This is a genomic window from Mycobacterium lehmannii (assembly GCF_002245535.1).
Taxonomy (GTDB): domain Bacteria; phylum Actinomycetota; class Actinomycetes; order Mycobacteriales; family Mycobacteriaceae; genus Mycobacterium; species Mycobacterium lehmannii.
Genome location: NZ_NKCN01000014.1, coordinates 1 through 113,921, shown reverse-complemented (window position 1 = coordinate 113,921; position 113,921 = coordinate 1). Strand labels below are relative to the sequence as shown.

112 protein-coding genes, 2 tRNA genes and 2 pseudogenes (1 of these 116 running past the window's edge) are annotated in these 113,921 nt (G+C 67.5%); 64 read left to right on the top strand and 52 right to left on the bottom strand.

Annotated elements, in window-relative coordinates; translation table 11 throughout:
• Nucleotides 1-590: the 3' portion of an aspartate-semialdehyde dehydrogenase gene (locus CEX87_RS16855; protein ID WP_064397845.1), read on the top strand. 451 nt of this gene lie to the left of the window's left edge; 590 of the gene's 1,041 nt are visible here — the last part of the coding sequence; its start codon lies off the left edge, out of view; its stop codon occupies nucleotides 588-590.
• 50 nt (nucleotides 591-640) lie between these two features.
• Nucleotides 641-1,741, top strand: coding sequence for a DUF4185 domain-containing protein (locus CEX87_RS16850; protein ID WP_094288152.1), 1,101 nt, complete (start codon nucleotides 641-643; stop codon nucleotides 1,739-1,741).
• Here the strand turns inward: CEX87_RS16850 and CEX87_RS16845 are convergent, their stop codons facing one another.
• Nucleotides 1,742-2,959: an oxygenase MpaB family protein gene (locus CEX87_RS16845; protein ID WP_094288150.1), complete on the bottom strand. Its 1,218-nt coding sequence runs from the start codon at nucleotides 2,957-2,959 to the stop codon at nucleotides 1,742-1,744.
• A gap of 143 nt (nucleotides 2,960-3,102) precedes the next feature.
• On the opposite strand from CEX87_RS16845, the gene CEX87_RS16840 reads away from it, so the two are divergent.
• From CEX87_RS16840 to egtE, 8 genes are all read left to right on the top strand, one after another.
• Nucleotides 3,103-3,495, top strand: a complete 393-nt coding sequence (locus CEX87_RS16840) for a hypothetical protein (RefSeq protein WP_233151415.1) — start codon at nucleotides 3,103-3,105, stop codon at nucleotides 3,493-3,495.
• Nucleotides 3,496-3,703: 208 nt separating this feature from the next.
• Complete coding sequence (locus CEX87_RS16835; RefSeq protein ID WP_174523486.1) at nucleotides 3,704-4,132, top strand: organic hydroperoxide resistance protein; 429 nt, start codon at nucleotides 3,704-3,706, stop codon at nucleotides 4,130-4,132.
• Nucleotides 4,133-4,186: 54 nt separating this feature from the next.
• Nucleotides 4,187-4,786, top strand: coding sequence for a sensor domain-containing protein (locus CEX87_RS16830; RefSeq protein WP_094288192.1), 600 nt, complete (start codon nucleotides 4,187-4,189; stop codon nucleotides 4,784-4,786).
• 121 nt (nucleotides 4,787-4,907) lie between these two features.
• Complete coding sequence (gene egtA / locus CEX87_RS16825) at nucleotides 4,908-6,200, top strand: ergothioneine biosynthesis glutamate--cysteine ligase EgtA (protein ID WP_094288146.1); 1,293 nt, start codon at nucleotides 4,908-4,910, stop codon at nucleotides 6,198-6,200.
• A complete protein-coding gene (egtB, locus tag CEX87_RS16820) occupies nucleotides 6,197-7,483 on the top strand; it encodes an ergothioneine biosynthesis protein EgtB (protein WP_064425930.1) in 1,287 nt (428 codons plus the stop codon). Before egtA ends, egtB begins: the two co-directional genes overlap by 4 nt.
• Nucleotides 7,483-8,172 carry an ergothioneine biosynthesis protein EgtC gene (gene egtC, locus CEX87_RS16815; protein ID WP_064425931.1) on the top strand — a complete coding sequence of 230 codons (690 nt, stop codon included), beginning with the start codon at nucleotides 7,483-7,485 and terminating at the stop codon, nucleotides 8,170-8,172. Before egtB ends, egtC begins: the two co-directional genes overlap by 1 nt.
• The gene (egtD, locus tag CEX87_RS16810; protein WP_064425932.1) at nucleotides 8,172-9,161 is read left to right on the top strand and encodes an L-histidine N(alpha)-methyltransferase; all 990 of its coding nucleotides are present in this window, start codon (nucleotides 8,172-8,174) and stop codon (nucleotides 9,159-9,161) included. Before egtC ends, egtD begins: the two co-directional genes overlap by 1 nt.
• The gene (egtE, locus tag CEX87_RS16805; RefSeq protein WP_094288144.1) at nucleotides 9,158-10,273 is read left to right on the top strand and encodes an ergothioneine biosynthesis PLP-dependent enzyme EgtE; all 1,116 of its coding nucleotides are present in this window, start codon (nucleotides 9,158-9,160) and stop codon (nucleotides 10,271-10,273) included. The genes egtD and egtE overlap by 4 nt, the downstream gene beginning before the upstream one ends.
• A 4-nt stretch (nucleotides 10,274-10,277) precedes the next feature.
• Here egtE and CEX87_RS16800 read toward each other — a convergent pair whose 3' ends face one another.
• Both CEX87_RS16800 and CEX87_RS16795 read right to left on the bottom strand, forming a co-directional pair.
• Nucleotides 10,278-10,724 (bottom strand): hypothetical protein, encoded by a 447-nt coding sequence (locus tag CEX87_RS16800; RefSeq protein WP_233151414.1) that lies wholly within the window; start codon nucleotides 10,722-10,724, stop codon nucleotides 10,278-10,280.
• Between the two features lie 2 nt (nucleotides 10,725-10,726).
• Complete coding sequence (locus CEX87_RS16795; protein ID WP_064397879.1) at nucleotides 10,727-12,211, bottom strand: hypothetical protein; 1,485 nt, start codon at nucleotides 12,209-12,211, stop codon at nucleotides 10,727-10,729.
• A gap of 129 nt (nucleotides 12,212-12,340) precedes the next feature.
• Here CEX87_RS16795 and CEX87_RS16790 point away from each other — a divergent pair, with 129 nt between their 5' ends.
• The 3 genes from CEX87_RS16790 (at nucleotide 12,341) to CEX87_RS16780 (ending at nucleotide 14,743) form a co-directional block, all read left to right on the top strand.
• A complete protein-coding gene (locus tag CEX87_RS16790; protein ID WP_064425363.1) occupies nucleotides 12,341-13,141 on the top strand; it encodes an MBL fold metallo-hydrolase in 801 nt (266 codons plus the stop codon).
• 39 nt (nucleotides 13,142-13,180) lie between these two features.
• Nucleotides 13,181-13,468: a catalase-related domain-containing protein gene (locus CEX87_RS16785; protein ID WP_233151413.1), complete on the top strand. Its 288-nt coding sequence runs from the start codon at nucleotides 13,181-13,183 to the stop codon at nucleotides 13,466-13,468.
• A gap of 135 nt (nucleotides 13,469-13,603) precedes the next feature.
• Nucleotides 13,604-14,743 carry an acyltransferase family protein gene (locus CEX87_RS16780; protein ID WP_094288142.1) on the top strand — a complete coding sequence of 380 codons (1,140 nt, stop codon included), beginning with the start codon at nucleotides 13,604-13,606 and terminating at the stop codon, nucleotides 14,741-14,743.
• Nucleotides 14,744-14,870: 127 nt separating this feature from the next.
• Here the strand turns inward: CEX87_RS16780 and CEX87_RS16775 are convergent, their stop codons facing one another.
• Nucleotides 14,871-15,704 (bottom strand): methyltransferase domain-containing protein, encoded by an 834-nt coding sequence (locus CEX87_RS16775; RefSeq protein WP_165595978.1) that lies wholly within the window; start codon nucleotides 15,702-15,704, stop codon nucleotides 14,871-14,873.
• A gap of 96 nt (nucleotides 15,705-15,800) precedes the next feature.
• Between CEX87_RS16775 and glpK the strand changes: the two genes are divergently transcribed.
• Nucleotides 15,801-17,267, top strand: coding sequence for a glycerol kinase GlpK (gene glpK / locus CEX87_RS16770; protein WP_064399354.1), 1,467 nt, complete (start codon nucleotides 15,801-15,803; stop codon nucleotides 17,265-17,267).
• On the opposite strand, the gene CEX87_RS16765 is transcribed toward glpK, so the two are convergent.
• Entirely contained in the window at nucleotides 17,264-18,136 is an 873-nt protein-coding gene (locus CEX87_RS16765; protein ID WP_064419233.1) for an oxidoreductase, read from the bottom strand. The genes glpK and CEX87_RS16765 overlap by 4 nt on opposite strands.
• A gap of 64 nt (nucleotides 18,137-18,200) precedes the next feature.
• On the bottom strand, nucleotides 18,201-18,725 hold the full coding sequence (locus CEX87_RS16760) for a PadR family transcriptional regulator (RefSeq protein ID WP_082695090.1): 525 nt from the start codon (nucleotides 18,723-18,725) through the stop codon (nucleotides 18,201-18,203).
• A 79-nt stretch (nucleotides 18,726-18,804) separates the two neighbouring features.
• Between CEX87_RS16760 and CEX87_RS16755 the strand changes: the two genes are divergently transcribed.
• On the top strand, nucleotides 18,805-20,139 hold the full coding sequence (locus tag CEX87_RS16755) for a carotenoid oxygenase family protein (protein ID WP_064427391.1): 1,335 nt from the start codon (nucleotides 18,805-18,807) through the stop codon (nucleotides 20,137-20,139).
• 16 nt (nucleotides 20,140-20,155) lie between these two features.
• On the opposite strand, the gene CEX87_RS16750 is transcribed toward CEX87_RS16755, so the two are convergent.
• Nucleotides 20,156-21,019, bottom strand: coding sequence for an RDD family protein (locus tag CEX87_RS16750; protein WP_064427392.1), 864 nt, complete (start codon nucleotides 21,017-21,019; stop codon nucleotides 20,156-20,158).
• A gap of 28 nt (nucleotides 21,020-21,047) precedes the next feature.
• Here CEX87_RS16750 and CEX87_RS16745 point away from each other — a divergent pair, with 28 nt between their 5' ends.
• Nucleotides 21,048-22,040 carry a stage II sporulation protein M gene (locus CEX87_RS16745; protein ID WP_064427393.1) on the top strand — a complete coding sequence of 331 codons (993 nt, stop codon included), beginning with the start codon at nucleotides 21,048-21,050 and terminating at the stop codon, nucleotides 22,038-22,040.
• On the opposite strand, the gene CEX87_RS16740 is transcribed toward CEX87_RS16745, so the two are convergent.
• The 5 genes from CEX87_RS16740 to CEX87_RS16720 are packed head-to-tail and all read right to left on the bottom strand — an operon-like array spanning nucleotide 22,037 to nucleotide 27,284.
• The gene (locus tag CEX87_RS16740; protein ID WP_094288140.1) at nucleotides 22,037-23,359 is read right to left on the bottom strand and encodes a DUF58 domain-containing protein; all 1,323 of its coding nucleotides are present in this window, start codon (nucleotides 23,357-23,359) and stop codon (nucleotides 22,037-22,039) included. The genes CEX87_RS16745 and CEX87_RS16740 overlap by 4 nt on opposite strands.
• A complete protein-coding gene (locus tag CEX87_RS16735; protein WP_064399347.1) occupies nucleotides 23,359-24,321 on the bottom strand; it encodes an AAA family ATPase in 963 nt (320 codons plus the stop codon). Before CEX87_RS16735 ends, CEX87_RS16740 begins: the two co-directional genes overlap by 1 nt.
• A complete protein-coding gene (locus CEX87_RS16730) occupies nucleotides 24,318-25,466 on the bottom strand; it encodes a DUF4350 domain-containing protein (RefSeq protein WP_094288188.1) in 1,149 nt (382 codons plus the stop codon). The genes CEX87_RS16735 and CEX87_RS16730 overlap by 4 nt, the downstream gene beginning before the upstream one ends.
• Nucleotides 25,463-26,116 (bottom strand): DUF4129 domain-containing protein, encoded by a 654-nt coding sequence (locus tag CEX87_RS16725; protein WP_064427394.1) that lies wholly within the window; start codon nucleotides 26,114-26,116, stop codon nucleotides 25,463-25,465. Before CEX87_RS16725 ends, CEX87_RS16730 begins: the two co-directional genes overlap by 4 nt.
• Nucleotide 26,117: 1 nt before the next feature.
• Nucleotides 26,118-27,284: a hypothetical protein gene (locus CEX87_RS16720; protein ID WP_174523490.1), complete on the bottom strand. Its 1,167-nt coding sequence runs from the start codon at nucleotides 27,282-27,284 to the stop codon at nucleotides 26,118-26,120.
• An 82-nt stretch (nucleotides 27,285-27,366) separates the two neighbouring features.
• Here CEX87_RS16720 and CEX87_RS16715 point away from each other — a divergent pair, with 82 nt between their 5' ends.
• Genes CEX87_RS16715 through CEX87_RS27385 form a run of 3 tightly spaced genes read left to right on the top strand, consistent with a single transcriptional unit; the run spans nucleotide 27,367 to nucleotide 29,040 of the window.
• Nucleotides 27,367-27,831 (top strand): GatB/YqeY domain-containing protein, encoded by a 465-nt coding sequence (locus tag CEX87_RS16715; RefSeq protein ID WP_064399344.1) that lies wholly within the window; start codon nucleotides 27,367-27,369, stop codon nucleotides 27,829-27,831.
• A 49-nt stretch (nucleotides 27,832-27,880) separates the two neighbouring features.
• Nucleotides 27,881-28,867, top strand: coding sequence for an LLM class F420-dependent oxidoreductase (locus CEX87_RS16710; protein WP_064419239.1), 987 nt, complete (start codon nucleotides 27,881-27,883; stop codon nucleotides 28,865-28,867).
• Nucleotides 28,868-28,878: 11 nt separating this feature from the next.
• Nucleotides 28,879-29,040 carry a hypothetical protein gene (locus tag CEX87_RS27385; RefSeq protein ID WP_164674022.1) on the top strand — a complete coding sequence of 54 codons (162 nt, stop codon included), beginning with the start codon at nucleotides 28,879-28,881 and terminating at the stop codon, nucleotides 29,038-29,040.
• Here the strand turns inward: CEX87_RS27385 and CEX87_RS16705 are convergent, their stop codons facing one another.
• Complete coding sequence (locus tag CEX87_RS16705; protein ID WP_064399342.1) at nucleotides 29,041-29,712, bottom strand: hypothetical protein; 672 nt, start codon at nucleotides 29,710-29,712, stop codon at nucleotides 29,041-29,043.
• Between the two features lie 124 nt (nucleotides 29,713-29,836).
• Between CEX87_RS16705 and CEX87_RS16700 the strand changes: the two genes are divergently transcribed.
• Together CEX87_RS16700 and CEX87_RS16695 are read left to right on the top strand one after the other, a co-directional pair.
• On the top strand, nucleotides 29,837-30,532 hold the full coding sequence (locus tag CEX87_RS16700) for a HemK2/MTQ2 family protein methyltransferase (RefSeq protein ID WP_064399341.1): 696 nt from the start codon (nucleotides 29,837-29,839) through the stop codon (nucleotides 30,530-30,532).
• A complete protein-coding gene (locus CEX87_RS16695; protein WP_064419240.1) occupies nucleotides 30,529-30,783 on the top strand; it encodes a CDGSH iron-sulfur domain-containing protein in 255 nt (84 codons plus the stop codon). Before CEX87_RS16700 ends, CEX87_RS16695 begins: the two co-directional genes overlap by 4 nt.
• Here the strand turns inward: CEX87_RS16695 and CEX87_RS16690 are convergent.
• A complete protein-coding gene (locus tag CEX87_RS16690) occupies nucleotides 30,763-31,782 on the bottom strand; it encodes an iron-containing redox enzyme family protein (RefSeq protein ID WP_198957240.1) in 1,020 nt (339 codons plus the stop codon). The two genes, CEX87_RS16695 and CEX87_RS16690, sit on opposite strands and share 21 nt — an antisense overlap.
• 60 nt (nucleotides 31,783-31,842) lie before the next feature.
• On the bottom strand, nucleotides 31,843-32,004 hold the full coding sequence (locus tag CEX87_RS27240; protein WP_158220779.1) for a hypothetical protein: 162 nt from the start codon (nucleotides 32,002-32,004) through the stop codon (nucleotides 31,843-31,845).
• Between the two features lie 366 nt (nucleotides 32,005-32,370).
• Here CEX87_RS27240 and CEX87_RS16680 point away from each other — a divergent pair, with 366 nt between their 5' ends.
• From CEX87_RS16680 to CEX87_RS16670, 3 genes are all read left to right on the top strand, one after another.
• Entirely contained in the window at nucleotides 32,371-32,847 is a 477-nt protein-coding gene (locus tag CEX87_RS16680; protein ID WP_233151411.1) for a hypothetical protein, read from the top strand.
• Nucleotides 32,844-33,950, top strand: coding sequence for a protein kinase domain-containing protein (locus tag CEX87_RS16675; RefSeq protein ID WP_011562221.1), 1,107 nt, complete (start codon nucleotides 32,844-32,846; stop codon nucleotides 33,948-33,950). The genes CEX87_RS16680 and CEX87_RS16675 overlap by 4 nt, the downstream gene beginning before the upstream one ends.
• A 436-nt stretch (nucleotides 33,951-34,386) precedes the next feature.
• On the top strand, nucleotides 34,387-34,686 hold the full coding sequence (locus tag CEX87_RS16670) for a hypothetical protein (RefSeq protein WP_011768395.1): 300 nt from the start codon (nucleotides 34,387-34,389) through the stop codon (nucleotides 34,684-34,686).
• A 284-nt stretch (nucleotides 34,687-34,970) separates the two neighbouring features.
• On the opposite strand, the gene CEX87_RS16665 is transcribed toward CEX87_RS16670, so the two are convergent.
• From CEX87_RS16665 to CEX87_RS16645, 5 genes are all read right to left on the bottom strand, one after another.
• Nucleotides 34,971-37,013 (bottom strand): ATP-binding protein, encoded by a 2,043-nt coding sequence (locus CEX87_RS16665; RefSeq protein ID WP_011562219.1) that lies wholly within the window; start codon nucleotides 37,011-37,013, stop codon nucleotides 34,971-34,973.
• Nucleotides 37,014-37,718: 705 nt separating this feature from the next.
• A complete protein-coding gene (locus CEX87_RS16660) occupies nucleotides 37,719-40,787 on the bottom strand; it encodes an MMPL/RND family transporter (protein WP_094288134.1) in 3,069 nt (1,022 codons plus the stop codon).
• 93 nt (nucleotides 40,788-40,880) lie between these two features.
• A complete protein-coding gene (locus CEX87_RS16655; RefSeq protein ID WP_064918267.1) occupies nucleotides 40,881-41,309 on the bottom strand; it encodes a DUF6188 family protein in 429 nt (142 codons plus the stop codon).
• Between the two features lie 75 nt (nucleotides 41,310-41,384).
• Nucleotides 41,385-42,056: a TetR/AcrR family transcriptional regulator gene (locus tag CEX87_RS16650; protein ID WP_094288132.1), complete on the bottom strand. Its 672-nt coding sequence runs from the start codon at nucleotides 42,054-42,056 to the stop codon at nucleotides 41,385-41,387.
• The gene (locus CEX87_RS16645; RefSeq protein ID WP_059161836.1) at nucleotides 42,053-42,562 is read right to left on the bottom strand and encodes a PaaI family thioesterase; all 510 of its coding nucleotides are present in this window, start codon (nucleotides 42,560-42,562) and stop codon (nucleotides 42,053-42,055) included. Before CEX87_RS16645 ends, CEX87_RS16650 begins: the two co-directional genes overlap by 4 nt.
• 104 nt (nucleotides 42,563-42,666) lie before the next feature.
• On the opposite strand from CEX87_RS16645, the gene CEX87_RS16640 reads away from it, so the two are divergent.
• The 3 genes from CEX87_RS16640 (at nucleotide 42,667) to CEX87_RS27125 (ending at nucleotide 45,553) form a co-directional block, all read left to right on the top strand.
• Nucleotides 42,667-43,380, top strand: coding sequence for a TetR/AcrR family transcriptional regulator (locus CEX87_RS16640; RefSeq protein ID WP_094288131.1), 714 nt, complete (start codon nucleotides 42,667-42,669; stop codon nucleotides 43,378-43,380).
• A 701-nt stretch (nucleotides 43,381-44,081) separates the two neighbouring features.
• A complete protein-coding gene (locus CEX87_RS16635) occupies nucleotides 44,082-44,471 on the top strand; it encodes a hypothetical protein (protein ID WP_094288130.1) in 390 nt (129 codons plus the stop codon).
• Between the two features lie 200 nt (nucleotides 44,472-44,671).
• Nucleotides 44,672-45,553, top strand: a complete 882-nt coding sequence (locus CEX87_RS27125; protein ID WP_142301101.1) for a hypothetical protein — start codon at nucleotides 44,672-44,674, stop codon at nucleotides 45,551-45,553.
• A 4-nt stretch (nucleotides 45,554-45,557) separates the two neighbouring features.
• On the opposite strand, the gene CEX87_RS16630 is transcribed toward CEX87_RS27125, so the two are convergent.
• The 4 genes from CEX87_RS16630 to CEX87_RS27630 all read right to left on the bottom strand — a co-directional run bounded on the left by CEX87_RS16630 (nucleotide 45,558) and on the right by CEX87_RS27630 (nucleotide 48,854).
• Complete coding sequence (locus CEX87_RS16630) at nucleotides 45,558-46,028, bottom strand: hypothetical protein (protein WP_064918234.1); 471 nt, start codon at nucleotides 46,026-46,028, stop codon at nucleotides 45,558-45,560.
• A 70-nt stretch (nucleotides 46,029-46,098) separates the two neighbouring features.
• The gene (locus tag CEX87_RS16625; protein ID WP_233151410.1) at nucleotides 46,099-47,661 is read right to left on the bottom strand and encodes an ATP-binding protein; all 1,563 of its coding nucleotides are present in this window, start codon (nucleotides 47,659-47,661) and stop codon (nucleotides 46,099-46,101) included.
• A gap of 133 nt (nucleotides 47,662-47,794) precedes the next feature.
• Complete coding sequence (locus CEX87_RS16620) at nucleotides 47,795-47,992, bottom strand: helix-turn-helix transcriptional regulator (protein ID WP_082948431.1); 198 nt, start codon at nucleotides 47,990-47,992, stop codon at nucleotides 47,795-47,797.
• 505 nt (nucleotides 47,993-48,497) lie between these two features.
• The gene (locus CEX87_RS27630; RefSeq protein ID WP_233151409.1) at nucleotides 48,498-48,854 is read right to left on the bottom strand and encodes a hypothetical protein; all 357 of its coding nucleotides are present in this window, start codon (nucleotides 48,852-48,854) and stop codon (nucleotides 48,498-48,500) included.
• On the opposite strand from CEX87_RS27630, the pseudogene CEX87_RS27625 reads away from it, so the two are divergent.
• A pseudogene (locus CEX87_RS27625) lies at nucleotides 48,765-49,172 on the top strand (tyrosine-type recombinase/integrase); the annotation flags it as partial. The gene CEX87_RS27630 and the pseudogene CEX87_RS27625 sit on opposite strands and share 90 nt — an antisense overlap.
• Before the next feature lie 209 nt (nucleotides 49,173-49,381).
• Here CEX87_RS27625 and CEX87_RS16610 read toward each other — a convergent pair.
• The 4 genes from CEX87_RS16610 to ponA2 form a co-directional block, all read right to left on the bottom strand.
• Nucleotides 49,382-49,455, bottom strand: a tRNA-Pro gene (locus tag CEX87_RS16610).
• A 343-nt stretch (nucleotides 49,456-49,798) separates the two neighbouring features.
• Nucleotides 49,799-50,905 (bottom strand): L-cysteine desulfhydrase Cds1, encoded by a 1,107-nt coding sequence (gene cds1 / locus CEX87_RS16600; protein ID WP_064399338.1) that lies wholly within the window; start codon nucleotides 50,903-50,905, stop codon nucleotides 49,799-49,801.
• Nucleotides 50,902-51,864, bottom strand: coding sequence for a metallophosphoesterase (locus CEX87_RS16595; protein WP_094288129.1), 963 nt, complete (start codon nucleotides 51,862-51,864; stop codon nucleotides 50,902-50,904). The genes cds1 and CEX87_RS16595 overlap by 4 nt, the downstream gene beginning before the upstream one ends.
• Nucleotides 51,865-51,936: 72 nt before the next feature.
• Complete coding sequence (gene ponA2, locus CEX87_RS16590; protein ID WP_064419243.1) at nucleotides 51,937-54,390, bottom strand: transglycosylase/D,D-transpeptidase PonA2; 2,454 nt, start codon at nucleotides 54,388-54,390, stop codon at nucleotides 51,937-51,939.
• Nucleotides 54,391-54,686: 296 nt separating this feature from the next.
• Between ponA2 and CEX87_RS16585 the strand changes: the two genes are divergently transcribed.
• On the top strand, nucleotides 54,687-55,043 hold the full coding sequence (locus CEX87_RS16585; RefSeq protein ID WP_068196012.1) for a WhiB family transcriptional regulator: 357 nt from the start codon (nucleotides 54,687-54,689) through the stop codon (nucleotides 55,041-55,043).
• Between the two features lie 21 nt (nucleotides 55,044-55,064).
• Here the strand turns inward: CEX87_RS16585 and CEX87_RS16580 are convergent, their stop codons facing one another.
• Together CEX87_RS16580 and CEX87_RS16575 are read right to left on the bottom strand one after the other, a co-directional pair.
• Complete coding sequence (locus CEX87_RS16580; RefSeq protein ID WP_064425375.1) at nucleotides 55,065-56,192, bottom strand: ArsA family ATPase; 1,128 nt, start codon at nucleotides 56,190-56,192, stop codon at nucleotides 55,065-55,067.
• A 31-nt stretch (nucleotides 56,193-56,223) separates the two neighbouring features.
• Complete coding sequence (locus CEX87_RS16575; RefSeq protein ID WP_064419245.1) at nucleotides 56,224-57,243, bottom strand: ArsA family ATPase; 1,020 nt, start codon at nucleotides 57,241-57,243, stop codon at nucleotides 56,224-56,226.
• A 76-nt stretch (nucleotides 57,244-57,319) separates the two neighbouring features.
• Here CEX87_RS16575 and CEX87_RS16570 point away from each other — a divergent pair, with 76 nt between their 5' ends.
• The 3 genes from CEX87_RS16570 to CEX87_RS16560 are packed head-to-tail and all read left to right on the top strand — an operon-like array spanning nucleotide 57,320 to nucleotide 58,706.
• Nucleotides 57,320-57,481, top strand: coding sequence for a DUF4177 domain-containing protein (locus CEX87_RS16570; RefSeq protein ID WP_094288127.1), 162 nt, complete (start codon nucleotides 57,320-57,322; stop codon nucleotides 57,479-57,481).
• Complete coding sequence (locus CEX87_RS16565; RefSeq protein WP_094288125.1) at nucleotides 57,478-57,933, top strand: RidA family protein; 456 nt, start codon at nucleotides 57,478-57,480, stop codon at nucleotides 57,931-57,933. Before CEX87_RS16570 ends, CEX87_RS16565 begins: the two co-directional genes overlap by 4 nt.
• Nucleotides 57,930-58,706 carry an MBL fold metallo-hydrolase gene (locus CEX87_RS16560; RefSeq protein ID WP_064399331.1) on the top strand — a complete coding sequence of 259 codons (777 nt, stop codon included), beginning with the start codon at nucleotides 57,930-57,932 and terminating at the stop codon, nucleotides 58,704-58,706. The genes CEX87_RS16565 and CEX87_RS16560 overlap by 4 nt, the downstream gene beginning before the upstream one ends.
• Before the next feature lie 52 nt (nucleotides 58,707-58,758).
• Here the strand turns inward: CEX87_RS16560 and crp are convergent, their stop codons facing one another.
• Nucleotides 58,759-59,433, bottom strand: coding sequence for a cAMP-activated global transcriptional regulator CRP (crp, locus tag CEX87_RS16555; protein ID WP_064347819.1), 675 nt, complete (start codon nucleotides 59,431-59,433; stop codon nucleotides 58,759-58,761).
• 88 nt (nucleotides 59,434-59,521) lie between these two features.
• The gene (locus CEX87_RS16550) at nucleotides 59,522-59,815 is read right to left on the bottom strand and encodes a hypothetical protein (RefSeq protein WP_094288186.1); all 294 of its coding nucleotides are present in this window, start codon (nucleotides 59,813-59,815) and stop codon (nucleotides 59,522-59,524) included.
• Between the two features lie 270 nt (nucleotides 59,816-60,085).
• On the opposite strand from CEX87_RS16550, the gene nth reads away from it, so the two are divergent.
• The 4 genes from nth to marP are packed head-to-tail and all read left to right on the top strand — an operon-like array spanning nucleotide 60,086 to nucleotide 63,404.
• Entirely contained in the window at nucleotides 60,086-60,766 is a 681-nt protein-coding gene (gene nth / locus CEX87_RS16545; protein WP_198957242.1) for an endonuclease III, read from the top strand.
• Between the two features lie 21 nt (nucleotides 60,767-60,787).
• Nucleotides 60,788-61,447, top strand: a complete 660-nt coding sequence (locus CEX87_RS16540; RefSeq protein WP_064399329.1) for a TlpA family protein disulfide reductase — start codon at nucleotides 60,788-60,790, stop codon at nucleotides 61,445-61,447.
• Complete coding sequence (locus CEX87_RS16535; protein WP_064399328.1) at nucleotides 61,444-62,220, top strand: NUDIX hydrolase; 777 nt, start codon at nucleotides 61,444-61,446, stop codon at nucleotides 62,218-62,220. Before CEX87_RS16540 ends, CEX87_RS16535 begins: the two co-directional genes overlap by 4 nt.
• Nucleotides 62,217-63,404: an acid resistance serine protease MarP gene (gene marP / locus CEX87_RS16530; RefSeq protein ID WP_066810241.1), complete on the top strand. Its 1,188-nt coding sequence runs from the start codon at nucleotides 62,217-62,219 to the stop codon at nucleotides 63,402-63,404. The genes CEX87_RS16535 and marP overlap by 4 nt, the downstream gene beginning before the upstream one ends.
• Here marP and CEX87_RS16525 read toward each other — a convergent pair.
• Nucleotides 63,401-64,342 carry an alpha/beta fold hydrolase gene (locus CEX87_RS16525; protein ID WP_064427399.1) on the bottom strand — a complete coding sequence of 314 codons (942 nt, stop codon included), beginning with the start codon at nucleotides 64,340-64,342 and terminating at the stop codon, nucleotides 63,401-63,403. The two genes, marP and CEX87_RS16525, sit on opposite strands and share 4 nt — an antisense overlap.
• Nucleotides 64,343-64,852: a phage holin family protein gene (locus CEX87_RS16520; protein WP_064399325.1), complete on the bottom strand. Its 510-nt coding sequence runs from the start codon at nucleotides 64,850-64,852 to the stop codon at nucleotides 64,343-64,345.
• A 188-nt stretch (nucleotides 64,853-65,040) separates the two neighbouring features.
• Here CEX87_RS16520 and CEX87_RS16515 point away from each other — a divergent pair, with 188 nt between their 5' ends.
• Entirely contained in the window at nucleotides 65,041-65,709 is a 669-nt protein-coding gene (locus CEX87_RS16515) for a chymotrypsin family serine protease (RefSeq protein ID WP_094288184.1), read from the top strand.
• 17 nt (nucleotides 65,710-65,726) lie between these two features.
• Here CEX87_RS16515 and acs read toward each other — a convergent pair whose 3' ends face one another.
• Complete coding sequence (gene acs / locus CEX87_RS16510; RefSeq protein ID WP_064399324.1) at nucleotides 65,727-67,694, bottom strand: acetate--CoA ligase; 1,968 nt, start codon at nucleotides 67,692-67,694, stop codon at nucleotides 65,727-65,729.
• 110 nt (nucleotides 67,695-67,804) lie between these two features.
• On the opposite strand from acs, the gene CEX87_RS16505 reads away from it, so the two are divergent.
• A complete protein-coding gene (locus CEX87_RS16505; RefSeq protein ID WP_094288121.1) occupies nucleotides 67,805-68,563 on the top strand; it encodes a Fic family protein in 759 nt (252 codons plus the stop codon).
• A gap of 448 nt (nucleotides 68,564-69,011) precedes the next feature.
• Here CEX87_RS16505 and CEX87_RS16495 read toward each other — a convergent pair whose 3' ends face one another.
• Nucleotides 69,012-69,869, bottom strand: coding sequence for an HAD-IB family hydrolase (locus tag CEX87_RS16495; RefSeq protein ID WP_064399322.1), 858 nt, complete (start codon nucleotides 69,867-69,869; stop codon nucleotides 69,012-69,014).
• A gap of 417 nt (nucleotides 69,870-70,286) precedes the next feature.
• On the opposite strand from CEX87_RS16495, the gene ssd reads away from it, so the two are divergent.
• The 7 genes and pseudogenes from ssd to CEX87_RS16460 all read left to right on the top strand — a co-directional run.
• On the top strand, nucleotides 70,287-71,348 hold the full coding sequence (gene ssd, locus CEX87_RS16490) for a septum site-determining protein Ssd (RefSeq protein ID WP_064399321.1): 1,062 nt from the start codon (nucleotides 70,287-70,289) through the stop codon (nucleotides 71,346-71,348).
• Nucleotides 71,345-72,511, top strand: a complete 1,167-nt coding sequence (locus CEX87_RS16485; protein WP_094288119.1) for a TadA family conjugal transfer-associated ATPase — start codon at nucleotides 71,345-71,347, stop codon at nucleotides 72,509-72,511. Before ssd ends, CEX87_RS16485 begins: the two co-directional genes overlap by 4 nt.
• Nucleotides 72,508-73,281 (top strand): type II secretion system F family protein, encoded by a 774-nt coding sequence (locus tag CEX87_RS16480; protein ID WP_198957238.1) that lies wholly within the window; start codon nucleotides 72,508-72,510, stop codon nucleotides 73,279-73,281. The genes CEX87_RS16485 and CEX87_RS16480 overlap by 4 nt, the downstream gene beginning before the upstream one ends.
• Entirely contained in the window at nucleotides 73,278-73,847 is a 570-nt protein-coding gene (locus tag CEX87_RS16475) for a type II secretion system F family protein (protein ID WP_094288180.1), read from the top strand. The genes CEX87_RS16480 and CEX87_RS16475 overlap by 4 nt, the downstream gene beginning before the upstream one ends.
• 23 nt (nucleotides 73,848-73,870) lie before the next feature.
• Nucleotides 73,871-74,074, top strand: a complete 204-nt coding sequence (locus tag CEX87_RS16470) for a DUF4244 domain-containing protein (protein WP_064419254.1) — start codon at nucleotides 73,871-73,873, stop codon at nucleotides 74,072-74,074.
• Between the two features lie 41 nt (nucleotides 74,075-74,115).
• The gene (locus CEX87_RS16465) at nucleotides 74,116-74,397 is read left to right on the top strand and encodes a TadE family type IV pilus minor pilin (RefSeq protein WP_233151408.1); all 282 of its coding nucleotides are present in this window, start codon (nucleotides 74,116-74,118) and stop codon (nucleotides 74,395-74,397) included.
• A 10-nt stretch (nucleotides 74,398-74,407) separates the two neighbouring features.
• A pseudogene (locus CEX87_RS16460) lies at nucleotides 74,408-74,740 on the top strand (Rv3654c family TadE-like protein); the annotation flags it as partial.
• Here the strand turns inward: CEX87_RS16460 and CEX87_RS16455 are convergent.
• On the bottom strand, nucleotides 74,737-75,762 hold the full coding sequence (locus CEX87_RS16455) for a PAS domain-containing protein (protein ID WP_064419256.1): 1,026 nt from the start codon (nucleotides 75,760-75,762) through the stop codon (nucleotides 74,737-74,739). The pseudogene CEX87_RS16460 and the gene CEX87_RS16455 overlap by 4 nt on opposite strands.
• 63 nt (nucleotides 75,763-75,825) lie before the next feature.
• Nucleotides 75,826-78,153, bottom strand: coding sequence for a DEAD/DEAH box helicase (locus CEX87_RS16450; RefSeq protein ID WP_094288117.1), 2,328 nt, complete (start codon nucleotides 78,151-78,153; stop codon nucleotides 75,826-75,828).
• 277 nt (nucleotides 78,154-78,430) lie between these two features.
• Between CEX87_RS16450 and CEX87_RS16445 the strand changes: the two genes are divergently transcribed.
• The 3 genes from CEX87_RS16445 (at nucleotide 78,431) to topA (ending at nucleotide 82,324) form a co-directional block, all read left to right on the top strand.
• Nucleotides 78,431-78,634, top strand: coding sequence for a cold-shock protein (locus tag CEX87_RS16445; protein WP_006243848.1), 204 nt, complete (start codon nucleotides 78,431-78,433; stop codon nucleotides 78,632-78,634).
• A 130-nt stretch (nucleotides 78,635-78,764) separates the two neighbouring features.
• Nucleotides 78,765-79,355: a hypothetical protein gene (locus CEX87_RS16440; RefSeq protein ID WP_094288115.1), complete on the top strand. Its 591-nt coding sequence runs from the start codon at nucleotides 78,765-78,767 to the stop codon at nucleotides 79,353-79,355.
• Nucleotides 79,356-79,489: 134 nt separating this feature from the next.
• On the top strand, nucleotides 79,490-82,324 hold the full coding sequence (topA, locus tag CEX87_RS16435) for a type I DNA topoisomerase (protein ID WP_064399313.1): 2,835 nt from the start codon (nucleotides 79,490-79,492) through the stop codon (nucleotides 82,322-82,324).
• Between the two features lie 27 nt (nucleotides 82,325-82,351).
• On the opposite strand, the gene CEX87_RS16430 is transcribed toward topA, so the two are convergent.
• Nucleotides 82,352-84,001 carry an adenylate/guanylate cyclase domain-containing protein gene (locus tag CEX87_RS16430; protein ID WP_064419259.1) on the bottom strand — a complete coding sequence of 550 codons (1,650 nt, stop codon included), beginning with the start codon at nucleotides 83,999-84,001 and terminating at the stop codon, nucleotides 82,352-82,354.
• Between the two features lie 88 nt (nucleotides 84,002-84,089).
• On the opposite strand from CEX87_RS16430, the gene CEX87_RS16425 reads away from it, so the two are divergent.
• Together CEX87_RS16425 and CEX87_RS16420 are read left to right on the top strand one after the other, a co-directional pair.
• Entirely contained in the window at nucleotides 84,090-85,298 is a 1,209-nt protein-coding gene (locus CEX87_RS16425; RefSeq protein WP_094288113.1) for a DNA polymerase III subunit delta', read from the top strand.
• 67 nt (nucleotides 85,299-85,365) lie between these two features.
• Nucleotides 85,366-85,441, top strand: a tRNA-Thr gene (locus CEX87_RS16420).
• Here the strand turns inward: CEX87_RS16420 and CEX87_RS16415 are convergent.
• The 8 genes from CEX87_RS16415 to CEX87_RS16385 all read right to left on the bottom strand — a co-directional run bounded on the left by CEX87_RS16415 (nucleotide 85,412) and on the right by CEX87_RS16385 (nucleotide 95,636).
• Nucleotides 85,412-85,783: an alpha/beta fold hydrolase gene (locus CEX87_RS16415; RefSeq protein WP_233151407.1), complete on the bottom strand. Its 372-nt coding sequence runs from the start codon at nucleotides 85,781-85,783 to the stop codon at nucleotides 85,412-85,414. The two genes, CEX87_RS16420 and CEX87_RS16415, sit on opposite strands and share 30 nt — an antisense overlap.
• On the bottom strand, nucleotides 85,780-85,920 hold the full coding sequence (locus tag CEX87_RS27620) for a hypothetical protein (RefSeq protein WP_233151406.1): 141 nt from the start codon (nucleotides 85,918-85,920) through the stop codon (nucleotides 85,780-85,782). The genes CEX87_RS16415 and CEX87_RS27620 overlap by 4 nt, the downstream gene beginning before the upstream one ends.
• A complete protein-coding gene (locus tag CEX87_RS16410; protein ID WP_066810224.1) occupies nucleotides 85,917-86,288 on the bottom strand; it encodes a carboxymuconolactone decarboxylase family protein in 372 nt (123 codons plus the stop codon). The genes CEX87_RS27620 and CEX87_RS16410 overlap by 4 nt, the downstream gene beginning before the upstream one ends.
• Before the next feature lie 24 nt (nucleotides 86,289-86,312).
• The gene (locus tag CEX87_RS16405) at nucleotides 86,313-88,103 is read right to left on the bottom strand and encodes a hypothetical protein (protein WP_198957237.1); all 1,791 of its coding nucleotides are present in this window, start codon (nucleotides 88,101-88,103) and stop codon (nucleotides 86,313-86,315) included.
• A complete protein-coding gene (gene galE, locus CEX87_RS16400; protein WP_068196052.1) occupies nucleotides 88,087-89,064 on the bottom strand; it encodes a UDP-glucose 4-epimerase GalE in 978 nt (325 codons plus the stop codon). Before galE ends, CEX87_RS16405 begins: the two co-directional genes overlap by 17 nt.
• A gap of 64 nt (nucleotides 89,065-89,128) precedes the next feature.
• On the bottom strand, nucleotides 89,129-90,406 hold the full coding sequence (locus CEX87_RS16395; RefSeq protein ID WP_094288111.1) for a lipopolysaccharide biosynthesis protein: 1,278 nt from the start codon (nucleotides 90,404-90,406) through the stop codon (nucleotides 89,129-89,131).
• Complete coding sequence (locus tag CEX87_RS16390) at nucleotides 90,403-91,734, bottom strand: M1 family metallopeptidase (RefSeq protein WP_064427409.1); 1,332 nt, start codon at nucleotides 91,732-91,734, stop codon at nucleotides 90,403-90,405. The genes CEX87_RS16395 and CEX87_RS16390 overlap by 4 nt, the downstream gene beginning before the upstream one ends.
• Nucleotides 91,731-95,636: a Pls/PosA family non-ribosomal peptide synthetase gene (locus CEX87_RS16385; protein ID WP_094288109.1), complete on the bottom strand. Its 3,906-nt coding sequence runs from the start codon at nucleotides 95,634-95,636 to the stop codon at nucleotides 91,731-91,733. Before CEX87_RS16385 ends, CEX87_RS16390 begins: the two co-directional genes overlap by 4 nt.
• A gap of 289 nt (nucleotides 95,637-95,925) precedes the next feature.
• Here CEX87_RS16385 and CEX87_RS16380 point away from each other — a divergent pair, with 289 nt between their 5' ends.
• Together CEX87_RS16380 and CEX87_RS16375 are read left to right on the top strand one after the other, a co-directional pair.
• The gene (locus CEX87_RS16380; protein WP_064399305.1) at nucleotides 95,926-96,930 is read left to right on the top strand and encodes a TerC family protein; all 1,005 of its coding nucleotides are present in this window, start codon (nucleotides 95,926-95,928) and stop codon (nucleotides 96,928-96,930) included.
• A gap of 44 nt (nucleotides 96,931-96,974) precedes the next feature.
• A complete protein-coding gene (locus tag CEX87_RS16375; RefSeq protein WP_068196062.1) occupies nucleotides 96,975-97,364 on the top strand; it encodes a hypothetical protein in 390 nt (129 codons plus the stop codon).
• Nucleotides 97,365-97,393: 29 nt separating this feature from the next.
• Here the strand turns inward: CEX87_RS16375 and CEX87_RS16370 are convergent, their stop codons facing one another.
• Nucleotides 97,394-97,915, bottom strand: a complete 522-nt coding sequence (locus tag CEX87_RS16370; RefSeq protein WP_231984589.1) for a 2-oxo-4-hydroxy-4-carboxy-5-ureidoimidazoline decarboxylase — start codon at nucleotides 97,913-97,915, stop codon at nucleotides 97,394-97,396.
• A gap of 83 nt (nucleotides 97,916-97,998) precedes the next feature.
• Complete coding sequence (locus CEX87_RS16365) at nucleotides 97,999-98,484, bottom strand: inorganic diphosphatase (RefSeq protein WP_064399302.1); 486 nt, start codon at nucleotides 98,482-98,484, stop codon at nucleotides 97,999-98,001.
• Between the two features lie 114 nt (nucleotides 98,485-98,598).
• Between CEX87_RS16365 and dacB the strand changes: the two genes are divergently transcribed.
• The 5 genes from dacB to CEX87_RS16340 all read left to right on the top strand — a co-directional run bounded on the left by dacB (nucleotide 98,599) and on the right by CEX87_RS16340 (nucleotide 104,872).
• Entirely contained in the window at nucleotides 98,599-99,972 is a 1,374-nt protein-coding gene (gene dacB, locus CEX87_RS16360) for a D-alanyl-D-alanine carboxypeptidase/D-alanyl-D-alanine endopeptidase (protein ID WP_094288107.1), read from the top strand.
• Complete coding sequence (locus tag CEX87_RS16355) at nucleotides 99,969-101,030, top strand: zinc-dependent metalloprotease (RefSeq protein ID WP_094288174.1); 1,062 nt, start codon at nucleotides 99,969-99,971, stop codon at nucleotides 101,028-101,030. Before dacB ends, CEX87_RS16355 begins: the two co-directional genes overlap by 4 nt.
• The gene (tilS, locus tag CEX87_RS16350) at nucleotides 101,009-101,995 is read left to right on the top strand and encodes a tRNA lysidine(34) synthetase TilS (protein WP_068196071.1); all 987 of its coding nucleotides are present in this window, start codon (nucleotides 101,009-101,011) and stop codon (nucleotides 101,993-101,995) included. Before CEX87_RS16355 ends, tilS begins: the two co-directional genes overlap by 22 nt.
• On the top strand, nucleotides 101,982-102,572 hold the full coding sequence (gene hpt / locus CEX87_RS16345) for a hypoxanthine phosphoribosyltransferase (protein ID WP_064425383.1): 591 nt from the start codon (nucleotides 101,982-101,984) through the stop codon (nucleotides 102,570-102,572). The genes tilS and hpt overlap by 14 nt, the downstream gene beginning before the upstream one ends.
• A gap of 80 nt (nucleotides 102,573-102,652) precedes the next feature.
• Nucleotides 102,653-104,872, top strand: coding sequence for a molybdopterin-dependent oxidoreductase (locus CEX87_RS16340; protein WP_094288105.1), 2,220 nt, complete (start codon nucleotides 102,653-102,655; stop codon nucleotides 104,870-104,872).
• Between the two features lie 23 nt (nucleotides 104,873-104,895).
• Here the strand turns inward: CEX87_RS16340 and CEX87_RS16335 are convergent, their stop codons facing one another.
• From CEX87_RS16335 to CEX87_RS16325, 3 genes are read right to left on the bottom strand one after another with little or no spacing between them, the layout of a single operon-like run.
• Entirely contained in the window at nucleotides 104,896-105,645 is a 750-nt protein-coding gene (locus CEX87_RS16335; RefSeq protein WP_094288103.1) for an SIMPL domain-containing protein, read from the bottom strand.
• Between the two features lie 16 nt (nucleotides 105,646-105,661).
• The gene (locus CEX87_RS16330) at nucleotides 105,662-106,681 is read right to left on the bottom strand and encodes a zinc-binding dehydrogenase (protein WP_094288101.1); all 1,020 of its coding nucleotides are present in this window, start codon (nucleotides 106,679-106,681) and stop codon (nucleotides 105,662-105,664) included.
• Complete coding sequence (locus CEX87_RS16325) at nucleotides 106,682-107,644, bottom strand: alpha/beta fold hydrolase (protein WP_198957241.1); 963 nt, start codon at nucleotides 107,642-107,644, stop codon at nucleotides 106,682-106,684.
• A 268-nt stretch (nucleotides 107,645-107,912) separates the two neighbouring features.
• Here CEX87_RS16325 and ftsH point away from each other — a divergent pair, with 268 nt between their 5' ends.
• The 7 genes from ftsH to CEX87_RS16290 form a co-directional block, all read left to right on the top strand.
• Nucleotides 107,913-110,219 carry an ATP-dependent zinc metalloprotease FtsH gene (ftsH, locus tag CEX87_RS16320; protein WP_064419271.1) on the top strand — a complete coding sequence of 769 codons (2,307 nt, stop codon included), beginning with the start codon at nucleotides 107,913-107,915 and terminating at the stop codon, nucleotides 110,217-110,219.
• Nucleotides 110,220-110,247: 28 nt separating this feature from the next.
• Nucleotides 110,248-110,856, top strand: a complete 609-nt coding sequence (folE, locus tag CEX87_RS16315) for a GTP cyclohydrolase I FolE (RefSeq protein WP_064399293.1) — start codon at nucleotides 110,248-110,250, stop codon at nucleotides 110,854-110,856.
• 20 nt (nucleotides 110,857-110,876) lie between these two features.
• Complete coding sequence (folP, locus tag CEX87_RS16310) at nucleotides 110,877-111,674, top strand: dihydropteroate synthase (RefSeq protein ID WP_064399381.1); 798 nt, start codon at nucleotides 110,877-110,879, stop codon at nucleotides 111,672-111,674.
• Entirely contained in the window at nucleotides 111,667-112,044 is a 378-nt protein-coding gene (gene folB, locus CEX87_RS16305; protein ID WP_064399292.1) for a dihydroneopterin aldolase, read from the top strand. The genes folP and folB overlap by 8 nt, the downstream gene beginning before the upstream one ends.
• On the top strand, nucleotides 112,041-112,553 hold the full coding sequence (gene folK, locus CEX87_RS16300) for a 2-amino-4-hydroxy-6-hydroxymethyldihydropteridine diphosphokinase (RefSeq protein ID WP_064427412.1): 513 nt from the start codon (nucleotides 112,041-112,043) through the stop codon (nucleotides 112,551-112,553). The genes folB and folK overlap by 4 nt, the downstream gene beginning before the upstream one ends.
• The gene (locus CEX87_RS16295) at nucleotides 112,553-113,029 is read left to right on the top strand and encodes a DUF3180 domain-containing protein (RefSeq protein WP_066810206.1); all 477 of its coding nucleotides are present in this window, start codon (nucleotides 112,553-112,555) and stop codon (nucleotides 113,027-113,029) included. The genes folK and CEX87_RS16295 overlap by 1 nt, the downstream gene beginning before the upstream one ends.
• Nucleotides 113,030-113,106: 77 nt before the next feature.
• Nucleotides 113,107-113,921, top strand: an 815-nt coding sequence (locus tag CEX87_RS16290; RefSeq protein WP_332888957.1) for a DUF6779 domain-containing protein, incomplete at its 3' end; no start/stop codon positions are given.

The following is a 113,921-nucleotide window of genomic DNA, read 5'->3' as shown; positions in this document are numbered from 1 at the left end:
GGATGATCGCCTCGACGTATCAGGCGGTGTCGGGCAGCGGCGTGGCCGGTGTGGAGGAGTTGTTCGATCAGGCCAGCGCGGTGGTGAACAGCAGCCGGGACTTGGTCGCCGACGGATCCGCGGTCGATTTCCCCGCGCCGTCGAAATACGTGGCACCGATCGCGTTCAACGTCGTCCCGCTGGCCGGGTCGTACGTCGACGACGACTCCGGTGAAACCGACGAGGATCAGAAGCTGCGCAACGAGACCCGCAAGATCCTGGACATCCCGGACCTGGCGGTCAGCGGTACGTGTGTGCGGGTCCCGGTGTACACGGGCCATTCGCTGTCGCTGAACGTCGAATTTTCGCAATCGCTTTCGGTGCAGCGGGCGACCGAGTTGTTGGGAGCGGCGCCTGGCGTGACGCTCGTCGACGTCCCGACGCCGCTGGCCGCGGCCGGGGCGGACGACTCGCTGGTCGGACGCATCCGGCAGGATCCCGGCGTGCCCGACGGACGCGGACTGGCACTGTTCGTGTCCGGGGACAACCTTCGCAAGGGCGCGGCACTCAACACGATTCAGATCGCCGAACTGCTGGCCGCCGAACTCTGACGCCGCGGCGAGATTGCAACCACGCAGACAAAGTGCGAGTAACCGTCTGCATGAGTGCAATCTCGGTGGTGCTGGCCGTCGTCTGCGCACCGCCGCCGGCCGCCGCTCAGCCCGCCCCGGTGCCCGATCCGGTGCTGCCGCCGCTGGCGCCCGGCCAGGTGATCAGGATCGGTCCGACGGCCGGAACCGGCACCCCGACACGCGAATACGGTATCGGCGCCACCGATCTGTGCGAGTTCATGGAGTTTCCCAGCGGCATCCTGCAGGTGTGCGGCGACAGTTTCGCCGGACAGGGAGTCGGCTACGGAGGGTGGTTCTCGCCGATCGCGTTGCACGTCGAGACGGAGTCGATTGACGACCCGGGTGGTGTGCGCTACGACGGCGTGACCGGAACCGACCGTCCGCTGCTGGCCGATCCGACCCCTGCGGGCATGTCCCAACTGCCTGCGGGCGTCGTCCAGATCAACCGGCAGAACTACCTGATGGTCACCACTGTGCGGGAACTGGACCCGGTGACGTCACGGCTGGTGAAAGCCGACCCGGCACAGGGGAACTGGCCGACGCTGCCGGACTCCGAGCGCGCCGCGTCCTACGCCGAGGGCAGACAGTCGCAGATCAGCGGCTACTACGACCCGATTCCGCGCACCGACTCCGAAACCGGGTGGGTGTACATCGTGGCCAACAACTTCGACCGCAGTGCGCCGCTGGTGCTGTACCGGGCCACGCCACAGGAGTTCGAGGACCGGTCGAGTTGGCAGGGCTGGTCGGCTGATTCCGGTTGGGGTAACCCGCCGACACCGCTGTGGCCGGACGCGGTCGGTGAGATGAGCATCCGCCAGATCGACGGCAAAACCGTGCTGTCGTACTTCAACGCCACCACCGGGAACATGGAGATGCGGGTGGCTAATGACCCCACCGGGCTGGGCGCCGCGCCGGTGACGACCGTCGTCGTGGCGTCCGAATGGCCGGATCCCGCTGACCATCTCGGCCCTCCGGAGAGCAACCGGCTGGCCCAGCCGTACGGCGGCTACATCTCACCGGGTTCGACGCTCGATGAGGTACGGGTGTTCGTCAGCCAGTGGAACACCGGACCGCGCGGCGGGGCGCCGTACCGGGTGATCCAGTTCGCGGTCAACCCGTTCAAGCCCTGATCAGGCGACGGTGCTGACGTGCTCAGCCGACTCACCGATGGTGGCGCCGGCGTCGCCGACGATCGTCCGCATCAACGCCTGGTGCTCGCGGTCGCCGCGAGCGATCGCCCTGGCGATGCCGCCGGGCAGCGCGACCGCGGCCGCACTGCGGGTCAGGTTCACGGGTAGCCGCAGCACCGGGTACCACGGCACATGGGGGCGCAGGCCCAGTGCGCGCATCGTGCGGGGGCCCAGAAAGCCACTGGTGACCGAAAGATGTTGCGCGCGTGCGATACGACGCCGGATCGCGGGCATGGTGTCGTAATGCCAGATCATCGGGTCGTCGGCCATCGGAACCGCAAGCTGCCTCGACGACTCGTCGGGCTCGGCGAGTGCGCCCAGGGTGTGATAAAGCACGCGGATGCTGTCGCGGAACCCGCGCGGCAGCCACTCGTCCTCCACACCCATCAACCATCCGACATAGCGGGTCAAGTGGGCGACGGCGTCGTAATCTCTGGGCCGCAACACGATTCCCATCCCCACCACACCGACGGCAGGTGCGACGAGTGCGCCGATCAGCGTCGCCGCCATATCGGTCTGGTTGATCGGGACACCCCAGTCGTCGGCGCGCCAGTCGGGCATCGCAGACACATGCCTGCGCACCAGTCCGTGAATCAGCCGAACCCGCAGAGTAGACCGGTAGCCGACGCCCAGGTGTTCGAGACCACCGTCGGAGATGACGTCCATCGCCCACTGCATCGTCTCGGCGAAGCGCTTGTTCGACCCCTTCTCCAGGGCGCCGGTGCGCAACAGCGTCTTGTTGAAACCCGAGAACTGGTAGCCGCCGAGAAGCGATACGTCACGTGCGACGTACATGCCGTCGGCGCCGCCGCGACGCAGCGCTTCTGCACCGCGGCGCAGCTTCACCGGATCCACCCAGTCGGGCAGCGTCTCCACGGCCGTGAAGAATTCGCGCAACGGTTCCGGGGCGTCGGGAACCGCATCGACGCCGTAGGTGAGCGCCCGGTCGAACAGCGGCCGCGCCTGCTTCACGCCGACGCCTGACATCCACTCGACGAGGCGGTCCATCGGTTCGTCTCCGACGGTCAGCCGCTCGCCAAGCCTGCGCCACTGCGCTGGTGTGGGTTCACCGATGGCCAGCGCCTTGGCGATGACGCGGATGCCGGCAGGCACGGCGCGAGGCCGCTCCGGATGTCGCGTCGGGATCGGACGCTGCATGGTCTCGGTTCCCTTCCAGCCAAACTGACAACGCGTGTAGTCGAAACTATTCTGCGGGGTGACCGGTGTCAATCGCCGCTTTCACAGCCCGCTCACAGGTGCCACATGACGGGCTCATCGAAACAGCTCGCATGATGGCAGCCATGACCGAAACACCATCCGAACCCGCCACCACTCCAGTGGCCGCGGCACCTCACCAGGACCACGTCGCCACGCGGCGCTCCAAGCTCGGCGCCGCTGCCGCCTGGGTGGGCATCGTCGCCGGCATCGTCTTCATCGTCGCGGTGATCTTCTTCTCCGGTTTCATCCTCGGTTCGCATTCGGGCGGCCATCACCGCGGCCATCACGGCGGCCACGACCGCGACGTCGCGATCTTCCATCGCGGACCGCCGCCGGGCGGCCCGATGGGTCCCGGCGGGACGTTCGGCCGCCCGCCGTTCGGCGGACCGGGAAACTCGCAGGGGCCACGCTTCGCGCCCCCCGAACCGCCACAGTCACCCGAGGCTCCGGCCACCACGGCGCCGTCGCGCCCGTAACGACTGGCGCGACGGATATCGTCGTTTCGGCCGATATGCGGCTTTTTATCGATCTGAGTGCACACCAGAGCCGAGTATGTGGCGGGAGCGGAAGTGCTTGGCCCACAACGCTATCGGGCATGCCTCGCAACGGTGTCAAAGCCGTGGCGGGGACGGCAACTGGGACGGGTCTCTTGCCGAATACCAGCAGACTGGCATGATCGAGCCCATGAGCATTGAGGTCAAGTACACCGCAGAGTCCACCGCGTCCGGAGGCGGCCGTGACGGCCACGTCCGGTCCTCCGACGGCAAGATCGATCTCGACACCCGCCCGCCCAAGGAGCTCGGCGGCAGCGGCGAGGGCGTCAACCCCGAGCTGCTGTTCTCGTCGGGTTACGCGGCATGCTTCCTCGGCGCGCTGCGGCTGCAGGCCAAAAACAACAAGATCGACATCGACGAGGCCACCTCGATCACCGCGCAGGTCGGCTTCGGACCGGACTCCGATGGCGGCTTCGGGCTCACGGCTCACCTGATCGGCTACCTGCCGGGCCTCGAGCAGAGCGTGGCCGATGACCTGATGGCCAAGGCACACGACTTCTGCCCGTACTCGAAGGCCACTCGCGGCAACATCGAAGTCAAGTTGTCCGCGAAGGTCTGACCGGTGCGGGCGGTCGCCGCGGCGGGCGTCGGCGTGGCCATCGGGCTGTCGGTCATGGCACCCGCCGGCCCCGCCGCAGCGCGCCCCTCCGATCCGGGAGTGGTCAACTACGCTGTGCTGCCTAAGGGCTCGGTGGGCAACATCGTCGGCGCCACAATGCGATTCGAGTCGTTGTTCACCGAACCGGTGCAGACCTTCTCGGTCGACCTACCCGCGTGCAACAACTGGGCGGACATCGGCCTGCCCGACGTCTACGCCGACCCGGATCTGGCGTCGTTCAACGGTGCGGTGGCCCAGGAGTCGCCGACGGATGCCACGCATCTGGTCAAACAGGCGGTCGGCGTGTTCGCGACCGCCGACGCTGCCGACCGCGCCTTCCGTCGCGTGGTCGACCGCACCGGCGGCTGCAACGGGCAGACCACCGCGATGCACCTGGACAACTTCACGACCCAGGTGTGGACCTTCACCGGCCGGCCGACCACGGCGACGGACGCCGACTGGGTCAAACAGGAGGCGGGCACGGACCGGCGCTGTTTCACCACCACGCGCAAGCGCGAGAACGTCCTGCTGCAGGCGAAGGTCTGCCAGTCCGGTAACGGCGGCCCAGCGGTCAATGCGCTGGCCGGGGCGATGCAGAACACCCTCGGCCAGTAACTCGGGGCGGGGTGAAGGTCCTCGTAACGAAGGCGTCATCCAAAAAGCGCTGGATTTGTCGGTCCCGTCTGGAAGATGGTGGAAGGGGCGAGCGGTCCACTCCCGGAAGGGGATGGTTGGAATGACCTTCACCATCACGTCCGAGGTAAGCGACGCGCACCCGCCACCCAGCCCCTGCACCGAGCTGACCAGCCCCGATGCCGCTGCTCGCCAGGTCGGCGCCGGTTGTCTGCGCGACGGCCCGGTGGGCCGGGTCGGACTCGAGATCGAGGCGCACTGCTTCGATCTGACCGATCCCACGCGCAGGCCCGGCTGGGACGAGCTCACCGCCACCATCGCCGGCCTGCCACCACTACCGGGGGGCAGCCGGGTCACCGTCGAACCCGGCGGCGCCGTGGAACTGTCTGGTCCGCCGCTCGCGGGACCGCTCGCCGCGATCGACGCGATGGTCGGCGACCGCATCGTGCTGTGCGCTGCGTTCGCCGGCGCCGGGTTCGGGTTGGTGTCGCTGGGCGCCGATCCGCTGCGGCCGCCACAGCGAGTCAACCCGGGCGCGCGGTACCGCGCGATGGAGGCGTTCTTCGCCGCCAGCGGAACCCCCGCCGCCGGTGCCGCGATGATGACCTCGACCGCTTCGGTGCAGGTCAACCTCGATGCGGGCCCCCGTGACGGCTGGGCGGACCGGGTGCGGCTCGCGCATGCGCTCGGGCCGACGATGATCGCGATCACCGCGAACTCACCGCTGCTGAGCGGAGAAAACCCCGGCTGGCAGTCGGCTCGCCAGCGCGTGTGGAGCCACCTGGATTCGGCCCGCTGCGGCCCGGTCCTCGGCGAGAACGGCGAGGACCCGGCCAGCGACTGGGCCCGGTATGCGATGAAAGCTCCGGTGATGCTCGTCAACCACGCCGACGCCGACGCCGAACCGGTCCCCGACTGGGTGCCGTTCGCCGACTGGGCCGACGGGCGGGTTGCGCTCGGCGGCCGCCGTCCCACCGCCGCCGACCTCGACTATCACCTGACCACATTGTTCCCTCCGGTCCGCCCGCGGCAGTGGCTGGAGATCCGCTATCTCGACAGCGTGCCGGACACCATCTGGCCTGCGGTCGCGTTCACGCTGGTCACCCTGCTCGACGACCCGACAGCCACCGAGCTGGCCGCCGACGCCACCGAACCCGTCGCCACCGCATGGGATCAGGCCGCCCACATCGGCCTGGCCGACCCCCGGTTGCAGGAAGCCGCGCAGCGGTGCGTGCGGGCGGCCGCCGAACGCGCGCCTGCCGAGCTCGCGGAATCGATGCAGCGGTTGGTGCGTTCGGTCGAACGGGGACGCTGTCCGGCCGACGACTTCCGCGACCGCGCCGCACGACACGGGATCGCGCCCGCGGTCACGCAACTGGCACGAGGGGAACTGTGACACCTCGCGAAACCATCGCGCGCGAACTCACCAGGGCACGTCAGCGCACGCTGCGTCTCGTCGACTTCGACGACGCGGAGCTGGGCCGTCAGTACAGCCCGCTGATGAGCCCGTTGGTGTGGGACCTCGCGCACATCGGGCAGCAGGAGGAGCTGTGGCTGCTGCGCGACGGAAACCCGGAGCGGCCCGGCATGCTGAGCCCCGACGTCGAACGTCTCTACGACGCGTTCGTCAACTCCCGCGCCAGCCGCGTGAACCTGCCGCTGCTTCCGCCCTCGGATGCCAGGGCGTATTGCGCGACGGTGCGCGACAAGGTACTCGACACGCTGGACGTCCTACCCGACGACGATCCCGGTTTCGCCTTCGGCCTGGTGATCAGCCACGAGAACCAGCACGACGAAACCATGCTGCAGGCGCTGAGCCTGCGAACCGGGCCACCGTTGCTCGACACCGGAGGTGCGCTTCCCGAAGGCCGCCAGGACGTCGCGGGCACATCGGTCCTGGTGCCCGGGGGCGAGTTCGTGCTCGGCGTCGACGCGACCACCGAACCGTACTCACTGGACAACGAACGCCCGGCACACGTCGTCGACGTACCCGCCTTCCGCATCGGACGCGTCCCGGTCACCAACGGCGAATGGCGCAGGTTCATCGACGACGGCGGATATGACCAACCCCGGTGGTGGTCGGAGCGCGGTTGGCAGCACCGGAACGAAGCGGATCTGACGGCGCCGCAGTTCTGGAATCCGGACGGAACCCGCACCCGGTTCGGCCACGTCGAGGAGATCCCCGAAGCCGAGCCGGTCCAGCACGTCACGTTCTTCGAAGCCGAGGCCTACGCAGCGTGGGCGGGCGCCCGGCTGCCCACCGAGGTGGAATGGGAGAAGGCCTGCGCGTGGGACCCGGCCGTCGGCGCGCGTCGGCGTTATCCGTGGGGCACAACGGAACCCACCGCGGCGCTGGCCAACCTCGGCGGCGACGCGCTGCGTCCGGCGCCCGTCGGCGCCTACCCGGCCGGCGCGTCGGCCTACGGCGCCGAACAGATGCTGGGCGACGTGTGGGAGTGGACGACGTCGCCGCTGCGCCCATGGCCGGGATTCACGCCGATGATCTACGACCGCTACTCTCAGCCCTTCTTCGAAGGTGTTGGGGCTGGCGACTACAACGTGCTGCGCGGCGGATCGTGGGCGGTCGCGTCGACGATCCTGCGGCCCAGTTTCCGCAACTGGGACCACCCGATCCGACGTCAGATCTTCTCGGGCGTCCGACTGGCTTGGGACGCGTGATGTGCAGGCATCTCGGGTGGCTCGGCGCACCGGTTTCGGTGGCGTCGCTGACCCTTGAGCCCGCTAACGGCCTTCTGGTGCAGTCGTATTCACCGCGCAGGCAGAAACACGGGCTGATGAACGCCGACGGGTGGGGTGTGGGTTTCTTCGACGGCGCGACACCGCGGCGCTGGCGCAGCGCGACGCCGATGTGGGGGGACGCCTCGCTCGCCTCGGTCGCGCCCGCGCTACGCAGCGGTTGTATCGTCGCCGCGGTGCGATCTGCAAGCATCGGCATGCCGATCGAGGCGACCGCGGTCGCACCGTTCACCGACGGGCATTGGCTGCTCTCCCACAACGGACTCGTCGACCGCGACGTGCTCCCGCTGTCGGCCGCTGCCGAGTCCACCAACGACAGCGCCCTGCTCGCCGCGCTCATCTTCGACCGCGGGCTGGACGCGCTGGGCGACACCATCGTCGAGGTCGCCGCGACCGACCCGAACGCGCGGCTGAACATTCTGGCGGGCAACGGATCACGACTGGTCGCCACGACATGGGGCGACACGCTGTCCGTGCTGCGACGTCCCGACGGCGTGGTCCTGGCCAGCGAGCCGTACGACGACGACCCCGCCTGGGAGGAGATCCCGGACCGGTACCTCGTCGAGGTCACACCGTCAGGCGTGCAACTCGCCGCACTGAAAGGAGCCTGATGGCGCGGGGAGCGGATCACGCGGGCGCGCTGTCGTTGTCGAACCACCTGTCGGCGGACTCGGCAGCGAACGCGCTGCGCCGCGACGTTCTCGACGGCTTGACGTCGAGACCGAAGTCATTGCCGCCCAAGTGGTTCTACGATGCGATTGGCAGTGACCTGTTCGATCAGATCACGCGGTTGCCCGAGTACTACCCGACGCGTGCCGAGGCCGAGATCCTCAGAAACCGATCGGCCGACATCGCCGCGGCCTCCGGCGCCGACACACTGGTCGAACTGGGCAGCGGCACGTCGGAGAAGACCCGCATGCTGCTCGACGCGCTACGTGACCGCGGGTCGTTGCGCCGTTTCATCCCGTTCGACGTCGACGCGAGCGTGCTGGCCGCCGCGGGTTCGGCGTTACAGACCGAGTATCCCGGCCTCGAGATCGAAGCCGTCTGCGGGGATTTCGAGAAGCATCTGGACAAGATCCCCCATGTCGGGCGCCGCCTGGTCGCGTTCCTCGGCTCGACGATCGGCAACCTCACCGCAGGCCCGCGCGGCGACTTCCTCGCCGCCCTTTCCGACACCCTGCAACCCGGCGACAGCCTGCTGTTGGGCACCGATCTGGTGAAGGACGCCGACCGGTTGGTGCGCGCGTACGACGACAGCGCGGGGGTGACCGCGCGCTTCAACCGCAACGTGCTCGCCGTCGTCAACCGTGAGCTGGACGCCGATTTCGACCTCGAGAAGTTCGCACACGTCGCGGTGTGGAACGCCGGTGACGAGCGCATCGAAATGTGGCTGCGCGCCACCGAAGCGCAACGGGTGCGCGTGCGCGATCTCGAGCTGACAGTCGAGTTCGACGCCGGTGAGGCGATGCTGACCGAGGTGTCCTGCAAATTCCGGCGCGAGGGTGTGGAAGCCGAACTCGGCGCCGCCGGGCTTCGGATGACCCATTGGTGGACCGACGCCGCTGGCGACTTCGGCCTGTCGCTGTCGACGAAATGAGCCTCGCCGATCGGTGGCGGGCGGCCAGGCCTGCGGTGGCCGGAATCCACCTGGACAGCGCCGCCTGTTCGCGTCAGAGCGTCGCGGCGATCGACGCGGCCGTGCAGCACGCGCGCCACGAAGCAGAAGTCGGCGGTTACGTCGCAGCCGAGGCGGCCGTCCCGGTGCTCGACGCCGGACGCGCCGCGCTCGCCGCCCTGACCGGTTTGGCGAGCACCGACTTCGTGTTCACCACCGGCGCGAACAACGCGTTGGACCTGCTGCTCGGCGCGTGGCCCGGACAGCGGACCCTGGCCTGCCTGCCCGGCGAGTACGGGCCGAACCTGGCGATCATGGCCGCCAACGGTTTCGCCGTCCGCGCGCTGCCCGCCGACGACCACGGGCGACTCGACGTCCCGGCGGCAACGCGCCAACTGGGCACCGACCCGCCCGCGCTGGTGCACCTGACGGCGCTGGCCAGTCACCGCGGGCTGGCGCAGCCGGTGTCGGCGCTGGCCGCCACGTGCCGCGAACTCGGTGTGCCGCTGGTCGTCGACGCTGCCCAGGCGCTGGGGCATCTGGACTGCGCGGTGACACCTGCGGCGATCTACGGTTCGTCGCGCAAGTGGATCGCCGGCCCGCGGGGCGTGGGGTTCCTTGGCATCCATCGCGAGCTCGCGGAGCGGCTGCGCCCACGCCTGCCGCCGCCGGAGTGGAACCTGCCCCTGTCCGTCCTGCAGCGCTTGGAGCACAGCGAGGCGAATATCGCTGCCCGCGTGGGCTTCTCGGTGGCGCTCGGAGAGCATCTGGCCGACGGACCGGCCCCGGTGCGGGCCCGGCTGGCAGAGGTGGGCCGCATGACCCGCGACGCCGTGGCCGCCCTCGACCGATGGCGGGTCGTCGAGTCGCGCGATGAATCGACCGCGATCACCACGCTGGTCCCCACCGACGGCGCCGATCCGCGCAAGGTCCGCGACTGGCTGATCGCCGAACACCGCATCGTCACCACGTTCGCCGATGTGCAGCGAGCCCCGTTCGAGATGACCACGCCGGTGCTGCGGGCGTCACCGCATGTGGACGTCACCGAAGAGGAGCTCGCGCGGTTCGCCGCGGCCCTGGCCGCCGCGAGGTGAGGGGTCAAGCGGTCAGGCGCACCAGCAGCGTCGCCCGGTAATCCGACAGGGGCGGGATGTCCTCGGGTGTGCGGGGATACGGGTCGAGCGCCTGCAACGTGAGTGCGTAATCGCCGGTCTGCACGGTCTGCCGGTTCTGCCCGGGCGCGGGGTTGGTATTGAACTCGACGGTCTGCTCGCCGGATCGCCCGTCGTCGACCACGACGACGACTCGCGCCTGCCCAGTCCAGAAGCACTCGACCTCGGTCGGGCACCGCGAATCCTCCGGTACCTCGGTGAACCGTAGTCGCAGCGGCTCGCCGGCGATGTCGGCTTGCTGTCCGCCTGCGAGCACGAAGGGGCGATCCAGCACGGCGTCGACGGTGTCCGCGCGCGCGTGCTGACCGCCGTGGCAGCCGGTCGCCAGCGCCAGCAGCACCAGTGACGGCAACAAGAAACCGCGCACGGCCACTCTCACTCGTCGAATCCCTCGCCCCAGGTGTGGACGGGTTCGTTGCTGTGCATGCGCTCGCAGTAGCGGCGCAGCATCTCCGCGAGCGCGACGGGCCGCGCCATACCGCGCTCCTGCAGCGCGCGCACCGTCGCGACCTGCCAGGTGGCGCCGTTGCGGCCGGTCTTGGCGCGTCCCTCGACGACCCCGAGGTACCGGTCGCGCACCTCGGCGGCGACCTCCCAGCGGCGCAAGCCCTCGTCGGCCATGGGCAGAAGTTCGCGCAGTACCAACTCGTCGGCGGTCACCTCGCCGTAGCCGGGCCAGTACAGCCGGGTATCCATACCGTGCTGGGCGGCGGTGACGAAATTATGTTGTGCCGCAGCAAAACTCATCTTCGTCCACAGCGGCCGCTCCTCCTCGGACAGCGCCCGCAGCGTGCCGTAGTAGAAGGCGGCGTTGGCCATCATGTCGACGACGGTCGGGCCCGCGGGCAGCACCCGGTTTTCCACGCGCAGATGCGGGCGGCCGTTCACGACGTCGTACACCGGCCGGTTCCACCGGTAGATGGTGCCGTTGTGCAGCCGCAGCTCGGAGAGCCTGGGCGTGCGGCCCTCGGCGAGCTCACGGACCGGGTCCTCATCGGACAGCTCGGGCAGCAGCGACGGGAAGTAGCGCACGTTCTCCTCGAACAGGTCGAAGATCGACGTGATCCAGCGTTCCCCGAACCACACCCGCGGCCGGACGCCTTGGGCCTTGAGTTCGTCGGGCCGGGTGTCGGTGGCCTGGGCGAACAGCTCGATGCGGGTCTCGGCCCACAGTTCGTGGCCGAAGAAGTACGGGGAGTTGGCGCCCAGCGCCACCTGCGGACCGGCCAGCACCTGAGCGGCGTTCCAGTTCTGCGCGAAGTCGCCCGGCGACACCTGAAGGTGCAATTGCATGCTCGTACACGCCGACTCGGGTGCGATGGTGGCGGTCTGCAGGCTCAGCCGTTCCGGTCCGACGATGTCGATCAGGATGTCCTCGCCGCGGGCGGTGAAGATCGAGTCGTTGAGCGCCTGGTACCGCGTCGACTCGCTCATCCACCGGCCCGCGAGGTGCTCGGGCAGCAACGTCGGCAAAATCCCGATCATCACGATGTGCGCGTCGTGCCGGTTGGCCTTCGTCTCGGCCGCATTGAGGCTCGCCCGGACATCGGTCTCCAGGTCGAGCGCGGCGCGCCCGGGCAACCGCCGCGGCGGCACATTGAATTCGATGTTGTAAGCGCCCAATTCGGTCTGATACGCCGGATCGGCGATCGCGCGCAGGACCTCGGCGTTGCTCATCGCGGGCTGGTAGGCCGAGTCGACGAGGTTGCACTCGATCTCCATCCCGGTCAGCGGCCGCTCGAAGTCGAAGCTCGACTGGGCGAGCATCGTCTCGAAGACGTCGAGGCACTGCTGCACCTTGCGGCGGTACTCCCGGCGGTGCGCGCCGCTGTAACCGGTGCCCTTCACTTCCTCACCCACATCGCCATTGTCCATCGTCGGCGAGCGTCCGTGTCTGTACCTGGACATGCCGCGATTCGCGAGCATTGTGCGGTCACTCGCGGGAGATGCGGCGCGCATAAACGGCGCCGCGGTGGGTAGGTGAGGCAGATGGACGTCACCGTCACCTTCATCGGCACCGCCACCACGCTGATCGCCGGCGGCGGAATCACCCTGTTGACCGACCCGAACTTCCTGCACCAGGGGCAGCACGCCTACCTCGGGTACGGGCTGCTGTCCAAGCGGCTCAAAGGACCGGCGCTGGACATCGAGCAGTTGCCGGCCCTCGACGCGGTGGTGCTGTCGCATATGCACGGCGACCACTGGGACCGCGTGACGCAGAGCCGTCTCGACCACGATCTCCCGATCGTGACCACTCCGCACGCCGCCAAACGGCTGACCCATCGCGGGTTCGGCCGGTCGCTGGCGCTCGACACCTGGCAGCAGCACACGATCACCAAGGGGACGGTGAGCGTCACCGTCACCTCGCTGCCGGGTCGGCACGCGCCCACTCCGGTCGACCGGTTCCTGCCGCCGGTGATGGGCAGCATGATCGAGTTCTCCGACGGCACTGCCCGCCGCAGGCTCTACGTCTCCGGCGACACCCTACTCGTCGACGAACTACGGGAAATACCAGTTCGATTCGAATCGATCGACGTCGGCGTGCTGCACCTGGGCGGTACCCGGCTGCCGTTCGGCAGGCACCTGCCGTTCGGGCTGACCGTGACGATGGACGGACAACAGGGCGCCGACGTGGTCGAACTGCTGAACCTTCCCAAGATGATCCCGGTGCATTTCGACGACTACGGGGTGTTCGCGTCCCCGCTGTCCGACTTCGTCGACGAGATGAAGCGCCGCGGCCTGTCCGACCGGATCATCGAGTTGGAGCGCGGTTCCTCGGTCACGGTTTGATGCCGGCGCCGGTGGGTAGGCGGCGAGGTTAGCGACGACGTGGGCCTGGAGATCTCGGGGCGCCTGACGCGCAAACGCATTTCGCGCACCAACGACTACGAGCAGGCCGGCCAGCGCTACCAGTTGATGGAGCAGTGGGAGAAAGACGACCTGGTCGCCAATTTCGTCACCAACATCTCCGATGCCGCCCGTGAAGTGCAGGAGCGGATGGTGTGGCACTTCTTCATGTGCGACGACGAACTCGGCCTCCGGGTCGGCGAAGGCCTCGGGATCTCGGTCGACGATGTGCGCGACCTGGAACCGCTGAAATCCCAGACTCTTTCATAGGACGAGGAAAGCGCCGACAGAACCTCGGCAAGAACGGCCCGCGTGATGTCGAGGGGTTGAAGATGACGCACTGCGTGCCGAACGAACGCGTGGTGATGGCCACCTGAGGCCGCGCCTGACCGGCATACTGGCCGGGTGAGCTCGGCACCGAGCGACGTCGACCAAGGAGGCCTGGAACAGGTCTCGCGGGTCGACCGCGTCGCATCGCTCACCGGTATTCGAGCCGTCGCCGCATTGCTGGTCATGGCCACCCATGCCGCGTACGGCACCGGCGCCTACAACCGCGGATACGTCGGGCTGATGTTCGCACGTATGGAGATCGGCGTCGCGATCTTCTTCGTACTGTCGGGGTTTCTATTGTTCAACGGATGGGTGCGCGCGACGGCGACGGGTGCCGCGCCGCCACCGATACGCCGGTACGCCCGAAATCGGGTGCGGCGCATCATGCCGGCCTATGCGGTGACGGTGTTGCTGGCGTTCGCGCTGTACGAGTTCCGGCCCATCGAGCCCAATCCCGGCCACACCTGGCACGGCCTGTTCCGCAACCTCACGCTCACCCAGATCTACAGCCGCGAGTACATCACCGCATACATGCATCAAGGGTTGACCCAGATGTGGAGTCTCGCGGTCGAAGTGGCGTTCTACGCGGCGCTGCCGGTGCTGGCCTACCTACTGCTGATCATCCTGTGCCGGCGTAAGTGGCGCCCCGGTGTACTGCTGGCCGCGCTGGCGGTGCTGGGTGCGCTGAGCCCGCTGTGGCTCTTGGTCATCCACACAACGGACTGGCTGCCCAACGGCGCGGGGTTGTGGCTTCCGCACTACCTCGTGTGGTTCGTGGGCGGTATGGCCCTCAGCGTGCTGGCGCGCACCGGTTTTCGGTGTTATGCAGTGGTCGCACTGCCGCTGGCGGTGGCGGCGTACCTGGTGGTGTCGACGCCGATCGCCGGGCGCATCGACGCTCCTGCGCTCGATCTCGGAGAGGACATCGCCAAGGTGATGTTCTACGCGGCGATCGCGACGCTGGTTGTCGCGCCGTTGGCCCTCGGCGACACGGGCTGGTACGCAGGGCTACTCAGCAGCAGGCCGATGGTGTGGCTCGGTGAGATCTCCTACGAGATCTTCCTGCTGCACGTGATCGTGATGGAGATCGCGATGGTGTCGGTGCTGCAGTGGCGGGTGTACACCGGTTCGGTGGTGGTGTTGTTCGTCGTGACACTGATACTGACGATTCCGGTTGCGTGGCTTCTACATCGGTTCACCCGTCCGCGAACCTGACCTGCACCGATTGACGTTTGACAAGTGAAAAGACGGGTATCACCCTCGGCGTGAGGATGATTGGGTCTCTGCTGGCGCGCCATCCGGGTCTGTACGACGTGCTCGATGCCTTCATCGAGCTCGGCTATCAGCGTTGGCCGTTCGGTCGCAACGGATCCGGGGCGCCGCGTTGAGCCACGACGACCTGAGGGCTCAACAATCCGCCGCGTAGCTCGACCGCGATCGCGGGGTCGGCATACGCGGCCAGCGCCCGCAGCGCCGACGGACTGTAAGAGCGCAGCGAGCTGATCACGCCGTCGTGTACGAACGGCAGCAATGGAACGAACGGCAGCATGGTCGCCAGGCGCACCAGATGCAGCGGCGACGGCGGTCGCGGCAGATCGATGACGACCAGCTTGGCTGCCACCCGGGTGCCTTCCGAGATCGCCCGCGCCGCCGCGGCCGGCGGCAGGTGGTGAAACGACAGCGCGAACACCGCGAGGTCGAACGAGGCATCAGGGGCGTCGATCGCCGCGGCATCCATCTCACGGACAGTCGCGCGGGGATTCTGCCCGAGGTCGCCGGCGGCCATCGCCGTCACGTTCGCCGCGTCGACGTCGGTGACGGTCAACCGCGCCGAGGGGTGCCAGTCGAGCAGCGTGCGCGACAGCGCCCCGTGACCCGCGCCGAGTTCGAGGATCTTAGGGTCCGCGACGTCCTCGACCTCGGCGAGGGCGATCTCGGCGAACCGCTCGGTGCTGCCGAAGCATCCTCCGGTCCACTCGAGCGCGCGGATCACGCTGCGCTTGCGGGCGGCGTCGACCGACGCGTCGGAGGCGCGGTCCAGATACTCGAGCCGATCGGTTTGCAACAGGCGGTCCAGGCATGACGCGTCGGGTCCGCCGCGCGGCATGCGGTCGATCTTGGATGCGCTCAGCGTTCCGGCTGCAATCCCGGCGGGCATTTCGGCCATGTAGTCCATGATGGACGACGGACCGCAGCAAGAGGGGAGTGCGAGTTGGCCGGAAACGCCGAGTTCATCGCCGCGATCGATCAGGGCACCACCAGTACTCGATGCATGATCTTCGACCACGGCGGCGCCGAGATCGGTCGCCATCAGCTCGAGCACGAACAGATCCTGCCGAAAGCCGGGTGGGTCGAGCACAATCCCGTCGAGATCTGGGAGCGCACCGCGGCCGTCCTCATGTCCGCGCTCAACAAGACGAACTTGTCGGCGACCGACCTCGCCGCGCTCGGCATCACGAACCAGCGCGAGACGGCGCTGGTGTGGAACAAGCGGACCGGCAGACCGTATTACAACGCGATCGTGTGGCAGGACACCCGCACCGACCGCATCGCCTCGGCACTGGACCGCGACGGTCGCGGCGACGTGATCCGCGGCAAGGCCGGCCTGCCGCCTGCGACCTACTTCTCGGCGGGCAAGGTCCAATGGATTCTGGAGAACGTCGACGGCGTACGGCGCGACGCCGAGAACGGCGACGCGCTGTTCGGGACTCCGGACTCGTGGGTGTTGTGGAACCTGACCGGAGGGACCCGCGGCGGGGTGCACGTCACCGACGTCACCAACGCCAGCCGCACCATGCTGATGAACCTGGAAACGCTCGACTGGGACGACGAGTTGTTGTCGTTCTTCGACATACCGCGGCAGATGCTGCCGGAGATCAAGCCGTCGTCCTGCCCGGAGTCCTACGGCATTACCCGCGACGACGGGCCCCTTGCCGGCCAGGTGCCGCTGACCGGAGCGCTCGGCGACCAGCAGGCGGCCATGGTCGGGCAGGTGTGCCTGAGTGCGGGCGAGGCCAAGAACACCTACGGCACAGGCAATTTCCTTCTTCTCAACACCGGCGAGAAGATCGTCCGGTCGGACAACGGGCTGTTGACCACGGTGTGCTACCAGTTCGGCGACGCGAAACCCGTTTACGCCCTTGAGGGTTCGATCGCGGTCACCGGTTCGGCCGTGCAGTGGCTGCGTGATCAGCTCGGCATCATCAGCGGCGCGGCGCAGAGCGAGTCTCTGGCCCGCCAGGTCGACGACAACGGGGGCGTCTACTTCGTGCCTGCGTTCTCCGGACTCTTTGCGCCGTACTGGCGTTCGGATGCCCGCGGCGCGATCGTCGGGCTGTCGCGGTACAACACGAACGCGCACCTGGCCCGCGCGACACTGGAGGCGATCTGCTACCAGAGCCGTGACGTCGTCGACGCGATGGAAGCCGATTCCGGTGTGCACATGGAGCTTCTCAAGGTCGACGGCGGTATCACCGCCAACGATCTGTGCATGCAGATCCAGGCCGACGTGCTCGGTGTCGACGTGGTCAAGCCCGTCGTCGCCGAGACCACTGCGCTGGGCGCGGCCTATGCTGCCGGCTTGGCGGTCGGGTTCTGGGAGAACGCAGACGACCTGCGGGCCAACTGGCAGGAAGGCAAGCGCTGGACGCCGTCGTGGAGCGACGAGCAGCGCGAATCCGGTTATGCCGGTTGGCAGAAAGCGGTGCAGCGCACCCTGGACTGGGTCGACGTCGATTAGCCGGCGGCGTCGAGGTCGCGTTTGGTTTCGTCGTCGAGTTCGATGCCGGCGACCGCCGTGTTCTCCTCGAGATGGGCCACCGACGACGTGCCGGGGATCAGCAGCACGTTCGGTGCGACGTTCAGCGTCCACGCGAGCACGATCTGGGCCGGTGTGTGCCCGAGCTTTTCGGCCTCCAGCTTGACCGCCGGATGCCCCAACACCGGGTTGTCGGCGACGAAGCCCGAGCCCAGCGGGAAGAACGGCACGAACGCGATACCGCGCTCGATACACGCGTCGAGCACCGGCTGCGAGCTGCGGTCGATGAGGTTGTAGGCGTTCTGCACACAGACGATCTCGGTGCGGTCCAGCGCGATCCGCAGATGGTCGACGCCGACGCCGCTCAACCCGATGCCGCCGATCAGACCTTCGTCGCGCGCCTTGATCATCGCGGTCAGCTGCCGGTCGAACAGCTCCCGGTCGACCACCGCCGCCGCAGTGGGGTCGTCGGAATGGATGCGCAGGTTGACCGCCGCCAGCCGGTCGGTCTCGAGCGTGCGGAGGTTCTTTTCGATGTCGGCCCGCAGTTCGTCGGGCTGCTGTGCGGGCAGCCACGCGCCGACGTCGTCGCGGCGAGCACCCACCTTGCTGACCAGAGCGAGATCGGCGGGGTAAGGATGCAGCGCCTCGCGAATCAGTTCATTGGCGACGTCGGGTCCGTAGAACTGCGAGGTGTCGATGTGGTTGATACCGAGCTCGACCACCCGACGCAGCACGGCCAGCGCCTGCTCGCGATCGCGCGGAGGTCCGAAGACACCCGGACCTGGCAGTTGCATCGCGCCGAAGCCGACGCGTCCGACATGGATTGTGCCCAGCGGCAAGGTTTGCATACTCAATCCGTACACCCTGCCCGCCGGGCGTATTCCGACGAGGCGGCTCTTCGGGTCAGTCGATCTAGCCGATGTGGGCGTCGATCTGCCCGATCACCGAACGGGCCCACTCCGCGTGCATCGTGTGCATACGCAGTCCGTAGTCCAGGGCCGCCAGCCCGAAGTCCGGCCTCTCGTCGTCGCCCCAGTCGATCGAGTCGCGCAGCGCTTCGAGGCGCTTGACCTCGGCGTCGGCACGTTCGGCCATCTCCGTCAGTTGCGCGCGCGCCTGCTCGCGGGGGATCTCGCCGAGCAGGAAAACCCGCAGAAGGCTCGTACTGCGAAAAGGCGGATCGTCCTGGGGGTTGCTGATCCACCGCCGCAGTTCGGCTCGCCCCGCGTCGGTGATCTGGTACTCCTTGCGTCCCCGCGGGCCGATCGCGGCGACCTCGATCAGCCCGGCATCGGCGAGCTTGTTCAGCTCGCCGTAGAGCTGGCTCTGGGTGGCGGGCCAGACATTGGCCAGCGATTCCTCGAAGAGCTTCAGCAGGTCGTATCCGCTGCCCGGCTTCTCGGCGAGCAGGCCCAGCGCGGCGATTCGCAAACTCACCGCGTAATCGTACATCCACTATTGACAGGTCACTATTGACATGTCAGTGTGGCCCTATCGCTGCACACAAGGAGATCCCATGACCGAGACGACGGAATCCACGCTCTTCGGCGCGGACGAGTTCTTCAGGCGCGGCAACTATGCGCCCGTCGCAGACGAACTGACCGAGTACGACCTGCCCGTAAAGGGCGCCATCCCGGCCGAACTCGACGGTTGGTATCTGCGCAACGGCCCGAACCCGCGCCAGGCCGCCGCGCACTGGTTCACCGGCGACGGCATGATCCACGGCGTCCGTATCGAGGACGGCCGCGCCAAGTGGTATCGCAACCGCTGGGTGCGCACCGACAGCTTCATCGAGGACTTCGGACTTTACAACGCCGATGGCACCCGCAACCTGCGCTCGAGTGTGGCCAACACCCACGTCGTCAACCACGCGGGCAAAACGCTGGCACTCGTGGAATCGTCGCTGCCCTACGAGATCACCAACGATTTGGAGACGGTCGGCGCGTACGACTTCGGCGGCAAGCTGCAGGACTCCATGACCGCTCACCCCAAGATCTGCCCGCGGACCGGCGAACTGCACTTCTTCGGATACGGCAACATCTTTGCGCCGCACGTCACCTACCACCGCGCCGATGCCAACGGCGAATTGACCGTCAACCGGCCGCTCGAGGTGCCCGCCCTGACGATGATGCACGACTTCGCCCTGACCGCTTCCCACGTGGTGTTCATGGATCTGCCGATCGTGTTCGACTTCGACATCGCGATGAAGGGCAACGACGAGATGCCCTACCGCTGGAACGACGACTACGGCGCCCGCCTCGGTGTGCTGCGCCGCGATGACCCCTTCGGCGAGGTGCGGTGGTTCGACATCGAACCCTGCTACGTCTTCCACGTCGCCAACGCCTACGACGACGGGAGTTCGATTGTGCTGCAGGCGGTCCGATATCCCGAGTTGTGGCGTGGCACCGATGGTTTCGAGGCCGACGCTGTGCTGTGGACGTGGACGATCGACCTGTCGGCCGACACCGTCACCGAGCGCCAACTCGACGACCGCCCGGTCGAGTTCCCGCGCATCGACGACCGGCTGGCGACACTGCCCGCGCGCTACACCGTGGTGGTCGGCGACGGTCGTCTGCTGCGCTACGACCTGACCACGGGCCACGCGGTCGAGCATGCATTCGGAACCCCCGGTGCACCCGGCGGCCCAGGTGAGGCGGTGTTCGTTCCGTCGTCATCGGGTGCCGCCGACGAGAGCAGCGGCTGGTACCTCGGCTACGTATACGATCCTGCGCGCGACGGCAGCGATCTCGTCATCATCGATGCCGCCGACTTCGCCGGTCCGCCGGTAGCGAGAATCGCGCTACCGCAACGGGTTCCCTACGGCTTCCACGGCAACTGGATCACCGGTTGATATCGGGTGGACTCCCTCAGCCCGGTGGTGCGAAGCCGCCGGGATCGGGTGGCGCCGAATACCGCTGCGGTGGTGATGAATACCCACCGGGCGACGGTGGAGGCCCGGGCCATGGCGGCGGTGCAGGCGTCACCTGCAGGCGGGCCAGTTCGCGGCGGTGGCGCTCGGCCAGCACCGCGGCGAGCACCAGGTGCGGCGGTGTCCCCGGAGGCGGGGGCGGGGAGATCTGCGCGACGACGTCGGCGGTGATGCGGTACGCCATCTGATCGCGCACCGTTGGATGCAATTGCGCTGCGCGACCGAGGAACTGGCGCGCCAGCTCAGCCTGTTCCCGCTGCAGCCCGGAGAGCTGCAACGACGATGCCCACCACGCCAACTGCGGCGGCATCGGCGGGGGAGGCGACATCCGCGGTGTGCGCTCACTGATCACGATGGTGCCCGCGAAGATGTCACCGAGCCGCTTCCCTTTGGCCGACACCAGGCTGCTGATCACCGCCGGACCACCGGCCAGCATCCAGATCTCGATCACGCCGGACAGCGCGCGGAAGAACGCCTGCCGGAACCGTTCTGGGCCGCCGTCTTCGGACACCACCCGAAGGCCCATCGCCATCTTGCCCAGCGAACGCCCCCGGGTCGCGGTCTCGAAAATGAGCGGATATCCGAGCAGGGCGAGCACGGTGAAAATGATCAGCACGGCCGCCGACAGCGCAGGGTCCAACTGGGTCAGCGTCAGGCTAAAGAGCAGGATGCCGATCAGGTAGAGCAGGAACACCACGGTGATGTCGATCAGCGCGGCGACTGCACGCACGGGGAGCTGGGCGATCTGGACGTCGAGGACCACCGCGTCGCCGGTCACGACGGGTTCCTGCTGCCAGACCATAAGCGCCAACGCTACTAGGATTCACCGCGTGGATGTCGACGCGTTCGTGCTCGCGCACCGTCCGACGTGGGACCGGCTCGAGCACCTGATCAAGCGGCGTCGAGAGCTCACCGGACCCGAGGTCGACGAGCTGGTCGATCTTTACCAGCGCGTGTCGACGCACCTGTCGATCGTGCGCACCGCGAACGCGGACCCGGTGATCGTCGGCCGGCTCTCGGGGCTGGTCGCGCAGGCGCGAGCCGCGGTGACGGGCGCGCACGCCCCGCTGTGGCGTGAGTTCGTGCGGTTCTGGACCGTGTCGTTCCCCGTCGTCGCCTATCGGTCGCGGTGGTGGTGGCTGAGCACGGCCTTCGCGTTCTTCGCGGTGGCCGCCGTGATCGCGGTGTGGGTTTCGGGCAGCCCGGAAGTGCGGGCCATGATCGGAACGGCCGACGAGATCGACCAGATGGTCAACAACGACTTCGCGGCGTACTACAGCGAGCACCCGGCGGGCTCGTTTGCGCTGCAGGTTTGGGTGAACAACGCGTGGATTGCGTTGCAGTGCCTCGGCTTTGCGATCCTGCTCGGCATTCCGATTCCCTACGTGGTGTTCCAGAACGCCGCGAACCTCGGTGTGGCGGCGGGACTGATGTTCGGCGCGGGCAAAGGCGATATCTTCCTCGGTCTGATCACACCGCACGGGCTGCTCGAACTGACCGCGGTGTTTCTGGCTGCCGGGGCGGGTATGCGGCTGGGCTGGAACGTGATCTCACCGGGTGACCGGCCGCGCGGACAGGTGCTCGCCGAGCAGGGGCGTGCGATCGGCGCGGTGGCGGGCGGGCTGGTGGCGGTCCTGCTGGTCTCGGGCCTCATCGAGGCGCTCGTGACGCCGTCGCCGTTGCCGACCGCCGCGCGCATCGCCATCGGTGTGGCCGCCGAGATCGCGTTCCTGGCCTACATCTTCTACTTCGGGCGCAAGGCCGAGCGGGCCGGGGAGACCGGAGACGTCGAGGACGCACCCGACGTCGTCCCAGTGGGTTAGAGGCGGCCGGTGGCCTTGAGAGCCAGGTAGTGGTCGGCCAAGGCGGGCGCCAGCTCCTCGGGTGCGGCGTCGACCACATCGACGCCCCGGCGCCGCAGCCGAGACGCGATGGCACGCCGCTCGTTGCGCGCCCGTTCGGCCGCTGCGGCGTCGTAGACCTGCGGGGCGTCGGCGCGGCCTGCGGCAAGCGCCTCGACCCGGGGATCGGCCACTGCGGCGACGAGCACCGCATGCTTGGCCGTCAGCTGCGGAAGCACATTCATCAGGCCCTCGTCGAGCGCTGACGCGTTGAGGTCGGTGAGCAGCACCACCAGCGCGTGCCTGCGGACGCGGCGCAGCACCGCGGCGACCATCGCCCCCGCATCGGATTCGATCAGCGCCGGCTCGATCGGGGCCATCGCCGCGACCAGCTGAGCGAGCAGCTCGGTACGCGAGGCGTTGAACACCGCGGCCCTGGTGACCCGGTCGTGGGCCACGAAGTCGACGTGGTCGCCTGCCCGCGAGGCCAGCGCGGCCAGCAGCAGCGCGGCGTCCATCGACCAGTCCAGCCGCGGCCACCCCGACGGATCGTTCGAGGTGGGATCGATGCCGACGCGGCCCGCCGACGTGCGCGAGGTGTCGAGCACGATCACCACGCGCTGGTCCCGTTCCGGGCGCCACGTTCTTACCACCACGTCGGCGCGGCGGGCGGACGCGCGCCAGTCGATCGACCTGACGTCGTCGCCGATCACGTATTCGCGCAGCGAGTCGAACTCGGTGCCCTGCCCGCGAATCAGGACAGGTGTATTGCCTTCCAGCTCACGAAGTTTGGCCAGCCGTGAGGGAAGGTGCTTGCGGGACAGGAACGGCGGCAGAATCCGGATCCGCCACGGCACCCGGTGCGAGCTCTGCCGTCCGGCCAGCCCTAGCGGCCCGGTGGCGCGGACGGTGACCAAGGACGATTCCTGGTCGCCTCGGCGCACCGGCCGCAGCGTCGTGTGGAATCGAAGTTGTTGACCCGCAGCCAGGTTCACCGGATGGAAACGGGGATGGGCCCGCGCGCTCGGCGGCCACGCGTCGCGCACGACGCCCTTGATGCGCCGGCTGCCGGAGTTATCGGTGTGCAGAACGGCCGTGACGTCTTGGCCAAGCCGGGCGGTGGTGTCACCGGACCGGGTGAACCGCACGCGGCGGGTGTTGCCCGCCAGGGCGGCGTCGAGCGCGATCAGTACGACGAGCGCACCGAGCAGGACGGCGAACGTGGACGCGGGCCGGGGAGAGACCGCGATCGGCAGGACGCACACCAGTGCGACCAGCGCGGAGCGCCCGGTGAGGATCACTAGCGCGGCACCGGCACTGCCGCGAGCGTCCCGTCGAGCACGCCGTCGGGTGTGACGCCCTCCAACTCCGCTTCCGGCCGGAGTTGGATGCGGTGCCGCAGGGTGGAACGGGCCATCGCCTTCACGTCGTCGGGAGTCACGTAGTTGCGTCCCGACAGCCACGCCCACGACCTTGCCGTCGCCAACAGGGCGGTCGCCCCGCGCGGTGAGACTCCCAACTGCAGCGACGGTGAATGCCTTGTCGCGGCGCAGATGTCGACGATGTAGCCGAGCACCTCGTCGGCGACCAGCACTTCGCGCACGGCGGCCCGCCCAGCCGCCAGCTCCGCCGCTCCCGCGACGGGCCGCACATGGGACAGGTCCCGTGGGTCGAAGCCGTGCGCGTGTCGATTCAGGATCGCAACCTCCTGTTCGCGTGTCGGCAGCGGCACGTTGAGCTTGAGCAGGAAGCGGTCCAGCTGTGCCTCGGGCAGTTGGTAGGTGCCCTCGTACTCGATCGGGTTCTGGGTGGCGGCAACGATGAACGGATCCGGCAGGCGACGGGCTTCCCCCTCCACGCTGACCTGGCGTTCCTCCATGGCCTCCAGCAGCGCGGCCTGCGTCTTGGGTGGCGTCCGGTTGATCTCGTCGGCCAGCAGCAGGTTGGTGAACACGGGACCGGACCGGAACTCGAACTCCGCGGTGCGCGCGTCGTAGACCAGTGAGCCGGTGACATCACCGGGCATCAGATCGGGCGTGAACTGCAGGCGCTTGAAGTCCAGCTGCAGTGCCGAGGCCAGCGTGCGCACCAGCAGCGTCTTGGCGACGCCGGGTACCCCCTCCAGGAGAACGTGGCCGCGGCACAGCAGCGCGATCACCAGTCCGCTGACCACGGCGTCCTGTCCGACGACCGCCTTGGCTATCTCGGCGCGCAGCGCCAGCAATGCGGTTCGCGCGGAATCGTTTCCGCCTGACTGAGTCACGAGCGTGCGACCTGCCTTTCGATGTTGTCGAGTTCGCGTGCGAGGTTGACCAGTTCGACGTCGTCGCCGGGCGGGGGACCGAACAAGGTGTGTGCGACCGCCTGGGGATGGACACCGCTGTGTGCGGCCACCGCCTGGACCACCGCGGCCGGATCGGGGTTGACGCCAAGGCCGAGGCGGGGCTGCATGCGCTGCAGCGCGGCGGTGCGCAACGCGTCCGCCGCACTGTCGCGGGCACGACGCGAGCGGTAGAGCCGGCCCCGCCCCTCCACGGTTTCGGAGGCTCGCACGACCACGGGCAGGCGTTCGGCGACCAGTGGACCGATGCGGCGGCCCTTCCAGAGCGCGAGTAGCACCACCACTGCGACCAGTTGCCACAGGATCCAGCCCACGTGTTCGGGTGCGAGGTCGAACAGGCTTGCCGCGCCGTCGGATTCGCCCTCGGTGAACTGCGGCGCATACCAGATCATCCGCGGATTCGTGCCCGCGAGGTTCATCGCGAGCGCCGCATTGCCCGCCTTGGGCAGGCCGCGGTTCGTCATGAACCCGGAATCGCCGACCAGCGTGATGTCCCGGCCGTCGGCGATGTAGCGGACCAGCGCGCCTTCGTAACAGCGCGTCAGGTCGATGCCGTCGCCGGCGGCCTCGTAGGCGTCGCTCACGCTGAACTGCACGGCCCCGGCGCGGGTGGCCTCACGAAGGTCGCAGTCGGGGCGCTCCCCGCCGCCGAATGTGGTGGCTCCGCTCAGCTTCACCTCGGGCGCCAGTGCTTCGCGAGTACGCGAATTGGGTTGCACCAGCAGGCGATCACCCGGGAGCGCCGCAAGACGCTGGAGCACTCCCTCGTCGACGAGGTGATAGGTCTGCACCACGACAAGCAGGGTGTCGGGCCGCGCGGCCGCCTCCACCGCGGCCACGTCGGGCGCTTCGACGACGTCGACCCCGTTTTCGGCCAGCAACGTCATCAAGGCCCGCGCCCCGTCCGGCCCGGTGGAGTTCGGGTCCATCCATCCCCCGGGACGAGGTGCGGTCAGGTAGGCGCTGAGTACGGCGAATGCGACGATGACGGCCAACCCCAGCACGACCCAGCGCGCTCCGCGCCATCGTGTGCGCAGCGTCGTCTCCACGGCGGTGTCGGTCGTCATCGGATCTCGGCCCACCCGTCAGACGCGCCGGGGGTGACAGGGGTCGAGGCAGCCACCGGAGCCCGCGACCTCACGTGGTCGTCGAGGTCGGCGACCAGCCGGTAGGCCTTCTCGGTGCCCGGAATCTCGCCGTACGTGACGTCATTGAATGCCGTTGCCGCGGCAGCGAGTTCATTACTCAGATGCGGGAGCTGGCGGCCCGCGTCACGAGCAAGCTCGGTGGCGGTGCGGCCGGGGACCGGGTCGAGCACACCGGTCTCCTCCAACTGTCGGGCGACGGCCCGCAGCCGGTGCCGGATCGCCGCGGCCCAGTCCGCTGCCGTTGCGCACTGTTCGGCGGTCACCCGATGCTGTGCTGCGGTCATAGCGTGCTCGCCGAACAACGCCTCGGTGTGGCCGCGGCCCGTTCGCATGGCCCGGCGCCCGATCCGGATCGCCAGAACCACCCCGACGGCCACCAGGATCAGCAGGACGGTGATCGTCACCCAGCCGCCCGGTATCGATGAGCCTTCCGCAGCCAGCCGGTAGACCAGGTCGTCGACCCATTCACTGATCCGGTCGGTCAGGGAAGGCTTGGGATATATCGGTTTTGCGAGCTCGCGCTGCGCCGCCTCGTGCGCGGCATCGCTGTCGATGTCTATGGTCGGCACGTCAGTTCTGGCGGGTCAGCCACAGATGGTCGGTGGAGTCGGACGGGGCGGTGGGACCGTAGCCGGCGCCGGTCTGCAACACCAGGTCGAAGGCCTCTCTGCGGATGCGGCCGTCGGTGTACTGCAGCGCCACCACACCCGCGCTGAAGGGTGCGGTGATGATCTGGCCGATCGCGCCTCCGACCGACACCAGGACCAAGGCGAACAGCGCGGCCGTCGTGGTCGTGGCCGCCATCAGGATTATCTGCCCGCCGAGACTGAACGGGAACGCGACGGCGCCGGCGACGAGTTGCGCGACGATCACGGCGAGCAGGCGAATACCCAGCACCCGCCAGAAGTCCCGTTTGATCAAGGCGAACGACCGCTTGACCGCGTCGACGATGCCGAGTCGCTCGAGAACGATGATGACCGGAGTGAACGTGAGCATCGTCCCCAGGTACACCAACGCCGCGATCAAGGCCAGGACCAAGGGGATTCCGATGAGCACCGCGGCCGCGCCACCCGCCGCGGCCCCGATCCCGAAGATGATGCCGACCACGGCAGTGATCAACAGCATCGCGCCGAGGACCTCCAGCACGGAGAAGCCGATCAGCGCCCACAGCCGGCCCCGAAGCCGTTGCCACGCTTGCCCGATGGTGATCCCGGAGCCGAAGACGGCCCTGCCCACGACGACGGTGAGCAGACCGCTCAGCAGAATCGCGGCCAACCCGGTCGCGACCGATCCGGCGAGGCTCGACAGCATGGTGCTCACCAGTACGCCCGCCGACACCTCCTCCTCACCGCTGAGGGTGGGGATCAGTTGCCCGCCGACAGCGAGCGGGCCGACGGACAGGATCAGCGCGATCAGCTGGGTGGCGACCACCACGATGGTCGTCAACCCGAGCGTCGCTTTCGGATTCGCCCGGATATAAGCGACCGCACCGTTGAAGATGTCCGACAGGGTCAGTGGGCGAAGGGGGATGACACCCGGCTTGAGTACGGGCGGCCCGTAACCCGGATGGCCATAGCCGGGGCCGTACCCCGGCGGCGGTCCGTACCCCGGAGGAGGTCCGTACCCCGGCGGGCCGTAGCCCGGCGGCGGCGCATAACCGGGCGGCGGATACCCCGGTGGTGGATAGCCCGGCGGCGGTGGGCCTGCAAAACCGGACCCGCCGGCGTCGGTGCTCATGGCCACCATCCTGTCGAGGACGGTGCGAATTGACAACGTCGTCGGGCGGTCGTGGCGGTCGAGCGCAGCGTAGTTTTGGCTCATGGGCGAACTCAAAGAACGGTTGCGAAGCGATCTGACGGCGGCGATGAAATCGCAGGACAAGCTGCGCACCGCGACGCTACGGATGCTGCTCGCAGCCATCACCACAGAAGAGGTCGCGGGCAAGGAGTCGCGCGAGCTGACCGACGCCGAGGTGCTCAAGGTGCTAGCCAGAGAGTCCAAGAAACGTGGCGAGTCCGCCCAGATCTACACACAGAACGGGCGCGGTGAACTCGCCGCCAACGAGCATGCCGAAGCGCAGGTCATCGACGAGTACCTGCCGACTCCGTTGACCGAAGCCGAACTGGCCGACGTCGCCGACACCGCGATCGCGCAGGTCGCCGAGGAGATCGGTGAGCGGCCCGGCACCAAGCAGATGGGGCTGGTGATGAAGGCCGCGACCGCCATCGCGGCCGGTAAGGCCGACGGTGCACGGCTCTCGGCGGCGGTGAAGGCCAGGCTGTAGCGAGCCGGGCACTCGTTTTCGCGGGGTGGGGCTCGGGTACCCCGCACCCATGACGCGGTTCGGATACACCCTGTTGACAGAGCAGAGCGGGCCAAAAGAACTTGTCCGCTACGCGGTTTCGGCCGAACAGGCGGGCTTCGACTTCGAGGTGTCCTCCGACCACTACTTCCCGTGGCTGTCCGCACAGGGACATGCGCCGTACGCGTGGTCGGTGCTGGGCGCGGTCGCCCACGCCACCGAGCGTGTCGAGCTGTTCACCTACGTCACCTGCCCCACGATGCGCTACCACCCGGCAATCGTCGCGCAGAAGGCTGCGACACTTCAGATCCTCGCCGACGGCCGTTTCACGCTGGGTTTGGGCAGCGGTGAGAACCTCAACGAGCACGTCGTCGGCAAGCGCTGGCCGACGGTGGCGCGCCGCCAGGAGATGTTGCGCGAAGCGATCCAAATCATCCGCGAGCTGTTCACCGGAGACCTCGTCGACTGGAAGGGCGAGTACTTCGAGGTCGACTCCGCACGCCTGTGGGACCTCCCTGAGACGCCCGTCGCGATCGCCACCGCGGTTTCGGGTGAGCGGTCGGTCGAGACGTTCGCGCCGCTGTCGGATCACCTGATCGCCGTCGAACCGAACAAGGATCTCGTCGATGCGTGGCACGAGGCCAGGCGCGCCACCGGTGTGCCCGGTGACGTGCGCGTCGTCGGGCAGATCCCGGTCTGCTGGGACACCGACAAAGACGCCGCGGTGCGCCGGGCGCACGACCAGTTCAGGTGGTTCAGCGGTGGGTGGGCGGTCAACTCGGACCTTCCGACCACCGCCGGCTTCGACGGTGCAACGCAATACGTGCGCCCCGAGGACGTGGCCGAATCCATCCCCTGCGGACCCGATCTCGATGCGATCGTCGAGGCCGTCAGCAAGTACTGGGAAGCCGGCTTCACCGACATCGCGCTCGTGCAGATCGGCGACGAGGGTCAAGAGCAGTTCCTCAAGGAAGCCGCAGCGCCGCTGCTGGACAAGCTGCGTTCCGCAGCCAACTAGAAGGGACCGATATGCCGACCGGAAAAGGCATCTACGACGACGACGACGCCGACGAGCGCGACAAGCGCAAGGCGCAGCGCACGGGGCCGAAGGACGAGGGCGGCGACGGCGGCATGGCGACCCGCGAGAACGCCCCGGACGTCGCGGAGTCCGGCGGGGAGCCTACGGCCTGATCACTCGGCGTCGCGGCCCTGCCTGCTGCGCTTGTACGCCGAACGCCGGAAGTCGCCGAGCCAGCGCGGGGCCAACTCGACCTCGGGATCGCTGTGCAGGGCCGGGTCGAACGCGATGTCGTCACAGCTCGGGTCGACGTGGCGAAGGGTCAACCGGGCCAGCGGGCGGAACCCGCCCTTCACCGGAGCCTGGTCGATGTTGAACGTCAGCCCGGTAGCGTCGATCTGCTTTTCGACGGCGTCGAGCGAGAGGCCCGGTGCGTCGACCCGGGTGGCCAGGCGAGCACGCATCCACCACAAGGCGTCGTGATACCGAAGCGGCATCAGGCTGGAGAAGGTCGCGCCGGACCACGACAAGACGGGGGCCAGCCCGACCCGCGTCCCGGAGACCGTCGACGCCAACAACACGTCCCACGGGCCGCATGCCCGCAGATCCGGCGGCGGCGGAATACGGAATGCCAGACCGGCGACGTCCGGAGCGGCGCCGGGCAGGCCGACACCCTTGGAGACCCGTGCAATGACGTCGCAGGAGTTCATCGGAAGGCCTTCACCCTCGGGCGCGATGCGTTCGAGGACGCCCTCGGCCATCACCCCTGAGGGATGGAACAGCCGCCGGTCACGAAGGGCGGCGCCGAGGCGGATGGGAAGCGAGGCGATATCAGAGGCTTGCACGGTAGTCGAGTGCCCCGGCGAGGGCGCAGCAAAACGAGCGCCCACGTTTTAACAGCCCCGATAGCGGGCATTAATTTCGCGCAGTGCTGCATTGCGCAGCAGAAGAACCTGTCGAAAGGCCGTCGTGACAACCGCATACACCGATGTCCGTGGCCCTTTGGTCGCGGATGAGGGCGTCTACGCGCCGCAGGAAGACTCACAGCTGCTCATCGAGGTCATGGACCAAATGACGCTCGCGCGCGGCCGGCACGTGGTCGACTTGTGCACCGGAAGTGGTGTCGTCGCGATCGGGGCCGCCGAACAGGGCGCCGCATCGGTGACCGCCTTCGACATCTGCCAGCGCGCGGTGCGCTGTGCGCGGGCAAACGCGACGGCGTCCGGAGTCGACGTCGATGTGCACCTCGGATCATGGGCGCGGGCAGTCGAATTCGGCCCCTTCGACCTGGTCGTCTGCAATCCGCCGTATGTACCGCACGATCCGAGCGCCGAATGCGAACCCCTCCCGGCCTACGTGGGACCCCCTCGGGCATGGGATGCCGGATGCGATGGCCGGCTCGTACTCGACCCGCTGTGCGCGACGGTGCCCGACCTTCTCGACCACGGAGGCAGCCTGCTGCTGGTGCAGTCGGAGTTCGCCGATCCGCGACAGACGCTCGGTGCACTTGCTTGCGCCGGTCTCGACGCGGAAATCGTTGCACGGCAGTGGATCCCATTCGGACCGGTGCTGTCGTCGCGGGCATTGTGGCTCGAGGAGTGCGGCCGCCTCGAACCGGGTCGCCGCGAAGAGGAACTGCTGGTGATCCGGGCGGACAAGCCATGAGCGATGCCGAACCGCGCACCGTGCGGGTGGTACCGAACGGCCCGCTGATGGTGCAGGGGCCGGTGCGCATCGAGATGCCCGACGGCCAGGTCGTGGAATCGGACCGGTTCATGGTCGCGGTGTGCACTTGCCGGCGCAGCAAGGACTATCCGTTGTGCGACACCAGTCACCGGCGTCGCAAGCGTGCCGACGTGTCCACGAAGGGCGACGCGCCCGACGACAAAGTCGCGTCAGCTCAGCGGCCGGCGTAGCGACGAGCGGTTCTCGGTCCAGCAGTTCATCAGGTGCGTGGCCAGGCGTCCCTCGACCATGTCCAGCGCCCGCATGCCGAACACGACATCGCGGTCCAGTTGCGGCTCCTTAGCGACGAGATCGCCGACGACATCGGTGCGGACCACCTGCTCGTGGACGGCATCGGCCACCACATGTTCGTGGTAGAACGCCACGCAGGCATCGGGAGCGCCCATGCGGCGCAACGCTTCCACCAGCCGCCGCGAGCCGGGTGACGACGTGATCTCCGTCGAAGCGAAATGCCCGATCGACGCGCCGCGCAGTTCGCGGTGCAATCCGAACAACGACATCAGGTTCACCGACGCCAACGCGTCGGCGGAGACGTGGTCGAGGTAGCCGAGGTAGGACGAGTCGAGACCCGCCGCATCCATCAACTGCGCGTACAGGTGCTGGTGCACATGTTCGCCACGGCCACCGCCGAACTCGTCGAACTCGACCGCGACGAACGCCGCTTTCGAGTGTCCGGCCAGGCGAGGGATGGTCCAGGCGTGCGGGTCGCCCTCTTTGAGGTGGTACACCGAGCGGTGCACGAAGTATTCGAGCATCTGCTCCCAGGTGCCCTTGTCGCGCAGGAAGTATGACGGGCCCTCGCCGTCGACCGGTTCGATCGACAGCTTGTCCATCTCGGCTTCCGCGGTCTCGCCCTCGCCGATCTCGCCGACGTCCTGGCGCACCGCGTCCAGGAACGCCTCTTCGAACCGGCCGCGCAGGTGCAGCAGCGCGGGGTTCCACTCCCAGCGGGGGCTCACGCCGGCGAAGCCGCGGTAGTGCAGCTCGTAGCAGATGTACAGAGCGAGTTGGAGGTCGAGGCCGTACGGATCGGCGTCGAACATCGGCACGTCGATCGGACGCAGCGGCAACGACGGACGGCCGCGCTGCAGGAGATCGATGACGGCTGCAGACAGCGGTCCGGCGGCCTTCGGAAGGGCAGGTTCGACTCGCGTCGACGGTAAAGTCACGCCCTTCTCAATACCCTCATCCGCACCGGTCAAACGCATGTTCGGTATGAGTCGTTCGGCTCACAGCGAATCTAGAGCCGGCACTTTCGCAGTCGGGGTGGCGGGATTCGAACCCACGACCTCTTCGTCCCGAACCACGACACCAGCGAGTTTGATTGAGTTGACGTCGTTGGGCAGCGTGAGGAACTGCAGGTCAGCGGTGTTGGTTGGGTTGGGTGTCACGGACGGCATGCGAATCAACTGCGGACTGACTGCGGACCACAGCGAATGGAGTTGATCGACAATGGCCGACGCTTTGGTGATCAGGAGAAGTCGGACAAGCAGTCCCACTTCATCCTCTGAGCCCGCAGTGTGAGGTGCACGTCACGTGCGAGACGTACGTACACGTCGAAGCAATCCGCTCAAGCCGGACTCCTAGTAGTAAGGGCGGTCGCGTCTACCGCGACAGTGATCAAAATTTCCGATGAATGATCGCGCCCGCCGGGGTGGCGTGTCAGCATCTACTCGCTCGAGCGGTGACCAGAACACGGTGGCATTTCGTTAGCCAGTCGGCACCACGGAGCGGTTGACGGCATGGACAATAGATCTGTGCGGGCTGCGGGGTTCAACGTCGAGGCAGGGACGCTGCTGCTGGCCGTCGTGGAACGCTCCGATGAAGGACCGGCGACGCCAGTGCCCGTTACGACTCCTAAGCTGACGCCTGCAGACTTGCCCGAAGCGCAGAGTCTCCGCGACCTCGCCAAGCGGGTGGAACAGGAACTCCAGGCCGCACGGGTAGATGCGGTGGGGCTCGTCCATACGCGCGCGTTCAGGAATCTGCAGTACAACCAGGTCTACGCCCGGGTAACAGCGATCTGCGCGGTCATGTTCGCGGCCGCTGAGCTGAATGTCGGCTATGAAACCCTGACCACGGAGACGATTGGAACGGCGGTCAGTTGCCCACCGAAGTCGCTCGGCACATTCAACTTCGCCGTGCTGGGCTTCGACCAACGGCCGAGGTTCTGGACGACAGGATTGGCTGAGGCGTATGCCGCTGCCTACACATTGGTCGGAGGCACGACGTGACGGCGCCTGCTCAGATGCCGAGTGAACCCAACATCCCGAGCCTCGAGCGTTCCCGTCCACTCCGTTTGGCCTTCGAGTGCCTGCAGACGCTGCCCGAAGGCTCCAACCCGGTGCGCGTCTGGTGGGATGAGAATCTGCAGTGCGAGCAGGTCGGAAAGCGGGTCGACCTCTCAAATCTCGATGACGTGCTGCCGGAGCCAGCAATCCTGCGACAGATTCGGCACGACCACGTGGTGCCGATCCTCGCTGCGCCGGTTGTAGACGGCTTTCCGCAACCGATGCGGGTGATCGAGATCGTCACCCCGTACTACAAACGGGGCAGCCTGACCGACGCGTTCATCCGCGGCGAGCGATTCGGCCCTACGGAAACAGTACGCATCGTGCAAGCCGCATTGCGCGGGTTGGGACACCTCCACGAGGTGCATGGCATCCTGCACCGCGACATAAAGAGCCCCAACATCCTGTTGACCGAGGACGAATTCCTCGCCAGGGTAGGAGACTTGGGTTGCGCAGGCCGCATCGGCGAGGACGGGCGCACCCCGGCACTGGACATCCCCACCCTGTACAGCCCGCCCGAACTGGTCGGAACAGGCATTCTTACCCGGGCAAGCGACTTGTATCCGATGGGGCTCGTGCTGCTCGAGCTGCTCAAAGGCGGATTCGACTATGACGCGTACCCTAAGTCTGACGTCGTGCGTCGTCTGCTGCGAGGCGTCTCTCCGCTGTCGATGGCCGAGCGTAGCCACCCCATCTGGGCATCGCGATCACTGCGTCGAATCCTGAACAAGTCCTTGCATTCTGTTCCCGGCCAACGCTTTCAGACTGCAAGCGAGATGGACAATGCCCTGTCTAGAGCCCGTGTCATCGACTGGGCGGAGACCGACACGCTTCGATGGGAAGCGCCGTTCCGCCACCACCGCGGCCGCCGCGTCCGCGTTGAGGCCGTTCAGCGACGCAAGGGCGGATTCCGTCTATCGACGCAGATCAACAGCGGCAATGGATGGCGCCGCTATGGCTTGGCCGACCTCGATGTCGAAGCTCTTGATTCATCCCGTGCCCGTAGCTTGTTCGACCAGGCGACAGATAGGGCCATCGTCCGCTGAGCTGCTCGCTCCACTGCTCGCCGCTCTGACTCGGTGAGCGCCGCCGACAATCCATCGATTTCATCCCGCCGGCTCCTGTCGATTTCCCACGTTGCTTGAGGGCTCACGCCTCTCGGGACGAGCCAGCCGTTCAGCGTCAAGTCGTCGAAGACGGCATCGGCGGCTGATTCGGTTACCCCGCGACTGTCAGGCTTTAACCGGCGTAACGCCCGTTGAGCAAGGCCGGAGGGAAGCGCCTGCAGCACTTCCTCGATGAGTGCTTGACGAATCCATGAATCTCGGCGTAATTCAGCGCCGACCTGTTCGGCGTGTCGCCGCAGGGCGTCGACCGCAACCAGTACGACCGCATTCGGGGTCAGAAGCGGCTGGTCCATGCGCTCAAAGTTACTACGCGTTACGCGTCACGCGTAGTTATTGCTGCAGTTACGATCTAACCGTGTCACTGGCTGAAAGCAACGAATTGCGGCAGTTGTCGCGCGTGTTGTTCGGCCAGGCCCATCGTCTGTCGGTGATGGTGGGAATTGCCCGCGGCGGGAAAGAATTCGCCCTCTCCGAGCTCGCTGACGAACTGGGATTTGAGTATCTGAGCAGCATTCAAGACCCGATCAGGGATCTTGAAGCCTCGGAGTTGATCTCGCGGATACCAAAGGTAGCCAACAAGGTTCGCTTCCGCAAGAACAAGAGCTACGCCTGGAAGTGGGCTGAGGAGCTCGCGTCCCGGTACCCCGAGCAATGATTGGCCGGATCAATGATTTCGATGCCGCGGTGATGTTTAGTTGCGGTTCGATCGAGTTCGCGTGAGTGCCCACCTAATCCCCCGAGCCGTCTTTTCAACGCGCCCATGCCGCACTCGACGCCAACTGAACGCCCGCCAAGAGAAGTTCGCGGCGGCCAGTTAACCGACGCGATGGTGTGTCGCCGTCCTTGGAGTCCGACGACACATCCGAATCCGTCTGTTTGACGGATCGTTGGAGATGGCCTGTGAGAGCTGGTGCCGCCCGACCGTGGGCTACAGGGTCGTCAACTCGAGGGTAGGCCCAGCTTGTCGAAGAAGGCGCGGTTCCGCTCGGTCGCCGCATTGACCAGCCCGTCGAAGCTCATGACTTCGATGTAGGCCTTGGCGTTGTCGTTGAAGCCGAAGTATCCGAGGCCGTCATGGGTCGGCCGCAGGTTGGAGACCTCGCACCGCTCGATCATCTTGTCCGTCAGGTCCGCGACGATGTAGCAGAACGCCGGCGGGTCCTGAGTCGGCGGGATCGGCCTCCCGGTCGCCGTTAGTACACCACCGGCGCGAACCCTCTTCACGTAGTCGAGGCACTGCTGTATCGGGTTCTTGTCCTCGGTGGCGTCCTTGCGCATGGGGCGCTTGATCTCGACCACAACGATCGACGGCAGGGGCAGTCTCTCTCCTTCAGCTGCGAGTACAGGTGAGTCGACGAGCCGCGTCGCGAGGATGTCGGGCTCTTTGGTGGACTCGTCCCCAGTGATCGGCATGCTCTTGAGCGTCTTATCAGAGGCGAGGTAGTCGTGGAAGGCAAGTCGCTCGTCGATGATCCACAGGTTGGACGCGTCGGTGGCGATGTCGTTGGACTCCGTTCGCATCGGGATGATCAGTGAATGGATTGCGTCTTCGCGGCTGTATTTCCCGTCCGTGTCCGCCCGGATCAGACGCGCGAGTAGATCCAGTACCGTCCGGCGGCGTGACACGTATGCGGCCAGGTCAGATTGATTGATCTCGCTGACGGTGCTGAGGTACGCAGCAAGACGTTCCGCGTAATCCTCCGCCGGCTCGGAATCGGCCTCTGCGGAGATCTGCTGGCCCTGCACGAACGCTTCCGCCTCGATCTTCTGTAGATGCCCATGGAGCTGGAGCTCGAGGTCCTGATCCTTCACCGAGGGGTCGACCGTAATGCCGCGCTCCTCGATCCTGGCCAGCACCGGCCGGTACCGCGGGGCGCGTGTGCTCACGAAGTCGTGGACCCGCTGCTTGCCTTGTGTGCGGGCTGAATCAAGCGGCTCCTTCAGCATGTTCCCGATTTCCTGGAGCACGGCAGCCCGGATGTCGTCCAGCGCGAGGTCGTCGCCGAGCTGGTCGCCCTCAATACGGTCGGCGATATCGAACGCCGTCCGGTCGGACCGAACGCGTTCGTCGAGGTAGCCCGACGTCAGGTAACACGCGTAGACGAACTCACCGGACTCCCCGTCCTTGAGCCTGCCATGAAGCCCTGGGACCTTCCCGTTCAAGTTCTCTTCGATGACGACACGGCTCGCCGCGCACCAGTGGAGGCGAGGGACGGAGGTGCGCGCGGAAGGCTTGAGGCGCAGGTTCAGCATGTCGAACCGTTGCCCCTCGACCTCGATTGTTGACGACGACATCTTTGAGTCCACGAACTCGTCCATCAGGTCGGCCAGGGACACCGCCTCGTCGTCGTCCGCGACCACCACCACGGGCGCGCCTCCGGGCCGGAGGAAGTACCAGATGCAGTGTTCGAGCACCTCACGCGCAATGGCATCGACACCCTTCGGCGCGTACTGCTGAAACGTCTTCTTGAACCCATCGAGGTGCACTTCAGCTCCGGGCTGTGTGAACCCGTCCGTATCGCCGTCGTCCTCAACCTCGCGGTCGATCGAGAACCTGAACTGGCGACCCCGGAGTGTGCCGGTTTCGTCCTCGTACGTGCTGCGCACCGATACCCTGTCGAATGCTTTGAGCCAGAGGAGCCGTCCCACGCCACGGCAGCCGAGGTCTGACTTATAGTCGCTGTCCAGGGTCTCGAACGAGGAGAGGTTCGCCGACGTGAATCCCACGCCGTCGTCCTTCACGGTGAATCCGACGATCGGCTTCATGGGAGCACGACCGGGACCCGCGGCGCCGAAGTCAAACTCCGCCTGGGCGTCGCGGTGCACCTTCACGTCGACCCGCCCTGGACGGTTTGGGTCTTTGGGCCGTGCGTCGATCGACTGGATGCTGTTCACTATCGCCTCAAGGAGCGGTAGCAGGGCGTGACTCTTGGGCAGGCTTGTGTTCCGGACTCGACCCGCCAGCGAGGTGGTCAGTGCCATGGTGTCCCCCTACCTCAGTCGAGCGCCTAAGCCTATAGGCGGAGTTCAGCCTCCGGCGGGGTATCGCCGCGGGGTCCAAACCCTGGCGCATGTCTGGCGCAATCGTGATCGTCTCACTGATGGCCGACAGCTCCGCACTGACATCGCTGTCGCCGGAGCGACGCTGCCTCGGCAGTGGATATCTGCGTCTGTGAACAGAGCCAAGTTTCCAGGTGCCGATGTATCAGTGGTCAACCTCGGTGTCCGACTCGGACTCAGTCGCCCGGCTGTGCGGTCATCGCCGCGTATCGGTTAAACAGCAGCTGCTGGCGGACGGTTTCGTCAACATTTCCGTCAATCCCGAATTTCCAGGACTCAGACGCCACCCATCGCATCGCTGCACCGCTCATGTCTGCGGGCGACCCTTGCGATAACGAACTCCGCGGCACCGCCCTTACAACGACGCCGGCCACGAGCACCTTCTAAATGCAAGGACCGATGCCGCTGATTGCCCTCGCAATCCTCGCAGAACAGTGTCTTGCGCAGTGCCCGATTGGGTGTGGACGCAATATCGTCCGTCGATAAGCGGCCTGCTGTACTGGCGTAGGGGTCATATTCGGGCGGGGCGAATTCCACGCTGACGGGTTTGGTTGGCAGCCGGTCGCCACCTTTTTGATTCGTATGCCTGTTGACTTCCCGCGTATGGGCGACGGCGCGAAGCGGTGTTCAGGTTGTGCTGGTGTTTGGTTTGGTGGGCCACCAGCTGGCTTCGCGTAGGAGTGTGGCGATGGCGGGCACGGTGAGGGTGCGTACGAGGAAGGTGTCGAGCAGTAGTCCGAATCCGATGATGAGGCCGGCTTGGATCATGATGGCCACTGAGCCGACCATGAGGCCGAACATGCTGGCGGCGAAGATGAGGCCGGCGGAGGTGATGACGGCGCCGGTGTTGGCGACGGTGCGTAGGACTCCGACGCGGATGTTACTTCCGGATTCTTCGCGCAGCCGGGAAACGAGCAGCATGTTGTAGTCGGCGCCGACGGCGACGAGGATGATGAATGCCAACAGAGGCACGGGCCAGGCGATTTCGTGGCCGAGGATCAATTGGAATACCAGGACGCCGAATCCGATCGAGGCGAGGTAGTTGAGCAGGACGGTGCCGAGAAGATAGATCGGTGCCAGTAGTGCGCGTAGCAGCAGCACCAGGATGATGCCGACAATGATGGTGGTGGCGAGGGCCAGTTGGGCGAAGTCTGCCCACAGGAGCCGTTGGATGTCGGAATTGACGGCTGGGAAGCCGGCGACAGAGACGGTGGCGTCAGAAAGCGAGGTGTTGGGCCGTGCGGTGTTGGCGGTGTTGGTGATGCGGTTGGCGAGGTCCATGGCTTCGACGCTGTAGGGGTCGTGGCTGGTTTCGATCATGAACCGTGCTGTTTTGCCGTCGGGTGAGAGGAATTGCTTGGCGACGTCGGTGAATTGGCGGTTCTCGAAGGCGTTGGCGGGCAGGTAGAAACCGCTTGATGAGTCGGAGTCCTGGGCCGCGCGTGCGGAGTTTTGTAGCTGGGTGGCGATCTGGCTCATCCCGGAGAGCATGTCGATGTTGCTGTCGGCCAGGGTGCGCACACCGGTGGCCAACGCTTGGGCGCCGGAGGCGAGTTGGCCGATCCCGTCTTGTAGGCGGCGCAGGTTGCCGGCCAGGTCAGCGGGGTTTCCGAGGGCCCCGAAGGCCTTGTCGAGTGAGGTGACGGCGTTCTGGACGGTGGTGAGTGTTCCGGCGACGGTGGCATTGCTGGCGGGGTCATAGCGGTCGCCGAGGTCGGCGATCTGGTTGAAGAATCCGCTGTTGCGCAGTGTGATCAGGATCTGTACTTGGTCGCGGATCTGGGCGCATTGGGGTGTGGTGGCACACCACGGCGAGGTGTTGAGGGCACCCACGAGCGGCTCCAAAGTGGTGATCGCGTGTTGTGCCTGGTCGGCCAGGGGGCGTAGTCCTGGGCCGGATTGGATGGCCTGATCGACCGCAGGGGCGGTCGCTGACAGTTGTTGCAGCAGTGGTCGGAACTGGTTGACCTGAGTGCCGGCGGATTGGGCTTGAGTGAGGATTCCCGCCAGGGGGGCTAGGGCGGTGCGCACGGTGGTGTCGAGTTGGGCCAGTCCGCCGGCGAGTTGATCGGCGCCGTCGGTGAGTTTGGTGAGGTCGTCTCGGCGGGCGTTGCCGTCGGCGACTGCGCCGGCCATCTTGTCTCCGATTTGACCGTTTTGCCAGGCCAGTTGCGCTTGATCGAGGCGTTCCCCGGTGGGGCGGGTGACACCGGAGACTTTGGTGACACCGGGAACCTGGGAGACGCGGGACGCCATTTCGTCGAGGTCGGCCAGTCCCTTGCCGGTGCGCATGTCGGTGGGGCTCTCGACGACGAGGAATTCGGTGATGACGACGTCTTTTCGGAAGTGGCGGTCCAGCAGCTGATAGCCCTGGTTGCTGGCGGTGGTGGCAGGTTGGCCTTTGCGGTCGTCGTAGCTGATTTTGATGGTCACGGCTACCGCGGACAGTGCGAGCAGGATGACGAGGCTGACGATCAGCAGCGGCACCGGGCGGCGCACCACCGCCACGGCGACACTGTTCCAGTAGCGACGGGTGCGATCGGATTTGGGTTCACCGATGCCACGTTTAGCTGCCAGCGCCAGCACTGGTGGCAGCAGGGTGACTGTGGCCAGGAAACCGAAGAGAACGGCGATGGCGCACGCCGGGCCCAGGGCGGCGAACACACTCAAGCGGGCGAACACCATCGCCAGGAAGGCGAGTGCGACAGTGGCTGCTGAGGCCAGGATTACGCGGCCGATGCTGGCGGTGGCGTGGATGATGGCCTGATCCGCCGGCACCTGTGCGCGGCGCTGCTCGTGGTAGCGGCTGATCAGGAACACGGTGTAGTCGGTGCCGGCGCCGAGCAGGATCGCGGTCATGAACGCGACGGTGAATTGGGACACCGGCATACCCATCTCGCCGAGCGCGGACAGTACGCCGCGCCCGACGGCCAGGCTCAGTCCGATGACCAGCAGCGGCAACAGTGCGGTGAACACCGACCGGTAGACGATCAGCAGGATCAGGGCGATCATGCCGGCGGTGGCGATCGAGATCAACAGCAGATCGTGCTCGGCGGAGGCGATCATGTCGCTGAACGTCGCCGGCGGTCCGGTGACGTGCGCGGTGGTGGTGGAGTCGCTGAACACCTCGGCGGTGATGTCACGCACCGCCTTGACTGACTCGGCGGCCGTGGGGTCACCCAGCGTGCCGGTCACTCCGACCGGCAGATACCACGATTTGCCGTCGGCGCTGACGGCTTGGGTTTTCGTGACCGGATCGGCCAGCAGATCCTGCACCAGCAACACGTGCTCACTGTCAGCGCGCAGCCGCTCCAGAAGGCGGTCGTAGCGCTGCTGGGCCGCAGGGGTCAGCCCGGCAGGATCTTCCATGGCCACAATCAGCACGGTTTTCGACCCTTGCTCGCCGAAGGCCGTGCTCATCCGCTCCACCGTCTGCAGGGACGGGGCGTCGCGCGGTATCAGATCCACCGACTGCTGCCGCACCACCGTCTCCAGCTGCGGGAACAGCAGCGCCAGGATGATGGCGGCGCCGATCCACACCCCGATGGTTAATGCTTTGTGCCGCACTGTGAATCGGCCCAGCGCTGCCAGCCGGGCGCTGTACTCGCGGCTGTGTGCGGGATCGGCGGAAGGGCTGTCACGCCGGCGAGTTGGGGCGGCAGGTGCTGTCGAGGAGCCTGTCGTGCGGTCGGTCACCGAACCTCCCCTGGTCGACGATACTGTCAGTATCGCTACGCTACAGCATGTAGCGAAGTGGTTCGCAGTTGGTCGGCGCCAGCTGGAGCGGGCCTATCGTCGGTTCACGATGTTGGCGTCGTCGTCGTCGGGGATGTCGTGCCGGACCACACGGACTCGCCCCTGAGGTAGGCATGCCATGTATCCATGTCGTTTTCCGTACAGCTCCCATGCGGTGACCTGCTCGTCGGGATCGACGTCGATGCGGTGCCCACGGGAGAAGGCCAGATGTAGACCTCCGTCGTCACCAGACCAGGCCTGGGTGCACACAGCGCCGGCCAGATTGAGCAGCGGGCGCTCATGCACCGGGATCCGCAAGGGGTTGATGAGTACCGCCTCGGTAGGAAAGCGGCCGGCCGCAGGCAGGGTGAGCAGCAAGGGGCGCGAGATCACGACCTCGTTGTAGTCGTCAAGGTCCAACACCAAGCCGTCGCGCACAGAGACACGTTGCACGACACAGTCTTCAATCCATTGGGTGTACATGGCCTTCTCCTTCGACGCATCGTTGAGCCGTACCTGAAGAGTACGACAGGTATCGCTGCGATACCAGAAGTAGCGTTACGGTGCGGTTGTGCTCGGGGCCGCCCTGTCGATGACTCTGCGGGTGGCCCGGTCGATGCGATCGCGGGTATCGGCTGCCGACACGCGCCCACTGATGAAGGCAACGAGGTTGGCCAGCCAGATGTCGGAGATAACGCCGGCGACACACAGATCTGCCGGTGTCGGCTCGCCACCCCCGAGGGTGCGGGCCAGCAGGATTTCAATCGTTGCGGCGGCGCGGTCGAGCTCCGCAGCGGCGCGGGTGTCTGCGACGGCGAAGGCCCGGGTCATGGCGTCGGTCAGCAGCGGGTCGCGCTGCCACCGGTCGTGTAGGTGGGCGGTCAGTCGATCCAATCGCTGTTGCGGTGTGCCGGCACCGCTTGACCAGTCGCCGGAGACGTCGAGGCGCTGAAATTCTCGGGTCAGCGCTGCCACCAGCAGGTGGGTTTTGGCGGGGTAATAGCGGTATAGAGTGCCCACGGCGATACCGACTCGCTCGGCGACTGTCCGCATGTGGACCGCGTCGTAACCGCCCGTGGCAGCAACAGCCAGCGCGGCATCCATGATCGCTTCGCGGCGACGCGCCGAGGCACGCGAACGCGGCACCTCAGCTGCGTGGGCCTGGTCGGAAGCCGGACTGGCCTGATTCTGCGCGGGATTGCTGCTCACCCGAGCGCTGGCGACAGTCACGGCGTTTGGCCGTTGACGCCGCTGCGGCGCGAGAACTGCTCGAAGATCTCACCGAAACCGCTGACATCGCCGTGAGCGGCGAAATGCGCGGTGTCGACCACAACGAACACTGCGCTCGCAGTGAACCGGGTGACCCCCTCACAGGTCCCGGTCGCCGCAATATGCAGCGCCCGCCCCTCACGGGCGCTGATGTGCGCGGTGATCCGGTGGGGCTGATGCAACGGCACTGGCTGCAGGTACTCCACCGTCAGAGTGCGCGTCACCGCCGGGGTTCCGGCGATCCACAACGTAAAGCCCAGCACGTCATCGCAGGCAGCGGCCACCGCCCCACCATGCGCCAAGCCCGGGGCTCCAATGTGACGCTCGTCGAACGTGACATCGGCATACACCGAATCCGCACTGCGGTGGACCTCCAAATGCAGGCCATGTGGGTTGGCCGGGCCGCACCCCATGCACGTCGGGGTGTGCGAAGGTAGCCGTTCCGACGGCACTGCACTATCTGGCACGAGGACACTCCCGGTACATCTAGTTTCGCTGCGATACTCTTGGTACCACAACTGCTAGACTGCTGTGCGCGACATCGCCTGAAATCGACCGCCGAGGTGACCCCGTGAGCGACAGCAGTCAGCCATCCCTGCACGATGATGACGACATCGACCCGCGGCGGATACGGTCACGCAACCGGTTATTAGACGCTGCCGCAACGCTTCTGAGCACCGGAGGCGTCGAGGCCGTCACCATCGATGCTGTCACCAAAGCATCCAAGGTTGCCCGTACCACCCTTTATCGGCATTTTCAGAGCTCGTCGCATCTGCTTGCCGCGACGTTTGAGCGGCTGCTGCCGCAGGTGACCACACCGGCACCGACCAGCGGTTCCCTGCGCGATCAACTGATTGAGCTGCTCAGCCGCCAAGCCGCCCTGTTCAACGACGCCCCGCTGCACGTCACCACCCTGGCATGGCTCTCACTCGGGCCGACCGGCGCCAAAGACGAGACCGACGATCGCCACGCATCCGGGGCTCTGCGGGCCCGAGTCGTCGATCAGTACCGACAACCGTTCGACGCGCTACTCAACGGCGATAAAGCTCGAGCCGAACTCGACGACTTCGACCTTGAATTGGCGCTGTGCCAACTCGTCGGCCCGCTGGCCTTCGCACGCATGACCGGGATTCGCACCGTAACCCACAAGGACTGCGCGAACATCGTCGACGATTTCCTCGCCGCCCACTGTAAGACCAGGGATTACGGTGGCGACCAGGCGAAGCCCAGAACCACGCGGCGGTCAGACGGGCCGCGCCGTCCGTCTAGGCAGATAGTCACCTGATACCGGCACGGGGCGGCTCTGTCGGCAACCACAGCATCCCTCAAATGCTCAAGGTGGAGCCGTTTAACCCAACTCCGATCGCAGGCAAGAGCCGGATGCGAAGTACGTTCGACCGCGGAAAGATTTGATCCCTGAGTAGTAGCCAGGACATCAACCATATCGGCGGAGGATCCGCCCGTAGACAGCTCGGGACGTCCCCGCCGTAAGTGTCTTGACCGAGAAATGAGGAGGCGCCGGGTTCAACAGCGCCGGTACGCCGACTTCGTGTGGCAGGTTGTGCCGTTGACGTGCTCGCAGAGGGATTTCGACTGCCCGACGACTCTCGATGCGCATGGTGCGCCATGGTGTACGAATCTCGGTGCTGAACCACGGCCTCTATCCACATCGGGTCCGAGCGGTACATGAATTCGCGCCAGTCACCTGGGCCGCGTGAACCGGAGAACGAATTCCGTCCGTCGAAAATCAGCGGATCACCGCCCAGAATGCAAGAGGTGTGTGGGCGCGAGGTGGCGGCCAATGTGGTCTGTTGGGAGGACGGAGGTGGACGCGACTGATTGCGTGAGCGAGTAGACCCGTTGCGGTATCTGGCGGTTCGAGGTTCGGTACTTGAGGACGGCCCGTGCGGGCATGCGGAAATTGGTACATGTCGAATGTGGCTGAGGTGGTGGCCCGGAGGTTCGCCGTGAACCTAGTGTTCGGCCATGGCGAAGAAGTCGAAGAAAGCGAAAAGGGCGACAGCGCTTGAGGCGGCAGGGGAGTTGATGAGTTCCAGACGTGTGGTGATGGAGCGAGTCGCCCTGGTGAGCGCGATAGGCCGTATGCGGCAGGCGACTGTCCTGTCCACTGCCGACGTGTGGGATGACGTGTGGGACGACGGGCATCGCTCGGGGGCTCCGCGTGTGGCGAACGACGAGGAAGTTACTGCCGCTGTCGGGAGGCTCATGCAATCGCTGATCGACTACGGAACTGCGGTCAAGCTGGCGCACGATCACGGTGCTGATCTCGACTTCATTGCCTCGGCCGCTGCGCTTGGGGAGGACGTCTCGATCGACGAGATCCGCTGCGTGATGTTCTTTTCGGAATTGAACTAGCTCGCCTGATCACGATTGGCGACCTTGATGGCCGTGAGGATCAGGTCGACGAATCGCAGGTGCGTTCGGCACAGATGTGGTGTGGTTTCGCGACTTCTCGAGCTTGTCTACGGACACGTCTCTATTCCAAGGGTCTAAACAGATCGCCAATGTGGCTGTGGTGGTGGACTATTCCGTCCGTTGGTTCGTAGGTTGCAGGAATGGGTGCGAACGAGACGCTGAAGGCGAGACTTCGAGCGGTCGAACGACAGCGCAAGAAGAACGAGGATGGGGCCCGGCGTGATCTCGTCAATGCGGCTGATGCCGAGTCTATCCGCGCAGCGCTGCACCGAGTCGGCGCTGTCGATACGTGGGAACGTCGGCGCTTCGACCAGGCGGCGGAGAATATCCGCGCCGATGCGGTAAAGCGTCGGGCAGGTCACTTTTGTAGTCTGTTGGCGTTGGTCGGGCAGATGCGTGGCCGTGGACTGACCGTTGCGCAGGTCGCTCAGCTTGTCGGTGTCGATGTCCGCGATATCCAGTCCGAGCTACGTCGGGCGCGGGCCGAAGGCAAGGGTGGACCCGGGCCAATACGTTCGAGGGCCGCACGGTCGAAATCCGGTGATACCGAAGTCGCGGAGGCTGACGTGGGCGTTGATCCGACTTCCGACGGTGTCGAGAGGACTGCGTGCGGGGCAAGCGGGAATGGTGCTTACGATCCGACTCGGTGTGTTCGCTGCGAAGCGGTGATGCTTGATGAGGAAGCTTCGCCCCGGCGTGGCCGCCGCCGGCTGTATTGCACGGATACCTGTCGTCGGGACGCATCGGCGGCCCGCATGGCGGCGGAGCGCTTCGGGGAGCCTATTCGCGTGATCGAAGTCCCGAAAGCCGCTGCACCGCAGAAGCAACCTGAAGGAACGCCCGACCCAGACCGACCCGACGCACCGATGGATGCCGCCAGCGACGTCTTGGAAGACGGTGAGGCGCTACGGAGGGTGCTCGCTCGGGTAGCAGAGCAAGCCCGACTCAAGAAGCTGGATCGTGTTACCTTGATGGCCGCCCGTGACCTGTCCAATGCTGTTCATCCGCACCGCGATTGGTGAGAAGTCACGTCATTCGGCGAAGCCTGCGGATTGTGTTTCTATGCGATCGTCGTGCGGCGGGGCTGCATCCGGTCATGCTGGCTGCGCTACGGCCTGCAGTGTGGATCGTCAGCCGGGCGAGTTCACCTTTCGTATGTTCGATGCTGGCCAGTAACTCGTAGACCATGGTCTTGCGTGCGGCGGAGATCACCTCTGATGCATCTTCACTCTGCGGTAGGTAGCCGTTCTGTCGGCCGAAGTCGTCGACCACGGTGTCGATGGTGTCGTCGAATTGGGTGGCCAGCTGTTGTGCGTCGGTGTCGGCGTGTTCCTTGATGAACTCCTCGTGTTCGTCGGGGGTCCAGGAGGGTGGGAACGGCAGATGTGTTCGATAGAGGCCTTGGATCGCGGCATCGAGTTGGCCGCACAAGGTGATCTCGGGCCAGTCGCTGATCGCGGCGGTGGCCAGTTTCTCCAGATCGTCGTCAAGACTCATCGCGGCTGCTCCCTTACGGCTTGTCCTGATAATGCCCGTAGGCACTGACAACTCGTCGAATGTGGGATTGCTACGCGGAGAGGTCGTCGTGGCGTTCGTCGTCAGGGCGAGCCGCGTGGTTCTCAGCGACAGTGATCGAGGAAGGGGTGGGCCGTCGCAGCGAGGGGTGCGAGGATTGCGAGGCTCGGAGGACCGCGACATCTTCGGACGGCGGATAGATCGTCCAGAGCAGAACGTTGCGATGGTTGCGGGCCCCGTCGTCTTCGATCACCCATCCCAGTTTCCGCAGCGCCGGTGCGTGTCTGCGGAGCAGACTTGTCACCTCGCGGCCGTTGCGGGGCCATTCCTTCGGGCGTCGCCAATGGTCGCCAGCAGGGGTTACGGCGGTGTGTAGGTCAGCGCCGGACTGGCTGCGTAACGGTTCTCGGACGTGCTGGCGCAGCCGATCGATGAACGGGTTGCCTGCCAGGCTGTCCTCCGAGAGTTGGTCCGCGCGTGAGGTGTAGCGCCGTAAGCCATCAGTCGACAAAACCTGGTCGACCGCCGCCAGCACGCGACCGAAGTCCGCCATCCGTGGCGCATCATCTATCACCAGCGTTTCCAGACGGTGATGAACAGTCGCGGCCAGTTCGAGTAGTCCACTCAAAATGCCAGGTAGAGCCGCATGCCACAGTTGTCGCATCGTGGCCTCCGGCTGTCGCATGTGACGCTCTATGCGTCGCAAGTCGATCATCGCCATGCGTTCGGCGAGGTCGGGTCGCACCGCTCCGACGTCGATGCCATTGATGATGACGCAGCGCCGAAACTTGACCACGGCCAAGTCAGCATCGGTGTAGAGCGCGCGTTTGACGTTGCCGTCGCCGGTGGCGGCGCGGCACAGCGAGTCCGACAACCAAGGCGGGATCGCTGACAGGTTGTCGAGGGCGACAACCCACGAGCCGGCGGCGGCGGTCACCCAGGATTCGGCGTCGCGAGGCGGCTGGCGCAGCGCAACGGGGGCGGGGTCGATGAGGTCGACCAGCATGCGCGTTGTCGTGGTCTTGGCGCTGCCTTGCTCGGCGAAGAGCGCCAGGACCGGATGCGGCACATCGCACTGAATCAATGCGGCGATGAGCGCTGCGAGCAACACGGGACGGTCTTCAAAGGCGATGTTGATGAAATCCCACAATCCGTTCACATCGCCGGATGGGGGCGGTAGCGGCATCGCCGCTGTCAGCTTGGTGCGCAAGAACCGTACCGGGGCAGTGTCGATGATCGACCAGGCGCCGCGGTGGATGCGAATGACTTTCCCGTCGCTTCGTCCGGTGTCGATGTAGCTGATTCCTCGGTGTTCAGCGATGCGGAGATGCAGCTTCTCAGGTCTCTGGTTGGCGGCCAGGCCTTCGAGGACCAGGGTGGCGTCGGTGAGGGCCTGGCCGCCGGCCACGGCGCCGGTCTCCGCGAAATAGCGGGAGGCGAGTTGGGCGCGTAGGCCGGCCTTGCCCGCGCGCAGCAGAATCGCCAGATGAGGCCGGGTTCGGTCAGCGCCGAAGGGCTCTCCGTCTTCGGAGACGCCGAGGAGGTACCGCTCTTGCGCCATGCAGACCAGGCGCGCGGCGACGGACTTCTTGTCGCTTTCGTTGTTGGCACTCATAGGGTTTCCTGCCTGCGGTGCTTCTGCGGGCGGGCATGACGGGCTATTCTCATGAGGAACTTCCGGTTGAGCGATCGGGTGGTTCGAACGAAAGACCTCGGCTAGCCCCCGGGGTCTTTCTCATATGCGGGCCTCATGCAGCGTCGCCGCCTCCGCGTCGGGTTGCGCTCTCCTGCTGCGAAATCCACCTAAGAACCTCATCGCGCCGATACACGACACGGCGGCCCAAGGTGAAGCTCGCCGGTCCGATATCCGAGTGTCTCCAGTACCGCAGTGTCCCAACCGGGACACCGATCATCTGCGATACCTGTTTAGCTCCAAGCAATTCCATCACATTCCTCCTGAATCACAGTCGGTTCAACTGAGCCAACGGTGACACCAGAGAAGTCGATCCGTCCACCACCACAGCCAACTTTGGTCTTGATTTGGTGAAATCCGTTTCTTGTCAGTAGCTGTCGGCGCTCAGTGGCACACTTACGGTGACGGAGGAGCGGACTATGCAAAGACGTAACCGCCGGGCCGGCGTCGAGGATCGTTGGCGGCGGGCAGACGGCAGCCCCACAGCGCGGGCCAACAAAGGGCGTCGCTGGCTGGCCCGTTACGTCGACGACCAGGGGCAGGAGAACACCAGGTCCTTCGAGCGGAAGGTGGATGCTCAGGCTTGGCTCGACGAGATCACCGCCATGCAGGTGACCGGCGCCTACGTCGCGCCGAAGGCGGGCCGTGTGAGCGTCGGCGAACTGTATGCGAAATGGGTCGGAACGCAGAGCCATCTCAAGAAAACCACCGCGTCGACTCGGAGGTACACCTGGCCGGTGTACGTCGAGCCTCGTTGGTCAGCGGTGGCTGTCGCCGACGTGCAGACGACGGACGTGCGTGCCTGGGTCCACTCGATGACGTCCTCGGGTTCTGGTGCCGCCACAGTCGAGAATGCCGTCGGCATCTTGCGTCAGGTGCTGGAGATGGCGGTCGAGGACCGACGGATTGCGCGCAATCCATGCACGGGAATCAAGCTTCCCCGCCGCAAGCGGCGGCCGCGCGGCTACCTGACGCACCGCCAGGTGGAGCAGCTCGCGATTGAAGTCGGGCCGGATGCGACGGTCGTGCGCTTCTTGGCCTACACCGGTCTGCGCTGGGGAGAAATGGCGGCGCTGCGCGTCGGTGACGCGAAGATGCTTCGACGTCGCATCCACGTCCGGGAGTCCGTGACAGAGGTCGAAGGGCAACTGGAGTGGTCGTCACCCAAGTCGTACGAGCAGCGGATGGTGCCTTTCCCCGCATTTCTTGCTGACGAACTGGCCGTCCTGATGATTGGGAAGAAGCCCGATGACCTCATCTTCGCCGCGCCCGAAGGCGGAGTTCTGAGAGTGTCGAACTGGCGCCGCCGAGTCTTCAACAAAGCGGTCAAGCGGGTCCTCGAGAAGGATGCGACCTTCCCAGTCGTAACTCCGCACGATCTCCGTCACACCGCCGCATCCCTTGCCATCAGTGCCGGCGCCAATGTCAAAGCCGTGCAGACCATGCTGGGGCACGCCTCGGCGGTGCTGACCCTGGACACTTACGCCGACCTGTTCCCAGATGATTTGGAGATGGTTTCCGCGGCTTTGGACGACGCGCGAACCAAGTCCCTAAAAGCTGCTGCGGACCAACTGCGGACTGGAACGAAAGAAGGCCCCGAACTGGAGAACCAGTCAGGGCCTTCTACCTGCAGTCACACGAGTCGGGGTGGCGGGATTCGAACCCACGACCTCTTCGTCCCGAACGAAGCGCGCTACCAAGCTGCGCCACACCCCGCGTGAAGCCACGACAGCGTATCGCACCAGCGGGTCGCTGAGCCAAACGCCTAAAGGGTGCGGCCTTCCCCGTTCGCGAGAGCTACACCAGGGCTGCGATCCGCCACCGGATCGCGACCCTGGTGTACGCCTCGCGACGGCATAAGTGCTCGGCGGAAGCCGTGATTTGCGACACGCCGCGGGAAGCAACGACTTGTCGGCGGCGTTGTCCATCATGAAAGCAATCGACGAAGCGAGGACAAGATGACTGGCTTAGGCGCATCCATCTACCTGGGTTTCTTCGTTCTCGCCGCGGTGTGGCTGTTCCTCACCTCCGACGGCCCGCTGATCGGCGGTGACGACGATCAGGGCCAGCGCCCCGAGCGTTCGAACTCGGCCAACACCGACGCGAACTCCGAGGGGTCCAACCCCTGGCTGGTCAGCCACTCGTCGCAAAAGTAGGTCTCCGCGTAGCGGTCACCGCTGTCGGCGAGCAGTGTCACCACTGATCCGCTGCGACCCTCATTCCTCATCTCGGCCAGCAGGCCGAACGCCCCCCAGAGGTTCGTCCCCGTCGACGGTCCCACCCGTCGGCCCAGTACCGTGCTGGCGTGCCGGGCCGCGGCAACCGACGCGGCGTCCGGTACGACGACCATTCGGTCGACCACGCCAGGCAGAAACGACGGCTCCACCCGCGGTCGGCCGATTCCCTCGATGCGCGACGACATACCGGTGACGACGTCACCGCGGCCCTGCGCGTAGGACGGGAAGAAGGCCGAGTTCTCCGGGTCGACCACGCAGAGTCGGGTGGCGTAGCGGCGGTAGCGGATATAGCGGCCGATGGTGGCGCTCGTCCCGCCGGTGCCCGCGCCTACCACGATCCAGTCGGGCACGGGGTGCGCTTCGTCACGCATCTGCTCGAAGATCGACTCGGCGATGTTGTTGTTGCCGCGCCAGTCGGTGGCCCGCTCGGCGTTGGTGAACTGATCGATGTAGTGTCCGCCGGTGGCTTCGGCGAGCCGTTCGGCCTCGGCATACACCTGACTGGACTCGGCGACGAAATGGCAACGGCCGCCCTGAGATTCGATCAATGCGATCTTGCTGGTGCTCGTCGAAGACGGCATCACGGCGATGAACGGCAGGCCGAGCAGCGCCGCGAAGTACGCCTCGGACACCGCGGTCGACCCCGACGACGCCTCGATGATCGTGGTGTTCTCGTCGATCCACCCGTTGCACAGCGCGTAAAGGAACAGCGACCGCGCCAGCCGGTGCTTGAGGCTGCCGGTGATGTGGGTCGTCTCGTCCTTCAGATACAGCTGCAGATCGCAGCCGTCACACCAGGCCGACGGCAACGGATAGCGCAACAGGTGGGTGTCTGCGCTACGGCGCGCGTCGGCCTCGATCAACCGGACGGCGTCGTCGACCCACGCGCGTGGGCTACTCCGGCTTGCGGTGAGGGCCTTGTCGGTCACCGCACCGCGACGCTCGGATGGGACGTGCCCGCCCGAACGTCTGCGTCCTGACCGCCGATCGGGGTAGCGACCAGTGTCAGCAGCGTGGCCTCGGGACGGCAGCAGAACCGCAGGGGGGCGTACGGCGAGGTGCCGATGCCCGCCGAGACGTGCAGTAGGGTGTGCGCACCCCAGCGCGACGGGCCCTTGGCCCGCGACCGGTCCAGGCCGCAGTTGGTGACGAGGGCGCCGTAGAACGGCAGGCACAACTGGCCGCCGTGAGTGTGGCCCGCCATCACCAGCTGATAGCCGTCGGCCGCGAACCGGTCGAGGACCCGTGGCTCAGGCGAATGGGTCAGCCCCAGGGTGAGGTTCGCGGCGGGACTGGCCGGACCGGCGACGGTCTCGTAGCGGTCCCGAGACAGATGTGGGTCGTCGACGCCTGCGGCCGCGATCAGCTGGCCGCGCACCTCCAACTCGCGGCGGGTGTGGGTCAGGTCCAGCCAGCCACGCTCGGTGAACGCCGCCCGCAGGTCCTGCCACGGCAGCGGTTCGCCGTGGACGCGATGGCCGGGCCGGGTGATGTAGTTGAGCGGGTTCTTCGGCGTCGGCCCGAAATAGTCGTTGCTGCCGAACACGAACAGCCCCGGGATCGACAGCAACTCCGACAGTGACTGCACTACAGCGGGCACGGCCTTGGGGTGGGCGAGGTTGTCGCCGGTGTTGATCACGAGATCGGGTTCCAAGGCGACCAGCTCGCGCAGCCAGGCCTGCTTGCGCCGCTGTCCGGGACGCATGTGAATGTCGCTGATGTGCAGCACCTTCAACGGTGAGGACCCGGGTGCCAGTACCGGCATCGTCACTTCTCGCACCACGAAGGCGTTGCGCTCGATCATCGCTGCGTAGCCGATGCCGGCGACCAGCGCGCCTGCGGACGCCGCGGCGGAGTTCTTCAGGATCGTCGTCGAACGGGCGGACATGCTGCAGAGCCTACTGCCAGTGGCCCCGACGAAGCGCTCTCGACCGCTCGGGCGTGGGCAACTGCACACCGATCACGGTGGAGGCGGTGGCGCAGGCGGAGGGGGCCCGAGCACCGGCACGGTGATCGGCGGCAGCCCGGGAATCTCGACCACCGTCTGGCCGACCGGCGCTGGCAGGCCGGGTATCGCGCCGGGCGGAGGCGGTGGCGGGGCCGGCGGAATGCCGTTGGAGACCTGGATCGTGATGATCGACCCCGGAACCGTCTGGCCGCCCGGGGTCGTGCCGACCACGGAGCCCCGTGGCGCATTGCTGTTCACCGAGGACGCTTGGTCGGCGACCTGGAAGCCGGAGTCACGCAACCGCTGTCGGGCCGCGCTCTCGGTCAGGCCCGAAACGCTGGGCACCCGCGAGCCGGGTCCGCCCTCGACGTAGCGCGGATCGGTCGGGGGCAGCCGTACCTCGCCGAAGTTGTTGGCGATCGGTTTCATAGCGGCGAACCACGTCCTGGCCGGTTCGTTACCGCCGTACAGGTTGCCGTACCCGCACTTGCGCAGCGGGAACGAGCACAGTTCACCGGGTGCGGTGGAGTCGTCGTAGATGTAGTTCCCGGCGGCGAGGGTGTTGGTGAAGCCGAGGAAGGCCGACGAGCGGTGGGCCTCGGTGGTGCCGGTCTTACCCGACATCGGCAGGTCCCAGCCGACCGAACCGGCCGCTCCCGCGGCGGTGCCCGCCCCCTCGTCGTCCTTGCTCATGGCGTTGGCCAGCGTGTTCGCCAGGCCCTCGGGCACCGCCTGCTCGCAGGTCTCCGTGGTGACCGACACTTCCTCGCCGTGCCGGTCGATGACCTGGGCGATCGGATTCGGCGGGCACCACACGCCGCCGGAGGCCAGCGTCGCTCCGACGTTGGAGAACTCGAGCGCGTTGATCTCGATCGGTCCCAGCACGAACGAGCCGAGGTTCTGCCGCTTGATGAAGTCGGCCAGGCTCTCGTTGCTGTCGGGGTCGTAGTCGCGCGCGGTGCCCGGCAGCGCGTAGGAGCGCAGTCCCAGCCGGACCGCCATGTCGACGCTGCGCTGCACGCCGACCTGCGAGATCAATTTCGCGAAAGCCGTGTTGGGTGAGGTGGCCAACGCGTCGGTGATGTTCATGGTGCCGCGGTAACCGCCCGCGTTCTTCACACACCACGTCGCGGCCGGGCAACCCGGGGTGTCGCTGCTGCCCAGGCCCTTGGCCTGGAACTGCGCGGGCACGTCGAGCTGGGCGTTGATGCCCATCCCCATCTCCAAGGCCGCCGCGGTGGTGAACAGCTTGAACGTCGACCCGGCACCGTCACCTACCAAGGAGAACGGTTGCGGCTGCATGGTCTCACCGGCATCGAGGTTGAGCCCGTAGGTGCGGCTGCTGGCCATCGCCAGCACCGGATGCGATTCCTTGCCGGGCTTGATCACGCTCATCACGCTGGCCACACCGTCGAGGTCAGGGGCGGCGAACTGGTTCACCGCCGCCTTCACCGGACCTTGGACGTCGGGGTCGAGGGTGGTCCTGATCAGGTATCCGCCCCTGGCGACCTGTTCCTTGCTGATGCCCGCGCGCGCCAGATATTCGAGCACGTAGTCGCAGAAGAACGCGCGGTCGCCGGCGGCGATACAGCCGCGCGGCAGTTCCTTGGGCTGCGGGAGGACACCCAGCGGCTCCTCCTTGGCCGCCCGCAACGCCGCTGCTTCCTCGGGGATGTTCTGGATCATGGTGTCCAACACCAGGTTTCGCCGTGCCAGCGCACCCTCGGGGTTGGTGTAGGGGTTCAGCGTGCTGGTCGACTGGACCATGCCCGCCAGCAGAGCGGCCTGCTGCCAGTTCAACTCCGACGCGTTGACCCCGAAGTACGTCTGCGCGGCGTCCTGCACACCAAAGGCGCCGTTGCCGAACGACACCAGGTTCAGATAGCGCGTCAGGATCTCGGGTTTGGTGAACGTCTTGTCCAGCGTCAGCGCCATCCGGATCTCGCGCAGCTTGCGGGCCGGGGTGGTCTCGACGGCGGCGCGCTTCTCGGCGTCGGTCTGGGCGATCACCAGCAGTTGATAGTTCTTGACGTACTGCTGCTCGATCGTCGAACCGCCACGCGTGTCCAGATTGCCCGACAGGTAACCGGACAGCCCGGTGAGCGTGCCCTGCCAGTCGACGCCGTTGTGTTCGGCGAACCGTTTGTCCTCGATCGAGACGATCGCCAGCTTCATCGTGTTGGCGATCTGGTCGGTGGGCACCTCGAAGCGGCGCTGGTTGTAGAGCCAGGCGATCACGTTGCCCTTGGCGTCGACCATCGTCGACACCTGCGGCACCTCGCCCTCGACGAGTTGCGCCGAACCGTTGGCAACCACGTCGGAGGCCCGATTGGACACCAGGCCGAAGCCACCGACGACCGGAAACATCAACGCCGCGGTGATCACGCTGGCCAGCAGAACGCACCAGGCGAGCTTGATCACCGTCACCGTCCGCGGAGGCGGGGTCGGCGGTGGACTGTCCGGCATGACCTACAGACTAACGACGTCGCAAAAACGTGGGCTCGCCACGGGCGATCCCAGAACTGTGAAAGCGCGACGACCGGCGCGGACGTCAATTCTGCCGACTGACGGCACGGTCGTCCCAAAAAAGTGGAGGCGTACGTATTGCGCAAGACGGCTTTGACCATCTAATTTGGTCGGACAGTGCGATACAGGTCACACTGACCCCTCGCAATGTGACGTAGATCGCATGAGCGCTCTACTACCAGGGATCGCGCCGTACCGGTGTTGACCGGGGGGCGGTTGGAACGGAGGGAACTCTGGTGTCAGCTACGAGGCCCGCGGCGCGCAGGACCGCGGTGACATCGTCGGCTCACAGTGTCGTCCACGGTGCCGAGGCCGAAGCCCGCATCGCCTGGGTGTCGCAAGCCCGATGCCGCCAGACCGATCCTGATGAGCTGTTCGTCCGGGGGGCCGCACAGCGCAAAGCCGCAGTGATCTGCCGGCACTGTCCGGTGATCCTCGAGTGCGGCGCCGACGCGCTCGACAATCGGGTGGAGTTCGGGGTCTGGGGCGGAATGACCGAGCGGCAGCGCCGCGCTCTGCTCAAGCAGCACCCCGAGGTCGTCTCCTGGGCAGAGTTCTTCAACGCCCAGCGCAAGCATCGCAACGCGGTCTAGGCCGCGCCGGCGGCTTTCTCGCTACGCGGCGGTCTCGCCGGTGATCTGATCGGCGATCGCCCGCAGCGCTTCCAGGTCCGAGACGTCGAACGGCAGCGAGGGCACGCCCACGATCGACACGTGCGGGTTGGCCCCGGTGAAGCGCGACAGCAGCCGGATCTCACGCTTGGCGGTCATGGCCCGGTCGGCGTGGATTCTAAGCACCGCTGCCGTCACCGACTCCGGATCGCTCTTCTCGATCGTCTCGGCGGCTTCCTCGGCCTTCTCGGCGTGCAGATCGCACAGCATCGGGTGGGTGCGGTTGAGGATCAGACCGGCCAGCGGCATGTGCTCCTCGGAGAGTCGGTCGACGAAGAACGACGCCTCGCGAAGGGCGTCCGGTTCGGCCGCCGAGACCACCACGAACTGCGTCCCGCGCCGCTTGAGCAGCTCATAGGTGCGGTCGGCCTTCTCGCGGAAGCCGCCGAACGTCGAGTCCAGCGACTGCACGAAAGCCGCTGCGTCCGAGAGCATTTGCGATCCCAGAACCGTGGACAGCGCCTTCATCGCCAGACCCATCGCCCCCGTGACCAACCGGCCGATACCCCGCCCGGGCCCCAGCAGCAGCTTCCACAGCCTGCTGTCCATGAAGCCGCCCAACCGCTTTGGCGCGTCGAGAAAGTCCAATGCGTTGCGTGACGGTGGGGTGTCGACGACGACCAGGTCCCACCGGTCCTCGGCCAGGAGTTGACCGAGCTTCTCCATGGCCATGTACTCCTGAGTGCCCGCCAGCGAGGTGGCCACCGTCTGATAGAACTGGTTGTCCAGAATCTCTTGTGCCCGCTGGGTTCCCGAGTACTGGATGACCATCTCGTCGAACGTTCGGCGCATGTCGAGCATCATCGCGTGCAGTTCGCCCGACACCTCGGGGGCCAGCGGAACCCGCTGCGGAGTGTTGCCGAGCGTCTTGATGCCCAGCGCCTGGGCGAGCCGCTTGGCCGGGTCAATGGTCAGCACGACGACGGTCCTGCCGTACTCCGCCGCGCGCAGCGCCATCGCCGCAGCCGTGGTGGTCTTGCCGACGCCTCCTGCGCCGCAGCACACCACGACGCGGTTCGACGTGTCCTTGAGAATCGAGCCCAAGTCGAGGGCCGGTGGAGTCGTACTCATCAATTCCGACCCTTCTTCGCGCGAGCGTCCATCAGCGCACCCCTTGGCGTTCGAGTTCTTCGGCGAGTTCGTACAGGCTGCCCAGATCGACACCGTCGACGATCTGCGGCAGCTGCAGGCGCGCCACGTCCAGCGCGTCGAGTTGCTCCGCGCTTTCGGCGCGCGCCTGGATACGGGTCGCATGCTGGATCGCCTCGGTCAGCAGCCCGGCGAAATCGGAGTCCGACAACGAGATTCCGGCCTCGGCGAGGTCGGCGCGCACGGTGTCGGCGTCGATGTCACCTTCGGCCGCCTTGGTCAACGCATCGGCGGGCAGGTACGCGGGGATGTCACGGTTGACGATCACGCTGCCGATGGGCAGCCCGAGTTCCTTGAGCTCGTCGATCGCCTCCAGCGTCTCCTGGATGGGCAGCGCCTCCAGCAGCGTGACCAGATGGATCGCGGTCATGTCGGAGTGCAGCACCTTGACCACACTTTCGGCCTGCCCGTGCACCGGGCCGCCCTTGGCCAGATCCGACACCGCCTTGGTGACGTCGAGGAACCGCGCGATGCGACCCGTCGGCGGGGAGTCGACCACGACCGCGTCGTAGACGGGCTGTTTGCCCTTCTCGGCGCGGGTCACGATCTCGCGGATCTTGCCGGTCAGCAGCACGTCGCGCAGACCCGGCGCGATCGTGGTCGCGAATTCGACGGCACCGATCCGGCGCATCGCGCGCCCGGCCAGACCCAGGTTGTAGAACATGTCGAGGTACTCCAGGAACGCGGCCTCGGTGTCGATGGCCAGCGCGTTGACCTGACCGCCGCCCTCGGCGGTCGCGATCTTGACCTCCTGGTAGGGCAGCGGCGGCACGTCGAACAACTGCGCAATACCTTGGCGCCCTTCGACTTCCACCAACAGCACCTTGCGGCCGCCGGCCGCCAGCGCCAACGCCAGCGATGCGGCGATCGTGGATTTGCCGGTGCCACCCTTGCCGGTGACGAAGTGCAGTCGAGCCTTGCTCAGCCGAGAGGGCCAGCCGACGGATCTACCGCCATTGGTAGTGGAAGCCACCCGTGCATGCTAGCCAACGCGGTTGGGTGCTCCGCAGGTCCGCGGCCACATAGCGGTCACCGATAAGCTCGGGCGCATGACCGAATCGACCCGATGGGAATACGCCACCGTCCCGCTGCTGACCCACGCCACCAAGCAGATCCTCGATCAGTGGGGCGAGGACGGTTGGGAGTTGGTGTCTGTGCTGCCGGGCCCCACGGGCGAACAGCACGTCGCCTACCTCAAGCGTCCCAAGTGACACCGTCCGCGCGGCTGGCGGAGCTGGGCATCGAGTTGCCTCCTTTGGTCGCGCCGTTGGCGGCCTACGTGCCCGCAGTACGCACCGGCAACCTCGTCTACACCGCGGGCCAGCTGCCGATTCGCGACGGTGAATTGGTGCTCACGGGCAAGGTCGGCGCAGGGGTCACCCCCGAGCAGGCCCACGAGCTGGCCCGGGTGAGCGCGCTCAACGCGCTGGCCGCGGTGCATTCGCTGGTCGGCATCGACGCGGTGACCCGCGTGGTCAAGGTGGTCGGATTCGTCGCCTCTGCGCCGGGATTCCACGGTCAGCCGGGTGTGATCAACGGCGCGTCGGAACTCTTCGGGGAGGTGTTCGGGGAGGCAGGCGCGCATGCCCGGTCCGCGGTCGGGGTGTCCGAGCTGCCGAGGGACGCCCCTGTCGAGGTCGAAGTGATCGTGGAGATCGGGTGACGCCGGAGCATCCGGCGTACGGACGGCTGCGTCGGGTCACCGACACTGCCTCGGTGCTGCTGTGCGACAACCCCGGCTTGTTGACGCTGGACGGCACCAACACCTGGGTGCTGCGCGGCCCCGGCAGCGACGAGATGGTCGTCGTCGACCCCGGGCCTGACGACGACGAGCACATCGGGCGGATCGCGGAGCTGGGAACGATTCCGTTGGTGCTGATCAGCCACAAACACGAGGACCACACCGGGGCCATCGACAAGATCGTCGACCGCACGGGCGCGGTGGTGCGTTCCGTGGGCAGCGGATTCCTGCGAGGCCTCGGCGGCCCGCTCACCGACGGCGAGGTCATCGAAGCCGCGGGGCTGCGCATCACCGTGATGGCCACCCCGGGCCACACCGCCGACTCGGTGTCGTTCCTGCTCGACGATGCGGTCCTGACGGCCGACACCGTGCTGGGCCGCGGGACGACCGTCATCGACAAGGAGGACGGCAGCCTCGCCGACTACCTGGAGTCACTGCAGCGGCTGCGGGGCCTCGGACCGCGCACCGTGTTGCCCGGGCACGGGCCCGATCTGGAGAGCCTCGAAGCCGTGACCGACATGTACCTGGCGCACCGCGAGGAGCGGCTCGACCAGGTGCGCGCGGCGTTGCGGGTGCTCGGCGACGACGCCACCGTGCGACAGGTCGTCGAGCACGTCTACACCGACGTCGACGAGAAGCTATGGGACGTAGCGGAATGGAGCGTCCAAGCGCAGCTCGACTATCTGCGCACCTGAGTGATTTGTGCACATTCTGGAGCGCTCACCGCTCCTCGGTGTGCACAAATCGCTACCGGGCTCGGCGCGCGAGCCGTTCCGAGTCGGAGATCAGAACGCTCTTGCCTTCCAAGCGAATCCAGCCGCGATGGGCGAAATCGGCGAGCGCCTTGTTGACGGTCTCCCGCGATGCGCCGACGAGCTGGGCGATCTCCTCCTGAGTGAGGTCATGGGTCACCCGCAGCGCGCCGCCCTCCTGGGTGCCGAACCGCTGCGCCAGCTGAAGCAGCTGCTTGGCCACCCGGCCGGGAACGTCGGTGAAGATCAAATCGGCGAGGTTGTTGTTGGTGCGGCGCAACCGGCGGGCGAGCACGCGCAGCAACTGCTCGGCGATCTCGGGGCGGTCGGCGATCCACGCGCGCAGCGCGTCGCGGTCCATCGACACCGCGCGAACCTCGGTGATGGTGGTCGCGCTCGACGTCCGCGGGCCCGGGTCGAAGATCGAGAGTTCACCGAACATGTCCGACGGGCCCATGATCGTGAGCAGGTTCTCGCGGCCGTCCGGCGAGCGGCGTCCGATCTTGACCTTGCCGGAAATGATGATGTAGAGCCGATCGCCGGGCTCACCCTCGGCGAACACGGTGTGTCCACGGGGGAAGTCGACTGGCTGCAATTGCTTGGTCAGCGCGGTGACGGCGCTGGGTTCGACCCCCTGGAAGATTCCGGCCCGCGCCAGGATCTCGTCCACGTTGCCCCTCTTAAGCTGTTAGGTGAAGCCGACCTCTATCGGTAAGCGAGATAAGTCTAGAGGTACCCGATTTCGTGACCAGCCCACGCTACACACGATCGGCATGTCGGGTCTGCTGAAATTCCGGATTCATCGCGTGCTGGGGATTTGGCCGTACCGGCAGATCCGCGTCCTGAAAATGCGCCGCTGACCCGCTGGTGAACGCGTGCGCGACGTGCTGGCGATGGCGCAGACCGTCCAGTGCGCGGCTCATTCCGTCCCGCGCTAGCGTGTCGACGTCCAACGGCTCGGCCTGTTCGAAGAAGTGCGCCACATCGGTGGCTGAGACCGTGTCTCGGTGCAGGCCGGCCTCCAGGCGTTGCAGCCCGAGCGTCGCAGCCATCAGCAACCCCGGAATCAGGCCAACGAGCAACCACGACACAAGGCAGAAGTAAACACGGCGAAAGTCTCAGCGGGATCACGAAACGTCACCGGTCCGCAGCAGTTCGGCAGCGCGGTTCGCGGTGGCTTTGCGGTGGCTTTGTCCGGGCGTCTCAGTACCCTGGCATGCGTGACCGTAAGTGAGGCGTCGGCAAAGAACGCGGGTAGGCCCAAGCGCGCCCGGAAACGGGACGGCGAGACGCGGATTGGGCTCGTCCGTCGTGCACGGCGAATGAATCGCACGCTGGCGCAGGCATTTCCGCACGTGTACTGCGAGCTGGACTTCACCAACCCGCTCGAGCTCACCGTCGCGACGATCCTGTCGGCCCAAAGCACCGACAAGCGGGTCAACCTCACGACGCCGGCGCTGTTCAAGAAATATCGCACCGCCCTGGACTACGCGCAGGCCGACCGCACCGAACTTGAAGAGCTCATCCGGCCCACCGGGTTCTATCGCAACAAGGCCAACTCGCTCATCCGGCTCGGCCAGGAACTCGTCGAGCGGTTCGACGGCGAGGTACCGGCCACCATGGAGGAGCTGGTCAGCCTGCCGGGGGTCGGCCGCAAGACCGCCAACGTCATCCTCGGCAACGCGTTCGGCGTCCCCGGCATCACGGTCGACACCCATTTCGGCAGGCTCGTGCGCCGCTGGGGGTGGACCACCGAAGAGGATCCGGTCAAGGTCGAGCATGCGGTCGGTGCGCTCATCGAGCGCAGCGAGTGGACCGACCTGAGCCATCGGGTGATCTTTCACGGCCGCCGCGTCTGCCACGCGCGCAAACCGGCGTGTGGGGTCTGCGTGCTGGCCAACGACTGCCCCTCCTTCGGCATCGGGCCGACCGATCCCCTGATTGCCGCGCCGCTGGTCAAGGGACCCGAAACCGAGCATCTGCTGGCTATGGCCGGTCTGTAACCGACGCACCCCCGAACCACTGTGAGTACCTCGACCCGTTGGACCGTCGTGGTGCTCGTGGTCCTCATGGCTCTCGGGTGGGCGCTGTGGTCGCAGTTGGACCGCGACACCGACTCCACGGGGGCGCCGTCGCAGCACAGCGCGCGCGACCGCCGTGCCGCCGACACCGCCGAGGCGCTGGCCGGCCCGCGGGCCGAGGCCGACCTGCCGCCGTGCCCCGCGCCGGGAGCCGGAGCCGGATCCGAGGCACTGCGCGGAATCACGCTGGAGTGCGCGGGCGACGGGGCGATGGTCGACGTAGCCAAGGCGCTGGCCGGACGCGTCGTCGTGCTCAACCTGTGGGCGTACTGGTGCGCGCCGTGCGCGGCCGAACTCCCCGCGATGGCCGAATATCAGCAGCGCATGGGGTCGGCCGTGACCGTGCTGACCGTGCACCAGGACGAGAACGAGACGGCGGCGCTGCTGCGGCTGGCCGAACTCGGCGTGCGTCTGCCCACCTTGCAGGACGGCAGGCGGCTGATCGCCGCCGCGCTACGGGTGCCCAACGTCATGCCCGCAACCGTGGTGTTGCGCGCGGACGGTAGCGTTGGCGAGGTCCTGCCGCGCTCTTTCACCAGCGCCGATGAGATCGCCGCAGCGGTGGGGCCGCAGGTCGGCGCGAGGACGGGAGAGCCGGGGTGAGCTGGGTCAGCGAGGGCAGCGGTCTGATGCCCGATGCCGCCCCGGCCTGGCTCAAACCGTTGCTGGACAACGCAGGCGACATCAAGCGGGCCTACCGCAGGCGGGTGCCGCCCGAGCTGCTCGCGATGGTCACCAGCGAAGGAAAACCGGCGCAGGCCGACGCGCGGGAGGCGGCGGTGCTGGTGTTGTTCTCCGGGCCCGCCGACTCCCCGACCGGCGCCGCGCCCGACGAGGCCGACCTTCTGGTCACGGTGCGCGCGGGCACCCTGCGCCACCACGCAGGTCAGGCCGCGTTTCCCGGAGGCGCCGTCGAATCCGGCGACCACAGCCCGGTGCAGACGGCGCTGCGCGAGGCCAACGAGGAGACCGGGATCGACGGGCAGCGGTTACATCCGCTCACCACGATGGAGCGATTGTTCATCCCCCCGTCGGGGTTCCACGTCGTACCGGTGCTGGCCTACTCGCCGGACCCGGGCCCCGTGGGTGTCGTCGACGAGGCCGAGACCGCGCATGTCGCCCGGGTTCCGGTGCGCGCGTTCATCAACCCTGAGAACCGAATCATGGTGTACCGCAAGGCCAACACGCGACGCTACGCGGGTCCGGCGTTCCTGCTCAACGAGATGCTGGTGTGGGGTTTCACCGGTCAGGTGATCTCGGCGATGCTCGACGTCGCCGGATGGGCAAAGCCGTGGAATACCGACGACGTGCGCGAACTGGAGGACGCAATGGCGCTCGTCGGCCGCGGTGCCGGTTACGGTGATGCACAACCATGACATCGTCGCAGTGGGTGGACCTCATTGTCCTCGGCATCGCCTTCGTGGCGGGCATTTCGGGCTGGCGCTCAGGCGCACTGGGCTCGATGCTGTCGTTCCTCGGGGTGGTCCTCGGCGCTGTGGCCGGGGTGCTGCTGGCGCCCCATCTGGTCGCCAACATCGACGGGCCGCGCACCAAGCTGTTCGTGACGCTGTTCTTGATCCTGGCGTTGGTCGTCGTGGGCGAGATCGCCGGCGTGGTGCTCGGCCGGGCGGTGCGCAGCGCCATCCGCAACCGCTCGCTGCGGACGGTCGACTCGCTGATCGGGGTGGCAATACAAACCTTGGCGGTCCTGGTGGCCGCGTGGATGCTGACGTACCCGCTGCAGTCGTCGGACCAGCCGAACCTCGCCGCGGCCGTGCGTGGCTCGCAGGTGCTCAAGGAAGTCAACGACCTGGCGCCTGCGTGGCTGCGCGAGGTGCCCAAGCGGCTCTCGGCGTTGCTGGACACCTCCGGCCTGCCCGACGTGCTGCAACCGTTCGGGCGCACCCCGATCGTCGCCGTCGACGCGCCCGACGCCGCTCTGGCCGCCGACCCGGTCGTGGCGTCGGCGCGGCCCAGCGTCGTCAAGATCCGCGGGGTCGCCCCTGGCTGCCAGAAGGTCCTCGAAGGAACCGGTTTCGTCGCCGCCAGCAACCGCGTGATCTCCAACGCGCACGTCGTCGCCGGATCGGAGAGCGTCACCGTCGAGGCCGACGGGCAGACCTACGACGCGTTCGTCGTGTCCTACGACCCGCAGGCCGACATCTCGATCCTCGACGTGCCGGACCTGCCTTCGGCGCCTCTGTCGTTCGCCGACACCCCGGCCACCACCGGTACCGACGCCGTGGTGATGGGCTATCCCGGTGGCGGAAACTTCGTCGCCACGCCGGCGCGCGTCCGCGAGATCATCGAGTTGAGTGGCCCCGACATCTATCGCACCACCACTGTCGAGCGCGAGGTCTACACCATTAGAGGCACTGTGCGCCAGGGTAATTCGGGTGGGCCGATGATCGATCGAGAGGGCCGGGTGCTGGGCGTGGTGTTCGGTGCCGCGGTCGACGACGCCGACACCGGTTTCGTGCTCACCGCCAACGAGGTGTCGCAGCAACTGGCCAAGCTCGGCAACACCGAACGGGTGCCCACCGGCGCCTGCGTCGCCTAGCCGTAGACCTGCCCCACGAAGCGGGACAACTGGTCGTTCACCGTGTCCGGTGCCTCCTCGTGGCCGAAATGTGCTGCGCCGTCGATGGATACGTACCTACCGTGCGGTGCGTAACGCTGCGTCCGGTACACGGGATCGGCGAGTACATACGGGTCGGCAACACCGCGCATATGCAGCACCGGAACGTTGATCGGTCGCTTCATCTCGCGTATGAAGCGCCTGCCCTCCCCGCGTAGCTGGCTGCGCACCGCCCACCGCTGATACTCGAGGGCCGAGTGCGCGGCGCCGGGGATCTGAATGGCGCGGCGCATGTGCGCGATGGTCTCGGAGAAGTCTTCGGTGGCAAGCCATTTGTCGCCGGCGCGGCTGCGCACCAGGCGTTCGAGTTCGGCACCGTCGTTGCGGGTCAATGCCCGCTCGGGCCACATCGGCACCTGGTAGCGCAGCATCCACGGCAGCAGCGCGCGGCCCTGGTCGCGACGGCGCAGCGCAGAAGCGCGCAACGCCGCCGGATGCGGTGAGCTGACCACGGCGATAGCGCGGACGGCGCGCGGATGCAGCACGGCGGTTGCCCAGCACACCAGGCCGCCGTCGGCATGCCCGACCAGCGTCGCGCTCTTGTGGCCCAGAGCCCGCACCAGGCCCGCGGTGTCACCGGCCAGCGTCCAGCCGTCGTAGCCTCGCGGGGGTTTGTCGCTGGCACCGTAACCGCGCAGGTCGACGGCGACCACGCGGGCACCGGACAAGCCGCGTAGTTGGTGGCGCCAGGACCACCAGAACGAGCCGAATCCGTGCAGCAGGATCACCAGCGGCCGCTCGGCGCCCCCAGCCGCGTCACCCTCCGCTTCGACCACGTGGAAGCGAATTCCGTTGGCGTGCACCTTCAGATGCCGCCACGGTCCGTCGATGCGGACGACCGACGGGGCGGGTGGGGGCACTTACCAGCCCGACGGGTCGGCCGTCGACGCCGGCTTTCCGTCGCCCGAGGCGATCTCCTTGGTCCTGTCGTGGCCCGGCGTCAGCGCCTCGGGGATCTCCTTGACCGATTCGATCGTCTTCTGCGGGCCGCGGATGCGTCGCACCTTGAGATAACCAAGGAAGGCGAAGATGGCGGTGACGACGACCATCAGGCCGAACACGATGAGGTAGGCCGCCCACTTGACCAGCCACAGGTCGAGCAGCTCACCGAGGAAGAAGAAGAAAAAGAACGTCGAGTAGAACAGCACGACCAGCGCGAGGACGAAGAAGACGCTGCCGGTCAGCCCCTTCTTGACGTCGCGCGTGATCTCGGCCTTGGCCAGCTCGACCTCGGCGCGCACCAGCGTGGACACCTGCGCGGTCGCGTCCTTGACGAGGTCACCGATCGACGGGTCGGCCTTGGGTGCGTGCGGGTCGACCAGCGGTATCGACGTGACGGTGGTCGGCGCGCCATTCCTGCGATCGCTCACGACGGTTCCTCCCGCATAGGCCGGCGATGGTGTCGGTCGCGACTCATGTTGCCATGTGGCGTGCGCTCAAACGATCCCGGCCGACGATAGACTGGCCAGATCAGTGGCAGGGCAGGTCGGGGCGCGTCGATAGGGGAAACGTTCACGTGAAGACCAGCGGCCTCCGGCTGTGCCGTCTCGCCACGACCATCGTCGTCGCAGCAGCGGCATTCCTCTCGATGTCCGCGACAGTGCACGCTCAGGGACTGGTCTCGTTGGGTGGCGGCTCGGGCCTCGTCGTCAACGGCGAGACGCTGTGCACGCTCACCGCGATCGGAAACGACAACAGGGGACGGCTGGTGGGCTTCACGTCCGCGCACTGCGGCGGGCCCGGGGCCAAGGTCAGCGCCGAAGGCGTCGACGCCGCAGGCGTGGTGGGCACGATGGTCGCGGGCAACGACGCCCTGGACTACGCGGTCATTGAGTTCGATCCGCAGAAGGTGCGCCCGGTCAACAACGTCGACGGGTTCCAGATCGACGGCCTGGGCCCCGATCCGGTAGCCGGTGACATCGCCTGCAAGCTCGGCCGCACGACCGGCTACTCGTGCGGCGTGACGTGGGGCCCGGGCGAGGAGCCGGGCACCATCGTCAACCAGGTGTGCGGTCAGCCCGGCGATTCGGGCGCGCCGGTCACCGTCAACAATCGGCTGGTCGGCATGATCCACGGCGCCTTCTCCGAAGCCCTGCCGACGTGCGTCATCAAGTACATCCCGCTGCACACCCCCGCGGTGACGATGTCGTTCAACACGCAGTTGGCCGACATCACGGCCAAGAACCGGCCGGGGACGGGTTTCGTCCCCGTCGGCGCCGCCGCCTGATCCCCGCGGGTGCTTGTTCAGCTTTCGGTCTTGCTGGCGCGGATCGCTTCGAACACGTCCGGATCGACCAGTGTCGACGTGTCGCCGAGTTCACGGCCTTCGGCCACGTCCCGCAGAAGCCGGCGCATGATCTTGCCGCTGCGCGTCTTGGGCAGTTCGGGTACGACGTGAATCTCCCTGGGTCGCGCGATCTTTCCGATCTCCTTGGCGACCTGTGCGGAAAGCTCCTGCACCATGTCGTCGCTGTCGTTCGCGTTCGACTCGAGGATGACGAATGCGCAGATTCCCTGGCCGGTGGTCTCGTCGCTGGCGCCGACGACCGCAGCCTCGGCGACATGGGAGTGCCCGACCAACGCCGACTCGACCTCCGCGGTCGAAATGCGGTGTCCCGATACGTTCATCACGTCATCGATGCGGCCGAGCACCCAGATGTCGCCCTCGGCGTCGACCCTGGCGCCGTCGCCGGCGAAGTACCAACCCTGCTTCTCGAACCGCTTCCAGTAGGTTTCCTTGTATCGTTCCGGGTCCTTCCAGATACCGCGCAGCATGGCCGGCCACGGTTGATCGAGCACGAGGTAACCGGTGACATGCTCGGCGCCTTCGGCTTCGGGCTCCAGTTCCTTGCCCTCGTCATCGACGATCTTGGCGGTGATACCCGGAAGTGGCGCCATCGCCGCACCCGGCTTGGCTGCCGTCACACCGGGCAGCGGGGAGATCATGATCGCCCCGGTCTCGGTCTGCCACCAGGTATCTACCACCGGAGTTCGGTCGCCCCCGACCACCTTGCGGTACCACCGCCAGGCCTCCGGGTTGATCGGCTCGCCCACCGACCCCAGCAGGCGCAAGCTGGACAGGTCGTGGGCATCGGGAATCTCACGGCCCCACTTCATGAAGGTGCGGATCAGGGTCGGGGCCGTGTAATAAATTGTCACACCGTACTTTTCGATGATCTCGAAGTGGCGGTGCTCGCTGGGCGAATTCGGAGTGCCCTCGTAGACCACTTGTGTGCACCCGTTGGAAAGTGGGCCGAAGACGATGTAGCTGTGGCCGGTGACCCAGCCGATGTCAGCGGTGCACCAGTACACGTCGGTTTCGGGCTTGGCGTCGAACACGTAGTAGTGGGTGTAGGACGACTGGGTGAGAAAACCGCCGGAGGTGTGCACGATGCCCTTGGGCTTGCCGGTAGTGCCCGACGTGTACAGCAGGAACAGCGGATGTTCGGAGTCGAATGCCTCGGGAGTGTGTTCGGTGGAGGCGGCGTCGACGATGTCGTGCCACCAGATGTCGCGGCCCTCGGTCCACGGCACGTCGATGCCGGTGCGTTCCACCACCAGCACGTGTTCGACGGATGCCTGGCCCTGCACCGCTTCGTCGGCGCCGGGTTTCAACGGCACCGCCTGACCGCGGCGGTACTGCCCGTCGGTGGTGATGACCACCTTGGCCTCGGCGTCCTCGATGCGGGCCGCCAGCGCCGAAGACGAGAATCCGGCGAACACCACACTGTGCAGCACCCCCAGACGCGCGCACGCCAGCATCGCAACGATCGCCTCGGGGATCATCGGCATGTAGATGGCGGCCCGGTCCCCCGCACGGAGTCCGAGTTCGGTCAGCGCGTTGGCGGCCTTGCAGACCTCGTCTTTGAGTTGGGCGTAGGTCAGCGCGTGCGAGTCACCGACCGGTTCGCCCTCCCAGTACAGGGCCACCCTGTCGCCGTGGCCGGCTTCGACGTGCCGGTCCACGCAGTTGTAGGCGACGTTCAGCTTTCCGCCGACGAACCACTTCGCGAACGGCGCATCCGACCAGTCGAGCACCTCGTCGAACGGTGTCTCCCAATCGAGCCGGTTGGCCTGCTCCGCCCAGAACGCCAGCCGGTCCTTCTCGGCCTGACGGTAAAGCTCCTCGGTCGCGTTCGCCTGCTGGGCGAACTCCGGAGACGGGGGGTAGACGGACGGACCGTGGGCGTGCTGCGCCGATGACTCTGCCATACCTGTGAGGGTAGTCACCCTGTCGGCGAAACACATTGGGATGTCACGGTCGGCTTGCCGCCGCAGACGGCGTGGTCGGCTCGTCCGCGGGTCGGCTAGCGTGTGCTGCCGTGACCGGTGGCTTCGCGAAGGACCCGTTGGCGCCGCTGGCTGACCTGCCCGGCGTCGCGGAGGCCGCCGAGGAGGCCCGTGAAGCGCTGGGCCGCGCACACCGCCACCGAACCAACCTGCGGGGCTGGCCGAAAAGCGCCGCCGAGGCCGCGCTGCGAGCCGCCCGAGCGTCGTCGGTGCTCGACGGCGGTGCGTTCGCGCTGTCCGACGACGGCACCCCGGACCCGGTTTTGGCCGGGGCGCTGCGGGTGTCCGAAGCCGTGGAAGGCGGGGCGACAACCTTGGTCGGCGTCTGGCAGCGCGCCCCGCTGCAGGCCATCGCCCGGCTGCACGCGTTGGCGGCGGCGGACATCGCCGACGACGAGCGGTTGGGCCGCCCGCGCCAGGAGGCGCACGTGGGCACGCGGCTGACCCTGCTGGCCGACATCCTCACGGGAGGGACCCGGGTGCCCGCGCCCGTGCTCGCCGCCGTCGTGCACGGCGAACTGCTCACGCTCGCCCCGTTCGGCGCCGCCGACGGTGTGGTGGCGCGGGCGGCGTCGCGGTTGGTGACGATCACCACCGGGCTCGATCCACACGGGCTCGGGGTGCCGGAGGTTCACTGGATGCGCCGGTCCGGCGACTACGACGCCGCGGCGCGAGGCTTCTCGTCCGGCACCCCCGACGGCCTGACCGCGTGGATCCTGTTGAGCTGCCGCGCATTGCGCGAGGGCGCCCGCGAAGCGCTGTCGATCGCCCAGGCGGCCTCGTCGTCCTGAGGCGTTGCTGAAAGGGGCGGCCATCACAGGTCGTCGCCTCGTCGCCAACGCGAAGCGGGCGACGCTCCGAACGTGGTTCGGCTCGTCGCCCGCTAACACGGAGACCGGTTACCAAGCGTGCTCTGATGGGTCGCGTGGGTGGCCTCGGCGTCTTGTCGATGCGCTTCGACTGCAACCCCACCCAAAGGGTCGCTCTAGCCGTCCGCTATTCGCAAATACGCAGGCCCGCAACACTTTTGCCTATTCCGCGGCATGTGCTCCGCGTGGGTGCCGGGTTCCGTGCTGGGGAGCCTGAAGCGGGAGATTCGAGCCTTCTCTTCCGACTCGATCTTGGCCTCTCCAAGCTTCCGTGACTCCTTTGTACCCCGTGACCGCGATCACATCAAGGGCCAAATCAGCCCTAGTCCGGATCGTTACGCGGAACCCGGGTTGGCGGGTGAGGAGTTGGCTAGAAGGCGAAGCGCCGCAACAGCGAATAGGTCAGCGCGCCGGCGGCCAAAGCGCTGATGCCGACCGCCGCGGTGGTGGCCATGGCCGCACCCGACGGGGCCGGAATCCGATCCCGCAGCGACACCGGTTTGGAGAAGTCGAGCACGGGCCAACCTCGGGCCGCGGCTTCCTTGCGCAACGTGCGGTCGGGATTGACCACGTTCGGATGGCCGACGGCCTCGAGCATCGGGAGATCGGTGATCGAGTCGGAGTAGGCATACGAATGCTCGAGCGCGTAACCCTCGCGTTCGGCCAGTTCCCGGATCGCGGCCACCTTGCCCTCGCCGTAGCAGTAGAAGGCGATCTCTCCGGTGTATTTGCCGTCTTCGACGACCATACGGGTGGCCATCGCGTGTGTGGCGCCCAGCGCACGAGCGATCGGCGCGACGATTTCCTCCCCGGAGGCCGACACCATGACCACGTCGCGGCCGCACAGTTTGTGGTCGGCGATCAGCTCGGCCGCCTCCGCGAAAACCAACGGCGTGACGACGTCATGCAGGGTTTCGCCCACGATCGACTTCACCTGCTCCACGTCCCAGCCGGCACACATGTTGGTGACGTACGCGCGCATGCGGTCCATCTGGTCGTGGTCCGCGCCGGACATGAGAAAGAGGAATTGGGCGTACGTGGACTTCAGCACGGCCCGCCGATTCATTAGTCCTTGCGCAAAAAAAGGTTTGCTGAAAGCCAGAGTGCTGCTTTTTGCGATGACCGTTTTATCGAGATCGAAGAAGGCGGCGGTTCGGACCGGACCGTCCGTCGGAGCGCCCGTCGCGGACGCGTCCGGCGCCTCGGCCGCCGAACCAGATGCGCTCACGACGCCAGCATAGGGGCCCGCGCGTGACAATCGCCGGGAGAGTGTACAAAGTGGCAGGTTATGACAGGTGTCGTAGACAGGACACTTCCGCAGATCGGGCTACTTTTCTCAGCGCGCAGCACTTGCGCCGAAGCCGACTGGCGTGTGTATAGTGAGCCTTACCCGGCTTATGTCGGGTGTGCATCAGCCCGACCCCCCGGGGCTGATACACGACGACCTCCGCCTCCTCCCCCCCTGGCGGGGGTCGTCCCTTTTTCAGGACTTTTCGCAATCCGGATATGTGCTGCCATTCACAGTGGTTGCGGAACGCCGTTTTCGTTTGCCGACTCTTACCTGGGTCATTCACAAGATCGCGTTGATCCACAGATGAGGCGTCAGCGGTAGCGTCGTCGCAAGCCCAGGCCACAGGGTTGGAGGGTGGCTTCATCGAGTGGATACCTCGCGTTGATCGCCGACCCGGCACTTCGCGAGGACGTGGACCGGGTGTGTGCGGCGGCGGGTGTACCGGTCGTCCACGCGTCGGAGCCCTCCAGCCGCAAGGTCTGGACCGAGGCGGCCGCCGTCGTGCTCGACATCACAGGCGCCCGCCGGTGCGTGGCCCGCGCGTTGCCGCGACGTACGCGCGTCGTCCTGGTGGGCCGCGTCGAACCCCGCGGAGCCGACTGGCAGGCGGCGATCGAGGTCGGTGCCCAGCGGGTCCTCACCCTGCCCGAGCAGGACGACGAGTTGATGGCGGAGTTGGCCGAGGCCGCTGAAGGGCTGCACGAGGCGGGCCGTCGCGGTGCGGTGGCGGCCGTCATCGCCGGCCGCGGTGGAGCAGGCGCATCGGTCTTCGCGACCGCGCTGGCGCTGGCCGCACCCGAGGCGTTGTTGATCGACGTCGACCCGTGGAGCGGCGGCATCGATCTCGTCGTGGGCGGTGAAGCCGAATCCGGGCTGCGCTGGCCGGATCTGCGGCTGCAGGGCGGGCGGTTGAGCTACGCGGCGCTGCGGGATGCGTTGCCGCGCGTACGGGGCGTGACCGTGCTGTCTGGCAGCCGGGTCGGCTGCGACGTCGACCCCGTACCGCTCGGTGCCGTGATCGACGCGGGCAGTCGCGGGGGTGCGACCGTCGTTTGCGACGTCCCGAGGCGGTCGACCGCGGCGGCCGAGACAGCTGTGGCCTCCGCCGATCTCGCCGTAGTCGTGACACCCGCCGACGTACGTTCGTGCGCGGCGGCCGACGCGGTCGCCCGGTGGGTGTCGACGCTCAATCCCAACTCGGGTGTGGTCGTGCGCGGTCCGGCACCGGGCGGGCTGCGGTCGGCGGAGGTCGCCGAAATCGTCGGGTTGCCGCTGCTGGCGGGGATGCGTCCGCAACCCGGTATGGCGGTCACCCTCGAGCGGGGCGGACTGCGGATCGGTCGTCGGTCGCCGCTCGGCCGCGCGGCGCGCAAGGTGTTGACGATTCTGCAACAACATCCTGCGATCGCCGCATGAGCGACTCGTTGATCGACCGAGTCCGCGAGCGGCTCGCGGCCGAATCGGGACCGCTGCGGCCGACGGTGGTGGCCGCGGCAATCCGCGCGGAGTCCGGTGGTGTGCTCGGCGACAGCGAAGTGCTCAGCGGGCTACGCCTGTTGGAGACCGAGCTGACCGGGGCGGGCGTGCTCGAACCGTTGCTGTCGGCCGACGACACCACCGATGTTCTGGTCACGGCGCCGGACGCGGTGTGGGTGGATGACGGCAACGGGTTGCGCCGCACCGGAATTCGCTTTCCCGACGACAGTTCCGTGCGCAGGCTCGCGCAGCGGTTGGCGCTCGCCGCCGGACGTCGCCTCGACGAGGCGCAGCCATGGGTCGACGGCCAGTTGACCGGGCTCGGCACCGGCGCGTTCACGGTGCGTCTACACGCGGTCCTGCCGCCGATCGCTTCCGCGGGAACGTGTCTGTCGCTGCGGGTGCTGCGCCCCGCGACGCAGGACCTGGCGTCGCTGACCGCCGCCGGCGCGATCGAACCGGCCGCGGCCGCCCTCCTCGACGGCGTCGTGCGCGCACGGCTGGCCTTCCTGGTCTCGGGAGGCACCGGGGCGGGCAAGACCACCCTGTTGGCCGCCCTGCTCGGCGCGGTTCCCCCGATCGAACGCATCGTCTGCGTCGAGGACGCCTCGGAACTCGCGCCACCTCATCCGCATCTGGTGAAGCTGGTGGCGCGCTGCGCCAACGTCGAAGGCGCGGGCGAGGTGACGGTGCGGGACCTGGTGAGGCAGGCGTTACGGATGAGGCCCGACCGCATCGTCGTCGGTGAGGTACGCGGCGCTGAGGTCGTCGATCTGCTCGGCGCGCTCAATACCGGTCACGATGGTGGCGCCGGAACCGTGCACGCCAACAGCCCGACAGAGGTGCCCGCGCGCCTCGAGGCGCTGGCGGCGCTCGGTGGGCTCGACCGGGCGGCGTTGCACAGCCAACTCGGCGCCGCGGTGCAAGTGGTGATCCACGTCGGCCGCGACCGGACGGGCCTGCGCCGACTCGACGAGATCGCGGTGTTGACCGCCGGAGCCGACGGCCCGGTCCGTGCCTCCACGGCGTGGCGTCTCGGGCACGGTTTCGGCCCTGGCGCACAGCGGCTCGACGATCTGATCCGTGAGCGGGGTGGCTCGTGAGCGTCGCTGCGCTGGCCCTCGCGCTGGCGATTCTCACCGCACCAGGTCCGCGGCGGCGCACACCGCTGGCACGCTCACGCCGCCGGGCGATACGGCTCCCGTCGCCTCTATGGCTGGTGGCCGTCCTCGTCACCCTGATGATCGTTGCGCCGCTCGGTGTCGTAGCGGCGGCGGTGATCGCGGCCGCCACCGTCGAAGCCCGCCGCCGGCGCCGGCGCAGAGAGCGGCAGCGGACGAATGAGGCCGCCGCACTGGAGGGTGCGCTCGACGTCCTGGTCGGGGAGCTGCGGATCGGCGCCCATCCGGTGACCGCGTTCGACACGGCAGCCAACGAGGCCGACGGTGCCGTCGCGGCAGCACTGCGCACGGTGGCGGCCAGGGCGCGGATGGGAGGCGATGTCGCCGCCGGGATGCTCAGTGTGGCACGACGGTCGGCGCTGCCGACGTATTGGCAGCGGCTCGCGGTCTGCTGGAATCTGGCTCAGTCGCATGGCCTCGCCATCGCGACGCTCATGCATACCGCGCACCGCGATATCGTTGCGCGGGAACGGTTCTCGACTCAAGTGAGCGCGGGTATGGCCGGTGCGCGGACCACCGCCACCGTGCTCGCCGTCCTGCCGTTGCTGGGCATCGGACTCGGCGAGTTGATCGGCGCCCATCCGCTGCGCTTCCTGTTGTCGACGGGCCAATGGCTCCTGGCCATCGGTGCGGCACTGACATGTCTGGGGTTGGTGTGGTCGGACCGGATCACCGGCGGGGTGGTCCGATGACGCTTGCCGCGCTGCTTCTCGCGATCGCTGCGCTTCTCGCAGGCACCGATGGCCGAGCCCGTGTGCGGACCGCCCACAGCCCAAATCCGAAGTCACACCACAAAGTCCGGGCGAACGATCCACTGGCGTTCGCCTCGGCGCTCGAAGTGCTGGCGGCCTGCCTTCATTCGGGTATGGCGGTGGCCGGCGCTGCGTCAGCCGCGGCGCCCTCGGCACCGCCGACGGTGGCCCGAGTATTGGTCCGTGCCGCGGATCTGCTTGCCCTGGGCGCTGATCCTACGACCGCGTGGGCCCCTGCACCCGAGGGCGATCACAGCGTCGACGCATTGTTGCGGCTGGCACGGCGGTCGGCGTCCTCGGGAAGCGCCCTCGCCCAAGGGGTCAGCGCGCTGGCCAGCCGGTCGCGCGACCATGCGGCGGACACTGCGCGCGCCGCGGCCGAACGCGCCTCGGTCTTGATCGCAGGCCCGTTGGGGGTGTGCTACCTGCCGGCGTTCTTCTGCCTGGGCATCATTCCGGTCGTCGCGGGGCTGGCCGCAGACGTGCTGCAGTCGGGGATTGTGTGAAGGACAACGAGTGAGGAGAAAAGTTGAAGGGCAACAGGATTCGAGCGCTCCAGACGCGGCTGACGCTGCTGGTCGTCGCCGACGAGGGAATGTCGACCGTCGAGTATGCGATCGGCACCATCGCGGCCGCCGCGTTCGGTGCGATCCTCTACACGGTCGTCACCGGCGACTCGATCGTCAGCGCGTTGACCAACATCATCAGCCGCGCTCTCAACACGAACGTCTGACCGGTGAACGTGGCGGCGCCACGGTCGAAGCGGCGTTCGCGGTGGCAGCGCTGGTCGCCGTCCTCGTCTTGTGTCTGGGCGGACTCACGGCGGTGTCGATGCATATCCGGTGTGTCGACGCCGCGCGCGAGGCCGCACGCCTCGCCGCCCGCGGCCACGACAGCGCTACGACGGCCCGCGATTTGGCGCCAGAGGGAGCCTCCATCGCTACCCGCAGCGACGGACGGTTCGTCACCGCCACCGTCCGCGCGCGGTCACCGATACTGCCCGGGTTCGCCGTCGAGGCGCGAGCCACGGCCGCGGTGGAACCGGGTTCGGGCTGAGCAGGGTTCGACCACTCTCATTGCCGCTGCGATGATCGCGATCGTGGTGGCGATCGCCATCGGTGCCGCTTACCTCGGTGTGGCGGTATCGGCGCGACACCGCGCACAGGCGGCCGCAGACCTGGGCGCGTTGGCCGCCGCCCACCGGATTGCGGCCGGTGGCGATCAAGCGTGCTCGTGGGCGGCCGCGGTCACCGATGCCATGGATGCCGAGATGGCGCGGTGCGACGTCGACGAAGTCGATATCGTTGTTGCCGTCGACGTTCCGGTCGCGTTGGGCCGCTTCGGTGTGGGCGCTGCGCGTGCGGTGGCCCGCGCGGGCCCGGCCGATGTCAGCACCTAGGAAGTGCGTCGGCCTGCTTCGGCGAACTCGGTGTCATTGGGGCGGCGCAGCGTCGCGAGCGCGGCATACACGTCGTCGTCGAGTTCGACCCGGTTCACCGTCACGTGCACCGGTGCCCACTCCTGGCCACCGACGCCGGTCATCCGCAGTACACCGGAAGCGATACCGGTCCTGAAATCCACGGCCATGCGCTCCATCTCGGCGCGGTCGTCGGGATGCACCGCGTGTTCGCCCGCCAGGCTGACCCGCCAGTCGAAGAACGGGGCCGGGTCGTCGAGCCACTTCAACAAGGTCCAGTTCGTCGGGTCGACCAAGGCGCGGTGCACACCAGGCTGGGCCAGTCCGTTGAGGATCCGCTGGGCGAGGTGATCCTGTTCCGGGCGCTCCTGCTCGCGTTCGCTGCGCCAGTTCATCGCTCGGCACAGCAGCCGATCCGGTCCGTCGCCGTCGGATTCCAGCACCGCCCGCGTCACGAACCCGACGCTGATCGCTTCGCCGCGGTGGTCGGTGACGTCCCAGGTGCTGCAGAACGCGGTGCCGGGCTCGCGCTTGATCGCCATGGTCAATACCTTGGCCTCGCTGGGGTTGAGTTCACGCATCGGCAGGTCGTCGGCGAAAGTTCGGTTATGCGTCGGTTCCTGAGGCGATTCCCACCCGCTGTTGGCCAGCGATTCGGGGGTGCCGGTGGCGATGCCGGTGTCGAGGTTCCATACCAGCGGCCCGGGCACCGGGCGCTCCGGGGGTTCCATGTCGGGCGGCCCGATCCACACGTGTACGCCATGTATCCGGCCGTCGGTCATCTGCACGACCTCCGTGCGGATGACACGGTCGTTCTTCGGGGTGATGCTGCTCAAGCCTTGATGCGCGCGCACCGTTTCGCCGATCGCCGTCTGGACCGCCATCAGATGCGGATTGCGCCGCAGGAAGGCACCGATCGGGATCAGATTCTGGGTTCGACGGCCCTGCGCGACCACCGCGGGCTCGCTGCCCAGCGTCTCCACGAGCAGCCAGTCGTGGGTCATAGGGCCACCTTACCGGCGCACGTGCCCACGATTCGGTGTGCTGCACCAGCGGTTGCCACACCCTCAGCCGGACCGTTGGGATATCTCGCGCAACACCAACCGCAGCACCCGCACCGCGCCCTCCTTGTCCAGCGGATCGTTCCCGTTGCCGCACTTGGGCGACTGCACGCACGACGGGCAGCCCGCCGGACACTCACACGCCTCGATCGCATCGGCCGTCGCGGCCCACCAGGTGGTGAGCCGGTGATAACCGCGGTCGGCGAAACCCGCACCGCCGGGGTAGCCGTCGTACACGAAGATCGTCGGCAGCCCCTGCACGGGCCCGACCGCCGTCGACACACCGCCGATGTCGCCACGATCGCAACTGGCGACCAACGGCAGCAGCCCGATCGCGGCGTGCTCTGCGGCATGCAGCGCACCGGGCGCACGCAGCAATTCGATGCCGTTGTGTTGTAAGGCCTCTGGTGTGATCGTGCACATCACGGCCATGGTGTCCAGTGTGCGGGTGGGCATCTCGAGTTCGACGAAGTCGATCACCTCACCCGTCAGGTGTCGGCGCAGGTAACCGGTCACCGTGTTGCTCACCGAAACAGGGACAAGCCCAACAGTGACCGCGCCGAACGTCTTTCGCTCACCGTGCCCGGTGACCGCGATGTCGGTGACCTCCCGCGCGGTGGTGGTGTAACCGGGATCATCGGCGTGCACGAAGGCCACGCCGTCCTCGAAGTCGAGGGAGTCGACGACATAGGTCTCGCCCTGGTGCAGATACACCGCTCCGGGATGGACAGAAGCGGGCGCCTGGCCCGCCCCGGTACTGCCGAGCATGCGTCCCGTGCCGGCCTCCAGGATCGCGATCTGACCGCCGGACGACCCGCGGATGTCGACAGCCGGATGCGGATCCATTCCGGGTGTGGGGAAGTAACCGTTGGCCCGTCGCCGCAGCAGTCCGTCGTCGACGAGCGTCGCAGCCACGTTCTCGGCGTTCCACATCCGCACCTCGGCATCGGTGAGCGGAAGTTCGGCAGCAGCGCAGAGCAGTTGTGGCCCAAGCACATACGGGTTGGTCGGATCGATGACGACGCGCTCGATCGGCTTGTCCAGCAGTGCCGACGGGTGGTGCACCAGGTAGGTGTCGAGCGGATCGTCGCGGGCGATCAGCACGATCAGCGCGCCCTGACCGCGCCGCCCCGAGCGGCCCGCCTGTTGCCAGAACGATGTCACGGTTCCCGGAAACCCGGCGAGGACAACGGCGTCCAGACCGGCGATGTCGACACCCAACTCCAACGCGTTCGTCGTCGCCAGTCCCCGCAGTTCGCCGTCGGTCAGCGCGCGCTCGAGCGCGCGGCGGTCTTCGGACAGATAACCGGCGCGATACGAAGCCACCCGGTCGGCGAGATCGGGCGCCTTTTCCTGTAATCGCGCCCGTGCCCCCAACGCGGTCAGCTCGGCGCCGCGCCGCGACCGCACGAACGTCAGCATCCTGGCGCCCTCGGCGACCAGGTCGGCCATCACGCTGGCGGCTTCGGCTCCCGCCGAACGCCTTACCGGGGCCCCGTTTTCCCCCACCACGTCGTCGAGCAGCGGAGGCTCCCACAGCGCGACGGTGCGGGCACCCTGCGGTGACCCGTCCTCGGTGACCTCGGCGACCGTTTGACCGATCAGTTCGGAGGCGGTCTGGGCCGGCGAGGCCGTCGTGGCGCTGGCGAAGACCACGGTGGGCACCCCGCCGCTGGGCGAGTAGCGGGCGCACAGCCGCAACAGCCGCCGCAGCACCATCGCCACGTTCGAACCAAAAATGCCGCGATAGTAATGGCATTCGTCGACGACGATGTAGCTCAGGTTGCGCAGGAACACCGCCCACCGGGCGTGGTTGCGCAGCAGTGACAGATGAATCATGTCGGGGTTGGAGAAGATCCAGCGCGACCGTTCCCGCGCGAACCGTCGCACGTCGCTGTGGCTGTCGCCGTCATAGGCGCACGGTGCGACGTCGGACAACCCTACCGCCTCGGTGAGCGTCACCGCCGACCGGAGTTGGTCGTGGCCGAGCGCTTTCGTCGGCGACAGATACAGCGCCCGCGACCGCGGATTCGCCTTCAGGTCTGTCAATATCGGCAACTGGTAGGCAAGCGACTTGCCCGACGCCGTGCCGGTGCACAGTACGACATGGCGCCCACCGTGAGCGAGCTCGGCGGCGGCCAGTTGATGTGACCACGGGGCCTCGATGCCCCGATCAACGAACGCCCGCACCACATCTGGGTCGGCCCAACATGGCCACCCCATCGGGCGACCCCGGCGCGGTGGGATATCTGCGACGTGGCGCAGCGGATTCGGGCCGCCTGCAACCGTGCCTTCGACCGCGCACGCGAGCAGCTCGCGGCCGAAATCAGCCATCGATCATCCTTCCCGATAGACCTCTTTAGGCGAATTGTTCCCCATTTGAAACGCCGAGACTGTCGCCGCAGCCACGAACGTGATTGACTTATCGCGGTCGCAGCTTCTGTGTTCGTGTATTAGCACTCGCAGGATCGACGTTGCGATCGCGGTTCCTGCGAGGGTTGTAGGTCGGGTTGAGTTCCGAGCTTCCACGAAGGAGAGCGGTCGGAACGGGCCCGGTGTACCGAAACACGGTGGACCGCACCCGGTGAATAAGAGAAGGAAACAACAGGAAATGCCACAGGGAACTGTGAAGTGGTTCAACGCGGAGAAGGGCTTCGGCTTCATCGCCCCGGAGGACGGCTCCGCTGACGTTTTTGTCCACTACACGGAGATTCAGGGCAGCGGCTTCCGCACCCTGGAGGAGAACCAGAAGGTCGAGTTCGAGGTTGGCCAGAGCCCCAAGGGGCCCCAGGCCACCGGTGTTCGGGCCGTCTAGCGCGACCAGCACGATCGAAAGGCAACACCCCGCGAGCGTCGAGAACCGAACGCCGCGGGGTGTTCGCTATTCCGGCGCGCTTCGGCACGGCCGCCACGGCTGCGGCCGGTACCTGGCTTACTGTCGGTTTGTGAGCCAGCTGTCGTTCTTCTCGGCGGAGTCGGTGCCCCCCGCGGTGGCCGACCTCACCGGGCTGCTCGCCGGACCTGGCCAGGTTGTCCTGGTGGGTTCCGGCACCGAGCAGGGTGCGCGGCTGTCGGTCGTCGTCGACCGTCACTGGCGGGCCGAGGCGCTGGCCGAGATGATCGTCGAGGCCGGTCTGGAACCCGAGATCGCCCGCACCGACGAGAACACCCCGCTGGTGCGCACCGCGGTCGACAGCAGACTGGTGGAGATCGCGGCGGGCTGGACCCGGGGTGCGGTCAAGACCGTCCCGCCGAACTGGTTGCCCGGGCCGCGCGAGCTTCGGGCCTGGACCCTGGCCGCGGGCACACCCGAAGCAAACCGTTATCTGCTCGGGCTGGACCCGCACGCACCGGACACGCATTCGCCGCTCGCGTCGGCGATGATGCGGGTGGGAATCGCGCCGACGCTGATCGGTACCCGCGGGTCGCGCCCGGCCCTGCGGATCAGCGGTCGACGCCGGCTATCGCGCCTGGTAGAGAACGTGGGGGAACCTCCTGGCAGTGTGGAGGCGTTCGGAGAATGGCCGCGGGTCTGACCGCTGTTCGGAGGGGGTCCGTTTGCGTCGGTTGGCGCGGGGTGCGAAATTGTCAGTTGCCGACAGGGTTGATTCTCCGCCGGACGCGGAATTCTGCGCTGTGGGTGACCAAAGAAGTGGAGCGTAAGTAAAAGGTGGCTGATGGGGACCGCGGCAGCGGCCGTAACGGAAGCGTCCGGCGGCTCGTCATAGTCGAGTCGCCTACCAAGGCGCGCAAGATAGCGGGCTACCTGGGCTCCAATTACATCGTCGAGTCGTCCCGTGGGCACATCCGAGACCTGCCCCGCAACGCCGCCGACGTGCCTGCGAAGTACAAATCCGAGCCGTGGGCCCGCCTCGGGGTGGACGTCGACCACAACTTCGAGCCGCTCTACATCATCAGCCCCGAGAAGAAGAGCACGGTCGCCGAGCTGAAAGACCTGCTCAAGAACGTCGACGAGCTGTATCTGGCCACGGACGGCGACCGCGAGGGCGAGGCGATCGCCTGGCATCTGCTCGAGACGCTCAAGCCCCGCATCCCCGTCAAGCGGATGGTGTTTCACGAGATCACCGAACCGGCCATCCGCGCAGCCGCCGAGGACCCCCGCGACCTGGACAACGACCTGGTCGACGCGCAGGAGACACGCCGCATCCTGGACCGGTTGTACGGCTACGAGGTCAGCCCGGTCCTGTGGAAGAAGGTTGCGCCGAAATTGTCGGCCGGCCGGGTGCAGTCGGTGGCAACGCGCATCATCGTGCAGCGCGAACGCGAACGGATGGCGTTCCGCAGCGCGGGGTACTGGGACGTCACCGCCGAACTCGACGCCAGTGTCTCCGACCCGCAGGCCTCGCCGCCGACGTTCACCGCCAAGCTGAACACGGTCGACGGGCGCCGCGTGGCCACCGGCCGCGACTTCGACTCGCTGGGCCAGGTGAAAAAGCCCGACGAGGTGCTGGTGCTGGACCAGGCCGCGGCGACGGCGTTGGCGGGCGGTTTGCGCGGGGCGCAGCTGGCGGTCAGCTCGGTCGAGCAGAAGCCCTACACCCGCAGGCCGTACGCGCCGTTCATGACCTCGACGCTGCAGCAGGAGGCGGGCCGCAAGCTGCGGTTCTCCTCGGAGCGCACGATGAGCATCGCGCAGCGGCTCTATGAGAACGGCTACATCACCTATATGCGCACCGACTCGACGACGTTGTCGGCGAGTGCGGTGGAAGCAGCCCGCAATCAGGCCCGTCAGCTCTACGGCGAGGAGTATCTGCATCCGTCGCCGCGGCAGTACACCCGCAAGGTGAAGAACGCCCAGGAGGCGCACGAGGCCATCCGGCCCGCCGGTGATGTGTTCTCCACGCCGGGCCAGCTGCACGGTGCGCTCGACACCGACGAGTTCCGGCTCTACGAGCTGATCTGGCAGCGCACCGTGGCCTCCCAGATGGCCGACGCGCGGGGCACGACGCTGAGCCTGCGGATCTCCGGAACCGCGAGCTCCCGCTCGATTGACGGCTCCGCCGTCGGTGGAGAGCAGGTCGTCTTCAACGCCAGCGGCCGCACCATCACCTTCGCGGGCTTCTTGAAGGCCTACGTGGAGAGCATCGACGAGCAGGCAGGCGGCGAGGCCGACGACGCCGAGAGCCGGCTGCCGAATCTCGAGCAGGGCCAGCGCGTCGACGCCAAGGAGCTCACCGCCGACGGGCACAACACCGCGCCGCCCGCCCGCTATACCGAGGCTTCGCTGATCAAGGCTCTCGAGGACCTCGGCATCGGCAGGCCGTCGACGTACTCGTCGATCATCAAGACGATCCAGGACCGCGGGTACGTCGTGAAGCGGGGCAGCGCGCTGGTGCCGTCGTGGGTGGCGTTCGCCGTCATCGGGCTGCTCGAACAGCACTTCGGCCGCCTCGTCGACTACGGGTTCACCGCGGCGATGGAAGACGAGCTCGACGAGATCGCCGCCGGCAACGAGCGACGGACCAATTGGCTCAACAACTTCTACTTCGGCGGCGATCACGGGGTCGAGGACTCGATCGCCCGCTCGGGCGGGCTCAAGAAGCTCGTCGGGGTGAACCTCGAGGAGATCGACGCCCGACAGATCAACTCCATCAAGCTGTTCGACGACGATCAGGGCCGACCGATCTACGTGCGGGTGGGCAAGAACGGTGCGTACCTGGAGCGGATGGTCCCCGACGAGGACGGTGAGTCCGGCGAGCTCAAACCGCAGCGGGCCAACCTCAAGGACGACCTCACCCCCGACGAGCTGACCCTCGAGCTTGCCGAAAAGCTTTTCGCCACACCGCAAGAAGGCCGATCGCTGGGCGTCGACCCCGAGACCGGGCACGAGATCGTCGCCAAGGACGGTCGTTACGGTCCGTACGTCACCGAGGTTCTGCCCGAACCGCCCGACGACGGCGAGGCCGGGTCGACGGCGAAGAAGGGCAAGAAGCCGACGGGTCCGAAGCCTCGCACCGGTTCGCTGTTGCGGTCGATGGATCTGGAGACGGTGACGCTGGAGGATGCGCTGCGGCTGTTGTCGCTGCCGCGTGTCGTCGGCGTCGACCCGAACACAGGCGAGGAGATCACCGCGCAGAACGGCCGCTACGGCCCATACCTCAAGCGCGGCACGGACTCTCGCTCGCTGGCCACCGAAGAGCAGATGTTCGACATCACGCTCGATGAGGCCTTGAAGATCTATGCCGAACCCAAGCGCCGTGGCGGTCAGCGGGCTGCGGCCCCGCCGTTGCGTGAACTCGGTGAGGATCCGGCGACCGGCAAGCCGATGGTGATCAAGGACGGCCGGTTCGGCCCGTATGTCACCGACGGGGAGACCAACGCCAGCCTGCGCAAGGGCGACGACGTCTTGTCGATCACCGACGAACGCGCCGCCGAACTGCTCGCCGACCGTCGCGCGCGCGGTCCGGTGAAGCGGACGAAGAAGGCGGGGGCGAAGAAGACGGCGAAGAAGGCAGGAGCCAAGAAAGCCGCCAAGAAGAGCTAGCCCGCGAATGTGAGCTTGTGCTCGAGATCAGCGTGATTCTTCGGAAACAACTTCACGTTCGGCGCCTTGCTCAGCGTCGCCGTCCGCCTGATCTGTTTCGGTCTGCTCGGGGCGGGCGCCGTCGGAGCCGAGCAGGTTCAGCGGCCGTGCCAACTGTGTCGGGGCCACACGGCCACGGAGTTCGACGATCTCGCCGACGTCCCAACACAGCGCTTCGGCGTCCAGGGCGCCGCTGACCGCGATCGCCGAGGCCAGGACGTGGCCCTCCTCCAGCTTGGCCAACTCGGTCAGCCGCGCCGCTTCGTTGACCGGATCACCGATCACGGTGTACTCGAAGCGGGCCTGGGCACCGATGTGCCCGGCGATCGCGCGGCCTGCCGACACCCCGATGCCGAACTCCGTCTGGGCCAGCACCTCGATCAGCTCGTCGTGCAGTTCCCGTGAGGCCGCCAGCGCGCCGCCGCACGCGTCGGGATGCTCGATCGGCGCGCCGAAGATGGCCAGCGCCGCATCGCCCTGGAACTTGTTGACAAAGCCGCCGTGGCGGTTGACGGTGTCGACCACGACGCGGAAGAAATCGTTGAGCAGGTTGACGACCTCGGCGGCGGGGATGGTCGACGCCAGCTGTGTGGATCCGACCAGGTCGACGAACAGCACCGCGACGTCGCGTTCCTGACCACCGAGTTCGGTGCCGCGTTCCAGTGCGCGCCGGGCCACGTCCTCGCCCACGTAGCGGCCGAACAGGTCGCGCAAGCGTTGCCGTTCGGCGAGGTCGCGCACCATGTCGTTGAAGCCCGCCTGCAGCAGCCCCAGCTCGCTGGCGTCGTAGATCTGCATGTGGGCGTTGTAGTTACCGCGCTGCACCTCGCCGAGCGCCCAGCGCAACTGGCGCAGCGGATCGGCGATCGACATCGCCACCAGCACGGTGCCCGCCAGCCCGACCACCAGCGCCGAGATCGACAGGATCAGGATCGGGGTGGTCAGCCGGTCGGCGGGAGCGGTGAGGACCCCGAATCTGCTGGCCACCACGGCCAGCACGATCGCGATGATCGGGACCGCGGTGGACAGCACCCACGTCATCACCTGGCGCAGAATCACCCCGGGCGCGCGGAAGTTCTCCGGTACGCCGCCGCGCAACGCGGCCACCGCGACGGGCCGCAGCACCCGTTCGGACTGCAGGTAGCCGATGATTGCGGTCGCGGTGGCGCCCAGCCCCGTGGCGACGGCCACCACCGGCGCCGACTTGCTGGCCACCGGCCAGCTGGCGACGATGAACACCACCGAACCCAGGAACCAGTTCGCGACGTTGATCACCGACCGGTAGAACGGCATCTTCAGCGCACGGGTGCGGGCCAGTTCGGTGTCGGCCGGGTCCCGGTCGCCCAGCAGCATGTCGCGGCGTTGCCAACGCATGACCGGGATCAGCAGCCGCAGGCTCCAGTACGCCGCGATCGTGAAGGACACGAACAGAAAGCCGAGGAAGACCGCCAGGTTGAAGGCGGGCAGGTCCTGCAGCTGGATGCGGTCCTCGGGCGGCAGGCCGAATCGCAGGAAGCTGAAGACCAGCAGGGCGCCGATGATGTCGGCCTGCACCATGCCCAGCGTGAACACCGGCCACGGGGTGCGCGCGGCCCACCGGACGAATGCGCTGATCCGCCCGATCGGTCGATCTTCCATGGCCACGCGTCAACCGTATCGGGCCATGGCGACGGGTACGGGTGCTGTGAGACGGACGTGTCGGTTCGCAGCACTACTGTTATCTCCGATGGGCGGTGTCTTCTCGCGTCTCGTGGGTCAACAGGCTGTTGAGGCCGAGTTGGTGGTCGCGGCACGCGCCGCACGCGGTGAGGCGGCTCACAGCGGGGCGGCGGTCGGATCCATGACACATGCGTGGCTGATCACGGGCCCTCCCGGTTCGGGCCGGTCGGTGGCGGCGCTGTGCTTCGCCGCGGCGCTGCAGTGCACCTCCGACGGTGTGCCCGGGTGCGGTGAGTGCCGGGCCTGCACGACGACGATGGCCGGCACCCACGCCGACGTGCGGCGGATCATTCCCGAGGGGCTGTCGATCGGTGTCGACGACATGCGCACGATCGTGCAGATCGCCTCGCGGCGACCGGGCACCGGGCGCTGGCAGATCGTGCTGATCGAGGATGCCGACCGGCTGACCGAGGGAGCGGCGAACGCCCTGCTCAAGGTGGTCGAGGAGCCGCCGCCGTCGACGGTGTTCCTGCTGTGCGCGCCGTCGGTGGATCCCGAGGACATCGCGATCACGCTGCGCTCGCGCTGCAGGCACGTCGCGCTGGTCACCCCCACCGTGGACGCGATTGCGGGTGTGCTGATGGACAGCGACGGGCTTCCGGAGGCCGAGGCGCGGTGGGCGGCTTCGGTCAGCGGCGGCCATGTCGGGCGGGCCCGCCGGCTGGCCACCGACGAGTCGGCGCGGGAACGTCGGAAGCGGGCGCTGGGTCTGGCGCGCGACGCGGCGACGCCGTCACGCGCCTATGCCGCGGCCGAGGAGTTGGTCAAGACGGCTGAAGACGAGGCCCTGGCGCTGACGGTGGACCGCAACGAGGCCGAGACCGAGGAACTGCGCACCGCGCTCGGTGCGGGTGGCACCGGAAAGGGAACCGCCGGTTCGCTGCGCGGAGCGGCGGGCGCCCTGAGTGCCCTTGAGCGACGGCAGAAGTCGCGCAAGACGCGTGCCTCGCGTGATTCTCTGGACCGCGCGCTGATCGATTTGGCGACGTACTTCCGCGACGCGCTGCTGGTGGCCTCGGACGCCGGCGACGTTGCGCACAACCACCCCGATATGGCCGAGGAGATCGCCAGGCTGGCCGCGCATGCGCCGCCGGACAAACTGCTGCGCTGCATCGAAGCAGTCCTGGAGTGCCGCGAGGCGCTGACGGTCAACGTGAAGCCGAAGTTCGCGGTCGACGCGATGGTGGCGACGGTCGGGCGCGCACTGCGCGACTGAGTTGGGTCGGCGGCGGGCCCTGCCGTAGACTCGTCCCGCCTGTGGCTGACACATGTGAGCCGGGCACGCCACCTTAGCTCAGTCGGCAGAGCGGCTCACTCGTAATGAGCAGGTCAGGAGTTCGATTCTCCTAGGTGGCTCCAGTTCGGTCCTCGGGCCAGGAAATCAGCGACCAACGGCACGACCTCGTCGAGGTGCGTTTCCAGCAGCCAGTGCCCGCCGCCGAGCAGGTGCAGGGGCGCTTCGGGCAGGTCGCGGTGGTAAGCCCGCGCCGACTCCTCGGGCATGTAGTCGTCATGCGGACCCCAGACAATCAATGTCGGCGGCCGATGCGTGCGCAGGTATGCCTGCTCCCCAGCGAACCAGTCGAGTGTCGAGGGTTGGTCCTCGAGCAGGTGGATGAGGTTGGCCAGCCGGTCCGGGGTTGTCCCAAAGCTCGCGCAGGAACCCGTATTTCGGCCCGAACGCGTCGGCGTAGATGTCACCGTTCTGGATGACGAGGCCCGCGACGCGCTCGGGTTCGGCCAGGGCGAGACGGATCGGGCGGCCCGGCTTGGCGGTAGAAGGTGTCGACGCCGTCGACGGTGACGCGGTGGTGGTGGGTGACCGGTGCGATGCTCACGTCGGCTGCAACACCTCCTTGGCGATCTTCATTGCCGAGTTGGCGGCGGGGAAACCGGTGTAGCCGGTGCAGTGGTAGATGACCTCGGCGATCTCGTCGTCGGTGAGGCCGTTGGTGCGCGCGATCTGAACGTGGATCCGCAGTTCGTCTTCGGCGCGCAGGGCGATCAGGAGGCCCAGTGTCAGCAGGCTGCGGTCGCGACGGCTCAGGCCGTCCCGGGTCCACAGTCGCCCGAACACGTTGTCCATGGCCAGGGGAAGCATCTCTCCGCCGAAAGAGTCGGTGGGCAGTTCGAAATCCCCGTCGGGGAGGGCGCCGGGAAGCAGTTCGCGGAAAACCTGGAGGCCTTGGTCACGGATGTCGGTCATCCCGACAGCCTGGCACGCTGACCGCTATTTCGGTGCCACGAATCCGACGGGGCCCGACGCGATGCACACCGACAACGCGGCGGTATTCGCGCGGACGTCGATCGCGTCGCCCGCACCGGGGAGCCGGACGAACACCTGGTTCAGGCCGGGTCGCACCGGCACCTTGACCTCGCGCCCCTCCGACAGCGACATCGTCATCGAGCCGTCGCTGTTGGCCAGGTAGTTGATCTCGGCCGTCCAGTCGGCAGGTAGCAGCGGGCCGTCCAGCGGCATGCGGACCGGAATTTCGGGCTGCACCAGGTAGCCGCAGTCCGGGTGCGGTCCAGGCGCGATGGCGCGCACCCAGGTGACCTTCGCGTCGACCACGCGACCGGTGTGGTCGAGCATGCGCAATTCGTCTGTGGCTGCGGAGAATTCGGGACGTTCACGCACCAGCGCGAACATGTGGCTGGCCCGGTTCTCGGGGCCGACGACCCGCTGCAGGACCATCGGGTCGACCTCCTGGTCGAGCATCGGCGCGTCCGACATCCGGCTCGCGTCGGCCAGGCCCGACAACGCGTTGCGCAGATAGCCTTGCGCCGGATTGTCGCGCCACGTCGTCAAGAACGTCGCCGTCGAGTACACGCTGCTGGCCACGAACAGGGCTGTAAGCGAACAGATCACCACTGTTCGGGTGCGTGACGCGTCCAGCCACCGCGACCCCGCCAGGTTCGGGGCGCACAGCCCGACCGCCGCCAACAGCGCCAGCACGATGACGAGGTCGGGCAGGTAGCGCAGCGTCTGCGCCAATTCCAGGGCGGTGAACTGCGATGACCGCATGAGGTAGATCGGGATCTGGCAGGCCATCGCGTATCCCGCGGCCACCAACCACACCGCGACGATCCGCCGCTTGCGCAGCAGCGTCACCACGACCACGGCGGCCAAACCCACCCAGCCCAACACCATCACCGTCGCGGGCGGGGTCGCCCACGGCGAGGCAGGCGCCCACCGTTGCCAGTCCCACGGGCCGCCGACCAGCCCCGGCACGATCCCGTGCGTCACCGACCGCGCGAGCAGGTCCCACGTCATCGCCAGGTCGAAACTCCACCGCTTCTGGTCGACCACGACCAGGTACACGCCGACCCATCCCGCCGTGACCGCCAGCGACGGCACCCACAGGCGGATTCCGCTACGCCACACCGCTTTCACCAGTCCGGTGCCGGTTACGTAACACAGCAGCGCGGTCACCGCGAACGCGACGAACGGGATCACCGCAGCCTTCTCGAAGAACAGCAGACCGCCGATGTAGACCAGAAGAGCCGTCACCGCGTACCGCTTCTCACCCGTGCGCACCAATAGGATCGCGTCACCGCAGACCCACGCCAGCGCCGCCAGCATCGGCAGCGAGTTCAGTGCCGCCGCCCACCAGGCGAACCCGGGCACCGCAAGCGGCGTGAACAACGCGAATGTCAACGGCAGCAACAGGACTGGTCGCCACCCAAGAATGATGTGCAACGTCCGCAGCAGCGCCAGCGACACCAGCAACTGCAAGACGAGCAGGCTGATCGCCGGGCCGATCCAGTTCAGGGGTGCCAACAAGGTGATGCCACCGGCGACGAGGAACGCGGCGGGCATGACGTGACCGTCGTGGTCGTCGAACAGGTATGCCGGCGAGAGCAGCGGTTGGGTACCCGCGCGGCCGATCAAGATCAGGTCGTCCCAGTAGAAGTAGCCGCCGAACGCCAGCACCGCCCGGATCGCCAACTGCACGACGATCAGGACGATGGCGGTGCGCGCGACCCAGTTGCCCAGCGCGAAGTTACCGCGGATAGGCATCCCCTGCTTGCCGGCGAGCGATCCACGCCGAGCGCACCATCTCCTCCAGCGAATGCCGCATCCGCCAGTCGAGGTCGCGCGCGGCCAAGTCGCCCGACGCGACGATGCGGGCGGGGTCACCGGGCCGGCGCGGACCGACCACCGGCTCGAAATCGAATCCGGTCACATCGCGGATGGTGGTCATGATCTCTCGCACCGAGGTGCCGCTGCCACTGCCGAGGTTGTAGACGGGCTCGATTGCGTCGTCGGCTTCCAGCCGCCTCGCCGCGGCGACATGGGCCAGCGCGAGGTCCGACACGTGGACGTAGTCCCGCACGCAGGTGCCGTCGGCAGTGGGGTAGTCGGCGCCGTTGATCCGCGGTGTCTCGTCGCGGCACAACATGTCGAACACCAGCGGGAAAAGGTTGTGCGGGCTGACGTCGAACAGATCCGCCGAACCCGATCCTACGACATTGAAGTAGCGCAGGCTGGTGTGCCGTAACCCGGACGCGCGTGCGGCGTCGCGAATCATCCACTCTCCCACCAGTTTACTGACGCCGTACGGGGATTCCGGCGAAGCGGGCGTCTGCTCTGTGACGGTGTCGACGTCCGGGGTGCCGTACGTGGCGGCGCTGGAGGAGAACACCATCTTGTCGGTGCCTGCGGCCTCCATCGCCTTGAGAAGCGTGACCATCGCCGAGACGTTCTGCTCGTAGGTGTGAAGTGGGCGTTGCACCGAGACACCGGCGTACTTGAACCCTGCGATGTGGATGACGCCGCTGACGTGATACTCGTCGAGCGTGCGTGCGACGAGTTCACCGTCGAGCAGGGTGCCGCGCACGAACGGAACCGTCGGCGGAACGAATCGCTTCAGGCCGGTCGACAGATCGTCGATCACCACCACCGGCATGTCGGCGTCCGACAGGGCACGCACCACATGGGAACCGATGTACCCGGCGCCGCCGGTCACCAGCCAAGTCATTCGCTTTTCCTCACCCTAGAACGGGGCCAGCATACGGAGGGGCGACCTGCGCTTCGAACCGGTGTCATGCCGCACGCCTGCGAGACAGCGCGAACAGGTGCACGGCGATACCGACCACCGGACCGCACACCAGCGCGACCACTGTGCGCGTCTGCAGATCCAGCGGTAACAGCAGCAACAGCGTCGACGCGACGGTCGCCGAAACCCAGCCCAGTGAGTACGCGCGGTGCAGTGCGGCCGCCACCGCCGCGGCGCCGGTGAGCGTGAGCAGCGAAACGGCGATCGCACCGCCCGTCAACCAGGCCAGCAGCGCACCGTCGGCGCGGTATTCGGCACCGAATGCGCTGCGCAACAGCCACGGTCCAGCCGCCCAAGCCACCAGCACACCGAGCAGGCCCACACCGGTGACGATCACCGTGGGCGCGACAAGAGCGCGCATCCGGTGCCTGCGCTGGTCGACGAAGTGGGCAACCAGGTTGCCCTGCATCGCCGTGAGCGGGACGAGGAGTGGGGCCCGCGTCAGCGTGACGGCCAGGATCACGATGCCGCCGACCGCGCCGAGGTCGTCGGAGGTCGCCTGCAACAGCACCGGAAATCCCATGACCAGGATCGCGCTCGCGCCCGCCGCGGTGATCGAATGCGACGCGCCCCGTAGGAAATCCGCGGTGCTGACGGGGGTCGACAGACCCGCGGCGCGCCGGGTGGCGGGCGAGACGATCAGCATGATCAGCCACGCCACCGAACCGGCCACGGTGGCCCACAGATAGCCGGCCAGGCCCCAGCCGACCAGGAATGTCGCGACGGCCACGAGCAGCCGCAGGCTTGCGTCGGTCACCATCTGCGATCCGTACGCCGTCCACCTGTTTAGTCCGGCCGAGATGCCGAGAAGCGTGGAGTGCAGGCAGTACGCGGCGAGTCCGACGGACAGCAGCGTCACTGAAAGCCACCGGGACTCGACGAACACATACTCGGACCACAGCGGTGAACTGAGCGCGATCGCAGCGGCCGACACGACGCCCACGAGAGCGCCCACCCACATCGGACGGCTGCGCGGGCCCTCGGTCACCTCGATGTGCGCTGCGGACCGGACCTCCCTGGTGGCCTCCTGCAGTAGCCCGCCCGTCGCCCCCGAGACCAGGCCGAACGCCCCCCAGAACACCGCGAACAACGAGAACCCGGCGGGCTCGAGGTCGCGGGCGGCCAGGTAGAGCACCGCATAACCGCACAGCGCGATCGCGGCGGTGGCCACACCGACCCGGCCGACGCTGCCGCGCGCGGCGGGACCGGCCGGTGCCGCGCTGCTGGCGGTGACCGGATCGAAGGGCGCGCCCGCGTCGGTCACGGCGTGTCCAGGTCGGGTAACTGCGGGGAGTACAGCCAGGCATCCCACAGCGGTCGCAGCGACTCGTCGGCGTAATGCGATGCCAGCCCGGTGAAATCGTCGGTCACCACGGTGCTGTGCCGGTAGCGCGCAGTCCAGTCGCGCAGCAGCGCGAAGAAGTTGCCGTCGCCCAGATGACGTCGCAGCACATGCAACGTCATCGCCCCACGCTTGTACACCCGGTCGTCGAACATGTCGCGCGGGCCCGGGTCGGCCAGAAGCAGGTCGCGCGGCGAGTTGGCAAGCCGCTGATGGTAGTGCCGCGCCCACTCGTCGGCGCTGCGGCCGCCCGAGTTCTCCGACCACAGCCACTCGGCGTAACAGGCGAACCCCTCGTGCAGCCAGATGTGGCGCCACCGCTTGGCGGTCACCGAGTTGCCGAACCACTGGTGGGCGAGTTCGTGCGCGATCAACCGCTCGGCCCGACCCCTGCCGTCGCAATGGTTGGCGCCGAAGATCGAAATCCCCTGTGCCTCAAGCGGGATCTCGAGGTCGTCGTCGGTGACCACGACGGTGTAGCCCTCGCTGAGCGGATAGTCGCCGAACAACGTGACGAACAGTTTCATCATCTGCGGTTGCGCGGCGAAGTCGTGTTCGAAGTTATCCCGCAGCCGGTCCGGAAGTGCCGCGTGGATCGGAACCCCGTTGTCGGCCAGCCGCTGGCGTTCGTACATCCCGATCTGCAGCGTGACCAGATAGGTCGAGGTGGGCTCGGGCAAGTCGTATGTCCACGTGGTCATCCCGGCCCGTGCGCGGCGAGACACCAACTCGCCGTTCGCGATCACCCGGTACGGGCTCTCGGCGGCGATCTGCAGACGGAAGCTGGCCTTCGCGCTCGGGTGGTCGTCGCAGGGAAACCACGACTGCGCACCGTTCGGCTGACCCGCGACCAGGGCGCCGTCGTTGAGTTCTTCGAAACCGACATCGCCCCACAGTGAACGGATCGGCCTGGGGGCGCCGCCGTAGCGCACGACGATCGTCATCGCCGCGCCCGGAGCCAGCACATCGAGCAACGCGATGTGCAGCTTGCCCGAAGAGGTGCGGAACTGTTGTGGCCGTGCGCCGTTGACGGTCACCTTCGTCACCGACAGCGTGTCGGCGAGGTCGAGGGTGAAGGTGCGGAGCGAAGCGAGAGTCACCGCGGTGATTGTCGCGGTGCCCGTGAGCCGATTGATGGCGACCTTGTACTCGATGTCGAGTTCGTAGCGTGACACCCGGTAACCGAAGTTGCCGCTGGTGGGCAGGTACGGGTCGATTACCGGTGTCGACTTCTTCTTACCTCGCGTCACGCGGCGGTTTCTTCAGTCGATGGCGCCGACGTGCCGGCGCGTTTCTTGCGCGGCGCCTGCCACGGTGAGATCGGGTTGCCCTGCCAGCGGGTCGACGCGGGTACCTCGTCGCCACGCACGACCAGTGAGGCCGGGCCGACGGTCGCACCGGCGCCGATACGTGCGGCGGGCAGCGCGACGCTGTGCGCACCCAGGGTCGAACCCTGCTCCAGCACAACGGTGTCCATTCGCATGATCCTGTCGTGGAACAGGTGCGTCTGCACCACGCAGCCGCGGTTGACGGTGGCGCCTTGCTCGAGGGTCACCAGGTCGGCCTCGGGTAACCAGTACGTCTCGCACCAGACGCCGCGCCCGATCCCGGCGCCCAGCGCCCGCAACCACAGGTTCATCACCGGTGTCCCGCTGGCCGCGCGGGCGAACCACGGGGCCGCGACGGTCTCGACGAAGGTGTCGTAGACCTCGTTGCGCCAGACGAACGGAGACCAGAGCGGGTGTTCGCCGGCCTCGATGCGGCCGACCACAAGCCATTTCGCGATCACCGCGGCTGCTCCGGCAACGCCTCCGGCGACCAACAGCACCGCGCCGGCGCTCAACGCGGCCCACCCCCAGCCGGCTTCCACGGCCAACCATTGCAGGGTGAGCAGCACCGCCACCCCGATCGCGAACGTCATGATCAGCGGGATGATCCGGCACATCTCGACCAAACCCCGCAGCAGCTTCAGCCGCGCCGAGGGATGAAAGGTGCGCAGCGCGTCGGCCGCGGTCGGCTTGCGGCGCAATCGGACCGGCGGACTGCCCAGCCAGGAGGACCCGGCCTTGGCTTTGTGCGGGGCCGCCGACAACACCGCCACCAAGCCGTCGTCGGGTACCTTGCGACCCGGTTGGGTGATGCCGGAGTTACCGAGGAACGCCCTCTTGCCGATCGTCGCCTTCGCGACATGGATCCAGCCGCCACCCAACTCGTAGGACGCCACCATGGTGTCGTCGGCGAGGAAGGCGCCGTCCTCGACGACGGTGAACTTGGGTGTCAACAGTGCGGTCGAAATTTCGGTTCCGCGACCGACGTTGGCGCCGAGCACCCGCAGCCACGACGGGGTAAGCAGGCTTGCGTAGATCGGGAACAGGTAGGTGCGCGCGGCATCCATCAGCCGTTCGGTGGTCCAGATCTGCCACCCCGTGCGGCTGCGCACCGGGTGATACCCCTCGCGCAGCCCCAGCGAGAGCAGCCGCACCCCGACCACCGTCAGCGCCGCGTATATGAGTGCGGCGGCCAGTGTCGCGACCGGAGTCCACAGCGCCGCGGGGGCGATCGCGTCCACCACCGAATTCGTCTCGCGCACACCGTATCCGATCACGGCCAGCCCGGCCGCGATCGCGAGCAACGGCAGTCCTCCGAGAACGATCGAGGAGACGCCGTAGACCGCCACCCATACCGGCGCCCGCGGCGGGCGGTGTTCGGGCCAGGGGTGACGGGCCTTGCCGGACTTCACCGCGGGTGAACCCTTCCAGTACTGGCCGTTCTTCACCTTGCCGACGACGCCGGAACCGGGGGCCACATCGGCGTTCTTGCCGACGACGGCACCGGGCAGCAGTGTCGTACGTGCGCCGATCGTCGCGTCGTTGCCGACGGTGATCGGCCCGACGTGGAAGAGGTCGCCGTCGATCCAGTGGCCGGACAGGTCGACTTCGGGCTCGACCGAACTTCGGTGCCCGAGCTTGAGCATGCCGGTCACCGGGGGTGTGGAGTGCAGATCCACGCCCTTGCCGACCTTGTTGCCCAGTGCGCGGGCGTAGTACACCAACCATGGTGCGCCCGCGAGGTTTTCGGCGCCGCTGGCCTCGGCGAGCCGTTCGGCGAGCCACACCCGCAGGTGCTCGGACCCGCCTCGCCGGTAGGTGCCCGGCGCCAACCCGTCGAGGAGAAGGCGGGCGCACAGCGCCGCGATGCTCATCCGGCCCAGCGGGGTGACGAACAGGACGAAACCCAAGCCGACCCACCACCAGTTCAGCGGTGCGGTCCAGGGGACGAACCCGGCAAGGACGTTGTTGGCCAACGCCAGCCACACCACCCACTGCAGTCCGGTCAGCGTGGCCAGCGGCAGTGACAACGCCACCTGCACGGCCTGCGTCATGCGCGACGTCGGCTTCACCGTGCGCGGATGCACCTGCGGCGGCGGATCGAGCTCGTCGAGGAAACCCGCGAGCGACCCGAGCCGCGGGTGGTCGTACAGGTCGGCAACCGTGACCTGCGGGTGGCGCCGACGCAGGGCGGCGACCAGTTGCGCTGCCGACAGCGAGCCGCCACCGAGCGCGAAGAAGTCGGCTTCGGGACCGTCGACCGGCGCGGCGAGCACGTCGCGCCACAGGCCGGCGAGCCAGCCCATCGTCCCCGTCAGCCCGGCGCCGTCGTCGTCGCCGACGTCGACCGGCCACGGCAGCGCGTCGCGGTCGACCTTGCCCGAGGTGCGGGTCGGGAGTTCGTCGACCAGGACCAGCCGGGGGACCAGCGCCGCGGGCAACGTCTCGTTCAGCGACACCCGCGCCTTGGGCAGGTCGAACATAGGATCTGCGCTGGCGATGTAGCCGACCAACAGCGGTGTGCCACCGGCCGTGCGACGGACCGCTGCCGCGCCGCCGCTCACCCCGGGCAGGTTGACGAGCGCGGTGTCGACCTCGCCGAGTTCGATGCGCCGCCCGCCGACCTTGACCTGGTCGTCGGCGCGGCCCACGAAGTAGAGCCCGTCGGATTCCAGCCGCACCAGGTCCCCGCTGCGGTACGCGCGCTTCCACCCGAGGGTCGGCATCGCCGCGTACTTCTCCGCGTCCTTCTCCGGGTCGAGGTAGCGCGCCAGCCCCACGCCGCCGATGACCAGCTCGCCGACGGCGCCGTAGGGCACCGCCTCGCCTTCGGAGTCGACCACCGCCAGGTCCCACCCGAGCAGCGGCAAGCCGATGGCCACCGGGCCACCTCCCGACAGCCGGGCGGCGCACGCCACCACGGTCGCCTCCGTCGGCCCGTAGGTGTTCCAGACCTCCCGGCCCTCGACAGCGAGCCGGTCGGCCAACTCGGGTGGGCAGGCTTCGCCGCCGAAGATCAGCAGCCGCACCGCCTCGAGCGCCTCGGCGGGCCACAACGCGGCAAGCGTCGGCACCGTCGACACCACCGTGATGTCGCGGGCCACCAGCCACGGCCCGAGGTCCATACCGCTGCGCACCATCGACCGCGGCGCGGGCACCAGGCAGGCGCCGTGGCGCCACGCCAGCCACATCTCTTCGCACGACGCGTCGAAGGCCACCGACAAACCGGCCAGCACCCGGTCGCCCGGTCCGATCGGACTGTCCTGAACGAACAATTGCGCCTCAGCGTCGACGAACGCGGCTGCGCTGCGGTGGGTGACTGCCACGCCCTTCGGTGTGCCGGTGGAGCCGGACGTGAAAATGATCCACGCATCGTCGCGGCCCAGAGGCGACGCGGCCCGCCAACCCCGCGAAGACCCCGGCCCGCGCGACAGGCCGGCTTCGGTGATGACCGCCACCACGTCGGCCTCGGTGAACACCAGCTCAGCCCGTTCTTCGGGGTCGTCCGCGTCCACGGGTACATAAGCGGCGCCGGTGGCCAACACGGAGAGGATCGCGACGTAGAGCGCGTAGCTTCCCGACGGCATCCGGATCCCGATCCGGTCGCCGCGGCCGATGCCCCGCGCGGCGAGCCAAGCGACGCTGTCCTCGATGTCGGTGATCAGTTCGGCGTACGTGAGCTGGACGTCGCCGTCGTCGATCGCGGGCGCCTCCGGGAAGCGCTTCGCGGTCTCATAGAGGATGTCGATGAGCGTTCGCGGCTCCGGCGCGAGCGGGGACAACAGATATTGAGGTGGGATCTCCTGCCGCAACTCCCCAGTCACGGCTACAAAGCTACTCAGCCCACCCCCGGTGCCGCCCGAGCCGCACGCGGCGTCGCGATCACGATTGCGACACTGGCCGCCGAGCACCGAAAAGGGGCGCGGCGGAGGTTTGACTTTCCCCGCTACCGGTCATTCGCCAGTACCTGGCAGAATCGCCTGCGGAGGGGAGTATTCCTTCGCCGCGGTGTCGTCATCACGTCGGCCGTCATCGGACGACCGGTGCTGCGGGCCGACACGTTTGACCGTGGCGGTGGAAGAGACCTCCGGCGTTTTGACGACCGGAGGTTAAGTGAACGTTTCCACTCTCGAATGGATCATCACGCTGAGCGTGACGATGGCCATCCTGCTGTTCGACGTCATCGTGATCGGCCGCCGGCCGCACGAACCGTCGAAGCGGGAGACCGGGACCGCGCTGACAATCTACGTCAGCCTGGCGATCGCCTTCGGGATCTGGACCTGGTTCTTCCATGGCAGCCAGTACGGCGTCGAGTTCTTCGCGGGCTGGCTCACCGAGTACAGCTTGTCGGTGGACAACCTGTTCGTCTTCCTGATCATCATGGCCAGCTTCAATGTGCCCCGGAAGTATCAGCAGCAGGCGCTTCTCGTCGGCATCATCCTGGCGCTGATCTTCCGCGGCATCTTCATCGCGCTCGGCGCCGTGGCCATCAACCAGTTCTCGTGGGTCTTCTACATCTTCGCTGCGTTCCTCATCTACACGGCCATCAATCTCGCCCGCGACACCGACCACGAAGACGACGGCGACAACATCGTGGTCAGGTTCGCCCGCAACCACCTGAGCATGACCGACAAGTGGGACGGCCTGAAGCTATGGGTGAAGGAGAACGGCAAGCGGTTGATGACGCCGATGTTCCTCGTCATCGTGGCGTTGGGCACCACGGACCTGATCTTCGCGCTCGACTCGATCCCGGCCATCTACGGGCTCACCCAGGAGCCGTACCTGGTATTCACCGCCAACGTGTTCGCGTTGATGGGTTTGCGTCAGCTCTACTTCCTGCTGGGCGACCTGCTCAAACGGCTGGTGTACCTGTCGCAGGGCCTGGCCTTCATCCTGGGCTTCATCGGCGTCAAGCTGCTCCTGCACGCCTTGCACGAGAACGAGGTGCCGTTCATCAACGGCGGTGAGCACGTCCCGGTGCCCGAGATCCCGACCCTGCTGTCGCTGGGCGTGATCATCGTGACGTTGCTCATCACTACCGCGGCGAGCCTCTACAAGACCCGGGTGCACGATGTGAAGAACGCGGCCAACGACAGTTCGAAATTGGATTCGCGCTGAGCACAACGCTCGGCCCGCCGCGAGCAGTCTCCTAGCCTTGCCGGGTGCGCCTCTTTGTGACCGAGACCCCGGACATCTGGGATGAACTGACCGACGGTGGCCAACCGCCCGTCCGCGTCGCGGCCAAGGACCTGCAACACGCGCGGCGGGTCCGCGCCCGGGTGCGGGCCGACGGCGACATCGCGGTCATCCTTGACGTCACGGTCGCCGTCGCAGCCGACTTCCGGTCCGTGCGCGACGTTTTGGAACCGGCTGGCGGCGTGCGCTACGCAGGCACCGTCGACGGTCTCGCCGGCCTGATCGCCGACATCGAATCGGCTGGCGTCGCCGACGGCGTCACGCTCGTGCCCGTGTCGCCGCGTGAGGACGTGCACGCGCTGGGCCGCGCAGTGCTGCGAAGCCTCGAACTACGCGGTCAGGCGCAGGCGTCGTAGCCGGCGCTCGGCGGCTCAGGGGTCCGGCGTCACCAGTTGTCATAGCCGCCTTCGGGACCCAGCATGCGTTCGAGCCGGGTGCGATTGATGCGGGCCAACTCGTTGCGGACGACCTTGCGCTCGGTCTCGATGTCGTTGTGCATCCGGTCGAGAATCGCCGCGAGCACCCGCCCCGCGTCGAAGCCGTTGACGAACATCACGAACCCGAAGCCGAAGTGCTCGAGGTATTGCTTCGACGCCTGACTCAGGCGTTCCATCAACACGGGTTGGTCGCACCAGATCGCGCACTGCTCAGCGGCCGACTTCTCGCTGCCCGGTCGCCGCCCGACGTCCGGGTAGGCCTGCAGGATGGTGTCGATGGAGTCCTCGCCGAGGCTGAACAGCAGCGCATCGGCTTCCCGGAACAGCGAGTCGTGGTCGGCGTACGGCCGCCCGCGCGCCAGATCGGCGGCCAGCGGCACGCTGTAGCAGCATTCGTACACGGCGTGTACGGCCCTGCGCATCGGCATGGCGTTGAACGCTTCGAGGCCGATCCCCTGATGCATCAACACGACAGCAATGATCGACCGCGGGGAGAACGTCCCGGTTACGTCGTGTTACGGCGAGGAAAAATCAGCGCGCCCGTAAATCGGGCTCAGTGGTCCTTCTGGAACCGCTCGACCGACGCCTGGACCTCGGCCTCGGCCTCGGCGCGACCGACCCAGTCGGCGGCCTTCACATACTTGCCCGGTTCGAGATCCTTGTAGTGCACGAAGAAGTGCTTGATCGCCTCGAGCTCATAGGAAGGCACGTCGCCGAGGTCCTGGATGTGCTCCCAGCGCGGGTCGTCGGCAGGCACACACAGAACCTTGTCGTCGCCGCCGGCCTCGTCGGTCATCCGGAACATCGCCACCGGACGGACATCGACGATGCAGCCGGGGAACACGGATTCGGGCAGCAGTACCAGGGCGTCCAGCGGGTCGCCGTCCTCACCGAGGGTGTCCTCGAAGAACCCGTAGTCGGTCGGGTAGGCCATAGACGTGTACAGGTAGCGGTCCAGCTTCACCCGGCCGCTCTCGTGGTCCACCTCGTACTTGTTGCGGGAACCCTTGGGGATCTCAATCACTACCTCGAACTGCACGGCCGCGGCTCCTTGCCCTGTGCTCTGGTCTGGGTCATCCGGTGATAACGCGGGTCAACATTAATCGAGGGATACGCTGCTGTACGGGGGCGGTCCAGGTTGAGCAGGAGGGTTATGCGGCCCAGTCAGTGGCGGCGATCCACGCACGTGGCGGTTTCGGTGGCGGTTTTGCTGCTGGTTGCCGTGGTCGTGGCGGTGGCCGCGATGCTCACCACAGGTCGGTCGACCGAAGCCTCGGCGGGGAAGCCGACGCCGCCGGCCGCGACCGCGAACCCCGGTGTCGTGCCGGTCGCCGACTCGGCGCCCAAGCCTGTCCCGGACCGGCTGGCCGCAAAGCTCGCGCCCGTACTGGCCGACCCGAACCTCGGCGACCTCACCGGCCGGGTCACCGACGCGCTGACCGGGGCCGAGTTGTGGGCGCAACGGCCCGACATGCCGATGCAGCCGGCGTCGACCAACAAGTCGCTGACGGCCGCGGCCGCGCTGCTGACGCTGGACCGCGACGCGCGGCTCACCACCCGCGTGCTGCGCGGCAGCCAGCCCGGGGTGGTGGTGCTCAAAGGTGGCGGAGATCCGACGCTGTCGGCGGCACCGCCCGGTGAGGACACCTGGTACCGCGACGCGGCACGCATCAGCGACCTGGCCGAGCAGGTCCGCGGCAGCGGTATGGAGGTCACCCGGGTGGCGGTCGACGTCAGCACCTACAGCGGACCGACGCTGGCGCCGGGCTGGGATCCGCTCGACATCGACTACGGCGACATCGCGCCGATGGAGTCGGTGATGCTCGACGGCGGCCGCACCCAGCCGGTGAGCTACGACTCGGTGCGTTCGCACACGCCGGCGCTGGATGCCGGGCGAGCGCTGGCGGTGGCGTTGAAGGTCGACCCGGCGACGGTGACCGTGCTGCCGGGCGCGGCCAGCGGTGAGGAGATCGCCGCTGTCGAGTCGCCGCCGCTGATCTCGCGGCTACGCGACATGATGTACGCCTCAGACAACGTGATGGCCGAGGCGATCGGCCGCGAGGTCGCCGCGCAGGCGAACCGGCCGCAGAGTTTCGACGGCGCGACGCGCGCGACGCTGAGCGCGCTCGCCGACGCCGGCATCGACACGGCCGGGGCGCGGCTGCTCGACTCCAGCGGGCTGTCGGTCGACGACCGGCTCACCGCGAAGACGCTCGACGAGGTGGCCCAAGCCGCGGCCGGTGACGAGCATCCGGCGTTGCGACCGCTGGTCGACCTGCTGCCGGTGGCCGGCGGCAGCGGCACCCTGTCCAACCGTTATCTCGAAGGGCCGCACAAGGATTCGGCCGGCTTTCTGCGGGCCAAGACCGGCTCGCTGACCGGCACCAATTCGCTGTCGGGCATCGTCACCGACGAGGACGGACGGGTGCTCACGTTCGCGCTGATCTCCAACAACGCAGGCCCGACCGGACGCATCGCGCTCGACAACGTGGCCGCCACTCTGCGAGCCTGCGGGTGCAGCGCGTGAGCCCCTCGACCAAGTCCTCGCTGTCGGTCGGTCGCGCCGTCGACTGGGACTTCGCCGCCGCCGTGGGGGAGAAGCTCGCCCGGCCCGGCCCGGCGTCGACCGACTACACGCGCAAGCAGGTGATCGAGCAGTTGGCCGCGGCGTCGCGCTCCGCCGAACTGCCGGTGCGCGAGGTCACCGGTATGACCGAAGGCGGTGAGATCCCCGAGGCGCGAATCGTGGACCGCCCCCAGTGGATTCGCGCGGCCACCCGGTCCATGCGCATGATGACGGGCGGATCGGACAAGCCGGCAGGTGCCATCAGCGGGCGCATCACGGGTGCGCAGACCGGAGCGGTGCTGGCGTTCATCTCCTCGGGCATCCTCGGCCAGTACGACCCGTTCGGCCCCGGCGGTGGCGAACTGCTGCTGATCTACCCGAACGTGATCGCCGTTGAGCGCCAGTTGCAGGTGCAGCCCTACGACTTCCGGCTGTGGGTCTGCCTGCACGAGGTCACCCACCGGGTGCAGTTCCGCGCCAACCCGTGGCTTGCCGAACACATGTCCGGTGCACTCGCCGTGCTCACCGAGGAAAGCTCCGAAGACATCACCGAGATGGTCTCCAGGCTCGCCTCGTTCGTGCGCAGCCGCCGCGACGAGGCGAACGGCGGTGTGGCAGATGTCAATTCGAATGGGATGATCGGGCTGTTGCGGGCGGTGCAGTCCGAACCTCAGCGTGAGGCCCTCGACAAACTGCTCGTGCTCGGCACGCTGCTGGAAGGCCACGCGGACCACGTGATGGACGCCGTCGGTCCCGCTGTGGTGCCGTCGGTCGCCACGATCCGCAAGCGGTTCGACGAGCGACGTCAGCGCAAACAGTCGCCGTTGCAGCGGGTGGTGCGGATGCTACTGGGCATCGACGCCAAGCTCAGCCAGTACACCCGCGGCAAGGCGTTCGTGGACCACGTGGTGTCCGCTGTCGGCATGGACCGGTTCAATGCCGTGTGGACGGGACCCGAAACATTGCCTCTGCCAACCGAAATCGACGAGCCTCAACGATGGATCGACAGGGTGCTGTAGCCGGGCTTCGGGCGGCGGTCGAGGCGTTCGACCGCGACTTCGGGGTCGGCGACCGCTGGTGCGTCGCACTGTCTGGAGGCCCCGACTCGCTGGCATTGACCGCGGTCGCGGCGCGGCTCAAACCGACCACCGCCCTGATCGTCGACCATCAGTTGCAGCCGGACTCCGCCGCCGTGGCGGAGAACGCGCGGAAACACGGTCTGTCAGTGGGATGCGTTGCAGCGCAGGTGATCACCGTCGACATCGGTACGGTGGGGGGTCCCGAAGCCGCCGCGCGCACCGCGCGATACCGCGCGTTGGACGCGGCGAGGGACGGGATGCCCGTGCTACTGGGCCACACGCTGGACGACCAGGCCGAGACGGTGCTGCTGGGTTTGGGCCGCGGTTCCGGGCCGCGGTCGATCGCAGGCATGCGGCCGTGGGACCCGCCGTGGGGCAGGCCCCTGCTCGGTGTGCGGCGGGCGGCGACGGAGGCGGCGTGCGACGAGCTCGGTCTGTCGCCGTGGCAGGACCCGCACAACGCGGACCGCAGGTTCACCAGGGTTCGCCTGCGTGAGGAGGTGCTACCTCTGCTCGAAGACGTTCTCGGCGGAGGCGTCGCCGAGGCGTTGGCCCGCACCGCAGGCGCGTTGCGCGCCGACACCGACACCCTCGACGAGCTGGCCGACCGCGCACTGACCAGGCTGCGCCGCGACGATGCGCTCGACGGCGCCGAGCTCGCCCTTCTCCCAGAAGCACTGCGGCGCAGGGTGATTCGTCGATGGCTCCTGGATGGCGGTGCCGCCGGACTGACCGACAAGCAGATCCGCGCCGTCGACGCCCTCGTCACGGCGTGGCGAGGCCAGGGCGGGGTCGCGGTCGGATCCCCCCTGCGCGAGCGACGGCTGATCGCGGGCCGCCGCGACGGCATGCTGACCCTGCACACGGAGCCGGTGCGAACCATGAAAAACTGTGCCCGTGCCTGAGCGATCCGCCGATTTGTATACCGGTGACATCAAGTCGGTGCTGCTGTCGTCCGACGAGATCCAGGCGAAGATCGCCGAGCTCGGCGCCCTGATCGGCGAGGAGTACCGCGACACCGTCGCCGAAAACGGCCAAGATCTCCTGCTGGTGACCGTGCTCAAGGGCGCGGTCTTCTTCGTCACGGACCTGGCGCGCGCGATCCCGCTGCCGACGCAGCTGGAGTTCATGGCGGTCAGCTCCTACGGTTCGTCGACGTCGTCGTCCGGTGTGGTGCGCATCCTCAAAGACCTCGACCGCGACATCAACGGCCGCGACGTGCTGATCGTCGAGGACATCGTCGACTCCGGGCTGACCCTGTCGTGGTTGCTGCGCAACCTCGCCACCCGCCACCCCCGCTCGCTGCGGGTGTGCGCGCTGCTGCGCAAACCCGACGCGGTGCGCGCCGACGTCGAGATCGCGCACGTCGGATTCGACATCCCCAACGAGTTCGTCGTCGGCTACGGCCTGGACTACGCCGAGCGCTATCGCGACCTCGACTACATCGGCACGCTGGACCCGAAGGTGTACGAGCAGCACTGACGCCTCCGCGAAATTGCGTTCCAGCAGCGAAAGTGCGAGTAGAGACCTGCCGGAATGCAATTTCGGCGCAAGATGGGGGCATGACGACGACGGCGCTGAGGATCTGCCCCCTGTGCGAGGCCACCTGCGGCCTGGTCCTCACCATTGACGACGGTCGCGTTGTCGGTGCCCGCGGCGACCGCGACGACGTGTTCAGCCACGGCTTCATCTGCCCCAAGGGCGCCAGCTTCGGCGAACTCGACAACGATCCCGACCGGTTGGCCCGGCCGATGATCCGGCGTGACGGTGTGCTGACCGAGACGACCTGGGAGGAGGCGTTCGCCGCGGCCGCGGAGGGGCTCGGGGGTGTCATCGCCGAGCACGGCGGTGCGGCCGTCGGCGTCTACCTGGGCAATCCGAACGCCCACACCATCGCCGGCGGGTTGTACACCCCGCTGGTCGTGAAGGCGCTGGGCACCCGACAGGTGTACTCCGCGAGCACCCTCGACCAGATGCCCAAGCACGTCGCGCTGGGCCTGATGTTCGGCAGCCCCGTCGCGTTCACCGTGCCCGACCTCGACCGCACCGACTACCTCGTGATCATCGGTGCGAACCCCCTTGTCTCCAACGGCAGCCTCGCGACCGCCGCCGACTTTCCCGGCAAGCTGCGCGCGCTGCGCAGGCGCGGCGGCCGCCTCGTGGTCATCGACCCCGCCCGCACGCGTACCGCCGAACTCGCCGACCGCCACCTGGCGCCGCGACCCGGCACCGACGCGGCGCTGCTCCTGGGCGTCGTCCACGTGCTCTTCGATGAGGACCTCGCGGACCTGAAGGGCCTCGACGGGCACGTCGACGGTGTCGACCTGGTGCGTGCGCTCGCCGCCGACTTCTCACCGGACACGGTCGAGGCGTACTGCGGGGTGCCCGCCGACGACATCCGCACGCTGGCACGCGAACTCGCGGCGGCGCCGTCGGCCGCCGTGTACGGCCGGATCGGCACGTCCACCGTGGAATTCGGCACCTTGGGCAGCTGGCTCGTCGATGTCGTGAACATCCTGACCGGCAACCTGGATCACCCCGGCGGCGCGATGTTCCCGCAATCGCCGATCGCGTCCGCGGCGCGGCCGCCCAAGCGAGGCCGGGGCTTTTCCACCGGGCGTTGGCACAGCCGCGTATCGGGTTATCCCGAAGTGCTGTCGGAGTTTCCGGCCGCAGCGTTGGCCGAGGAGATCGACACCCCCGGCGACGGGCAGATCAAGGCCATGATCACGATCGCGGGCAACCCGGTGCTGTCGGCGCCCGACGGCGATCGACTCGACAAGGCGCTGGAGCGCGTCGAGTTCATGCTGAGCATCGACCCGTACCTGAACGAGACCACCCGGCACGCCGACGTCATCCTGCCGCCGCCTCCGCCGTCGCGCAGCGCGCACTTCGACGTCGCGCTCAACGGCCTGGCGGTGCGCAACAACGCGCGGTACTCACCGCCTGCGCTCCCGTTGACCGACCGACCGGACGAAGCCGAGATCCTCGCGCGCATCGCCCTGATTCTCTACGGTCTGGGCCCCGGCGCCGATCCGATGCTGGTCGACGATCAGGTGATCGCCGCGACGCTGGCCAAGGAGACCGCCGACCCCGACTCGCCGGTCGCCGGGCGATCCGTCGACGAGATGACCGCGATGCTGCCGACGGCTCCCGGCTACGAACGGCGCCTCGACATGATGCTGCGCCTCGGCGCCTACGGAGACGCGTTCGGCGCCAACCCCGACGGTCTTACGCTGGCCAAGCTCAAGGCCGCACCGCACGGCATCGACCTTGGTCCGCTGCGTCGGCGCCTCGCCGAGGTGCTGCGAACGCCGTCCGGACGGATCGAACTGGCACCGCCCGAGTTGACCGCCGACGTCGCGCGACTGCGGAATGCGCTCGGTGTGCGGGCCGACGGGTTCGTGCTCATCGGGCGACGGCACCTGCGTTCCAACAACAGCTGGATGCACAACCTGCCCGCGCTTTCGGGCGGCTCCAACCAGTGCACGCTGCGGATCCACCCCGACGACGCCGCCGAGCTCGGCCTGACCGACACCGCCGTCGTCAAGGGGCCGGGAGGTGAGCTGCTGGCGCCGGTCGAGATCACGCCGGATATGCGGCGAGGCGTGGTGTCGTTACCGCACGGCTGGGGCCACGACCGCGACGGCACGGGTCAACGGGTGGCGGCCGGTGCGCCGGGCGTGAACGTCAACCAGCTCAACGACGGCAACCATCTGGATCCGCTGTCGGGGACCGCGGTGCTCAACGGGATCCCAGTAGATATCGCGCCCGCCGGCTGAGCCGGCAATTCAACGAGAGCGGGTTAGGTCAGCTCGTAGACCACGGTGACGTTGAAGCCGACGGCCTGCTGGCCCGGCTCGATCGGCACCGTCGCCATATCCGCGGCCTGGCCGTGTGGACCCTGATACGGCGTCGGGGGTGACGAGGAAGGCACCTCGGATATCGAGATGACCTTGCCGAGGTCCAATTCGGCCAGCAGCGCGTACTGTTCGGCGCGGCTCTTGGCATCGTTGAAGGCCCGGGCGCGCGCTTCGCGCACCAGCTGTGAGTCGTCCTCGATGGCGAGGGTGACGTTGTTGATCCTCGTCGCGTTGCCGCCCCTGCTCGCGATGATCCCGAACACCTGTGGCGCCGTGTTGAGCGCGCGGACCTTGACGTCGATCGTGTTCGTCGCCCGGTAGCCGTTGATGGTGGTGTTGTCGCCGCCCGCGTACTGCGGCTGCACGCTCACCTCGGAGGTGTTGATGTCCTTGCGGTCGATGCCAGAGTCGACCAGCGCGTCGATGACGCCACGCTGCAGTTGGCTGGTCTGGTTCAGCGCGCCGGCGGCGTCGGCGGCGACGACCTCCATCCCCGCGTTGATCGTCAGTGTGTCGGGCGTGCCGAGCACCTCACCGGTGCCGACGACCGTCACCTGGCGCTGTGCGCTGTCGTCGTCGTTGGTGAGGACGGGGGCGGCCGTCGCGTCACAGCCCGAGAGCAGGGCGATGAACCCCACCGCCGCGGCCGCGAGGATTCGGGTGGGCGTATTCGCCCGGGCAGCGATTGGCATGGCTGGCACCCTACCGTCAGGGGGTCACCATGATCTTGCAGTGCGTGTCGGGGTCGGCGAGTTCGTCGAACGCGGCGCCGACGCCTTCGAGTCCCACCTCGCCGGTGATCAGCGGCGAGACATCGATGCGCCCGTCGGCGATGGCGCGCAACGTCTCCGCGAACTCGTTGTGGTCGTAGGAGTTGACGAACTGGACGTTGATCTCCTTGGCGATGCCGAACAACGGCGTGACCGTGTCGGGCTGCATGCACACTCCGGCCACCACCAGGCGGCTGCCCAACGGAGCCCTGCGCATCACGTCGTCGATGATCCCGGGGACGCCGACGGCCTCGAAGATCACCGCGGGTGTCGCGCCGTCGAACGGAGAACCCTGCGCGGGATCGAGCGTCACGTGCGCGCCCATCGTCGCGGCGAGTTCCCGCCGGCGCACCGAGAAGTCCGCCGCCGCAATGTGTTCGACGCCCTTGAGTCGCAGGGCGGCGATGATCGCGATGCCGATCGGACCGCAGCCGAGGACCAGCGCGGCCTCGCCGGCGGTGATGGCGGACTTGTTGACGGCGTGCAACCCGACGGCCATCGGTTCGGTCAATGCGGCGTGCCGTGGGTCGACGCCGTCCGGCACGCTCAGCAGTAGCGGCACCGACAGCAGCATCCTCTCTGCGTATCCACCGAGTACGGTGTTGCTGGACATGATCGGCTCGAAGCCCTTGGGCGACAACAACACCGGTAGCGACGTGACTAGAGTTCCCGGCGGGGGTGCGTCGGTGCCGGGACCGGCCTCGAGGATCTCAGCGCTGAATTCGTGGCCCATGAACACGTCATCGCCGAGGTCGACCGGCAGGCCTCCTTGCACCGGCATACCGGTGATCTCGCGGGTCAGCCGCACCATCTGGTCGCCGTGCTTGGCGAAGTGCAGATCTGAACCGCAGATCCCGCAAGCCTTGACCGCGACCAGGACCTGACCCTCTTGGGGAACCGGTTCGGGCACGTCGTCGCGGACCACCATCTGTCCGCCTCGCAGTACGGCAGCGCGCATTCACCAATCCAATCGGTTCAAGAACTCCAGCAGCGCGGCGTTGACCGCCGCGGGCCGCTCCTGCGGCAACCAGTGCCCGCCGTCGATCATCACCTCGCGATAGTCGCCGGTAACCACCTCGCGGGCGCGGTCCCGCCGGGCGAAGGCCTGGGTCGGATCCTCTGTGGCGCCGACGAACAACGCAGGCACGCCGATGGTCGTCGCCGGGGTGTTCGCCGTCAGCTCCCAGTTGCGGTCGAAGCAGCGGTACCAGTTGAGCGCACCGGTGAAGCCCGTGCGGGTGAACTCCTCGACGTAGTGGTCGAGTTCGCGCTCGTTGATCCAGTCGGGCAGGCCGTCGGGCTCGGGGATACGGGACAGGAGCCCAGCCGGTCCCTGCGCGATCATCCGGTCGCCGACGAGCCCGCCCTTCGACGAGGCCGTCGACGCGAGCAGCTTGCGGATCGACGTGGCGGGGTCTCGGTTGAGCTCCGTGTCGGCCGGACCCGGCTCCTGAAAGTAGAGGATGTAGAAGAACTTCTCGCCGAAGATGCGGCGGAACGCCTGCGTCGTGGGCACCCGCGAGCGCGGCACCGGCGGTGTGCAGACACCGACAACGCCGGCGAACCGGTCCGGATGCAGCAGCGGCGCAGCCCAGGCCACCACCCCGCCGAAGTCGTGCCCGACGATGGCCGCGCGGTCGGCGCCGACGTCGTCGAGCAGGCCGACGATGTCGGCGCTGAGCTCGACCACCGTGTAGGCGTCGACGGCATCGGGCTTGGACGACTGCCCGTAGCCGCGCTGATCGGGAGCCAGCACGTGATAGCCGGCCTTGGCCAATGCGGGCATCTGATGGCGCCAAGAGAATGCGAGTTCGGGAAAACCGTGGGCGAGTACCACCAGCGGAGCGCCCGGTTCGCCCGCCTCGAGCACCCGCAGGCGCACGCCGTTGGTGTCGACGAACCGCTCGGTCGGGGTGATCACGATCTCCACCCAAGCACAGTCCTCGGTGCGCGAGTGTGTGGTTGAAGCACGCCGCCGCGGCCGGCAGCGTGCGGGTAACCCACGTTCGCCGGGATGTCGGGAGAACCGTCGGGAACCTTGGTTCGTTGGTCTAGCGGTAGCCTGAACTATTCCAACCGCGTACTTGTTGGAGAGGCTTCGACGGCTTGAAAAGGCATTGAAGGCAGGAGTGGTCGCTGACGGCCGGGGACAACGGCCCGCCACGCGGCCGGACGACGACGGATAGTTGATGAATCGGAAAAATGTCATCCGCACGCTGAGCGTGATAGCGGTCGTGCTGTTGCTGGGGTGGTCCTTCTACTACTTCAGCGACGACACGCGGGGTTACAAGCCCATCGACACGTCGGTGGCGGTCGCCCAGATCAACGGCGACAACGTCAAGAGCGCGCAGATCGACGACCGTGAACAGCAGCTGCGGCTCGAACTCAAGAGCGGCAACGGCGACACCGAGAACAGCGACAAGATCCTCACCAAATACCCGACCGGGTACGGGGTCACGCTGTTCGAGGCGCTTCAGGACAAGAACGTCAAGACCAACACGGTCGTCAACCAGGGCAGCATGCTCGGCTCGCTGCTGATCTACCTGCTGCCGCTGTTGCTGCTGGTCGGCCTGTTCGTGATGTTCTCCCGCATGCAGACCGGCGGCCGGATGGGCTTCGGGTTCGGCAAGTCCAAAGCCAAGATGCTCAACAAGGACATGCCGAGCACCACCTTCGCCGACGTCGCCGGCGTCGACGAGGCCGTCGAAGAGCTCTACGAGATCAAGGACTTCCTGCAGAACCCGTCGCGGTATCAGGCGCTCGGCGCCAAAATCCCCAAGGGCGTGTTGCTGTTCGGCCCGCCCGGCACCGGTAAGACGCTGCTGGCGCGCGCCGTGGCCGGCGAGGCCGGGGTGCCGTTCTTCACGATCTCGGGCTCGGACTTCGTCGAGATGTTCGTCGGCGTCGGCGCCTCCCGCGTGCGTGACCTGTTCGAGCAGGCCAAGCAGAACAGCCCCTGCATCATCTTCGTCGACGAGATCGACGCGGTCGGCCGTCAGCGCGGCGCCGGCCTGGGCGGCGGCCACGACGAACGCGAGCAGACACTCAACCAGCTGCTGGTCGAGATGGACGGCTTCGGCGACCGTCAGGGCGTCATCCTGATCGCGGCCACGAACCGGCCCGACATCCTCGACCCGGCGTTGCTGCGGCCGGGCCGCTTCGACCGCCAGATCCCGGTCTCCAACCCCGACCTTGCCGGCCGTCGCGCCGTGCTCAAGGTGCACTCCGCGGGTAAGCCGATCGCCCCCGACGCCGACCTCGACGGGCTGGCCAAGCGCACCGTCGGCATGTCCGGCGCCGACCTGGCCAACGTCATCAACGAGGCCGCACTGCTGACCGCCCGCGAGAACGGCACGGTGATCACCGGCCCGGCGCTGGAGGAGGCCGTCGACCGCGTCGTGGGCGGGCCCCGGCGCAAGAGCCGCATCATCAGCGAGCAGGAGAAGAAGATCACCGCCTACCACGAGGGCGGGCACACGCTCGCCGCGTGGGCGATGCCGGACATCGACCCGATCTACAAGGTGACGATCCTGGCCCGCGGCCGCACCGGCGGCCACGCGATGGCGGTCCCCGAGGACGACAAGGGCCTGATGACCCGCTCGGAGATGATCGCGCGGCTGGTGTTCGCGATGGGTGGACGCGCGGCCGAGGAACTGGTGTTCCGGGAGCCGACCACCGGGGCGGTGTCCGACATCGAGCAGGCCACCAAGATCGCCCGCGCGATGGTCACCGAGTACGGCATGAGCTCCAAGCTCGGCGCGGTGCGCTACGGCACCGAGCACGGCGATCCGTTCCTGGGCCGCACCATGGGCACCCAGGCCGACTACAGCCACGAGGTCGCCCAAATCATCGACGACGAGATCCGCAAGCTCATCGAGGCCGCCCACACCGAGGCCTGGGAGATCCTGACCGAGTACCGCGACGTGCTCGACACCCTCGCCGGCGAGCTGCTGGAGAAGGAGACCCTGCACCGCCGTGAGCTCGAGGAGATCTTCGGCGACGTGAAGAAGCGCCCGCGGCTGACCATGTTCGACGACTTCGGCGGGCGGGTGCCATCCGACAAGCCGCCGATCAAGACCCCCGGCGAGCTCGCGATCGAGCGCGGCGAGGAATGGCCGAAACCGGTGCCCGAACCCGCTTTCAAGGCCGCGATCGCCGCGGCCACCAAGGCCGCCGAAGCCACCAAGGTGGCCGAGGGCGGGCCCAACGGCGCCAACGGCAGCGGCAACGGTTCGGCCGGTCCGACACAGCCGGACTACGGCGCCCCCGCGGGATGGCACGCACCGGGCTGGCCGCCGCCGCCACAGCAGCAGCAACAGCCCCCCGTCCAGCAGCCGCACGGCTACTGGTATCCGCCGCCGCACCAGGGTTGGCAACAGCAGCAGCCCTATCCGCCGTATCAGCCGTATCCGCAGCAGGGGCCACCGCAGCAACAGGGTGCGCCACCCCAACCGCACGAGGACAAGGGTCAGGACAACAGCCGGCGTAACGGCTGACAGGCCGACCGGCTCACAGGAGGCTCCATTGGCGCAGTCGCAGCACAACTCTGTCACCTTCAGTCCCGCGAACTTCGACCAGCCGCGCGCTGAGGCGGCGGTCCGTGAACTGCTGCTCGCGGTGGGCGAGGACCCGGACCGCCACGGCCTGGAGTCCACGCCCGCGCGGGTCGCGCGGGCGTACAAGGAGCTGTTCGCCGGCCTCTACATCGATCCGGATTCGGTGCTGGACACCACGTTCGACGAGCAGCACGACGAACTGGTGTTGGTCAAGCAGATCCCGATGTACTCGACGTGCGAGCACCACCTGGTGTCGTTCCACGGCGTCGCGCACGTCGGCTACATCCCCGGCGAGGACGGCCGCGTCACCGGGTTGTCCAAGATCGCCCGGCTGGTCGATCTCTACGCCAAGCGACCGCAGGTGCAGGAACGCCTCACCGGTCAGATCGCGGACGCGATGATGCGCAAACTCGATCCGCGGGGTGTGATCGTCGTGGTCGAGGCCGAGCACCTGTGCATGGCGATGCGCGGGGTGCGAAAGCCGGGCGCGGTGACGACCACATCGGCCGTGCGCGGGCAGTTCAAGGTCGACGCGGCATCGAGGGCCGAGGCGCTGGACCTGATATTGCGCAAGTGAACTCGACACGGGTGCGAGTCATGGGAGTCGTGAACGTCACCGACGACTCCTTCTCCGACGGAGGGCTGTTCCTCGACCGCGACCGCGCCGTCGAGCACGGGCTCGAGCTGGTGAGCCAAGGGGCGGCGATCGTCGACGTGGGCGGTGAGTCCACTCGCCCCGGGGCGACGCGCATCGAGCCCGACGTCGAGAAATCGCGGGTGTGCCCGGTCATCAGGGAGCTCGCCGCCCACGGCGTCACCGTCAGCATCGACACCATGCACGCCGACGTCGCGCGCGCCGCGCTCGAGAACGGCGCCCAGATCGTCAACGACGTCTCCGGCGGGCGCGCGGACCCGGACATGGCGCCGTTGCTCGCCGACGCGAAAGTGCCTTGGGTGCTGATGCATTGGCGATCGGTGGGCGCGGACCGGCCGCACGCGGTGCCCGCATATCGGAACGTGGTCGACGAGGTCCGGACCGAACTGCTCGCCAGTGTGGACGCCGCGGTGGCCACCGGCGTCGACCCGGCCAACCTGATCATCGATCCGGGGCTGGGCTTCGCCAAGACGGGCGACCACAACTGGATGCTGTTGCGTGCGCTGCCCGAATTCGTCGCCACCGGCATTCCGGTGTTGGTCGGCGCGTCGCGGAAACGCTTCCTCGGAACGCTGCTCGCGGACTCCGAGGGACAACCGCGGCCGCCGGACGGGCGGGAGACCGCGACGGCGGTGATCTCGGCGCTGGCAGGTCTGCACGGCGCCTGGGGCGTGCGGGTGCACGATGTGCGCGCCTCGGTCGACGCGGTGAAGGTGTTGGAGGCCTGGTCGCATGGCTGACCGAATCGAGTTGCGGGGCTTGCGAGTTCGCGGCCATCACGGCGTCTACGAGCACGAGCGTCGCGACGGCCAGGACTTCATCGTCGACATCACGGTCTGGATCGACCTCGCGGCCGCGGCGGCCAGTGACGACCTCGCCGACACCTTGGACTACGGCGGGTTGGCCCAGCGGGCGGCCGACATCATCGCCGGGCCACCGCGGGACCTGATCGAGACGGTGGCCGCAGAGATCGCCGACGGCGTCATGGAAGACGAGCGAGTGCACGCCGTCGAGGTGGTCCTGCACAAGCCCGCCGCACCGATCCCGCTGACGTTCTCCGACGTCGCGGTCGTCGCGCGTCGTTCGCGGCGCGGTCGGGGTGGCCCGTGACCACCGCGGTTCTGTCGATCGGATCGAATCTCGGCGACCGGCTGGCGATGCTTCGGTCGGTCGCCGACGGGCTCGGCGGTGCGCTGCGCGCGGCGTCGCCGGTGTACGAGACCGCGCCGTGGGGCGGTGTCGAGCAGGGACCGTTCCTCAACGCCGTCCTCATCGCCGACGATCCCGCGCTCGACGGCCACGGTTGGCTACGGCGCGCCCACGACTTCGAACGAGCCGCCGAGCGGGTGCGCGAACAGCGGTGGGGCCCGCGCACGCTCGACGTCGACATCGTGACCTGCCGAACCGGGGGACGTGAGGTGATCTCGCAGGACGCCGAACTGACTTTGCCGCATCCGCGTGCCCATGAACGTGCCTTCGTGCTGGTGCCGTGGCTGGCGGTGGAACCGGACGCGGTGCTGACGGTCGCAGGCGAGCCGCGCCGGGTCGACGAACTGCTCGGGGCACTCGAAACGGCCGAACGCGAAGGCGTCCACCGCACCGAGTTGGGGTTGCGCTGATGGGACCCACGCGCAAGCGCGACCTCGCGGCCGCTGCGGTTCTCACCGCTGTCGTCGGCTATTTGCTCGTGCTCGCGTCGTACCGGTGGTTCCCGCCGATAACCCTGTGGACGGGTGTCTCGCTGCTGGCCGTCGCCATCGCCGAAGCGGGCTGGGCGTTCCATGTGCGAGCCAAGATCAGCGACGGCGAGATCGGCGTGGGATCCGGGCGGCTGAACCCCCTCGCGGTGGCGAGGTCCGTGGTGATCGCCAAGGCCTCGGCATGGGTCGGCGCGCTGGTCTTCGGTTGGTGGGTGGCCGTCCTGGTCTACCTGTTGCCGCGTCGCTCCACTCTGCGCGTCGCCGCCGAGGACACCGCGGGCGCCGCGGTGGCAGCCGGGTGCGGACTGGCTCTGGTGGTTGCTGCGCTGTGGTTGCAGCATTGCTGCAAGTCGCCGGGCGAGCCGCCGGAGAACCCCAATGGGGCAACGGATTAACGAAGTTCGGCCGGCGCGAGAACGAATCGCCGACGAGGCGACACGCGGAGTGACCTGTGACAGGTACAGTCGCCCCCATGACCGATCCGACCCGCAGCGCACGCTATCGGCGTGCCGGCCGCAGGCCGGGTTGGATGCTGTTGACCGCGTTGCTGGTGCTGGCGATCGCGGCCAGCTCCGCCCTGGTGTTCACCGATCGGGTGGAGCTGCTCAAGCTGGCGGTCATCCTGGCGTTGTGGGCCGCGGTGGTCGCTGCGTTCGTATCGGTCATCTACCGACGCCAGAGCGACGTCGATCAGGCCAAGGTGCGCGACCTCAAGCTCGTCTACGACCTGCAGCTGGACCGCGAGATCTCGGCGCGGCGCGAATACGAGCTGTCGTTGGAGACGCAACTGCGCCGCGAACTTGAAGCCGAGGTGCGCGCCCAGGCCGCCGACGAGATGGCCACCCTGCGGGCCGAACTGTCCGCGCTGCGCGCCAACCTGGAGATCCTCTTCGACGCGGACCTGTCGCACCGGCCCGCCATCGAGCCCGAGCGCACGACGGTGCGCGCCTACAGCGATTGGGCGCGGGATTCGGAGACCACGGGGCGCGTCAGCAGCAGCCGCATCGACGAGTACCGGCCCGACATCGAGGAGCGGACCGAGGAAAGCCCGATCATCGATGTGCCCGCCGAACCCCAACCGCCGGAGTTCGACTGGCAGCAGCCGGCCGCCGAGCGCGGTGGGGCGCACCGCAGAGCCGGCGACGCAGACTGGGGCCGGCAGCCGGCCGAGGAGCCGAGCTCGTGGTCGCCGCCGCCACCACCCCCACCGCCCGTCTCTCATACACACCTCCGAGCCCAACAGCCGCAGAGCTCCACCGTGTTCCCCCTCCCGCCTGCATCACGACA

Excerpts from the sequence above, each read along its gene's own strand:
- marP (WP_066810241.1), top strand. The coding sequence starts at position 62,217 with ATGACATCGTCGCAGTGGGTGGACCTCATTGTCCTCGGCATCGCCTTC.
- CEX87_RS16335 (WP_094288103.1), bottom strand. The coding sequence starts at position 105,645 with ATGCCAATCGCTGCCCGGGCGAATACGCCCACCCGAATCCTCGCGGCC.
- CEX87_RS16840 (WP_233151415.1), top strand. The coding sequence starts at position 3,103 with ATGACCGAAACACCATCCGAACCCGCCACCACTCCAGTGGCCGCGGCA.
- galE (WP_068196052.1), bottom strand. The coding sequence starts at position 89,064 with ATGACTTGGCTGGTGACCGGCGGCGCCGGGTACATCGGTTCCCATGTG.
- CEX87_RS16425 (WP_094288113.1), top strand. The coding sequence starts at position 84,090 with ATGGGCGGTGTCTTCTCGCGTCTCGTGGGTCAACAGGCTGTTGAGGCC.
- CEX87_RS16405 (WP_198957237.1), bottom strand. The coding sequence starts at position 88,103 with ATGCCTATCCGCGGTAACTTCGCGCTGGGCAACTGGGTCGCGCGCACC.
- ftsH (WP_064419271.1), top strand. The coding sequence starts at position 107,913 with ATGAATCGGAAAAATGTCATCCGCACGCTGAGCGTGATAGCGGTCGTG.
- CEX87_RS16790 (WP_064425363.1), top strand. The coding sequence starts at position 12,341 with ATGGACGTCACCGTCACCTTCATCGGCACCGCCACCACGCTGATCGCC.
- CEX87_RS16295 (WP_066810206.1), top strand. The coding sequence starts at position 112,553 with ATGGGACCCACGCGCAAGCGCGACCTCGCGGCCGCTGCGGTTCTCACC.
- CEX87_RS16715 (WP_064399344.1), top strand. The coding sequence starts at position 27,367 with ATGGGCGAACTCAAAGAACGGTTGCGAAGCGATCTGACGGCGGCGATG.
- folP (WP_064399381.1), top strand. The coding sequence starts at position 110,877 with ATGGGAGTCGTGAACGTCACCGACGACTCCTTCTCCGACGGAGGGCTG.
- ponA2 (WP_064419243.1), bottom strand. The coding sequence starts at position 54,390 with ATGCCGGACAGTCCACCGCCGACCCCGCCTCCGCGGACGGTGACGGTG.
- egtA (WP_094288146.1), top strand. The coding sequence starts at position 4,908 with ATGACCTTCACCATCACGTCCGAGGTAAGCGACGCGCACCCGCCACCC.
- CEX87_RS16655 (WP_064918267.1), bottom strand. The coding sequence starts at position 41,309 with ATGTACACCCAATGGATTGAAGACTGTGTCGTGCAACGTGTCTCTGTG.
- CEX87_RS16830 (WP_094288192.1), top strand. The coding sequence starts at position 4,187 with ATGGCACCCGCCGGCCCCGCCGCAGCGCGCCCCTCCGATCCGGGAGTG.
- CEX87_RS27125 (WP_142301101.1), top strand. The coding sequence starts at position 44,672 with ATGGGTGCGAACGAGACGCTGAAGGCGAGACTTCGAGCGGTCGAACGA.
- CEX87_RS16665 (WP_011562219.1), bottom strand. The coding sequence starts at position 37,013 with ATGGCACTGACCACCTCGCTGGCGGGTCGAGTCCGGAACACAAGCCTG.
- CEX87_RS16750 (WP_064427392.1), bottom strand. The coding sequence starts at position 21,019 with ATGGTCTGGCAGCAGGAACCCGTCGTGACCGGCGACGCGGTGGTCCTC.
- CEX87_RS16775 (WP_165595978.1), bottom strand. The coding sequence starts at position 15,704 with ATGGACTACATGGCCGAAATGCCCGCCGGGATTGCAGCCGGAACGCTG.
- acs (WP_064399324.1), bottom strand. The coding sequence starts at position 67,694 with ATGGCAGAGTCATCGGCGCAGCACGCCCACGGTCCGTCCGTCTACCCC.
- CEX87_RS16755 (WP_064427391.1), top strand. The coding sequence starts at position 18,805 with ATGACCGAGACGACGGAATCCACGCTCTTCGGCGCGGACGAGTTCTTC.
- CEX87_RS16850 (WP_094288152.1), top strand. The coding sequence starts at position 641 with ATGAGTGCAATCTCGGTGGTGCTGGCCGTCGTCTGCGCACCGCCGCCG.
- egtD (WP_064425932.1), top strand. The coding sequence starts at position 8,172 with ATGGCGCGGGGAGCGGATCACGCGGGCGCGCTGTCGTTGTCGAACCAC.
- egtC (WP_064425931.1), top strand. The coding sequence starts at position 7,483 with ATGTGCAGGCATCTCGGGTGGCTCGGCGCACCGGTTTCGGTGGCGTCG.
- CEX87_RS16450 (WP_094288117.1), bottom strand. The coding sequence starts at position 78,153 with ATGGCTGATTTCGGCCGCGAGCTGCTCGCGTGCGCGGTCGAAGGCACG.
- CEX87_RS16635 (WP_094288130.1), top strand. The coding sequence starts at position 44,082 with ATGGCGAAGAAGTCGAAGAAAGCGAAAAGGGCGACAGCGCTTGAGGCG.
- glpK (WP_064399354.1), top strand. The coding sequence starts at position 15,801 with ATGATCTTCGACCACGGCGGCGCCGAGATCGGTCGCCATCAGCTCGAG.
- egtE (WP_094288144.1), top strand. The coding sequence starts at position 9,158 with ATGAGCCTCGCCGATCGGTGGCGGGCGGCCAGGCCTGCGGTGGCCGGA.
- dacB (WP_094288107.1), top strand. The coding sequence starts at position 98,599 with ATGCGGCCCAGTCAGTGGCGGCGATCCACGCACGTGGCGGTTTCGGTG.
- CEX87_RS16625 (WP_233151410.1), bottom strand. The coding sequence starts at position 47,661 with ATGAGTGCCAACAACGAAAGCGACAAGAAGTCCGTCGCCGCGCGCCTG.
- CEX87_RS16550 (WP_094288186.1), bottom strand. The coding sequence starts at position 59,815 with ATGGCTGCGACGCTCGGGCTGCAACGCCTGGAGGCCGGCCTGCACCGA.
- CEX87_RS16485 (WP_094288119.1), top strand. The coding sequence starts at position 71,345 with ATGAGCGACTCGTTGATCGACCGAGTCCGCGAGCGGCTCGCGGCCGAA.
- CEX87_RS16695 (WP_064419240.1), top strand. The coding sequence starts at position 30,529 with ATGAGCGATGCCGAACCGCGCACCGTGCGGGTGGTACCGAACGGCCCG.
- CEX87_RS16595 (WP_094288129.1), bottom strand. The coding sequence starts at position 51,864 with ATGTCCGCCCGTTCGACGACGATCCTGAAGAACTCCGCCGCGGCGTCC.
- CEX87_RS16835 (WP_174523486.1), top strand. The coding sequence starts at position 3,704 with ATGAGCATTGAGGTCAAGTACACCGCAGAGTCCACCGCGTCCGGAGGC.
- CEX87_RS16475 (WP_094288180.1), top strand. The coding sequence starts at position 73,278 with ATGACGCTTGCCGCGCTGCTTCTCGCGATCGCTGCGCTTCTCGCAGGC.
- CEX87_RS16580 (WP_064425375.1), bottom strand. The coding sequence starts at position 56,192 with ATGAGTACGACTCCACCGGCCCTCGACTTGGGCTCGATTCTCAAGGAC.
- CEX87_RS16340 (WP_094288105.1), top strand. The coding sequence starts at position 102,653 with ATGACGACGACGGCGCTGAGGATCTGCCCCCTGTGCGAGGCCACCTGC.
- tilS (WP_068196071.1), top strand. The coding sequence starts at position 101,009 with ATGGATCGACAGGGTGCTGTAGCCGGGCTTCGGGCGGCGGTCGAGGCG.
- nth (WP_198957242.1), top strand. The coding sequence starts at position 60,086 with ATGAATCGCACGCTGGCGCAGGCATTTCCGCACGTGTACTGCGAGCTG.
- CEX87_RS16620 (WP_082948431.1), bottom strand. The coding sequence starts at position 47,992 with ATGGAATTGCTTGGAGCTAAACAGGTATCGCAGATGATCGGTGTCCCG.
- folB (WP_064399292.1), top strand. The coding sequence starts at position 111,667 with ATGGCTGACCGAATCGAGTTGCGGGGCTTGCGAGTTCGCGGCCATCAC.
- CEX87_RS16330 (WP_094288101.1), bottom strand. The coding sequence starts at position 106,681 with ATGCGCGCTGCCGTACTGCGAGGCGGACAGATGGTGGTCCGCGACGAC.
- CEX87_RS27385 (WP_164674022.1), top strand. The coding sequence starts at position 28,879 with ATGCCGACCGGAAAAGGCATCTACGACGACGACGACGCCGACGAGCGC.
- CEX87_RS16430 (WP_064419259.1), bottom strand. The coding sequence starts at position 84,001 with ATGGAAGATCGACCGATCGGGCGGATCAGCGCATTCGTCCGGTGGGCC.
- CEX87_RS16570 (WP_094288127.1), top strand. The coding sequence starts at position 57,320 with ATGACCGAATCGACCCGATGGGAATACGCCACCGTCCCGCTGCTGACC.
- CEX87_RS16455 (WP_064419256.1), bottom strand. The coding sequence starts at position 75,762 with ATGACCCACGACTGGCTGCTCGTGGAGACGCTGGGCAGCGAGCCCGCG.
- CEX87_RS16410 (WP_066810224.1), bottom strand. The coding sequence starts at position 86,288 with ATGACCGACATCCGTGACCAAGGCCTCCAGGTTTTCCGCGAACTGCTT.
- CEX87_RS16445 (WP_006243848.1), top strand. The coding sequence starts at position 78,431 with ATGCCACAGGGAACTGTGAAGTGGTTCAACGCGGAGAAGGGCTTCGGC.
- CEX87_RS16710 (WP_064419239.1), top strand. The coding sequence starts at position 27,881 with ATGACGCGGTTCGGATACACCCTGTTGACAGAGCAGAGCGGGCCAAAA.
- CEX87_RS16720 (WP_174523490.1), bottom strand. The coding sequence starts at position 27,284 with ATGAGCACCGACGCCGGCGGGTCCGGTTTTGCAGGCCCACCGCCGCCG.
- CEX87_RS16630 (WP_064918234.1), bottom strand. The coding sequence starts at position 46,028 with ATGAGTCTTGACGACGATCTGGAGAAACTGGCCACCGCCGCGATCAGC.
- CEX87_RS16845 (WP_094288150.1), bottom strand. The coding sequence starts at position 2,959 with ATGCAGCGTCCGATCCCGACGCGACATCCGGAGCGGCCTCGCGCCGTG.
- CEX87_RS16730 (WP_094288188.1), bottom strand. The coding sequence starts at position 25,466 with ATGACGACCGACACCGCCGTGGAGACGACGCTGCGCACACGATGGCGC.
- CEX87_RS16765 (WP_064419233.1), bottom strand. The coding sequence starts at position 18,136 with ATGCAAACCTTGCCGCTGGGCACAATCCATGTCGGACGCGTCGGCTTC.